79 protein-coding genes, 2 tRNA genes and 1 pseudogene (1 of these 82 running past the window's edge) are annotated in these 115,343 nt (G+C 64.2%); 37 read left to right on the forward strand and 45 right to left on the reverse strand.

Features of this window, described 5'->3' with window-relative positions; all coding sequences use genetic code 11:
• Window positions 1–180: 180 nt before the first annotated feature.
• Window positions 181–705: a recombinase family protein gene (locus KF886_19950; GenBank protein ID MBX3179635.1), complete on the reverse strand. Its 525-nt coding sequence runs from the start codon at window positions 703–705 to the stop codon at window positions 181–183.
• A 660-nt stretch (window positions 706–1,365) separates the two neighbouring features.
• Between KF886_19950 and KF886_19955 the strand changes: the two genes are divergently transcribed.
• Window positions 1,366–3,135, forward strand: coding sequence for a hypothetical protein (locus tag KF886_19955; GenBank protein ID MBX3179636.1), 1,770 nt, complete (start codon window positions 1,366–1,368; stop codon window positions 3,133–3,135).
• Here KF886_19955 and KF886_19960 read toward each other — a convergent pair.
• Window positions 3,129–4,115, reverse strand: a complete 987-nt coding sequence (locus KF886_19960) for a GDP-mannose 4,6-dehydratase (GenBank protein MBX3179637.1) — start codon at window positions 4,113–4,115, stop codon at window positions 3,129–3,131. The two genes, KF886_19955 and KF886_19960, sit on opposite strands and share 7 nt — an antisense overlap.
• A 348-nt stretch (window positions 4,116–4,463) precedes the next feature.
• On the opposite strand from KF886_19960, the gene KF886_19965 reads away from it, so the two are divergent.
• Window positions 4,464–4,676: a cold-shock protein gene (locus KF886_19965; GenBank protein ID MBX3179638.1), complete on the forward strand. Its 213-nt coding sequence runs from the start codon at window positions 4,464–4,466 to the stop codon at window positions 4,674–4,676.
• Window positions 4,677–5,156: 480 nt separating this feature from the next.
• Here the strand turns inward: KF886_19965 and KF886_19970 are convergent, their stop codons facing one another.
• The 6 genes from KF886_19970 to KF886_19995 all read right to left on the reverse strand — a co-directional run bounded on the left by KF886_19970 (window position 5,157) and on the right by KF886_19995 (window position 12,928).
• Window positions 5,157–6,236, reverse strand: coding sequence for a DUF1016 family protein (locus KF886_19970; GenBank protein MBX3179639.1), 1,080 nt, complete (start codon window positions 6,234–6,236; stop codon window positions 5,157–5,159).
• 190 nt (window positions 6,237–6,426) lie between these two features.
• Entirely contained in the window at window positions 6,427–9,555 is a 3,129-nt protein-coding gene (locus KF886_19975) for an error-prone DNA polymerase (GenBank protein MBX3179640.1), read from the reverse strand.
• Entirely contained in the window at window positions 9,482–9,799 is a 318-nt protein-coding gene (locus KF886_19980; GenBank protein MBX3179641.1) for a hypothetical protein, read from the reverse strand. The genes KF886_19975 and KF886_19980 overlap by 74 nt, the downstream gene beginning before the upstream one ends.
• A 7-nt stretch (window positions 9,800–9,806) precedes the next feature.
• Window positions 9,807–11,291, reverse strand: coding sequence for a DNA polymerase Y family protein (locus KF886_19985; GenBank protein MBX3179642.1), 1,485 nt, complete (start codon window positions 11,289–11,291; stop codon window positions 9,807–9,809).
• A complete protein-coding gene (locus KF886_19990) occupies window positions 11,269–11,910 on the reverse strand; it encodes a recombinase A (protein ID MBX3179643.1) in 642 nt (213 codons plus the stop codon). Before KF886_19990 ends, KF886_19985 begins: the two co-directional genes overlap by 23 nt.
• A gap of 310 nt (window positions 11,911–12,220) precedes the next feature.
• A complete protein-coding gene (locus tag KF886_19995; protein MBX3179644.1) occupies window positions 12,221–12,928 on the reverse strand; it encodes a class I SAM-dependent methyltransferase in 708 nt (235 codons plus the stop codon).
• Between the two features lie 192 nt (window positions 12,929–13,120).
• Here KF886_19995 and KF886_20000 point away from each other — a divergent pair, with 192 nt between their 5' ends.
• The 7 genes from KF886_20000 (at window position 13,121) to KF886_20030 (ending at window position 21,597) form a co-directional block, all read left to right on the forward strand.
• A complete protein-coding gene (locus tag KF886_20000) occupies window positions 13,121–14,983 on the forward strand; it encodes a hypothetical protein (GenBank protein ID MBX3179645.1) in 1,863 nt (620 codons plus the stop codon).
• Window positions 14,984–15,156: 173 nt separating this feature from the next.
• Window positions 15,157–15,561 carry an ATP-binding protein gene (locus tag KF886_20005; GenBank protein MBX3179646.1) on the forward strand — a complete coding sequence of 135 codons (405 nt, stop codon included), beginning with the start codon at window positions 15,157–15,159 and terminating at the stop codon, window positions 15,559–15,561.
• Window positions 15,562–15,682: 121 nt separating this feature from the next.
• Entirely contained in the window at window positions 15,683–16,099 is a 417-nt protein-coding gene (locus tag KF886_20010) for an STAS domain-containing protein (protein MBX3179647.1), read from the forward strand.
• Between the two features lie 143 nt (window positions 16,100–16,242).
• A complete protein-coding gene (locus tag KF886_20015; GenBank protein MBX3179648.1) occupies window positions 16,243–17,541 on the forward strand; it encodes a UDP-glucose/GDP-mannose dehydrogenase family protein in 1,299 nt (432 codons plus the stop codon).
• A 19-nt stretch (window positions 17,542–17,560) separates the two neighbouring features.
• The gene (locus KF886_20020) at window positions 17,561–19,102 is read left to right on the forward strand and encodes an SLC13/DASS family transporter (protein ID MBX3179649.1); all 1,542 of its coding nucleotides are present in this window, start codon (window positions 17,561–17,563) and stop codon (window positions 19,100–19,102) included.
• A gap of 9 nt (window positions 19,103–19,111) precedes the next feature.
• On the forward strand, window positions 19,112–19,990 hold the full coding sequence (locus KF886_20025; protein MBX3179650.1) for a MaoC family dehydratase N-terminal domain-containing protein: 879 nt from the start codon (window positions 19,112–19,114) through the stop codon (window positions 19,988–19,990).
• A 26-nt stretch (window positions 19,991–20,016) separates the two neighbouring features.
• Window positions 20,017–21,597, forward strand: coding sequence for an acyl--CoA ligase (locus KF886_20030; GenBank protein MBX3179651.1), 1,581 nt, complete (start codon window positions 20,017–20,019; stop codon window positions 21,595–21,597).
• Between the two features lie 665 nt (window positions 21,598–22,262).
• Here KF886_20030 and KF886_20035 read toward each other — a convergent pair.
• The 3 genes from KF886_20035 to KF886_20045 form a co-directional block, all read right to left on the reverse strand.
• Window positions 22,263–24,635, reverse strand: coding sequence for a hypothetical protein (locus KF886_20035; protein MBX3179652.1), 2,373 nt, complete (start codon window positions 24,633–24,635; stop codon window positions 22,263–22,265).
• A 726-nt stretch (window positions 24,636–25,361) separates the two neighbouring features.
• On the reverse strand, window positions 25,362–26,726 hold the full coding sequence (locus KF886_20040; GenBank protein MBX3179653.1) for a 50S ribosomal protein L11 methyltransferase: 1,365 nt from the start codon (window positions 26,724–26,726) through the stop codon (window positions 25,362–25,364).
• Between the two features lie 72 nt (window positions 26,727–26,798).
• Window positions 26,799–28,814 carry a DUF3604 domain-containing protein gene (locus KF886_20045; GenBank protein ID MBX3179654.1) on the reverse strand — a complete coding sequence of 672 codons (2,016 nt, stop codon included), beginning with the start codon at window positions 28,812–28,814 and terminating at the stop codon, window positions 26,799–26,801.
• 137 nt (window positions 28,815–28,951) lie between these two features.
• On the opposite strand from KF886_20045, the gene KF886_20050 reads away from it, so the two are divergent.
• The 3 genes from KF886_20050 to KF886_20060 all read left to right on the forward strand — a co-directional run bounded on the left by KF886_20050 (window position 28,952) and on the right by KF886_20060 (window position 31,606).
• The gene (locus tag KF886_20050; protein MBX3179655.1) at window positions 28,952–29,809 is read left to right on the forward strand and encodes a hypothetical protein; all 858 of its coding nucleotides are present in this window, start codon (window positions 28,952–28,954) and stop codon (window positions 29,807–29,809) included.
• Between the two features lie 47 nt (window positions 29,810–29,856).
• The gene (locus tag KF886_20055; GenBank protein ID MBX3179656.1) at window positions 29,857–30,903 is read left to right on the forward strand and encodes a metallophosphoesterase; all 1,047 of its coding nucleotides are present in this window, start codon (window positions 29,857–29,859) and stop codon (window positions 30,901–30,903) included.
• A gap of 388 nt (window positions 30,904–31,291) precedes the next feature.
• Window positions 31,292–31,606 (forward strand): HPF/RaiA family ribosome-associated protein, encoded by a 315-nt coding sequence (locus tag KF886_20060; GenBank protein MBX3179657.1) that lies wholly within the window; start codon window positions 31,292–31,294, stop codon window positions 31,604–31,606.
• Window positions 31,607–32,230: 624 nt separating this feature from the next.
• Here the strand turns inward: KF886_20060 and KF886_20065 are convergent.
• Complete coding sequence (locus tag KF886_20065) at window positions 32,231–33,580, reverse strand: PQQ-binding-like beta-propeller repeat protein (GenBank protein ID MBX3179658.1); 1,350 nt, start codon at window positions 33,578–33,580, stop codon at window positions 32,231–32,233.
• A 540-nt stretch (window positions 33,581–34,120) separates the two neighbouring features.
• Window positions 34,121–35,416 (reverse strand): PQQ-binding-like beta-propeller repeat protein, encoded by a 1,296-nt coding sequence (locus KF886_20070; GenBank protein MBX3179659.1) that lies wholly within the window; start codon window positions 35,414–35,416, stop codon window positions 34,121–34,123.
• Between the two features lie 946 nt (window positions 35,417–36,362).
• Between KF886_20070 and KF886_20075 the strand changes: the two genes are divergently transcribed.
• Both KF886_20075 and KF886_20080 read left to right on the forward strand, forming a co-directional pair.
• The gene (locus tag KF886_20075) at window positions 36,363–37,208 is read left to right on the forward strand and encodes a hypothetical protein (protein MBX3179660.1); all 846 of its coding nucleotides are present in this window, start codon (window positions 36,363–36,365) and stop codon (window positions 37,206–37,208) included.
• Window positions 37,209–37,627: 419 nt separating this feature from the next.
• Window positions 37,628–38,932: an RNA-directed DNA polymerase gene (locus tag KF886_20080; protein MBX3179661.1), complete on the forward strand. Its 1,305-nt coding sequence runs from the start codon at window positions 37,628–37,630 to the stop codon at window positions 38,930–38,932.
• A 238-nt stretch (window positions 38,933–39,170) separates the two neighbouring features.
• On the opposite strand, the gene KF886_20085 is transcribed toward KF886_20080, so the two are convergent.
• A tRNA-Leu gene (locus KF886_20085) sits at window positions 39,171–39,257 on the reverse strand.
• Window positions 39,258–39,625: 368 nt separating this feature from the next.
• Between KF886_20085 and KF886_20090 the strand changes: the two genes are divergently transcribed.
• From KF886_20090 to KF886_20115, 6 genes are all read left to right on the forward strand, one after another.
• Window positions 39,626–39,985 carry a hypothetical protein gene (locus KF886_20090; GenBank protein MBX3179662.1) on the forward strand — a complete coding sequence of 120 codons (360 nt, stop codon included), beginning with the start codon at window positions 39,626–39,628 and terminating at the stop codon, window positions 39,983–39,985.
• Between the two features lie 132 nt (window positions 39,986–40,117).
• A complete protein-coding gene (msrB, locus tag KF886_20095) occupies window positions 40,118–40,516 on the forward strand; it encodes a peptide-methionine (R)-S-oxide reductase MsrB (protein ID MBX3179663.1) in 399 nt (132 codons plus the stop codon).
• 36 nt (window positions 40,517–40,552) lie between these two features.
• On the forward strand, window positions 40,553–42,004 hold the full coding sequence (locus tag KF886_20100) for a Glu/Leu/Phe/Val dehydrogenase (GenBank protein ID MBX3179664.1): 1,452 nt from the start codon (window positions 40,553–40,555) through the stop codon (window positions 42,002–42,004).
• Window positions 42,005–42,124: 120 nt separating this feature from the next.
• A complete protein-coding gene (locus KF886_20105; GenBank protein ID MBX3179665.1) occupies window positions 42,125–43,285 on the forward strand; it encodes a CinA family nicotinamide mononucleotide deamidase-related protein in 1,161 nt (386 codons plus the stop codon).
• 191 nt (window positions 43,286–43,476) lie between these two features.
• A complete protein-coding gene (locus KF886_20110) occupies window positions 43,477–43,842 on the forward strand; it encodes a hypothetical protein (GenBank protein ID MBX3179666.1) in 366 nt (121 codons plus the stop codon).
• 291 nt (window positions 43,843–44,133) lie between these two features.
• Window positions 44,134–44,820, forward strand: coding sequence for a hypothetical protein (locus tag KF886_20115; protein MBX3179667.1), 687 nt, complete (start codon window positions 44,134–44,136; stop codon window positions 44,818–44,820).
• Between the two features lie 371 nt (window positions 44,821–45,191).
• On the opposite strand, the gene KF886_20120 is transcribed toward KF886_20115, so the two are convergent.
• Together KF886_20120 and KF886_20125 are read right to left on the reverse strand one after the other, a co-directional pair.
• Window positions 45,192–46,091, reverse strand: a complete 900-nt coding sequence (locus KF886_20120; GenBank protein ID MBX3179668.1) for a polysaccharide deacetylase family protein — start codon at window positions 46,089–46,091, stop codon at window positions 45,192–45,194.
• Between the two features lie 1,222 nt (window positions 46,092–47,313).
• Window positions 47,314–50,340 (reverse strand): annotated as a pseudogene (locus tag KF886_20125) (c-type cytochrome).
• 530 nt (window positions 50,341–50,870) lie between these two features.
• Between KF886_20125 and rimK the strand changes: the two are divergent.
• Window positions 50,871–51,776 (forward strand): 30S ribosomal protein S6--L-glutamate ligase, encoded by a 906-nt coding sequence (rimK, locus tag KF886_20130; protein MBX3179669.1) that lies wholly within the window; start codon window positions 50,871–50,873, stop codon window positions 51,774–51,776.
• A gap of 514 nt (window positions 51,777–52,290) precedes the next feature.
• Here rimK and KF886_20135 read toward each other — a convergent pair.
• Window positions 52,291–52,364, reverse strand: a tRNA-Cys gene (locus tag KF886_20135).
• 219 nt (window positions 52,365–52,583) lie between these two features.
• On the reverse strand, window positions 52,584–53,618 hold the full coding sequence (locus KF886_20140) for a DUF1559 domain-containing protein (GenBank protein MBX3179670.1): 1,035 nt from the start codon (window positions 53,616–53,618) through the stop codon (window positions 52,584–52,586).
• A gap of 571 nt (window positions 53,619–54,189) precedes the next feature.
• Between KF886_20140 and KF886_20145 the strand changes: the two genes are divergently transcribed.
• Window positions 54,190–54,975 (forward strand): helix-turn-helix domain-containing protein, encoded by a 786-nt coding sequence (locus KF886_20145; protein ID MBX3179671.1) that lies wholly within the window; start codon window positions 54,190–54,192, stop codon window positions 54,973–54,975.
• Between the two features lie 7 nt (window positions 54,976–54,982).
• On the opposite strand, the gene KF886_20150 is transcribed toward KF886_20145, so the two are convergent.
• Window positions 54,983–55,597, reverse strand: a complete 615-nt coding sequence (locus tag KF886_20150; protein ID MBX3179672.1) for a sulfotransferase family protein — start codon at window positions 55,595–55,597, stop codon at window positions 54,983–54,985.
• Between the two features lie 508 nt (window positions 55,598–56,105).
• Here KF886_20150 and KF886_20155 point away from each other — a divergent pair.
• Window positions 56,106–59,384 carry an alpha-amylase gene (locus tag KF886_20155; protein ID MBX3179673.1) on the forward strand — a complete coding sequence of 1,093 codons (3,279 nt, stop codon included), beginning with the start codon at window positions 56,106–56,108 and terminating at the stop codon, window positions 59,382–59,384.
• Window positions 59,385–59,410: 26 nt separating this feature from the next.
• Window positions 59,411–60,358 (forward strand): glycerophosphodiester phosphodiesterase, encoded by a 948-nt coding sequence (glpQ, locus tag KF886_20160; protein MBX3179674.1) that lies wholly within the window; start codon window positions 59,411–59,413, stop codon window positions 60,356–60,358.
• A gap of 1,285 nt (window positions 60,359–61,643) precedes the next feature.
• On the opposite strand, the gene KF886_20165 is transcribed toward glpQ, so the two are convergent.
• From KF886_20165 to KF886_20210, 10 genes are all read right to left on the reverse strand, one after another.
• The gene (locus KF886_20165) at window positions 61,644–65,792 is read right to left on the reverse strand and encodes a DEAD/DEAH box helicase (protein MBX3179675.1); all 4,149 of its coding nucleotides are present in this window, start codon (window positions 65,790–65,792) and stop codon (window positions 61,644–61,646) included.
• A gap of 296 nt (window positions 65,793–66,088) precedes the next feature.
• Entirely contained in the window at window positions 66,089–67,768 is a 1,680-nt protein-coding gene (locus tag KF886_20170) for a ribulokinase (protein ID MBX3179676.1), read from the reverse strand.
• Between the two features lie 147 nt (window positions 67,769–67,915).
• Window positions 67,916–68,605 carry an RraA family protein gene (locus tag KF886_20175; GenBank protein ID MBX3179677.1) on the reverse strand — a complete coding sequence of 230 codons (690 nt, stop codon included), beginning with the start codon at window positions 68,603–68,605 and terminating at the stop codon, window positions 67,916–67,918.
• 31 nt (window positions 68,606–68,636) lie between these two features.
• Window positions 68,637–69,350, reverse strand: a complete 714-nt coding sequence (locus KF886_20180) for an MBL fold metallo-hydrolase (GenBank protein MBX3179678.1) — start codon at window positions 69,348–69,350, stop codon at window positions 68,637–68,639.
• Between the two features lie 74 nt (window positions 69,351–69,424).
• Window positions 69,425–71,056, reverse strand: a complete 1,632-nt coding sequence (locus KF886_20185) for a PKD domain-containing protein (protein ID MBX3179679.1) — start codon at window positions 71,054–71,056, stop codon at window positions 69,425–69,427.
• Between the two features lie 1,542 nt (window positions 71,057–72,598).
• The gene (locus tag KF886_20190) at window positions 72,599–73,339 is read right to left on the reverse strand and encodes a carbohydrate-binding family 9-like protein (GenBank protein ID MBX3179680.1); all 741 of its coding nucleotides are present in this window, start codon (window positions 73,337–73,339) and stop codon (window positions 72,599–72,601) included.
• Between the two features lie 192 nt (window positions 73,340–73,531).
• Window positions 73,532–75,235, reverse strand: a complete 1,704-nt coding sequence (locus tag KF886_20195) for a cation:proton antiporter (GenBank protein ID MBX3179681.1) — start codon at window positions 75,233–75,235, stop codon at window positions 73,532–73,534.
• A gap of 149 nt (window positions 75,236–75,384) precedes the next feature.
• Window positions 75,385–77,169 carry a cation:proton antiporter gene (locus tag KF886_20200; protein MBX3179682.1) on the reverse strand — a complete coding sequence of 595 codons (1,785 nt, stop codon included), beginning with the start codon at window positions 77,167–77,169 and terminating at the stop codon, window positions 75,385–75,387.
• Window positions 77,170–77,666: 497 nt separating this feature from the next.
• A complete protein-coding gene (gene hspQ / locus KF886_20205; protein MBX3179683.1) occupies window positions 77,667–77,963 on the reverse strand; it encodes a heat shock protein HspQ in 297 nt (98 codons plus the stop codon).
• Between the two features lie 139 nt (window positions 77,964–78,102).
• Entirely contained in the window at window positions 78,103–79,692 is a 1,590-nt protein-coding gene (locus KF886_20210) for a Gfo/Idh/MocA family oxidoreductase (protein MBX3179684.1), read from the reverse strand.
• 242 nt (window positions 79,693–79,934) lie between these two features.
• Here KF886_20210 and KF886_20215 point away from each other — a divergent pair, with 242 nt between their 5' ends.
• The 4 genes from KF886_20215 to KF886_20230 all read left to right on the forward strand — a co-directional run bounded on the left by KF886_20215 (window position 79,935) and on the right by KF886_20230 (window position 87,062).
• Window positions 79,935–80,684 carry a phytanoyl-CoA dioxygenase family protein gene (locus KF886_20215; protein ID MBX3179685.1) on the forward strand — a complete coding sequence of 250 codons (750 nt, stop codon included), beginning with the start codon at window positions 79,935–79,937 and terminating at the stop codon, window positions 80,682–80,684.
• 34 nt (window positions 80,685–80,718) lie between these two features.
• Window positions 80,719–81,582, forward strand: a complete 864-nt coding sequence (locus KF886_20220; GenBank protein MBX3179686.1) for a phytanoyl-CoA dioxygenase family protein — start codon at window positions 80,719–80,721, stop codon at window positions 81,580–81,582.
• A gap of 156 nt (window positions 81,583–81,738) precedes the next feature.
• Complete coding sequence (locus KF886_20225) at window positions 81,739–86,124, forward strand: protein kinase (protein ID MBX3179687.1); 4,386 nt, start codon at window positions 81,739–81,741, stop codon at window positions 86,122–86,124.
• Between the two features lie 68 nt (window positions 86,125–86,192).
• Window positions 86,193–87,062 carry a hypothetical protein gene (locus KF886_20230; protein MBX3179688.1) on the forward strand — a complete coding sequence of 290 codons (870 nt, stop codon included), beginning with the start codon at window positions 86,193–86,195 and terminating at the stop codon, window positions 87,060–87,062.
• Between the two features lie 36 nt (window positions 87,063–87,098).
• Here KF886_20230 and KF886_20235 read toward each other — a convergent pair whose 3' ends face one another.
• On the reverse strand, window positions 87,099–87,866 hold the full coding sequence (locus KF886_20235) for a 4-hydroxy-2-oxovalerate aldolase (protein ID MBX3179689.1): 768 nt from the start codon (window positions 87,864–87,866) through the stop codon (window positions 87,099–87,101).
• Between the two features lie 372 nt (window positions 87,867–88,238).
• On the opposite strand from KF886_20235, the gene KF886_20240 reads away from it, so the two are divergent.
• Both KF886_20240 and KF886_20245 read left to right on the forward strand, forming a co-directional pair.
• On the forward strand, window positions 88,239–89,654 hold the full coding sequence (locus KF886_20240; GenBank protein MBX3179690.1) for a sodium/solute symporter: 1,416 nt from the start codon (window positions 88,239–88,241) through the stop codon (window positions 89,652–89,654).
• The gene (locus KF886_20245) at window positions 89,651–91,666 is read left to right on the forward strand and encodes an FAD-dependent oxidoreductase (GenBank protein ID MBX3179691.1); all 2,016 of its coding nucleotides are present in this window, start codon (window positions 89,651–89,653) and stop codon (window positions 91,664–91,666) included. The genes KF886_20240 and KF886_20245 overlap by 4 nt, the downstream gene beginning before the upstream one ends.
• Before the next feature lie 365 nt (window positions 91,667–92,031).
• On the opposite strand, the gene KF886_20250 is transcribed toward KF886_20245, so the two are convergent.
• Window positions 92,032–92,583, reverse strand: coding sequence for a transposase (locus KF886_20250; GenBank protein ID MBX3179692.1), 552 nt, complete (start codon window positions 92,581–92,583; stop codon window positions 92,032–92,034).
• A gap of 472 nt (window positions 92,584–93,055) precedes the next feature.
• Between KF886_20250 and KF886_20255 the strand changes: the two genes are divergently transcribed.
• Together KF886_20255 and KF886_20260 are read left to right on the forward strand one after the other, a co-directional pair.
• Entirely contained in the window at window positions 93,056–93,868 is an 813-nt protein-coding gene (locus KF886_20255; GenBank protein ID MBX3179693.1) for an alpha/beta fold hydrolase, read from the forward strand.
• 86 nt (window positions 93,869–93,954) lie between these two features.
• Window positions 93,955–94,788 carry a hypothetical protein gene (locus KF886_20260; protein ID MBX3179694.1) on the forward strand — a complete coding sequence of 278 codons (834 nt, stop codon included), beginning with the start codon at window positions 93,955–93,957 and terminating at the stop codon, window positions 94,786–94,788.
• Here KF886_20260 and KF886_20265 read toward each other — a convergent pair.
• Window positions 94,766–95,101 (reverse strand): hypothetical protein, encoded by a 336-nt coding sequence (locus KF886_20265; protein MBX3179695.1) that lies wholly within the window; start codon window positions 95,099–95,101, stop codon window positions 94,766–94,768. The two genes, KF886_20260 and KF886_20265, sit on opposite strands and share 23 nt — an antisense overlap.
• Here KF886_20265 and KF886_20270 point away from each other — a divergent pair.
• The 3 genes from KF886_20270 to KF886_20280 all read left to right on the forward strand — a co-directional run bounded on the left by KF886_20270 (window position 95,084) and on the right by KF886_20280 (window position 101,214).
• Window positions 95,084–98,389 (forward strand): DUF1553 domain-containing protein, encoded by a 3,306-nt coding sequence (locus KF886_20270; GenBank protein MBX3179696.1) that lies wholly within the window; start codon window positions 95,084–95,086, stop codon window positions 98,387–98,389. The two genes, KF886_20265 and KF886_20270, sit on opposite strands and share 18 nt — an antisense overlap.
• A gap of 246 nt (window positions 98,390–98,635) precedes the next feature.
• A complete protein-coding gene (locus KF886_20275) occupies window positions 98,636–99,322 on the forward strand; it encodes a hypothetical protein (protein ID MBX3179697.1) in 687 nt (228 codons plus the stop codon).
• A 404-nt stretch (window positions 99,323–99,726) separates the two neighbouring features.
• Complete coding sequence (locus tag KF886_20280) at window positions 99,727–101,214, forward strand: DUF1501 domain-containing protein (protein MBX3179698.1); 1,488 nt, start codon at window positions 99,727–99,729, stop codon at window positions 101,212–101,214.
• Window positions 101,215–101,340: 126 nt separating this feature from the next.
• On the opposite strand, the gene KF886_20285 is transcribed toward KF886_20280, so the two are convergent.
• On the reverse strand, window positions 101,341–101,487 hold the full coding sequence (locus KF886_20285; protein MBX3179699.1) for a hypothetical protein: 147 nt from the start codon (window positions 101,485–101,487) through the stop codon (window positions 101,341–101,343).
• A 15-nt stretch (window positions 101,488–101,502) separates the two neighbouring features.
• Between KF886_20285 and KF886_20290 the strand changes: the two genes are divergently transcribed.
• The gene (locus KF886_20290) at window positions 101,503–102,102 is read left to right on the forward strand and encodes a four helix bundle suffix domain-containing protein (GenBank protein ID MBX3179700.1); all 600 of its coding nucleotides are present in this window, start codon (window positions 101,503–101,505) and stop codon (window positions 102,100–102,102) included.
• Between the two features lie 119 nt (window positions 102,103–102,221).
• Here the strand turns inward: KF886_20290 and KF886_20295 are convergent, their stop codons facing one another.
• From KF886_20295 to KF886_20340, 10 genes are all read right to left on the reverse strand, one after another.
• Entirely contained in the window at window positions 102,222–102,671 is a 450-nt protein-coding gene (locus KF886_20295; GenBank protein ID MBX3179701.1) for a hypothetical protein, read from the reverse strand.
• A 258-nt stretch (window positions 102,672–102,929) separates the two neighbouring features.
• Complete coding sequence (locus KF886_20300; protein MBX3179702.1) at window positions 102,930–106,934, reverse strand: carboxypeptidase regulatory-like domain-containing protein; 4,005 nt, start codon at window positions 106,932–106,934, stop codon at window positions 102,930–102,932.
• A 1-nt stretch (window position 106,935) separates the two neighbouring features.
• Window positions 106,936–107,346: a BlaI/MecI/CopY family transcriptional regulator gene (locus tag KF886_20305; GenBank protein MBX3179703.1), complete on the reverse strand. Its 411-nt coding sequence runs from the start codon at window positions 107,344–107,346 to the stop codon at window positions 106,936–106,938.
• 182 nt (window positions 107,347–107,528) lie between these two features.
• Window positions 107,529–108,368 carry a hypothetical protein gene (locus KF886_20310; protein MBX3179704.1) on the reverse strand — a complete coding sequence of 280 codons (840 nt, stop codon included), beginning with the start codon at window positions 108,366–108,368 and terminating at the stop codon, window positions 107,529–107,531.
• A 21-nt stretch (window positions 108,369–108,389) separates the two neighbouring features.
• Window positions 108,390–108,911, reverse strand: a complete 522-nt coding sequence (locus KF886_20315; protein MBX3179705.1) for a hypothetical protein — start codon at window positions 108,909–108,911, stop codon at window positions 108,390–108,392.
• The gene (locus KF886_20320) at window positions 108,908–109,927 is read right to left on the reverse strand and encodes a hypothetical protein (protein ID MBX3179706.1); all 1,020 of its coding nucleotides are present in this window, start codon (window positions 109,925–109,927) and stop codon (window positions 108,908–108,910) included. Before KF886_20320 ends, KF886_20315 begins: the two co-directional genes overlap by 4 nt.
• Window positions 109,924–110,562, reverse strand: a complete 639-nt coding sequence (locus KF886_20325; protein ID MBX3179707.1) for a hypothetical protein — start codon at window positions 110,560–110,562, stop codon at window positions 109,924–109,926. Before KF886_20325 ends, KF886_20320 begins: the two co-directional genes overlap by 4 nt.
• A 1-nt stretch (window position 110,563) precedes the next feature.
• Window positions 110,564–111,742, reverse strand: a complete 1,179-nt coding sequence (locus tag KF886_20330; GenBank protein ID MBX3179708.1) for a hypothetical protein — start codon at window positions 111,740–111,742, stop codon at window positions 110,564–110,566.
• 156 nt (window positions 111,743–111,898) lie between these two features.
• Window positions 111,899–112,333, reverse strand: a complete 435-nt coding sequence (locus KF886_20335) for a hypothetical protein (GenBank protein MBX3179709.1) — start codon at window positions 112,331–112,333, stop codon at window positions 111,899–111,901.
• 141 nt (window positions 112,334–112,474) lie between these two features.
• Window positions 112,475–112,813 carry a hypothetical protein gene (locus tag KF886_20340; GenBank protein MBX3179710.1) on the reverse strand — a complete coding sequence of 113 codons (339 nt, stop codon included), beginning with the start codon at window positions 112,811–112,813 and terminating at the stop codon, window positions 112,475–112,477.
• 206 nt (window positions 112,814–113,019) lie between these two features.
• Here KF886_20340 and KF886_20345 point away from each other — a divergent pair, with 206 nt between their 5' ends.
• A complete protein-coding gene (locus KF886_20345) occupies window positions 113,020–113,502 on the forward strand; it encodes a MarR family transcriptional regulator (protein ID MBX3179711.1) in 483 nt (160 codons plus the stop codon).
• Window positions 113,503–113,578: 76 nt separating this feature from the next.
• Here the strand turns inward: KF886_20345 and ric are convergent, their stop codons facing one another.
• Entirely contained in the window at window positions 113,579–114,313 is a 735-nt protein-coding gene (ric, locus tag KF886_20350) for an iron-sulfur cluster repair di-iron protein (protein MBX3179712.1), read from the reverse strand.
• Between the two features lie 26 nt (window positions 114,314–114,339).
• On the reverse strand, window positions 114,340–115,343 hold the end of the coding sequence (locus tag KF886_20355; protein MBX3179713.1) for a nitric-oxide reductase large subunit. Its footprint extends 1,309 nt past the window's final position; the window shows 1,004 of its 2,313 coding nt (coding positions 1,310–2,313); its start codon lies off the right edge, out of view; its stop codon occupies window positions 114,340–114,342.

Consider the following 115,343-nt stretch of genomic DNA (forward strand, 5'->3'; position numbering starts at 1 on the left):
GTCTTCGTGCCCTTCGTGGTGAACATTTCTTTGGTTGCGGCCCAAGGCTGCCCTGCGCTCTTTGTGGCTCCCGATCCAATCCCCCCGCGCATCGACCCCGCATCCCGACTCGGCTCAAATCAAAGCCGCCAGGATCCTGCGGAACCCTGGCGGCTTGTTATTATTCGGACAGGCCGTTGATCAGGAAGTGAGCCAGCGGAAGTTGCCCGGTTTCTTCGGCACGACCGGCGTGGGCGTCTGATCCTTAACCTGGCGGCGCTTCCTTTCCTTAAGGGCGTTCGCCTTGTAGAAAAGCGCCGGCTCAATAATCGGTTCGTGAAGGCCTTCCGTTTCCAGTTCGCCATAGCTCACCCGCCCCCGGTACGTCCGGTTGGAGAGGATGATCGCGATGGCCTGGCGGGACCATTTGTTGCCCTTGCGGGTAAAAATGTTCTTCGAATGCAGGTAGTTGACCACCTTGCCCGTGCTGCGGGTTACCAGGTACTCCCGGAAAATCATGCGGACCACTTCGGCTTCCCGATCATCCACGACAAGGGGCTTCTCACCTTCGGCCCCGCGCCGGTAGCCATAAGGCGCCGGCCCGGTTCCGTAGCGGCCCTGCTGCACGGAAGTGAGCTGGCCGCGCTTGACCTTGGCCCCGTGCGTCAGGCGACCCGCGGGATCGCCATGATCGACTTCTACTTCAGGTATAGTTTCCGTACTCATATGATTCGCACCTCCACATGAGTTTGTTTTCTCTTGCGCCGCCGGTGAAGCATCGCTGAATCACAGTTGATAAGTCCATGATGATACTTCAGCAACGCTTGGCGATGACATTCATCAACGATCACAAGCCGCCATATACGTCCCGGCATTACCGCAGGCTTAACACCGTCCCAAGCCGTATATAGTAAGTGTACACAAATTCAACAGGCATGTCAAGAAATTAGTGTTAAATTTTTGGCGGAACGCTCCCCATAAAACTGCATAAGATTCCTTGTAGCAGTGGCTTGGAGCGGATTTTCCGCTGGTGTACATTTTCGTCAGGCCCTGCCAGAGTGTCAAGTTCCCGGCCAGCAAAGGTCTTGTCCGGAGCCGTTATCAGCAGGGCCCGCGGCGGCTTGGGCGGTAGCTGCGCTGCCTTTTCTGGATAACGTAAAAAGAACGCCGGTAGTTGACAGGGGATAAACCGGGCGACCCGCACGGACAACTCGCGCGCAATGCGGTTGTAGTTTGTGGGGGCGTCCGGTATTATAATCCCACCGCGCAGGGCAATCGAGCCCGAACAGGGTCGCGAAACCCAGGCGGAACCGGTGCGCCATCGCGCACCGGGACGGCAGGTGTATCTTGCGGAAGTGCTGTCCTCGTCATAAAGTGGAGCCGTGTATGAATTTGCGTAGATCCAGCCTATGTCTGTTGGCGCTGCTGATTGCGGGGTGCGCGTCCACGCCCGAAGGCGGTTCTGCACCAGCGCCGGAGTCGGCGTCGCGGCAGGCGCGCATTCCCGAAGCGCCCAGGACCGACCGGCCCGAGCGCAAACCCCAAGGGCCAACCGGCGATCTCGCGGTGCATATCTCCGATGTCTCGGGTCGCGATCTACCTTCCCGGGTGGTGCTTTACCGCCCGACGACCACCGAGGTCGTCACCCGGTTCGAGGTACCCACGGGACGGGCGACGGTCCAGGCGCCGCTGGGCGCGCACGATGCGTATGTCTATGTGTATGACAACCAGGTCCCGATTCTGGCCTCGCTGCACAAAATCGAGGTGGTGGAAGGTTCCGCGGCAAGCATCTCGGCGAACCTGCTTGAGGGGGCAAGCGGCAAGTTGACGATGCGCGATTTCGACCAGGATCGCGATCTCGCGATAGACCGTGTCGAGCTTGAGGCGGGCAGCAATCCGCTGGACGCGAGCAGCATACCGGGGCACGATCCCATCATATATGACCAGCGCGTGTTGGGCGGAGCAAATAGCCCGGGCTGGTTCAAGGGCGAATTGCACGCCGTTAGCCAGTATGGCGGCGGCAAGGAGACCGTGGCGCAACTGGTGCAGCGCGCGGAGCAGGCGGGCTTGGATTTTCTGGCAATCACCGACTTGAACACAATGGAGGCGAGCCGCGATCCCGGCTTCACATCGGATCGGGTCGTGCTGATACCGGCGCTGGCCTGGGGATCCAGGGATCAGGGCGTCGCGCTGATCTACGGGCCGGGAACAATGCCCGGCGAGCCCGAAGGCGAGGAGATGGCCCAGGCCGAGTGCATCCGCGTGCAGAGCCAGGGGGGGGTGTTTGTCGTGGGGCACCCCTGCTTCACGGACGCCCCCTGGAAGTGGCGCATACAATATGTGAATGCGGTGCAGGTCTGGAACGGCCCATGGCGCGCGCAGCAACCGCTTCGCCTGACGTCGCTTCCCGAAACGCTCAAGCGGCGGGCGAACGGCAATCTGGTGTATTCGATTGCGGCGGCCGCCGCCGTGGCGGATAAGACGGCGCAACTTGCGGCGAATGCGGGCCAGAAGGATCGCAAGGTGTCGGCAAACGATCAGGCGGCGTTGTTCTGGGACTACGAGCTGGTGCGCGGCCAGGTGTGCAGCGTGGTCGGCGGCGGCATGGTCGACCGGCCCTCGGTTCCCATGGGCCAGCCGACAACGTGGGTCTACGCGGCGAATAAATCGCTGCCGGCGATCATGGAGGGGCTCCGGCTGGGCCGGACCTTCGTAGGGAATCGCCCGGATGGCGTTCAGTTGAACTTCCGGGCCGATGTCTTGAATGACGGTTCCGTAGACGTCAGCATGGGGGGCGCGATCCCGCTGGGCGTGGACGTCGGATTCTATATTCTCGTGACCGGGGCGATGGGCGCGAAAGTGGAGATGCTGCGAAACGGGCACGCCATTATGAGCGAAATCATCCGGGAAAACGTTTACAGCAGAAACTTCCTGCAGACAACCGATTTCCGCGCGGTGTACCGGCTGCGCGTCATCCGCCAGCCCGACAATCCGGACGCGGGGTTCGGACCGGTGGAGGTGCTCGCGATGTCCAGCCCGATCTACGCGGACGATATCGGCACGGACCTGCTGCGGACGGGCCCCGTCGACCCGAGCAAAACGTGGGTCCGGATAGAGTCCAAGTACACGGAAGAGGACCGCCGCATCCCCTACTGAGGCGTGGCTGCGGGGCCTGTCCGGGCCATGCGGGCGCGCAAATCGGCGATGACGGCGTCAAGGATGTCGTCGAGCCCCGTCGTGGGCGCGTATCCAATGGCGGCCTGAATGCGTTTCAGGCAGGGGGCGCGGTGACGCATGTCCTCGTAGCCCGGGCCGAAGGCTTCTTCATACGGCACGTATCGAATCTGGGAGCGGCTGCCGGTTCGTTCGATGATTTGTCGGGCCAGGTCCGCGATCGCTATCGGATTGTCGCTGCCAATATTGAAGACTTCACCACTGGCGCCCGGGGCCGCCATGAGTTTGATCAGGGCGGGCACAACATCGCCCACGTAGGTGAAGCAGCGGGTCTGCCTGCCGTCTCCGAACACCGTGAGCGGCTCGCCGTGCAGGGCCTGCGAAACGAGCCGGGGGATGACCATGCCGTAGCGGCCGGTCTGGCGTGGCCCGACCGTGTTAAACAGCCGGGCAACCACGACCGGCTGGCGTTTTTCCCGCCAGTAGGCAAAGGCCAGGAACTCGTCGATGGCCTTCGAGGCGGCGTAACACCAACGGTGCCGGTGGGTGGGGCCAATGATCCGATCGTCGTCTTCTTCGAACCGCGCTTTCGTGCCTTTGCCATACACTTCGCTGGTGGACGTGATCAGCAGCTTGCGCCGGTACCGGCATACCTCCTCCAGCACCACTTCGGTGCCCCGGATGTTGTTGACGATGGTCTGGATCGGCTGCTCCACCACGAGGTTAACCCCCACCGTGGCGGCAAGGTGGTAGACAACGTCGACTTCGCGCACCAGATCGCGCACGATCTCCTGGTTCAGGGTGGAATCGATTACCGTCGTAATGTCCGGGAGATGTTCGATGTTCTCGAAGCGGCCCGTGCTCAGGTCATCCAGCACGAAGACCTCGTTTCCGCCTTCAATCAGCGTTTCGCAGAGGTGCGAACCGATGAAGCCGGCCCCTCCCGTGACTAATGCGCGCATTCCAGACCCTCCAAGTGACGCCCGATATCGGGCCGCAGTATACGGTTCGTCCAGTGGCCGTTCAAGAGACAGGATGCCTGCTTCGGGCGCCGAATAGGCGGATCGACGCCGTCTTGATGGCCGGATCGCCCGCTTTTATGCATTTTCACACAATGCCGGCGTCACGCATTGTCTTACTTTTGTACACTAAAACCATTTCTATTGACAGATTTGGTGAGCGGGTATATCCTTTAACAAGCGGATTGGGTATGTAGTGTACAGGGCAGCGCTTCTTGGGAAGTACTGCGGCGGAACCTACAAGGATTAACAGGAAGGGAGGAGGTCGTGTCAGACATGGGTACCTCTGCACTGAATTCCGGCAAGGTGAAATGGTTCAGCGATTCGAAAGGGTACGGCTTCATCGCGCGCGAACAGGCGAGTGATGTGTTCGTTCACCATACGGCGATTGAGATGGACGGTTTCCGGACCTTGCGGCAGGGTGAGGACGTTCTTTACGAACTCAAGGAGGGCAGTAAGGGGCCACAGGCGGTTGTGGTAAAGAAGGCCGGTAGCAAGGATTAACCACCGCGTATCGGGCAAACACGCGCGACGCCGGCGCCTGGAACTGCTCCAGGCGCCGGCGCTTCTTCAGTGCGCGGTTCGCGTGTGCGCGAAAGACATGGACCGCGAATGGACACGTGAAAGCGGGGCGGGTTCTCTACTGCCTCGCGTGCGCATGAGCCCGCGGGGCCGGTGTGATCGCTATCCTTCGACGGGTTTCGCGCCCGCGGACCTCACAGTGTTCGTCCGGCCCGTTGACGCCATAATCGCAACTTCGGAACACCTCCTTCATTCGTGTCCATTTGCGTTAATTCGCGGTTCAAAAAAATCGGTTGCGGCCTGTGGCTGCGCTGCGTTCCCTGTGCTCCTGGTGGCTCCCAATCCAATCCCCCGCGCGCCGCTCACCCGCCCCTCAATGAAAATCCCGGCTCTTCGTCTCCTCCCTCGTCAGCCGCGTCTCGGGCGCCCAATATTCACCCGTACCTGGCAGGGGCCCCCATCTCACTCGCGATCATCTTGCGCTCGGTTTTCGATGCGCGCGCGCGACCGCCGTATGGCATCGTGGAAGCGCGCGGCCAGCACCTCGCGCGGCGGGAGGGCGGTGAGGTATTCCGCGACGTGGATGCCGGATTGGCCAAGTTCCAGCAGCTCGATTTGCTCCTCTTTCTTCCCCGCGCAGAGAATGATGCCGAGGGGCGCCTGCTCGCCGGGTTCCTGTTCGTGATTCGCGAGCCAGCGGAGATAGAGCTCCATTTGCCCTTTGTGTTCCGGCCGGAACGCGCTCAACTTGAGATCGAGCGCCACAATCCGGTGGAGTTTTCGGTGGTAAAAGAGCAAATCGAGGTAGAAGTCGTCGTTGTCGATCTGGATGCGCTTCTGGCGCGCCACAAACGCGAAACCGGCGCCCATTTCCAGAAGAAAATGCTCCATCTCCCGGAGGATCGCGTCTTCGATGTCCTTCTCGAAGTAGCGGTCATTCAATCCAAGGAAATCGAGGATGTAGGGGTCCTTGAAGACCAGAGCCGGACTCATCCGGTCGCCATCGCGCAATTGCGCCAATTCGTGTTCAATGACCTCTTCCGGCTTCTTCGACAGGGCGGTGCGTTCGTACAACATCGAGTCGATCTTCTTCTGGAGCGTACGCGTGCTCCATTTTTCGATGCGGCACATTTCGGCGTAAAAATCGCGTTTGAGCGGGTCGTCGATATAGATAATCCGTAGAAAGTGCGTCCAACTCAATTGTCTCATCAGTGATGAGACAATTGCCTCGTCGGGAAATGACTCATAGAATCGCATCATGTGACGAAGACTCTTCGCACTGAATCCCTTGCCAAATTCCGATTCAAATTGTCTCCCCAGTGCGGAGACAATTTGCGCCCCGTACTTCGCCCGCTCCCGACCAAGAATTTCTTCGCCTATTCGCTTTCCGATCCGCCAGTGAAGCATAGTCAGCGCCGCATTAACCGCCACGGACACGGTAGTCCGTGTTTCCTCCACCAGACGGCGAATGTCCCCTACGAGTTCCACGGACGCCACATCGTTCTGCGCCTGCAATTTCCGCTGCTTTGCCTTTCCGCCCATCAGAAGCCTCCCAAGGTTAGTGATACCGCATACTGAAAATATTATCACTTATTTGAGATTCTTGCAAGGATAATATCAACCCGAAATATCAACCGGGAGTGCGCCGGAAAGCGGGCATAGATCGGTTTTCTTTTGTGGCTTTCGGTTCCTGATTCGATTTCCGTGGTCTTACCAGATTCAACGCCTGCCCTCAATGAAAATCCCGACTCCTCGTCTCCTCCGTCGTCAGCCGCGTCTCCGGAACCCAGAGTTCCTCCGCCACAAGATGCGTGACGCCGGACTGCACCTGCAATTTCCCCGTGACCCCGATAAACGGCTGCGTTTTCACCAGCGTCCGGTGCTTCTGGTACACCGTCTCCCACACCACCAGGTTCACCAGGCCCGTTTCGTCCTCCAGCGTCATAAACACCACCCCGTTGGCCGTCCCGGGACGTTGCCGGCAGATGACCAGCCCCGCATAGCGCGTGCGGGACCCATTTTTCATCCCCGCCACCGTGGCGGCGTCCGGGAGCCCCGCCGCCGCGAGCGCGTCGCGGTAGGGGGCGATGGGATGCCCGTGCGTGCTGTGGCTGGTATAGGCGTAATCCCAGTGAATCGCCTCCGCCAGGCTGAGCGTATTGAGCGCCGCGTCCGGCTCCGGCGTCTGCACCCGGAGCTGCGCGTGCAGCTCGCGGTCGAGCCCCAGGGCCCGCCACAGCGCGCTCCGGCGATCATCCGCAAACGCCGCCAGCGCCCCGGCCTCCGCAAGCCGCGTCAGCGCCCCATGCGGCAGCCGCGCCCGCAACGCAAAATCCTCCAGCGACGCAAAAGCCCCCGTCTCCCGCGCGGCGATGATCCGGCGCGCCTCGGCCTCCTGCAAGCCCTTCACAAAGCGCAAACCCATTCGCGTTTCAAGAGTAGGATAGGCGTCCCGCCTGTCCAGGACAGCCGGGACGGCTATCCTACTTTCTTCCAACGTACACTCCCAGTCGCTATACCGCACATCGATCGGCCGCACCGCCACCCCGTGCCGCTTCGCATCCTCCACCAGCGTCGCCGGGCTGTAAAAACCCATGGGCTGCGCGTTGAGCAGCGCCGCCAGAAACGCCGCCGGGTAATGTTGTTTGAGCCACGCCGTGGCGTACGCTATCAGCGCGAAGCTGGCCGCGTGGCTTTCCGGAAAGCCATACTCCCCGAAGCCCTGAATCTGCTCGAACACCCGCTCCGCAAATTCCCGCGCGATCCCCTTCTTCATCATCCGAGAAATCAGGCGGTCCCGGTGCCGCAGAATACGCCCGCTCTTGCGCCACGCGGCCATGTCCCGCCGGAGTTGGTCGGCCTCGCCCGGCGTGTAGTCCGCGGCCACCATCGCCAGTTGCATCACCTGCTCCTGAAACAAGGGAATCCCGAGCGTCTTCTTCAGCACCGGCTCCAGACACGGGTGCGGATAGGTCACCGCCTCTTCTCCGTTCCGCCGCCGCAAATACGGATGCACCATGCCCCCCGTGATCGGCCCGGGCCGCACGATGCTCACCTCGATCACCAGGTCGTAATAATTCCGAGGGCGCAGGCGCGGCAGCATGGCCATCTGCGCGCGGCTCTCGATCTGAAACACCCCCACCGTGTCCCCCCGCTGGATCTGCGCAAAGGTCGCCGCATCGTCCGGCGGGATCGTCGCAAGCGTCCAGCGCGCGCCTTCGTGCTGCTCGATCAAATCGAAGGCCTTGTGCACCACATTCAGCGCGCCCAGCCCCAGCAGGTCCACCTTGAACAGTCCCAGATCCTCGATGTCCTCCTTGTCCCACTGGATCACCGTGCGATCCGCCATGGCCCCGTTTTCAATCGGCACGAGCGTATCCACCGGCTCGTGCCCCAGCAGAAAACCGCCGGGATGGATGGAAAGATGCCGCGGCACGTCCTCGATCTCCCGCACCAGCCGCAGCAAATGCCGGTGGGCCGGCGCCTCGGGATCGAGCCCCGCCGCCCGAAGCGTCTCCGCCGATGGAAAATCGTGGTGCGACAGGTGGCGCGCCAGCCGCTCCAGCGCGGTCTCGGCGATACCCAGCGCCTTGCCCACGTCGCGCACCGCCGATTTCGCGCGGTAACGGATGAAATTCGCCACCATCGCCGCGTGGCCCCGGCCATAGTGCCTGTAAACGTACTGGATCGCCTCCTCACGCCGGTTGTGCTCGATGTCCAGGTCAATATCCGGCGGTTCGTTGCGCTCGCGGGACAAAAAACGCTCAAAAAGCAGTCCCATCCGCACGGGATCCACCGATGTGATGCCCAGGCAATAGCACACCGCCGAATTCGCCGCCGATCCGCGCCCCTGGCAGAGGATATGCTCCCGCCGGCAGAACTGCACGATCTCCCGCATCGTGAGGAAGTATCCCTCAAACTCCAACTCGCGAATGAGATCCAGTTCCTTGTCCAGTTGCGCGCGGACATCCTCCGGCACGCCCTCCGGATAGCGATCCGCCGCCCCCGCATACGTCAGATCGCGAAAGTGGCTGGCCGCGTCCGAACCGTCGGGCAGCCGCTCCACCGGATAGCGGTAGCGGATCTCCGCCAGCGAAAACGTGCAGCGCGCCGCGATCGCCGCCGTGGCCTCCACCGCCTCCGGATCATCCCCGAAAAGCTCCGCGAAGCCGTGGGGGGCACGCAGGTAATGCTGGTCGTTCGGCTTGATGCGCACACCCGCCGCCCCCAGGCTCACCCCGTGGCGGATGCACGTCAGCACATCCTGCAGGGGCCGCCGCGTCGGCGTGTGGTAGAGCGTCTCCATCCCCGCCGCGACCGGCAGCCCCAGCGCGCGCGCCCGCTCCCGAAGGCGGTGCTCCAGCCGCCCCTCGCCCACCTCCCGGTGCCGCGTCAACAGCGCGTACAGCCGATCACCAAAGGCCTCCCGGAGCTGCCCCGCCTCGCGCCCCGGCGGCGCCTCCGCCAGCAGACGGCTGCCCGCCCCGCCCCACAGCGCGATGAGCCCCGCCGACCGCGCGCAAACCTCCTCCCACGAGACCCGGCTCTGCCCCTTCGGACAGCGCAGGCGCCCCGCGGAGATCAGCCGGCACAGGTTCGCATAGCCCCCGCGATCCATCGCAAGCAGGAGGATATGCGTGCCGTCGTCGATAGAAACCTCCGACCCGGCAATCAGGTGCACGCCCAGCTCCCGCGCGCGCTTGTGCGCCCGGGGCAGGCCATACACCCCGTCGCGATCCGTAAGCGCCAGCGACCGGATCCCCAGCCGGTGCGCCTCCTCCACCAGCTCATCCGGATGGCTCGCCCCCTCCAGAAACGAATACACGCTCTTGCACCACAACGCAGCGTAGACAGTGGACAGTTGACCGTTGACAGTGGACAGTTGAGAAGAGGGCGTTGAAGGCACGGCGTCCCTGTTGTCTCTGTTGTCTCTGTTGTCTCTGTTGTCTCTGTTGTCTCTGTTGTCTCTGTTGTCCCTGTTGTCCCTGTAGTCCCTGTAGTCCCTGTCGTCCCTGTCGTCCCTGTTGTCCCTGTTGTCCCTGTTGTCCCTGTTGTCCCTGTTGTCCCTGTTGTCCCTGCTGTCCCTGCTGTCCTTTTCGTCCCACCCCCCCATCATTGCACTTCCCCCTGCAGATACCAGCGCCGCCGCCGCAAATCGTGATAAATCCAGAACCAGCGGTTGCTCCGCGTCCGCGCATAGTAATAGGCGCGGCTCACCTCCCCCCGCCACCACCCCCCGTTGATCAGCTGCGGCCCGATCACCTCCTCCACCGGCCCCTCGGACACCCCCGCAATCAACCACCCATCCGGCTCGTGCCGATCCCGGGGCGGCAGCGGGATCGCCGGGCGGTAGATCCGCCGGACCAGCGGCGCGGACGCCACCGCCACCGGCTTCGGGCGCGGCAGATCCCCCAGCGCCTCCCAGCAATACTGCGCCTCGGGCAAATGACCCGCGCCCAGCCGCGCCGCCACCACCGCGTCGTTCCCCAGCTCCGCGCGGATCGCCGCAAAAGCCCGCGCCGCCGCCGCCAGGTTGCGCCGGGGCGCCTCCTGAAATAGATCCGTCTGCCGCTGCGATATTGGCTGCCCCTCGGCCCGCGCCTCCAGCTCCACCACGCCCGACGGAAAACTCCGCTGCTCCAGGTGAAGCCGCGCCAGGCGCAGGATCTGGTTCGCATCGCGCGTGGGCGCCGCCGGAATAAGCTCCCCCGACGCCTCGCCCCCGTTGTCCAGCACGAACCGCCAGTGCAGCGCCCGCAGGTTTTCATGCCGCCCCTCCAGCTCCGAAAGCAGCCCCCGCAGGAGTTCCGCCAGGCGCGCCACCAGCCGCCCGCAATCCGTCTCCGGGTAATCCAGCAGCACCGCCGCCGTCACGGCCTCGCGGACCGGCAGCGGCTGCAAGGGACGCCAGCCGCTCCCCTTCGCCAGCCGGTAGATCGCCTCCGCCTCCGCTCCGAAGCGCTTGCGCAGCCCCCGCGCCGGCAACGAAAGAAACTGGCCCACCGTCTCGATGCCCAGCTTGTACAGCGTGTCCTGCACCCCCGCTTCCAGCCGCAGATGGCTCACCGGCACGCCATCCGCACACGCCTGTTCCTCGGCGGGCGTCGTAAAAACAATATTTTCCCTCCGCGACCGCGCCGCCACATAGCTCCCGAAACGGCTGAAACCCACCGCCACAACCGCCTGAAAACCCGCTCCCCGAAAATCCTCCCGCACCGCCTCCGCCCACCGCCCCAGCGACGGATACACGATCCCCATCCCCGACACGTCCGCCCAGAACACCCCGGGCTCCTCCGGCGACGGCTCCACCCGCGGGCTGAAATCCCACAGCCGTTGCGTGAGCTCCGCCGAGGCCGCCCCCACCAGCGCATCCGCCACTTCGCCCCCGCGCAATTCCGGCGCCAGCGCCAGCCCCGCCGCATAGCGCATGCCCGGAAAAATGCGGAACCCCCGCGCCGCCGTGTTCGTCCACTGGATCACGCCGTTCGGCTTGTCCCGGTCCACCACAACCACCGGCCGCCCGCGCCAATCCGGATGCGCGCGCACCAGCAGCTGCAACGGCAGCGCCGGGCAATTAACACAGGCCATCCGGTCCATGGCGCAATTCCTCATAGGTCCAGCCCGGAGCCCGGCGCTTGTCCTTCAACGCCCGCAACTCGCAGGAAAAACAATCGTGCCCCGCACGCCGCTTACCCGTCGCGCAGCGCAGCGACACCAGCGATCCGCGGGAAGAACGCTCCCCCGGCGAACGCAGCGTCACCAGCGCCGTATGGTATTGCACCGCCAGCCCCGCCAGCCGCGTCTGCACCCCGAGCGGCAACGCCTGCGCATCGCCATCGAACACCACCAGCGCAAAACTCCCCGAGCGCAGCAAGGTATCCGCCACGCGCGCCGCCCGGGCCGCGTCCGGCGCGCGCACCACCGGCAACGCCGCCAGATCCACCCCCGACGCAGCAAAGTCCGGCGGGAAAAAAATCCGCCCCGGCCCCGCTATCCACGCGGCCAGCCCCTGCTGCGCCTGCGCCTCCCGGATCAGCCCCGCTGCCAGGCTCAGGGCCGCCGTCCCCGATCCCGGCCCAAACTCCAGCGCCACAAAACGCCCCAACGCCGCGGCAAGCGACCAGGCCTCCGGCGGCGCGTCGTGGATACGGCGATCCAACAGGGTGCTGGCGGTGGTGATATCGGCGATAGCGGACGGGGCGCTGGCGGCGGACATGGCGCGGCTCCTTTCCGGGGGCGAAAATTGGGGGTTGACTTCTTCTCTTATTTTACTGAAAATAAATTCAGTTGTAAAGAGAAAGAGCAAAAAGGTCCCTGCCCTGCTGTCCCTGCTGTCCCTGCTGTCCCTGCCGTCTCTGCCGTCTCTGCCGTCTCTGCCGTCCCTGCCGTCTCTGCCGTCTCTGCCGTCTCTGCCGTCTCTGCCGTCTCTGCCGTCTCTGCCGTCCCTGCTGTCCCTGCTGTCCCTGCTGTCCCTGCTGTCCCTGCTGTCCCTGCTGTCCCTGCTGTCCCTGCCGTCCCTGCCCCCGCTACGCCGTCTCCCGCAGCCGCGCCTCCCGCTCAAACGACAGCACCCCGAGCCCGTTCCACCACATCGCCAGGTCCCCGTTATACCGCGACGGAAGCTCGTAGAGCAGTTTCATGCGCCCCTCCAGCTCTTTCGCCGCGCGCAGGGTCGCGACCCGCGCATACGACCCCGAATCCGGCGCAAAACGCCAGTCATCCACCAGAATCAGGGCCTGGTCGGCCAGAAACGGCTCCACCAGCCGGATCGCGTCGTACTGGTCGACATAATCGTGCCCCCCGTCATAGAAATAAAGCCCCACGGGCGCCTTCAGTAGGCTGTGGTCAAAAACCCGGCGAAAATCCGCGTTGCAGAAGTTGACCTGCTCCCGCAAGCCATAACGCTCGAGATTCCCCTGCAACACTTCGAAACTGTTCCCGTCAAACTCCGAAAAATTGTCCGCCGCATAGACCGCGCGCCGGGGATTGCCCAGCATCGCGGAAATCAGGCTCTTCCCCATGTACGTGCCCACCTCCAGGTAGGCTTCATTCTCGGGCAGCAGCGAATAGGCCAGGTGGAGCAGCCGCTGCTTCTTCACCGAAAGCATCCCCGGCACATCCGGGCAGGAGTCCCGCGCCCGATGCCGCTCCCGATCCTCCAGGCCAGGCTCCGGCCGGTTGCGGCCCGACCCGAACGCGCTCCAGAATTCCCGGCGAAACCGCGCGATGTCCATGCCCGCCAATCCTCCGTCCGGGCGCGCCACGCGCCCTGGAGAAGAGTATCGGCAACCCCCGCGCGCGCCTTTACACCCCAGCGCGCTTGATCAGGCCCATCCCGCCGGGCATACTGGCGGTTCCCGGCAGTCTGAAGCGGCGCTACAGCCGCGAACCGCATTGCCCATAAGCCAGAAAAGGAACACCACGCCATGGCGCGCTTTACGATGCACAAACCCCTCCACGCCCTGCTTTACGCCACCGCCCTGCTCGCCGGACTGGCCCTGCTGGGCAGCGGCTGCGGCGGCAAGGAAGTGGAAACGCCGCCGGAAGAGGCCGCCGCCCCGCCGCTCGCGCCCGTAACCGCGGTGGAAGAGCCGGCCATCCCCAACACCGCGCCCCCCTCCGTGCCCATGGGCGATATCGTCCCGGTCACGCTGTCCGTGCTGCAATACATGCCCGAAAAAGCCCAGGTCGCCCTCGCACTCCCGCCCGCGCCGGGCCTCCTGAGCGATCTCGAAGCGCTCGCGCGCGTCGGCGAGCCCGAAGCCGTCGTGCGCGAAAGCCAGGCCGAGCTCTTCCGAAATCTTGGCGCGGATCTCGGCATCGAAGCCGGCAGCTTCGAAGAATTGGCCGCCGCCCTGGCCGCGGACCCCAACGCGCCCATCGGGGTATTCTTCGATTTCGAGCCCATGGTCAAATCCGCCGCGGATGCTCAAACCGCCGCGCGGGCCTCCGGCGCCGCTCCCTTGGATACGCTGGGGGACGCGGGAAGTCCGGCATGGCTCCTCGTATACGGCGCGACCGATCCCGCGGCGGCGATTGAAGCCCTGGAACGCATCGCGGACCGACACGAAAAACTGCGCGGCATACCGGCCGCCTCCGAAGAAGCCGCCGGCGTCCGGATGCTCGCCCGCGGAGACTTCGCCTACTTCGCCGCCGGACGGCGCATCCTCGCCGGCAACCTGGACTTGCTGCGCGGCGCCGCGGAACGGGTCGCGACGCCGGCCACCCTGCGCTACGGCACCGTGGAATGCCCCGCCGCGGCGGCGGACGAAGTCGCCATGCTCGTCTACGGCGGGCGATTCCTCCCGCTCATGCGCGACGTCATGCCCGTCTTCGCTGGCGACAAACTGGAAATGGCGATCGCCGCCGCGCAACTCGAAAAATATGAGAAGACCTTCGGCCCCGAAGACAACGACCCCATCGTGGTCACCGCCCATATGGCCGGCGACCGGCTGGAATTCCTCGTCCGCGCCGACACCGCAACCCACCCCGGCATGCTCGAAACGGCCGGCCCCGCCGCGCCCCTCCGCCTCGCGCGCCTCCTCCCCGAGAATACCGAGGCCTTCATGAGCATCCGCACCAACGACCAGTTCAAGGCCCAGATGACCGAAGCCATGCTCCCCCAGGGCGGCCAGGCGGCGGACCCCGACGCCATCATGCAGCTTTCAATGGCCTCCCAGATCCTCTCGCAAATCGGCGACGAGATCACCCTCGGCATCGCCCCGGGAATCGCCGGCATGCCCGAAATCCACCTCCTGCTCGGGCTCGCCCAGCCGCAGGTGACCCAGGGCATCCTGCAGGTCATCCTGCAGCCCGCCCCCGCCGGCGAGGTCGCCGGCACGGCCATCAGCCGGGTCGACACCCCCCTCGGCCTTCCAGTGTTTCTCAGCTACCTCTCCGACTTCGCCATCGCAAGCACCTCGGAAACCGGCATTCGCGGAGCCATCGAGCGCCACCAGGCGGGCCAGGTCTCCAGCTTATTCGCCGCCATGGATCCCCCCTTCGACATCGACGCGCCGCGCTACCAGGCCGCCGTCATCAACACCGCGATCGCTCAGAATATCGCCGGCGCCGCCGCCATGTTCTCGCCCGACGCCCCGGCTCTGCCCGAATACGCCCCCTTCCTGACCGCGTTTCGACAGATCCGCGCCAGCCAGGATCTGGACGGTTCCTGGCTCACCGGACGCCTCACAGTGTACCTCGGAGATCTCGCCGCCGCCGCCGCACTGCGCGAACAGCTTGCCGAGTCGGGGGGGCCAATCCCCGCCGCCAGCAGCGAGAACCCCTGAAGCGCCGCTCCGCCGGTTTGGGTCTCGCGGCGGGCGTATGCTACGCTTTCACGGCGGGGAGACGCCGGTCAGCGCCGGAGAGAACGCGTGGCGGCCGCCGCCGAAACACGATCGGTTACGGTTCAATGTTATAATTCAGGCATGCAACGCGTGTTTTCATGCCGGAGGCCGTTGTGAGCAGGCCCTTTTTCGAAGAAGAGTTTCCGAGCACCTTCGACGCCATGACGCGGACCCTCGATAACGCCGTGGGCGCGCTGCGCGAAGGCGATTGGATCCAGGATACGCACGTCCCCTGTATCCGCCTCTGTCTCGAAGAAGCCCTGGTAAACGCCGTGCGGCACGGCAATAAGAGTGACGCCAGCCGGCGCGTGCACCTCGCGATGTCCGCCCGTGGCGATCAGTGCGTCATTCAGGTATGTGACGAAGGCGGCGGCTTCTGTGTGGATCAGGTGGCGCTTCCGGAAAGCGACCAGCTGGGCGGGCGGGGGATTTGTCTTATTCGCCATTACATGGACAACGTGCGTTTTGACACCGCGGCGCACTGTCTCGAGATGTCGTTCCGGCGCAAGGCCTGTTAGCCGCGCCGCGTCGCACAGGGTAGCAGAAAAACGCCGATGGCGCAGGGTCATCCCCGCGGGGATTTGGAAGTGCGGGACTAAGCAGGCGGGCGTAACGCGCCGGCCGCGAGGAGAAACGGATATGAGTGGAGAAGCCAGGGAACAAATCGTCGAGTTTTCGGATCAGGGCCGCGTAAACGTCGGCACCGTCCGGACCTCAAGCGTGCTCAGCACCATCAACGTCGTGGAATTCGGGAACGAAGTCATCGCCTACATCGAAGCCCGCCCGGGCATCAACCTGCTCCTGAATTTCGAGAACGTCGATTACCTCTCCAGCGCGGTCCTCACGGAACTCCTGCGCATCAACAAGGCGATTGAAGCCGCGAAGGGCCAGCTCCGGCTCTGCGGCGTCTCGAAGGTCATCATGGAAGTCTTCCAGATCACCAACCTCGACAAAATGTTCACCATCTACCACGACGACCTCTCCGGAGGGCTCCGCCGCTTCGAACGCGCGCTCGATGTCGCCGCGGAAGAGGCCGCCTGGAACGACCCCCTCTAATTCGCCGGGATTACGGCGTATCCTTGACCAATTTCACGCGCGCTTGCTACCATCCCGCCCGTTAAGGGGCGGCGGACGGCGGCTTCCCTTCGTTTCGAGTGCCCCGCAATGGAGCCGCCCGAAGGCATGGACGGAGTTTACGAATGAAGATCGCTATTGTGGGCACGGGCTACCAGGGCCTCGTCGCCGGCACCTGCCTCGCCGAAGCCGGTCACCAGGTCACCTGCGTGGAGGAGGACGCCGCGCGCGTCGCCGCCTTGCAGGCGGGAGACATCCCCTTCCACGAGCCCGGCCTCGATGAATTGCTCAACCGCAACCTCGAGGAAGAGCGGCTCGTCTTCTCGACCGACCTCGTCGCCGCCGTGCGGGACTGCCTCAGCATCCTCTTCTGCGTCAATCCCCCCGTCGACGAATCCGGCGCCGTGGACACAAGCGGCCTCCTGGCCCTCGCCGCCGCCGTCGCGAAGTCCATGCCCGGCTACCGACTCTTCATCAACAAGGGCGCCTGCCCCCCGGGCACCGCGCGCGCCCTGGAAGCCACCTTCGCCGAAAACACCACACAGCCCTTCGACGTCATCGTCAACCCCGATTTCCTCAAGGCCGGCAAGGCCATCGACGACTTCATGCAGCCCGACCGCGTCATCGTCGGATGCGAGGATGTCCGCGTGCAGGAACTGATCCGCGAGATCTACAGCCCCTTCCTCCGCACCGGACGCCCCATCCTCTTCATGAGCCAGACCAGCGCCGAAATGACCAAGTACGCCACGAACGTCATGCTCGCGTCGCGCATCTCCATGATGAACCAGCTCGCCGACATTTGCGGGGTCGTCGGGGCCGACATCGCCCAGGTCCGCGAGGGCCTCGCGAGCGACAGCCGAATCGGGAGCACCTTCCTCTTTCCCGGCCTCGGCTTTGCCGGCGTACACCTGCCCGGCGACGTGGACGCCTGCATACGCTTCGCCGAGGCCCACGGCGTCAATCCCGACCTCATCCGCGCCGTCAAGGCCGTGAATCTCCGCCGCCAGGACGATTTCGAAAATCAGATCCTCGGTCACTACGGCGAAAAGATCGGCGAAAAGACCATTGCGCTCTGGGGGGCCACCTTCAAGCCCCGCACCGACGATATCCGGGGATCGATCGCCGTCCGCATCATCGACACCCTCCTCGATCGCGGCGCAATCGTGCGCGTGCACGACCCCGTGGCCACCGCCGCGCTGGAAGCCCGCTACAAAGGCCGGATCGCCGTCGTCGCCAAGCCCTACGACGCCCTCGAAGGCGCCCACGGCCTTGTCGTAGCCACCGAGTGGAACAACTACCGCCGCCCCCTCTTCGCACGCATGGCCGAGCTCATGGCGGAACGGGTCATCTTCGACGGGCGAAATCTATACACGCCCCGGGACGCGGAAGCCGAGGGCTTCACCTACTACGGCGTGGGCCGGTAGCCCCGGGAGGGCGCGGCGCATGCGCGATCAGGAAGAGGCGAACGGGCCGTTTCGCGTGTTCATGCTCATCGCCGCCCCCGCCGCGGCCGCCGCGCTCGTGGCCTTCGGCGATCTGTCCCCCGGCCATCCCGAGGTAACGCGCACTGCCGCCGTCGCCCTCTGGATGGCGCTCTGGTGGCTCAGTACCGCCGTACCCCTCGCCGCCACCGCCATGCTACCCGTCGTCCTCTTCCCCGCGCTCGGCGTCATGTCCGGAAAAGACGTCCCCGGCTACTACTTCAACGACATCATCTTCCTCTTCCTCGGCGGCTTCCTGGTCGCCCTCGCCATGCAGCGCTGGGACCTTCACCGCCGCATCGCGCTCCGCATCCTGCTTTTCTTCGGCGGGCGCCCGTCGCGCGTGCTGCTCGGGTTCATGGCGCCCACCTTCTTCCTCTCCATGTGGATCTCCAACACCGCCACCACCATGATGATGGCCCCCATCGCGATCTCGCTCATCGTGCGCCTGGAGGAAAGCGGGCCGGAGCGCGCTGTGCGGCGCTTCTCCACCGCCCTCCTCCTCGGCATCGCCTACAGCGCCAGCGTCGGCGGAACCGCCACCCTCATCGGCACACCGCCCAATCTCTCCATGGTCGTCATCACCGAGCGGATCTTCCCCGGCGCGCCCCCGATGGCCTTCGCCCCCTGGTTCGCCTTTGCCCTACCCGGAGCCCTCCTCATGCTCGCCGCGCTATGGGCCGTCCTCCGAAGCATGTACCTGCGCGATTCCGCCAGCCTCCGGGTCGATATGGCCGTCATCCGCGAGCAATACCGCGCCCTGGGGCCCGTCACCTTCGAGCAACGCGCCGTGTTCGCCGTCTTCGCCGCCATGGCCCTCCTCTGGCTCACCCGCGAAGGCATCCAGACCGAGTCCCTCGCCATCCCGGGCTGGTCCGCCCTCTTTCCCGAGCCGTCCTACCTCCGCGACGGCACGGTGGCCACCGCCCTGGCGCTCATCCTCTTCGTGCTCCCCGCGCCCTCGCGGCCCGGCGCCCGCATCATGGACTGGCAGACCGCCCGCGCCCTGCCCTGGGATATCGTGCTCCTCTTCGGCGGCGGCTTCGCCCTGGCCGCCGGCTTCTCAACCTCCGGGCTCGCCGCCTGGGCCGGCGAACAGATGACCGGCCTCGCCGGTTTCCCGCCGGTCGCCCTCGTCTTCTTCCTCTGCCTCGCCGTCTCCTTCCTCACGGAGCTCACGTCCAACGCCGCCACCACCGAAATGCTCCTGCCCGTGATCGCGGCCCTCGCCGTCGCCATTCAGGTCCACCCCTTCCTCCTCATCATCCCCGTCACGCTGGCCTGCTCCTTCGCCTTCATGCTCCCCGTCGCCACGCCGCCCAACGCCCTCATATTCGGCACGAACCGCGTCAAAATGCTCGACATGGCGCGCACCGGCTTTGTCTTCAACCTGCTCGCCGTCGCCCTGGTCACCATCGGCATCTTTACGCTCGGAAGCACGATTTTCGCCATCGACCTCGACGCCATGCCCGCGTGGGCCACCCTGAGCCCGGCGGCGGAATAAGGACGTCCCATGCAAATCCCATCACGATTCACCGGGGCCCGGAGCAAACCGTACACGGTGGCGCTCTCCCCCCGGCAAACCATGAACTACGCCGCCGGGCTCAACGACGCCAACCCCGCCTACTTCGACGACGAACGCCCCGGCGGCATCCTCGCCCCGCCCATGCTCGCCGTCGCGCTCACCTGGCCGCTCTCCGCCGATTTCGAAACCTGGTGGGGCGAGACCGGCTTCCCCCCGGAGGCCCGCGCCATGCAGGTACACTACAATGAATCCATCGTGTGGAACCGCGCGCTGCGCCCCGACGATTGCCTTACCATCCAGGGCGAGATCGCGGGCATGCGGCCCCACCCCGCCGGCACGCTGCTCGCCGTGCGCTATGACGCGGCGGACCGCACCGGCGCCCCCGTGTTCACCGAACACATCACCGGCCTCCTGCGCGGCGTGGCCCTGGAAGACGGCGGCAGCGGTCACGCACCGCCCCTCGAAACCCGCCCGGACTCGCTCGAACCCGGCTGGGAAACGGCCCTCCCCATTGACCCGCTCGCCGCGCATATCTACGACGCCTGCGCGGATATTGTCTTCCCCATCCACACCTCCGTGGCCTTCGCCCGGCAAGTCGGCCTCCCCGGCCCCATCTACCAGGGCACGGCCACCCTCGGCCTCGCCGCCCGCGAAATACTGAATCGCGAAGCGGGAGGAAACCCCGCCGCCCTCGCCGAAATACACGCCGGATTCCGCGGCATGGTCTTCCCCGGAACCGAAATTACCCTCCGCGTTCACGGCGCCCAACTTGAAAACGCGGGCAAGACCATTTACTTTGACGTGGAAACCCCCGACGGCGCACAGGCCATCCGCGACGCCCGCGCGGTGCTCCGCGAACCCGGCTGAACCGACTCCCTGGAAAGAAGGATTTTATGCAGGAACACGAATGCACGCTGCTCTGGCACTACGTCTCTTATTGGGCCGAACGAAACGGCGGCGACGAGGCGCTGGTGTTTGAAGACCAGCGCCTCTCCTGGGCCGAGTTCGACGCGGAGGTGGAGAAGGCCGCGCGGGCTTTTCTGGCGGCGGGCGTGCAGCGGGGCGACCGCATCGCAATGGTCTCCATGGCCCGGCCGGAGTTCATCATCTCCTTCATGGCCGCCTCCCGCATCGGCGCCACCTGGGTCGGGCTTTCCCCCAAGTTCACGCTGGACGAGCTCCGCTACATCGTGGGCCATTGCCAGCCGTCCCTGCTGATCACGCTCCACGAGTACATGGGCATTGACCTGGTCGAGGCCGGCCTCACCTTCGTCGAGGAGTACCCGTCCATCCGGAAGATCCTCGTCATCGGAACGCCACACCCGGCGTTCGACGCCTACCGCGCGTACCTCGATACGCCGCGCCCCGAACTCGACGACGCCTTCGCCGCGCGCCAGGCCGAGATCCAGGACTCCGACGAAGTCCTCCTCATGTACACCTCCGGCTCCACCGGCAAGCCCAAGGGCGTCCTGCAGACGCACCGCGCCATCATCGAAAACATCCGCGCGGAACTCGGCTACTTCGGCATCGGCGAGAACGGACGTCTCCTCATCCACTTCCCCATCAACCACGTCGCCGCGGACGTCGAACTCGGCTTCGGCGGCGTCATGGGCGGCAGCGCCCTCGTCTTCATGGACCGCTTCGACCCGCAGGCCTCCCTGGAAGTCATTGAGCGCGAGCGGGTCACCCTCGTCGGCCAGGTCCCCGCCATGTTCCTCCTCCAGTTCCAGGCCCCGAAATTCAAAGATATGGACTGGAGCCACGTCCAGGCCTTCGTCTGGGGCGGCGCGGGCGTCCCCCAGCTCGTCCTCGACGTGCTCAAGCGCATCACCGCGACCAATGGCGCGCGCCTCCTTACCGGCTATGGCTCCACCGAGCTCTGCGGCTTCGTCACCTACACCACCGGCGACGAGGACAACGACCGCATGGCCCGCTCCGTCGGCCGCATCGTCCCGCCCTTCGAGATTAAGGTCGTTGACGAAAACCGCCGGGAAGTCGCCCCCGGCGAAGTCGGCGAACTCGCCGTGCGCGGGCCGAGCGTCATGAAAGGCTACCTCAACAACCCCAAGACCACCCGCGAAGTCCTCGACAGCGACGGCTGGTACTACACCAGCGACCTCGGCCGCATCGCCGAAGACGGCTACATCTACCTCGCCGGACGCAGCAGCGAAATGTACAAGACCGGCGGCGAAAACGTCTTCCCGCGCGAAGTCGAAGAAGTCATCGAAATGCACCCCGCCGTGCTCTTCGCCGCCGTGCTCGGCGTGAAGGACGACCTCTACGACGAAGTCGGCCACAGCTTCGTTATGCTCAAGCCCGGCCAGCAGGCCGGCGAAGAGGAACTCCGCGCCCACTGCAAAGAACACCTCGCCAACTTCAAGGTCCCCAAACGCTTCACCATCCAGGACTCCCTCCCCCTCCTCCCCAACGGCAAGGTAAACAAAGTAGCCCTCCGCCAATTGATCACCGAATAACGCAGGATGGCCGTCCCGCCGGTCCAATGTGGGATGGCCGTCACGGCGGTCCAATGTAGGATAGCCGTCCCGGCTGTCCAACGCGCCAACGGCGCAACAGGGACGCAGACATTCGTGTCCGCGAACATCGTAGGATAGCCATCACGCCGGTCCAAAGAGCCAACGGCGCAACAGGGACGCAGACATTCCTGTCTGCGAATAACGTAGGATAGCCGTCCCGCCGGTCCAACGCGCCAACGGCGCAACAGGGACGCAGACATTCTTGTCTGCGAATAACGTAGGATAGCCGTCCCGGCTGTCCAACGCGCCAACGGCGCAAGTCATACCAGCCTGGGCCAACGGCCCAGGATCACCACACCTCAACCGCAACAGGGCTGAAAGCCCGTATCATACCCCCCATCGCTCATCCCCCCGCCCCCATTCCTGTCTGCAAATAACGTGGGATAGCAGTCCGAGCTGTCCAATGTAGGATAACCGTCCCGGCGGTCAAACGCGCCAACGGCGCAACAGGGACGCAGACATTCCTGTCTGCGAATAACGTAGGATAGCCGTCCCGCCGGTCCAACGCGCCAACGGCGCAAGTCATACCAGCCTGGGCCAACGGCCCAGGATCACCCCACCTCAACCGCAACAGGGCTGAAAGCCCGTATCATACCCCCCTTCGCTCATCCCCCCGCCCCCACATCGCCCGCGTTCTCCACCCGAACCTCGATCACTACCTCCCCCGAATACCCGCTCAGGTCAATCGTGCCGCTATCCGCCTCAAACGCAACCGTTTCCCCGCCGGCCGTCACCGCTGCCATCCGGTACGGCGCCGGCAACCGCAACCGCAGCCGAATCACCGAAGCCGCATCGCGATCCGGCAGCGTCACCCGCGCCTCCACGCGCCCCTCCGCCAGACGCGACACAATCCGATAACTCACCGCCCCAAAACACGTGGGCGCCCCGTCCACGGCGATCACCTTGCCGTCCTCCAGCCATTCCCGCGGCGTGGCGTGCGCCAGAAACAGCCCCTCCGGCGCGCCCGTGTCGCTGTTGAAGGACTCGCGCACCAGCATCAGCCGAAGGTTCAGCAGAAACGCCGTGTTGTTCGCGCTCGAGGGCGTCCCGTAGCACGATCGGTACGCCACGCCAGGACGCGCGCCAATCGTCGATCCCTCCCCGGCCACAAAGGTGTTCCGCGTCATCCCGTGCGCCAGCTTCCCGTAGAAACTCAGCACCTGCCGGTCCGCATCGTCCTGCGCCGCAAGCACACGAAGGTAACTTGGCAGATACACGTTGTCGTCGCCCGTGGTGTAGTAGCCGGGCAACCCATCGGCCCGATACGCCCCAATCGGCGTCGGATAATAGTTGAAGCGCAGCAACCCCAGAAAAAGCCCGCCGTAACCGTGCATATAGTCCAGGATCCGCCCGATCTCCGGACCATCCAGGGGCCAGTAGCCCGACGCAAACGCATACGGCATCACCAGGTTCCAGTAGCTCCCGGTCTTGGTCTCCGTGATAAACGGATAGGCCGCTTCCTCCAGGTACAGCGCGCGGGGCACGAAGAGCGACCCATCCTCCAGCGGCTGAACCGCGCCGCGCATCCCGTCGTCAATCGCGGCCTTCAGCCGGTCCGCAACCGGACGCCACGTCTCGTAAAGATCTTCGCGCCCGATGGCCCGCCACACCTCCGCCATGTCGCGCATCCCCTGCCAGCCGAGCGTCTGGTGAAAGATGAAGTACGCCACCTCGGGTATATCGCCGCACTGCCGCTGCTTCATCAGCAGGCCGTGCGGATCCGCCTCCATCTGCGCGCGAAAGGCCTCGCATATCGCCACATACGCCTCCGTGTGCGCGTGGATAAAGTCGGCGTCCCGCGTCAGATAGTAATAGTGCGCGCCGTGCGTAAGCTTCTCGCCGCGCTCCCAGTTGATGTAGTAGTCCTGGCCCTTGGTCATGTCCAGCAAGGCCGCCAGGCCGTCGCGGTAGGCTTCCGGATGCCCGAATTCGCCCAGCGTCTGCACGGCGTCGCTGCTCTCCGGCTGGTAGAAGCTCCCGTGGTACACCACCGCTCCCAGCGAGTAGCGCCACCGCATGATGAGGTTCTGAATCAGCAGGTTCCGCTGCGCGTCCATCACGATCGCCTCGGGCGCGTCGAAGCGGAGCACGGGCGCGAGCCGCCCGTCCCAGTACAATTTCATGGCATCGCGGGCCCGCGCGTAATCCGCTTTCGAAAGCGCTGTCTCGCGCGAAACCGGCCCCTCCGGCGACCACACCGCATACAGCGTGTGCTCTCCCGGCCCCATCCGCCACGTCAGGGAGTCCGCATCCTCCTCCGCGGGCGCCACGCCGGGCGAAACAACATAGCGGAAGCGTTCCATGGCGTCATCGCCGAACCGCGCGCGCAGCACCGCGCCATTTTCGCCGTCCCCCACCTCCACGCGCAGCCGGATCCACGCAAGAAGTCCGCCGCCGCCGGGCGCCCGGCCCGCAAAGCTCTCCTGCGCGTAGCGGTTCCCCGCCTGGTCGGTGTAGGCCGTCTGAAGCACCGGCAGCCACCCTTCCGCGAGAGCGGGACCCTCCAGCCGCGCCAAATCGCTGCCAAAGGCCTCGCCGTCCGGCCCCACATGCCACGCCAGGTAGTCCTCGCTCTGGTAGACATTCGCCGCGATCCGGCTGCCGTCCGCCAGCGGAATGACATACGGCGGATCGCCCCCGTCCTCCCCCCAGAGCAGGTTGTGAACACCCCGTTCCGTATACGCGTGGCCCGTCGAGTAAAACAGAGGCCGCAGCAAATCCTTTATCCCGTCATACGTCGCCCCGCCCCCCGCAATCAGCGCCTCGCCCCACACATCCCGCCCCTCGCGCAACGCCGCATCGAGCCGCGCCGCGTAGGGCCCGGGCTCTGCCACCACGATCGTCCCGGTAGCGCGCTGCTCTTCGCTTTCCAGGCGCTCGGGTTCGGGATCGGCGGATTCCTGCCCATGCACGAATGACGACGCAAGGATCAGGCTCACGCTCACAGCAGCGATTGCGCGCATTCGAACGAAAAGCAAGCCGGCACGCCTATTCCGCGCTGTACATCGAAGTCTCATAAGAATCCCTTTCGCCAGGGTAGAAGAATAACATGCGGCGAGTGCGTCTTTAATTAACTGGGCGAACGCCTCACTACCGCCCGCACGGAAATCCCAAGGCGAGCCACGGGCGCCACCCCCAAGCGCCGTGGCGCCGCCGCGAAGCCTGCTGAAAAACACGGCTCGACAATCGTTCAAAGCCCTCTCGCACCCCCCAAGACCCCATGGGGGTGCCACCCTCAAGCGGGCCGCTTCAAGCGGCTATCAGCTTGTGGGTGAGGAGATCCGTCAACCGGTTTCGCTACGTCTTCGTTTTCGAACCTCCGCCCAAGGCGGTTACGAATTGAAGGTGCGAAACGTCAACTGACCGACAGACAGCCAGGAGCAGCACGTCATCCTTCACGGAAGCCGCACCGCCCCATCATCGCCTGATCCGAAAATGCACACCTTGACACCCCCAGATCTGCCTCATGCAAACCAAGCTACAGCACGTGTAAAAACGGAAGCGTCAGAGGCTGGGAGCGCAGGTCGAAGACGCGCCGTGGAGGGCGTCCCCGCCTGCCAGGCGGCGAAGCCGCCGTCCATCGTCAGCCCTGGCGGATAGCGCATCACCTCATCATCGCCTGCCCTCCAGGGAGACTCCCTTTGCGCCGTCGCGTAACCCAAAAAACCGCCGCGCCACGCTCAACCAGGACCACCAGGATCCCGCTATCTGCGTACTCGCTCCGTCGACCACGTCTCAGTCTGCAGCTTCTCCTTCTTCACGCCCTTGTCGCCGTTGAACCGATGTGAAGCCCGATAGAAACGAACTTCACCGGTAAGGGTATCTCCAGCTACATGCGCTTTGCCTATAAGCCATCCAGGGTTCCCTGTTAGTTTCGTGTCCCTACCCCAATCGCTATATAAATACGTGAAATAGAAACCGCCGCCAAAATCATAGAAGTCCTGAATCTCAACGCGCTGGTCACCGTCCGACAGGTTGGCTCTTGTCCCCCCATCACCATGCTCGACAGTCAATTCGAGCGACCGTTGATCGTCCGGATGAACGAAACTCCAGGTGCCCTCAAGATCCGTTGCCTCCCGAGTCAATGACCGCTCCTCCTCCCAGCGATACGCGCTGTCCGTGTAGCGGTCCTCCTCCACCTTGACCCGCCCCTCCATCGTATTGCCGCGGGCGCGCCCCTCAAAGTCGACGAGAAACTTTCCGTACTGTCCGGATTGGGTCTGGCACTGCCACCGCACGCGGTCTCCCCAGATATCTAACTCGACCCGGCCCGTTTGCGGTGCCTGGCCCAGTACCTCAAAGTTGCCGGTCACATCCGATAGGCGTTGCGTAAGGTACAGGCGCAATTCGTGGCGGCCGGCAGACGTCTGGATCTCCGTGACCCACACGCCCGCGACCGGCGCGGGCATGACCCATAAGAAGGTCTTGCTGCGCATGTTCATGCCCCAGGCATTCTCCGAATAGCTCGGAACGTCGGTAATCCCGGGAAACTGAGGGGCCATCGTGCCCCACATCCCGACGCGGGTCTGAAAGGTCGTCAGTTCCTTGTTCGGTTTCCATTCCCCCATGCCGGCCTGGCTGGAAACAATCCGCGTTCCGGGCGGGAGCAATTGGAACAGGCGCGCGCGCAGCGACACATTGGGGCCGTGCCCAATGAACAAGGTCACCACGGTTGCGTCGCTGAAATCGCTTGTGAACAAATCCTCTTCACGGACGGTGGCGCGGTCGGATACGTGCGAATGTTCCGCATTTTCTCGGCTCTGTTTGATCAGGGCCGGATCCAGCTCCACGCCCACCGCGCGCTTCGCCCCAAAATCCCGGACGGCCGCGATGACAATGCGCCCATCCCCGGATCCGAGGTCGTAGACAACATCCTCCGGGCCCGCATCGGCCAGCCAGAGCATTTCCCGAACAATTTCGGGCGGCGTAGGCAGAAAATAGATTGGGCCGCCAACGAAGTGGACCGACCTGCGAACAGGCTCAGAAGTTTCCGCCGGTTTCTCCTCTTCCGCCGTCACCCATCGGCAAACAATTACACAGAAAACCGTAACCCCTGCCAGCAACCGCATAGCCTGCCCTCCAGGTAAACACCCGTTGCGCCTTCGCGCCTTTGCGTGACCCAAAACCCAAAACCCGCACGATCAATCCGCCAGCCGCGCGACCCGACCGTTCCCATCGCCCCCGGCGCCGATCCACACCGCCGAGGACCACGCCTGCGCGACGCGCTTGTACACCAGTTTTTGCTGGCGGAGCCGCGCGTAGTAGATCGCGCCCACCTTAGCATCCGGGTCTTCCCAGTTCGCCTCGAAATCCAGCGTCTTCGGCTCCCACCGCTGCACCACCGAAAACTTCTCCTCGCCGGGCAGCAGCCGCAGCACCTCCACCCATTCGATCACGTCCGTGCCATGCGCGCGCACCTGCACCCGGGCGGCGTCGCTCGGCGGCGCGGTCTGGCCCATCGGCGTCCCGTTCACGTCGAAATACAGGATGATCTTCGCGCCCGTCGTGGCGTAGGTATGCTTGTCATACAGCGCCTGAAAGATGTCGTTGCGCGTCAGGGCCGTGGCGCGCAGGGCCGCCAGGCCATACATCGCGTTCCCCGGTTGTGCCCGGTGATCGTCGGACGCCCCGATCGTGGAAAGCTTGAGCCCGAGACGCCACACATCCTGCAGGTTCACCGCGCCCTCCGCGCTGCTGGAGTCGCTGGTAAAGTCGCTCTGTTCGAAGGCCAGCGGGTGGCTCGGGTCGTACACCTCGCTCAGCCCGTGCCCGGAGTACATCTCGAAGTTCCGGCGGAGCTCGTCGTTCACCAGATCAAACTCCACCCCCTTCGGGAATTTCCCCGTGTGGTGCGGGATCGTCAGCGCGTTGCCCGCCTCCAGCGCGTCCCACAGCGCCGGCAAAGTCGAAGTCTGCGGGTTGATCAGCGCCCCCGGCCCGCCGCGGAAGTACACGTTGTGGTGGCCGTAGGGCGGCCCGAAGCTGCATTCGTAGGCGTGCAGGGTCACAAACGATCCCGGCGCGTAGTAGGCCTCCGTAAGCGAAACGTACTCCGGCCAGTAGAACGTGTTCAGGCCCCGGTTCCAGCCCGGATCCGGCTCCTGCGAATGATCCGTCATCGCGTAGAAGTCCAGGCTCGTCGTGTAGCGCGCGTAGTTGAACGCGTCGCGCCCCACCCCGTCCCAGCTGTAGCTCGTGTGCGAATGCAGGTCCCCCCAGTACAGCTGCCGCTCCGGCAGCGAAACCAGCACCTCCGTCGGGTTGCCCAGCAGTTCGCGGCCCTCCTCCTCCCAGACCCCCGCAATCCGAACGACGCCCTGGCGCTCCGGCGTCACCTCGAACTCGGCCCACGCGTGATCGCGGTAGATGCTCACCGATTCCGGACCCGTCATCCCCTCGGGATAGCGCAGCTTGAAGGTCGCCGGACCCATCGCGGGATTAAACTCCTTGTCCAGCATGGCCACGCGGCACGTGATCGGCGCGCCCGCGGCCGCCGTCGATGGCTGGTGGATCTGCGCGTAGACCGCCTGGCCGGATCGCGTCTCGATGTACGGCGTCCGGCTCACGTTTTCGAAATGGCTGTCCCCGTCGTGATCCAGCGCCACCAGCACCGGCATCGGCAACACCGAAACCGCCCCCGCCTGGTAGCCCTTACTCCCGCCCGACGTATCGCCATACACCACCCGGATCGTGTCGCCCTCCGCAAGCGCGCCCGCGGTCACCAGCACGCGCACCACAAAGACATAACGCTCGCTGCGCCCGTCGAGGCTCTTTTTCGCATGCTTGATCAATTCGTTGTCCCGCTCGTCCTCCACGATACAGCGAACCGTCGCCCCTTCGTTCGAAACGCTCGCGGTAACATAGTTGTCCGCCTTCGGGTCCTTCGTCTGAAGGCGCAACGCCGAGTTCCGCGGGCCCGCGTGCCATTCGTCCGGTAATTGCACCCGGATCCCGCCGCCCGCCGCGATGCCGCCCGCGCCAACGGTGTACGTGATCGTCCAGGTCCCGTATTCCCCCGCAATTCCCTGTTCCGGCGCCGCCGTGGCCGCCCCCAGATCCACCCACGCCTCGGGAACCATCACCGGCTCGGGAACCTCCTGGGCGGCGGCGAACAGGCTGAGGCACATCAATGCAACGAACAGGGTGGCGGATCGCATGGGTCTTCCTTTCATGTAAATCGGCTCAAGCGCTCCACTAAACCCTACATGCGCGCGCGACCCAATTCAAACCCGCCAAAAACTGTGCTAAACTCGCTGAAATTGGACCACCAGCGAAGAGGAGCCAGGCACGCCCGATGCAGCCCGACACCCCGAAAAAAGCCACCGGATTTCCCGCGCGATTGCACGTCCTCATCGCGCGCAATGCCCCCGTGGGCCTGGTGATTCGGCGCGGGCCCGCGGAGCGCGTGGCGACCTTTTCCTGGAACCGCCGGACGGATACCATCGTGCTCGGGCAGTGGATGAAAGGCTATATTCACGAGCGCCGCGCCGATCTCTCCCCCGATGGCAAGCACTGGATCTACTTCGCGGTGAACGGACGCTGGTCGGACGAAGCCCAGGGCGCCTGGACCGCCGTCGCGCGCGCGCCCTGGCTGAAGGCCGAAACACTCCTCGCCAAGGGCGACTGCTGGCAGGGCGGCGGACTCTTTCTCGACAACCGGAGCTTCTGGGTGGATGGCGGCGATTGCCATGAACCGCTCCAATTGTCTCGGGACGTAAAGCGAAAGCCATTCTATGAGCCCTCGACCCGCTATGGATGGGAAAGCCTGACCGTCTACTACGACCGCCTGCAACGCGATGGATGGACACTGGTATCGCTGGATTCCGAGCGCGCCTCCGACCGCATCACCCTCTTCGAGCGGCGACTTCCGCACGGCTGGACCCTCCAGAAGCTTTGCCACGCGAACGCGAGCAACAAGCGCCCCCAGGGAACCGGCGTCTACTGGGACGAACACGCCTTGATCAACGAAACCGGCGATACGCTCACCTTTCCCAAATGGCGCTGGGCGGACTGGGTCGACGACCGCCTCGTGTATGCGGAAGCCGGCGCCCTCTACCGCCGCGCCATCCGAAACGCGAAGGAACTCGCCCCGCCGCGCTTGATCCACGACTTCAATGCGTATACCTTCGAAGAGCGGCTCGCCCAATATTGACGCGCCCGCCCCGTTAACCACGGCCACCAACCCAAGGACCCGCCCCCATGCTCCATCACCGCATACCGCTCCTCCTCGCCCTCGCCTTGGCGCTCGCCCCGCTGCTCGCCGCCGCCGCGCTCGACCCCGCGCCGGAGGGCTCCTTCAGCATTGTCGTCCTCCCGGATACCCAGGGCTACCGCGGCGCAAATACCAAGGCCACCCCGGACAGCGCCGACCCGGTCACCAACCCCGTCTTTGAGGCCCATACCCGCTGGATCGCGGACAACATCGACACCCAGCGCATCGCCTTCGTGACCCACGTGGGCGACATCGTCGACAAGAACGTCGAAGCCCAGTGGGAGGTCGCGCGCGCGCACATGGACCATCTCCACGGCCGCGTCCCCTACGGCATCGTCGTCGGCAACCACGATATGACCGCCGCCGGCGATTCCTCGCTCTTCCAGCGCTACTTCCCCGCGTCGCGCTTTGCCGGTTTCGCGTGGTACGGCGGCGCTTTCGAGGGCGACCCCGACCGCCCCGGCCACTCGGGAAACAACGCCAACAGCTACCAGCTTTTCTCCGCCGCCGGCCTCGATTTCATCATCCTCCACCTCGAATGCAACGCGCCGGACAACGTCGTCGCCTGGGCGGACGATCTCCTCCGGCAACATCCAAGCCGCGTCGCCCTCGTCAGCACCCATATGGACCTCGGCCCCCGCGAAAAACCGGCAGACAACCAGGGCTACATCGACGACCCCAAGGGCCGCATGCGCTGGTCCAAATGCCACGGCGAGCGCGGAAACACCCCCAAACAGCTCTGGGACAAGCTCTACCGCAAGCACCCCAACCTCCTCCTGATCTTCTCCGGCGACCAGAGCCGCACCACCGCCATGTACCTCCCCAAAAACGGCGACGCCGGCAACACCGTCCACGCCCTCCTCAGCGACTACACCTCCAGCGGCCCCCTCCGCATCTACCGCTTCCACCCGGCGCAAGGAGAAATCCAGGTGATCACCTGGGACACCACCCGCAACGCCCTCGTCGAAGAAACCCCGCGCGTCCCCGGCAGGGAAAACCACCAATTCACCATCCAGCACAACTTCCAGCAATAACAACCCCACCACGCTCCCCGAGCCCGCCAAAAGGCCGCCCCACCGGTCCCTGAGCCCGCCGAAGGGCCGTCCCTGTAGTCCCTGTAGTCCCTGTAGTCCCTGTACTCCCTGTAGTCCCTACCGTCCGCCGTCCCTGCCGTCCCTACCGTCCCTACCGTCCCTACCGTCCCTGCCGTCCCTGCCGTCCCTGCCGTCCCTGTAGTCCCTGTAGTCCCTACCGTCCGCCGTCCCTGCCGTCCCTGCCGTCCCTGTAGTCCCTGCCGTCCCTGTAGTCCCTGCAATCCACCCGCCTCTTACCGCACACACGTTTCCCCGCACCCGCCCGGTGATATACAATCAATCCAGGCACGAATCGCCACCGCCCCAAGACCCAGGAAGGACCCAAGCCATGCAGATTCAAGTAAACACCGACAACCACATCGCCGGCCACGAAGGCCTGGCCGCGCGCATCGCCGAGACCGTCGAAGACACGCTCGCCCACAACCGCGATCGAATCACACGCGTCGAAGTCCACGTCAGCGACGAAAACGCGCGCAAGCCCGGAACCGACGACAAGCGGTGCGTCATCGAAGCCCGCCTCGAAGGCCACAAGCCCCTCGCCGCCAGCCACAACGCCGGCACGATTGACGCCGCCGTCAACGGCGCCGCCGAAAAACTCGCCCGCCAGATCTCAAGCACCCTCGGCAAACAACGCGACAAGTAACACCCCAACACGCCAACCAAATCACCTCGCGAAACCCCGCTCACGCAACGGAGGATCCCTGGCAGTCGTGTCCACGGCAAAGTAGGATAGCCGTCCCGGCTGTCCACCGCGCCGAAAGGCGCAAAGGATCGCGGACATTCCTGTCCGCGGCAACGTGAGCCCAAACCACCACGCCCCCCCGGCGCCCTCTCTCACAACCCCGAATCTCGCCAACCTCAAGTCGCCAGACACCCCCCAACATGGCGAGGCGTTGCAGCGTGCGATACGCTGCGTCGGACATGACACGCAACTCCCTGCATACCCGGACGACCGAAATAATTCTCTATCCGTGTCATCCGTGAAATCCGTGGGCAAAAAATCCTGATCGCCGCCCGCGCCTACTCCCAATGCAGTCGTGTGCATTGGTCCTCATTCGTGGATAAAAAAATGCCCCCGCTCAACCACCCACACCATCCTCGCACCAGAAATCACCCTATGCGCTCTCTGCGTTCTCTGCGGTTAAAACTTCGTCTCTCTTTCCCTTCGTGGTCTTCGTGTCCTTCGTGGTGATCAATTCCCCGGTTGCGGCCAATGGCTGCCCTGTGCGCTTTGTCGCTCCCAATCCGGTCCCGCAAGCCCCAAACCTCACCCGCCCCCGCTTCCCCCCGCCGCCCCAATGCAATAAAGAAACCGGTTCCCCTTCAAAAGAATCGTGTCCCCCACGATCACCGGCGACGCGTCAAACCCATCCTCCAGCGAATTCACCGCCAGCAATTCAAACGCGTCCCCATGCGCCACAACCGCCGTCTTCCCGCTCCGGTCCGGCACGTAGATCCGGCCCGCCGCCCCCGCGGGCGACGCATACGTCTGCCGCAGCCCCTCCAGACGCTGCCCCGTGTAGATCAACCGCCCCGTATGCGCGTCCACGCACGAAAGGTACGGCTTGATGTCCTCCACCAGGTACAGCCGGTCGCCATAGAGCAGCGGGGTCGGCACGTACGGCGTCGCCTCGTCGAGACGCCACGCCACCGCCGGCGAATCCGTCAGATCGCCCGAATGCCCCAGCGCGATTGCGCGCATCGCCGATCCGAAGAACCCGCTCGCGCAATAGACCCGGCCATGCCCCACCACCGGGGTTGGAATCACATTCTGCGTCATCCCGCCGCACGCCCAGACCAATTCCCCCGTCACCGCGTCGTACGCGCGGATCCGGTTGCCCGCGTTCGTCACCACCTGCCACGCGCCATCCACCTCCACCCCCACCGGCGTCGACCACGACGTGGTCTCGTCGCGGTCCCGCTCCCAGCGGAGTTCGCCCGTGCGCTTGTCGTACGCCCGTATCTTTGAAGGACCCTCGTGATCCTGCACCGCCACGATGCAATCCCCCACCAGCGCCACCGAGCTGCCCTCTCCGAAGTTTGATTTCATCGTCATCGGGTCCTGCGGCTGCCCCCAGACCACGTTCCCCGTCCTATCCAACCCGTACACCCCGCGCGACCCAAAGCCGGCCCACACCATCTCCCCATCCGTCACCGCCGAATACGCCGCGAAGCTCCCCGCGCGGTGGTGGCCCTCGTGCGGCGTCGCCGTCGCCACCGTCCGCGTCCAGACCGTCGCCCCCGTCGCGCGATCGATACACACCACGTTGAAGTTAAACGCGGCCTCCGGCTTCTCCAGCGTCAGCCGACGCCCCTGGCCCCGGGGCTGATCGGAAGCGTCCGGGCGCACCGTCGGTTGCGCCGACTCCTCCGCCGACGCCGCCTCCAGAAGGTAAATGCGATCCCCCCACACCACCGGCGTCGACTGGCCGGTACCCGCAAGCGGAACCTTCCACAGGATATTCTCCGATTCGCTCCACGTCACCGGCGGATTCCCCGGCGCCACCCCGGTTCCGTCCGGCCCCCGCCACGAAGGCCAGTGCGGCTCCGCCGGGGCCATACCCGCTATCGCAAGCACCGCAAGCCATGCCGCTGAAAACAATCGGGACCAATCCATCTCATGCTCCTCGTGACGCTAGCAGCGCCTTCCGAATTCGTATCACTTTAGCCGTCTGAAGTTGAGTAGCAGTCTAACCACGAATGGACACGATTTCACACGAATATGAAATCGAGATTCAGTTCATGAAGCCGGCCTATACCCAGGCCCGCATCCAGGAAGCGAGAAATCTGATTGGCCGCGGAGAACATAGATCAACCCTTTCGTCCCAACGAAGGAGTCTTCTCAAGGTTGCGCGCGGATCCGCACAGTTAATTCATCCCAATGCATTCGTGTGCATTGGAGTTCATTCGTGGTTAAAAATGCGCTCTCGATCATCCACCGAATCCATCTGCGTACAGGAAATCACCCTATGCGCTCTCTGCGTTCTCTGCGGTTAAAACCCTTCTCCGTTTCTCTTCGTGGCCTTCGCGCCCTTCGTGGTGATCATTTCTTTGGTTGCGGCCCAAGGCTGCCCCGTGTTCATTCGTGGTTCAAAATCTTCCTTGCTTCAGACGGCTGAATTTTTACCCGAATTCAATCCGCGCCGGGAATGCGCCCTTATTCCGATGCGATGCAATACAGGTAGTTGTGACCCTTCAGCAACAGGCTGTCCCCCGCAACCACCGGGGACGCGTCGAAACCGTCGTCCAGCCGATTGACCGCGAGGATTTCAAAGTGGTCCGCCTGGGCGACCACCGCCGTGGCGCCGCCGCGATCCACAATATAAATTCGTCCGCCGGCCGCCACAGGCGACGCGAAGATCTGACGCAACCCGCGCAGCCGCTGCCGGGTGTAAAGCAACGCCCCGGTCCGCGCATCGGCGCACGACAGCAACGGTTTGATATCCTCGACAAAATACAGCCGATCATCGGCAAGCACCGGCGTGGCGATATACGAAGTCGCCTCCTCCAGTGTCCAGAGCACCCCCGGCGGCCCATCCAGCAGCCCCGCATGACCCAGCGCAATCGCCTTCATCGAAAACTGCTTGAAATTGCTCGAACAGTACACCACGCCATCGCCGGGTACCGGAGACGGGATCGTGTTGTTCGTCAGCCCGTCAGTTTCCCACACGATCTCGCCCGTCACCGCGTCATACGACCGAATACGGTTCGTCGCCGCCGTCACCACCTGCCACCGGCCCCCAACCTCCACCGCCACCGGCGTCGACCAGGAAGACCCCTCGTCCCGCTCCCGCCGCCAGCGCACTTCCCCCGTGTCCTTGTCAAACGCGTGAATCCGCGATGGGCCCTCGTGATCCTGCACCACCGCAACCACCGGACCCGCAAGCACCGGCGAACTCCCCTCGCCAAAATCGAACTTCACCCGCATGGGGTCCAGCGGCTGCCCCCACTGCGGGTTCCCTTCCACATCGATACAATACAAGCCCCGCGAACCGATACCCGCCCAGACGTATTCCCCATCCGTCACCGCCGAATGCGGCGCATAACTGCCCGCCGGATGGTGCAGCGCGTGCGGAATGGCCGACGCCGCCGTCCGGATCCACACCACCCCGCCCGTCGCCCGATCCAGACACACCACCTGAAAATCCAGCGCCACCTCGGGCAACGCGCGCGGCGGCGGGTCAATTCCCCGGGGCTGCTCCGTCGCGTCCGGACGCCCCGTCGCATACGCCCCCTCATCCGTCGACGCCACCGCCAGAAAAAATATCCGATCCCCCCAAACCACCGGCGTCGACTGCCCCGACCCCGAAAGCCGCGCCTTCCACTTCACATTCTCCGATTCGCTCCACGTCACCGGCGGATTCCCCAAACCCGACCCCGTACCCATCGGCCCCCGCCACGACGGCCACACCGCCTCCGCATGCGCCACGGACGAACAGGCGAAGAGCGACATAAGAGCGCCTATCCACGGCACACGCGTATCCGAAAACACCCATCGCATCGGCAAACTCCCGGCGGGCACAGCGCCCGCAGAACCATTCTGCACCATCCCCTTGCCGCCGCGCGAAAGTTGTATCAGTCACCGATATCCAAACGCGGTGGCGGAGACATTTCTTTTCGGTAACATTTTAACCGCCTGAAGCAGGGAACAGTGCCTCAACAATTCGGGAGGTGGCTCGGCGGTAGGATCGCGGGCATTCCCTGCGGCAATGCCCGCTTCGGTCTTCACCGGGCATGGCTGGTATGGAATAGAATCCCGGCGTCCCAAGAACCCGATTGCAATAGGGACCGGCAAAATCGCCAATCACCGTCCACAAAAGCCCCGCCAATTCCAAATACGACGACGGACAAAAACTTGCGGTATGATGCACCGCGGGGACCCGACCATCGATGCCCGAAACGGCAGCGAACGCGAGCAAGGCTGGGAGCGCAGGCGTCCCCGCCTGCCCCCATGCACCAAAGGTGCATGGATAGTTGGCGATATCGCAAACAACTTCAAAGCGTAGCATCCCCCTCGGAGGCGGCCCATACAGGAGCACGCGACACCCGCGCAATGCGGGCCGAAGATACCCCGAGTGGATGCGAAACCTCCCACACACCAGACCCATCGGCCAGAACACCCCCGAATAAGCCGATCACGCGAATCGCAACCTCAAATTAACAACGCGGCCCACTTGATTTTTCGGAGGTCTTGAATGTGGTAGGATAGCGCTGAAGACAATCAATCACCTCGGCGACGAGGTGATGAAAGTGTTTCGACTTGGTCGGTATAGGTCGACTTGGATTGGATACCGTTGAACCAGAAAATATTGAGAAGCTCTGATCTCCCAGGTTGTGTTTGGGACAGTATTGCTCGGGCACTTCGAATTCCCGATCAATTGTCCAAAGAATACTGCGACATGCTTAAAGAAAATAATCTGTACAGTATGGCATTTGCCAAGACACCGGGTGACGGTGCGGTAGGAGGGATAAAGGATGAGCATACGAAAGAGCATTTTGCGACCAGATTCCCAACGTCTTCAGCGCGTATTCAAGCAGTATTGCTTGATCCTTGGAGCGAGCTCGGCGCGGCTTCAGACGTGCTACTCACATCCTTCTCTGGCGGCCGGATTGGATTGCTCGACATTCCGTGTGGCGCGTGTGCCAGTTCAATAAGTCTACTCGCGACACTCGCTGCCTTACGCGAGTCGGGAGTCGTTCCACGCCAACCGCTCTACGTATGGATTTTGTCCGCTGATATATCAGACCTTGCACGAAGCTACGCAAGTATTTTAATGGACAAAGTCCGAGATTCGCTGGAGAAACAGGGGATTCATGTCCACCAGAGATTTGAATCGTGGGACGTTCAAGATTCTCTGTCAAATACTGCCTTAATTGATGCTTGGATTCGCTGGATAGATGATTGCGACGAGCGATTCGTTCTAGTCACCAATTTCTCCGATTTTCTCGGCGACGACACTCGCTTCAAAAGGGCAGAAGAACGTCTGGGTGAAGTATTTCGCTGGGCGTCCATGCGGCAGGCCAAGGTACTATGGGTCGAACCACAAACCACAAAGGCTTCTAGGTTCTTGGATAAGCTGATCTCTTGGTTTCAGAATAAGGTTCCGCGCCTCATTAGGAAAGATATCAGTACCCATGCAGACGGGGCGCTACAAACAAAGGTGAACTATATGCACCCCATCACTAAGCTCGGAACTACACGCGTGCGTTCCAGCGTAATTCGATTAGAAGTTGGTGAAAATTGAAAGGCGCTCCAGAGACACTCGCCGCGCGCGCCGTAAATCAATATCGCAGACGGGATATTATTGGGTTCCTCGGGGCTCGAATTTATCTTGATCCGTGCTGCTCTCGCCGTGACATTTGGGCCACTGATGTCGCATCCACGCTTTCCGGACGAGAGTCGAAAGCCAATTACCACACGTCATATCACTTCAAAGAACACGACGAAGAAAGCCGCGGATTTCGTTATCGGGTACTCCATATACCTAGCCCCAATGAGATTCTTGCGGAGACAGCACTCCTATGGACATGTGCGGAGGCCGAAGGTGCATTCGGGAATTCCCCGTCAGTATACAGCTACCAACTCGCCCGAGGAAACGATCGGCGGGGCATTTTCGTTCCCTACTTTGAGGGATTTCGTCAGCGACATGCGGAAATTGCCCGCATGGCACGTTCCCTCAAGAATGGCATTGTCGTATATACCGATATAAGAAAGTTTTACCCGTCTATTCCTGCCGAAACCGCGAGACAGGCATGGCATGATACAGCGAAGTCGTGTCAGCTCCCGGGCCTAGCTGAGCGTCTTGGTCAGCGATTGCTCGACAACCATAGCGCTGTAGAGGACTCGAACGCACATGGTATCTTAACCGGGCCGATGTTTTCTCATGTTGTAGGAAATCTCGTCCTAAGAAACATCGATTCTGAAATGCGCCAGATACTGCCGGACGGATACTTTCGGTATGTAGATGATTTCGCATTGGTTGGAAAACGTCGAGCAGTGATCGATGCGGAAAAGCGCTTAGCTGATCTGCTCGATGATATCGGATTGAGCGTAAACAGAGACAAGAGGCTTGAGGTATCCACCCGTGATTGGCTGGTCGGTGCGGATGACTTTATGAATGAGCATCATCCAGTTTCCTGGATGACCTTTGTCGGAGGAATGAAGCAACTACTGATTACTAAACCGGCATTGGCGAAAACCCTGAAAGACAATCTCGAAGTCAACGGTTTTCGCATTTCTCCGTTGAACTATTCAGACGCGGTTCGAGAGAGAAGATTTATTCGACGGTTTTATGAGCTTCATCTGAAGCGCTGGTACCAGTCTATTCTGCGCAACCTGAATCCTCACGACCTTATAGTAGAAGCCATTGAACTCAGATCGCGTTATGAAGGCGATTTTGAGACAGCGATTAATGGATCCGATACCTTAGAGGGCTTTGAGCGAAAACGCCGGATCCACCGCCTACGCCGCCTATGCAGTCGACTCATCTACTTGGCGTCGCCGAAGAAGCTCAGACACATTGCGACATCACTCGCGGCGCTGCCTGAAATGGCACTCTACTCCGCCGTGTTTGATGCGCTTGACAGAAGGGACATTAGCAACTTGCTTCCATATGGAGCCAATGCGGCTCACTCGGTCGCCCAGGCATTGTTATCGTCGCGTCCGCCGTTGAAGTGTACGTTGGACGACTGGACGGATGCCTCTCGCCAAGCGCGGGCCGTTTTCGTCGCACACGGTTTTTCGATTGATGGAAGTTCACCTGTCGACGCCAGTGAAATGGAGCAATTCTGCGCATGGAAAGGACATTCAATAACGGGACCCGGACCGTCGTCTACTTACTTTGGTGAACTGATTACCCTTCATGGTTTCGGAGAGTGCCGAAGGCATGACGAGCTTCTTGCGCACGCCTATGACATCGACGATGAGGTCGTCCTCGATATGGGGACATTGCTTGAACAGTCTTACTGAACCGACATTTGGAAAGCGAATGATTTCTGTTTTCGACCATTCGACTACGACCTTCGAAAGCCTGGCGCGACTGACCGGTGAGAACAAGTGTATTTTGAGAGCGAAGTTTTTCAAAAGCAAGCGTTTAGCCGCATGCCAGGCCGCCCGATCGACGCCATTTGTCCTTAATTTGCTATTACGCCTTCCCGCCAACGCAAAAGGCGATCCCCGCAAATTCGAGGATCGCCTTTATTTTCAATGGTGGGCGAGGCGGGAATCGAACCCGCACGCGCTTGCGCGCAACGGATTTTAAGTCCGTCGTGTCTGCCGATTTCACCACTCGCCCGGGATGAACCCCGCAGACGCCGGTAAAATCCTTCGATTTCCCAGCGTCGAGGGGGTTGCGCGCGGACTATAGCGCAGGCCCCGCCACCGGCGCAACTGCGGGGCGCCTGCGTTGATTCCGGGGCCGGGGCCTCCGCCGCAAGACCCGCCGCCACCATTCGGCGCCAACGCCTCCCGGCCCCGCAATTTACGGCTTTTCCTTCAATTCCGGCAAATCGACGCCCGGTACGCCGTTCGATTTCCGGACAGCGCCCGCGCCAGCCCGAATTGTTACTTTTTTGCTAGGCATTCCGGAACTTCTGTGGCAGAATGGGGATGTACTTGATAGCGGGACTGCGGGACGGGCGCCTGGTTAGAGGGCCTTTGTGTATGCATGAGAAGTTTCGAGAATCCTGGAAAGCCGCCTCCTATGTCGGAGCCGGACTTATGGGGGACTTCCCCGGGCGCGAGATGGAAATCTCCTACCAATACCGCGACCACGTCGAACAGACCGTGTGCCACGTCAAGGACGCGGGGCGCGTTATTGAGCAGTATTGCAAAAAATTCCCCCTCGCCACGGTCTACTACCATGGATCGGAGGGGTACGAGTTCCTCGCGCAGGTCCGCTGCCACTGCGGCCACGAGAAATCCCGCGGCTGCTGCCGCGACGGCAACCACCACCGCGCGAAGATTCTCGTGAGCCTCGTTCCGGTGGCGCAGGATGCCGGGGCGCAGGCGCTGGACGGCTGATCGTCCCATCCGGGTGCGGTTGCATTGCCGGCGGCGGGGCGTTAAGCTCATCCCCATCGCGCGGGATGGGCCGGCGGGCGTTCGTCGGGCCGGACCCCGGCGCAGGGCAGGCGCACAGGAAAACCGATCCCGATGACCGAAAAAATCGTTAAGAGCGATACCGAGTGGCAGTCCCAATTGACCCCGGAGCAGTACCGCGTCACCCGCCTCAAGGGCACCGAACGCGCCTTTACCGGGGCCTACTGCGACGAGAAGAGCGCGGGGGTGTACCAGTGCGCCTGCTGCGGGCAGCCCCTGTTTCACTCGGACCACAAGTTTGACTCCGGCACCGGCTGGCCCAGCTACTACCAGCCCGTTTCCGAGCAGGCCGTCGAGCGCGAGGAAGACACCAGCTTCGGCATGCGCCGCACCGAGGTCCATTGCAGCCGCTGCGACGGACACCTGGGCCATGTCTTCCCCGATGGCCCGGCTCCGACCGGCCTGCGCTACTGCATCAATTCGGCCTCGCTGGTGCTCGATCCCGAGTCCTGATCCCGGCGCTTGCGTTCCCCGCCGCCATCCCCTATGATGCCCGCACCGGGCCCCAGCCCCCCTCTACCAGGAGATCCGCACGTGAGTGAAATAAGCTTCCTCGATGGTGTCAACCGGTATTACGGCCTGGCCGAAAAGACCCTCGACCTCCCCCCGGGGCTCGGCGAGAAAATAAAACTCTGCACCTCCGTCTTCATGGTCCGCTTCCCCATCGGCTTCCGCGACGGCTACCGCGTCTTCACCGGCTGGCGTGTCGTCCACAGCGAGCACTACCTACCCGTCAAGGGCGGCATTCGCTACGCCCCCCAGGTGGACCAGGAGGAGGTCGAAGCCCTCGCCGCGCTGATGTCCTATAAATGCGCTATTGTGGATGTTCCTTTTGGCGGCGCCAAGGGCGCGCTGCGCATCAACCCCAAAGAATTCGACGCCAGCGCGATTGAGCGCATTACGCGCCGCTTCGCCCGGGAACTCGCGAAAAAGGGATACATCAGCCCCAGCCTCAACGTGCCCGCGCCGGACATCGGCACCGGCGAGCGCGAGATGGCCTGGATGGCCGACGAATACCGGCGCATGGACCCGACCGACATCAACGCGATAGCCTGCGTCACGGGAAAGCCCGTGAGCCAGGGCGGCATCGCCGGCCGAAGCGAAGCCACCGGCCGCGGCGTCCAGCTCGGCCTTCGCGAGTTTTTCCGCCATCCGGAAGACGTCAAGGAAGCCGGCCTCGAAGGGGGCCTCTCCGGAAAACGCATCATTATCCAGGGCCTCGGAAAGGTAGGCTACCCCGCCGCCAAACTCCTCCAGGAGGAGGACGACGCCCGCATCGTCGCCATACTTGAGCACAATAGCGCCCTCGTCAACCCCCAGGGCATCCACGTGGAAGCCGCCCACCGCTGGCTCCGCGAACACGGCTCCTTCGATGGCTTCGACGAGGGAACCGCGATGCCCGCCAATCCCGCCCTGCTCGAAGAGGAGTGCGACATCCTGATCCCCGCCGCCATGGAGGGACAGATCACCGCGGAAAACGCCGGGCGCATCAAGGCCCCCCTGATCGCGGAGGCCGCCAATGGCCCCATTACCTACCGCGCCCACGAAATCCTCCAGAAACACGGCAAGACCATCATCCCCGACATCTACCTGAACGCGGGCGGCGTCGTCGTCTCCTACTTCGAATGGATCAAGAACCTTTCCCACATCCGGCTCGGCCGTCTGGGCCGCCGAGCCGATGAGGCCCGCGGCGGGCACGTCGTCGCCGCGCTCGAGGAATTGACCGGCAAGGAAGTACCGGCCTACCTCGCCCGCCGCATCCGACACGGGGCCGACGAGCTCGATCTCGTGCGCTCCGGCCTCGACGACACCATGCGCGACGCCTACCAGCAAATTCGCGAGGTCTATCGCGTCCACGACGACATCCCCGATCTCCGAACCGCCGCCTATCGCCTCGCCATCGAGCGCATCGCCCGGGCGAACATGGAGATGGGCGTGTAACCCCACCGGTGTTTCGCGACCGGCCTGCCCCCTGGGCTACAATGCACCGGCGCGCGCTACGCCGCGCGCACCCCTTTCCCCCATATCGGCGCGATATCCCCGCGCCCGAAAGACCCGCGAATGAAAACCGAATTGCTCATGATCGGCACCGAACTCCTGCTCGGCCAGATACAAGACACCAACAGCACCTGGATCTCCCAGGTCCTCGCCGAACACGGCATCGACTGTTTCCAGAAAACCACCGTCGGCGACAACCGCGCGCGAATTCTCGGCGCGCTGGACGCCGGCCTCACCCGCAGCGATGTCATCCTCTGCAGCGGCGGCCTCGGCCCAACCGAAGACGACATCACCCGCGAGTCCATCGCCGCGCTGCTCGACCGCCCGCTCGTCTTCCGCCCGGAATTGTACGGCGCCATCCTCGAACGCTTCGCTGTCCTCCAGCGCGCCCCCACCGAGAACAACAAAAAGCAGGCGGCCCTCCCCGAAGGCGCCATCCCCATCGAAAACCCCCACGGCACCGCCCCGGGACTCATCGTGGAAGATCCGCGCGGCATCATCATCTGCATGCCCGGCGTCCCCCACGAACTCAAGCCCATGCTCGTCGAGCGCGTGCTCCCCTGGCTCAAGAAACGCTTCGGCATCGGAGGCGTGCTCTACTCGCGTGTACTCAAGGTCTGTGGCGTCGGCGAATCCCGCATCGACGCGGAAATCGGCGACCTCATGAACGCCCATTCCAACCCCACCATCGGCCTCCTCGCGTCGCCGGAGTTCGTGCGCATCCGCCTCACCGCAAAGGCCCCCACCGAGAACGAGGCCCGCGCCCTCATCGAGCCCGTCGCGCGCGCCGTGTACGATCGCCTGCCCGGACAGATCATGGGCGAGGGCGACGACACCCTCGAGGAAAAAACCGCCGGCCTGCTGCGCGATCGCGGCCACACCATTTCTGTTATAGAAACCTTCACTGGAGGTATGATAGCGCAGCGTTTGCTCCTCGCCGATCCTGCCCGCGTCACCGAGGGCGTCATCCTCGGACCCGGATCACGCGAGTACAATACCGAAAATTTCGTTGACCTCGGCCGCAATCATATGCTACGATCCGGGGCTATAGCTGCGTTGGTGTGCACGTACAGCGCGGTCGATGCGACCGCCCGGGTGTTCTTCATTACCCCCGGGGAGCACACTACTTGGGACCTGCCTGTGGCGGGTAGCGGTATACGCGCCCAGGTCCGACTCACAGTGAGCATACTGGAGCAATTACGACGGCATCTTATTTTGCAGTAACCTGGCCGTTCCCATGGGGTGAACCTTAATCACCGCGCGATAGCCCCCTTCCCTCCGGGCATCGCATCGCCCCGCACTTTTCTTACTTCGCACTATTGCAAACAATGATTGCGTAGCGAATTTGAGCGGATTCGAAACAATCCTTCGATCCGACACAAGACAAACCGTTTCAAAACGGAGCAAAGCAACACATGTTTGAGTTAATTGCGCTGATGATTCTGTCGCAGCAACCCGTTCAGCCGCAAGCCGTTGGCGTCGCCTCCTACTACACCGTCGCAAGCAGCAGCGGAATCACCGCCTCCGGCGAACCCATGCGGGATGACCTCCTCACCTGCGCCCTGCCCGATGGCGAATTTGGCGACTTCTACCTCTTCGTGGCCGAAAACGGAAATTCCGTCGTCTGCCGCCTGAACGACCGCGGCCCCTTCGTCAAAGACCGCGTCGCCGACCTCTCCCTCGCCGCTATGCGCTCACTGGACGCCCAGGCCGGCCTGGTCAGCGTCGCCATCTACCATCTCGGCCCCAATCCGCCGCCGAATCTGCCTGGCCTGCGCTAATCCGCACTATTCTCAGCCTGCTCTGAAATTACACGTCGCAGCATCACCACAACCGCCTCACACAAACCAGAACACAGAATCTCTGGAAAGGAATTGGCAAAGGCTGGGAGCGCAGGCGTCCCCGCCTGCCAGGCGGCGAAGCCGCCGTCCATTTTCATCCTTAATGGGTGACGCAACGCGCCATAAACGGCTGTACCCGCCCCGCGTTGTATACCCACTCGATTTTCGCTACACTGGCGCTTCGTTAAATCCGAACGCTGAACCCAACGAAAATCGAGAAAGGGTCTTGCCATGCCCGCGCGCCGTGTCGCCACCTTCGCCCTCCTGATCGCTTCCCTCTTCCCCGCCGTCGCAACCGGCGAAAAGGACGGGGACGCAGGCATGCCCGTCGTCTTTGAAGCCGATTTCTCCGGCGACCTCGCCGCCTGGACCATGACCGACCCCGAAGCCTGGACCATTATCCAGGAAGAGGGCGACGGAAGACTCGCCCTCGTCGCGCAGAGCAAATACGAGCCCCCCGTGCGCTCCCCGCTCAACATCGCCCGCATCGCCGATCTCGAGGTCACGGATTTCGTCCTCGACGTCGAAGCGAAACAGACCGGCCGCGAATACGGCCACCGCGATCTCTGCTTCTTCTTCGGCTACCAGGGCCCCGCCCACTTCTACTACGTGCACCTCGCTAGCGTCGCCGACGATCACGCCAACTCCATCTTCCTGGTCAACGGCGAACCCCGCGTGAGCATCGCCCAGAAACGCACCACCGGCACCGACTGGGCCGACGGCTATCACCGCATCCGCATCGCGCGCGACACAAAGGCCGGCACGATCAAGGTCTACTTCAACAACATGGACGAGCCCGTCATGGAAACCGTGGACACCACCTTTCTCCACGGCGGCATTGGTCTCGGCTCCTTCGACGACACGGGCCACTTCGACAACGTGGAAATTCGTGGGACGCTACACACGCCCGCGGAATAGCGGACGCGTCCACCGCGGCGGAGTCGTTTGCATACTATTGGCGTGAAGCGCTGACCGATGATTCGTTTGGCCGATCGATGGTGCGGGCTTTCAGCCCTTCACAAGTTTGGTCCCTCGATTCATGGGGCAACGCCCCATGCTGGTATAGATCGGACCTTCGGCCCTGAAAAAAAACAGGACCATCTTTGGCGCCAAAGGCGCCACCCATACCAGCCTGGGCCAAAGGCCCAGGTAAATGGCGAAAAGATTTGGCCAGGGCTGAAAGCCCGTACCATAAAATTTGGAGCGGGTTACAAGGCGCTAATTGGAATCGGCAACTGCACGTGCTCGCCAATCGGTAATATCAGAACTGCACCCATTCTATCCGCCCGCTACACGGCGCCGTAAAGCGCTCGCATCTCTGTGTCGTGCACCTGGTTCAGCCCGTGCGCATTGGCGGCGCGCCGCCGCGTGGCCTCTTCGTTCTCCAGAACGTACGCCACCACCTCGTTCGGCTCCGCGAGCCACACATCGTCTCCGCCGAGTTCCTGTACCGCCGCGAACCGCGCGCGCAACTCCTCCGTTGTGCAGTCCTTCGCGGGGTGTATCGGCGTTCCCGGCATCGGCGAATGGCAGTAGTCCACCACCCAGCCATGGAGCGCGCGGGCCTGCTGCAGGCGCTTCCACGGATCGAACACGGAATAAAAAGGCCCGGGATAGGCCGTGTGCAGCGGGCAGCGACCCAACCAAAGTAGATCGGTGTCAAACGTATTCACCCAGTCGTAGATGGTGAATATCGCGTGATAGCCCGCCCCCGGCGCCGCCGCAATGGAGGGCGGGTGCCCGTGGTTGCTCCCGGGCACCGTGAAAATCGGTATCTCAACGCCCAGCGCATCCGCCAGCACCTTCCGCGCCTCCGCCACCTCCACCGCCGCGTTCTCCGCCGTCACACCCACGTGCGTCATCGAATGGCACGACGCCCCCCAGCCCTCCGCAATCAAATCCCGCATCTGCCCCGGGCTCAGGATCATCATCCCGTCGTAGCTGCTCCCCGGAACGTCCCGCTTCACCCCAAGCTGCGACGAAACCAGCGCCACGTGTCCCGGTATGCCAAATTCCCGATGGATGGAAACCGTATAGCGCAGCAGATCCTCGCACCCCTCGTCATAGGTGATCGAATACACCCACTTCTTGCCCCCCTTCCACGGGCCCGCGGCCTCGCCCGCGGCGCTTCCGGCCACGGCAACCCCGGCGGCCGCGCCGCCAATCGAGAGAAACGTCCGTCTGTCCATACGATAGTCCTCCTGGCGCAACACGCGCGACCCAGGCCCAGTGGATTTCCCGGCCCGCGCCTGTAGTCCCTGTAGTCCCTGTAGTCCCTGTAGTCCCTGTAGTCCCTGTAGTCCCTGTAGTCCCTGTAGTCCCTGCAGTCCCTGTAGTCCCTTATTCCGCCTCGCCGTCCGCACCCCTGATCCACGAAACCTGCGTTATCAGCTGGTTCAAGCTCGCAAACGAAATCGCCGCGTTCGTCGCATACGCCGGCGAACTGTTCGCAGGAAACGTCGCCAGCGTCGCATCGCCCACGAGGAACACATTGAAGTCCTTCGAAAAGTTGTCGTAGCCGCAGGTCGTGCTCTTGTAGCACATATCCGTGGCGTAGCCCGTAAGCAGAATATGGCGGATCCCGTGTTCCTTTAGAAAGTCCCGGATCGCCGGATAGCCGTCGGCGTCGTAGTGCACCACATCGTTCGGATCCACCTCGATCGTGTCCACCACCGGCACCGGAAGCTCCCAGAAGCCCGGGCCGTTGTAGTGATCGCCGGAATCCAGGCCGGGAAACTGCTTGAAGTAGTCGACCACCGGCAGGTCGTCCCCGAGCATCAGCGTCTCGGGCAGGTCCCCCGCGTTGTAGTCAAACCCATTCAATATCGCCGCAAGTTCCTTCTTTCCCTCCGCGCGCTCCTCGGGCGTGGGACTCTTCCGGATCGTCCGGTAGATCTTCGCCAGCACCGGCTTTTCGTCCGCCCGCTGGCTGTACACCACCATCCCCACCTTCTCCCGCCATTGCTTCAGGAAAGGATTCAGCACGTCCCGGATGTGCAAGTGCGAGATGTGGTTCTTCGTCGGCGTGCAGAAATCCGCCACGCCCGCCGGCTCCGGCGTGCGCCAGCCCTGGTCGTCGTCGATCGCCCACGGGTGCACCACCACAATCGCCGTCTCCTTCGCGCGCAGGTGGTTGGGCATTTCGATGATCCCGCGCGCGTTGTAGGAAAAGCGCCACGCGCGCACGTGCAGGTCCGCGCCCGCGTCCTTCACCAGCGCCGGCGCCGCGTAGCGCGTCTCCTCGATCACCGGTTGCACATACTGCGGGAAATCCGCCAGGATCGGCGGCGGATCCCCCAGCTTTGTCAGGGTATTGTGATAAACCGGCGCCGCACCCCGGATCGTGTCTTCATTCTGGAGTTCCGAACGTCCCGAGGTGGGCCCACCCGCGTGCGCCGACGGTTCCGGCGCCTGCAAGTACGCAAACAAATCCCGCACCTCGTCCGGGCTGAGCGCGCCGAGTATCCCCTCGGGCATTAGCGAAATCCCCGCCTCGCGGATCTCTTCCACATCGCCCATCGGGATCGTCGTCGTCGCGCCATTGGCGTTCAACAGGGTCACGCTGCCCGGACTGCGCTCCGATACAATACCGTTGTAGAACCCGCCATCCGACGTTTCCACCAGGAACTGCACGTACTCCTTCCGCACCACCATGTTCGGATTCACGATGCTTCCCAGCATGTACTCCGTGTCCATCCGGTTGCTCTGCGTCAGGTCCGGACCCACCGTGAAACCCTGACCGAAGAACGCGTGGCACTGCGCGCAGTTCGCCGCATACACCGCCGCGCCCCTCACCGGGTCGCCCGGTTTCGCGCGCAGGTCGTTGTTCAGCCGGCGCATTTCCGCCAGCAGAAACTCCGGCGTGCCGCCGCTGACGCTGCCCCAGTGTTTCCGCACCAGCGCGTCCAGCGCCGCGTCCCCGTGCTGCGCCACCCGGCGCAACTCCGAAACGGGCACGTCCTCCGCCCGGACCGACCCGCGCTCCACCAGCGCCAGAAAGCTCCCCGTCCACGCCGCGCGGCTCAGAAGCGCCTGGCGCGCCGGCCCCTGCAACCCCGCCGGCAACGCCGGATACGCCTCGGCTAGCGCCGCGCCCACCTCCGGCTCGTTCACGCGGCGAAGCGCGTCCAGCGCCGCGCCCCGAAGCGCCAGCGAGCCGTCCGCCACCGTAATGGCGAGCAGTTCCTCGGCCATCGCGTCCCCCGCCGCGCGCGAAACCGTGTCCAGCAGCGTGCGCCGAGTTTCCTCCGACGCCGCCGGATTGCGCACCGCCGCGAGCGCGGCCTCGAGCGCGGGCGCATGCCCCAGCTGCGCCGCAATCGCCAGCCGGCCCGCGTCGTCCGGCGCGTTCTCCCACAGGGCGATTAAATACCCCTCAAGCGCCGGCGAAAGCGCCGCGGCCTGCCGCCGCGCGGGCGTGTCCTCCACCGCGGCCTCGGAAAACTGATCGTAAAGCGCCCCGCGCATGTCGCTCGCCGCGCGGCCCTCCCGGTCCGCCAGGCCCGGCGGAATCGCCGCGAGCAGGGTCTCCAGCCGGCCGCTTGGCTCGCTTTCGCGGAGCAGCCGCGCGCAGACATCGTCCCACGCGGGCGCACCCTCCGCCACCAACCGACGCACCAGACGGGGCAGCACAAACGTATCCGCGAGCGGACCGCGCGCCGCAAGCAGGGCATCAAGGTGTTCGCCCGCCTGCGCGGCGTGCTTCTCCAGCCCCCACCAGACCAGCAGCGGAACAAACAGGTCGTCGGTATCCGATGCCCCCGCCAGCAGGCCGGACACCGTCGCAAGCCCCGACCCCGGCGCCAGGCGCTGCGCCGTCGCGGCAAGCTGCGCCTGCACGCGCACGTCCGATTCCCGCGCCGCGAGCGCCGATACCGCGGCCGACGCTTCAGCCGACGGCGCCCCGTGATCCGCCAGCAGACGCGCACCCCAAAGCCGGAACGCATAATCATCGTCGTCGAGAAGATTCACCAGGTGGCGTTCTTCGAGCTGCCCGCTCGCGTAAAGCGCCCAGAGGCTCTCCAGGGCCCGCTCGCGATCGCCCCGCTCGTCGGCCTGCCGCGCCAGAGCGGGCGCAATGTCATCCGTGTTGCGCGTGGCGAGCAACACGCGCGCGCGCCGGGCAAACCACGCATTCTCGTGGCCCAGCAGTTCCGCCAGCGCCGCGTTGTCATACTCGCGCAGATCAAACGCCGGACTCACGGGATGGTTCTCCGGCGCGATCCGGTAGATGCGCCCGTTCGACTTGTCCCACGAGGCGTCCGGATCCGGATGCGCCATCCGCGCGTCGTGCCAGTCACACACGTACAGCGCGCCGTCCGGGCCCGTCGTCAGATCGCTCGGCGCAAACCAGGTGTCGTTGCTGTCCAGCACCGTGCCGCCATGTATCGACTCAAACGTGGCCCCGTGCGGGGTCACCGTGTGCCAGTACACCGTGTGCGACAGCAGATTGGCCGCCACGTAGCTCCCGGCATACGGCGCGCCGAGCGCCCCGCCCCGGTAGATGTGACCGCCCACCGCCACGTGGCCGCCGGTGGCGTCGTGGTGGGTTACGTGATCGAAGTAGCCATACGTAAACGGATTGTGCAGGTCGCCGTGCTTCCCGAAGCTCTTCCAGTAATAGCCCCCCTGGATCCCGTGGATCATGATATACGGCCCGAAATTCGTGCTCGCCAGGAGTTGCCCGTCCGCGTCGAAGTCCAGCCCCCACATGTTTCCGCCGCCCTCGCAAAACAGTTCGAACGCCTTTGTCCGCGGGTGGTAACGCCACACGCCCTGCTGGAACTCGATCCCCCGGATATTCGCCGTCACCGTGCTCCCCTGGTTCCCATACAGCCAGCCGTCCGGCCCCCAGGTCAGCGAATTCGCCACCGAATGCGCGTCCTCCATCCCGAATCCAGTCAGACAAACCTCCGGATCGCTGTCGGGCACATCGTCACGATCACGATCCGGATAGAACAGCAGATAGGGAGCCTGGAGTATAAAGACGCCGTCATAGCCGAACGCCAGCCCCGACGCCAGGTTCAGCCCGCTCACAAAATCCTTCTCGGATTCCGCAACGCCATCCCCGTCCGCGTCAATCAGAATCGTCACGCGGTCCGCCCCCTTCGGCCCGTGCGGCGGCGCTTCCGGAACGCGATCGTACGTCGTCCGGGAGTAGCGGTCCACCGAAACCCGCTCCAGCCCCTCCGGATTCGGGTATTGCAGGTACTGGACCACCCAGAGCCGGCCCCGGTCGTCAAATTCTATCGCCACCGGCTGCCGCACCATCGGCTCCGCCGCGTACAGCGAAACCGAAAGCCCGTCCGGCACGGACATCTTCGACGCCGCCTCCCCGGGCGCGTACCCCTGCGCCGCCGACCGCGCCGAAAACACCAATCCAATCAACAGCGCCACAAGCGCGGCGAACGAGGACAATCCACGGCACACTGCAAACATAAGACCCTCCTGCGGGTGCGACGCCTGTCGGCGCGCCCGGAAAACCCCACCGCTGCGACAGGGCCACTCCACGCGCCGGTAGCCAGTGTACCCCCGCAAGACCGCAAGAAATCAAGCCGCAAATCCCACCCATCCCCATCCCCATCCCCATCCCCATCCCCATCCCCATCTCCATCCCCATCCCCATCTCCATCCCCATCCACCCTTCCCCCTTCCCCCTTCCCCCTTTCCGCCTGCGGCGGACGTGCCGCACCTTCACCCTTCACCCTTCACCCTTCACCCTTCACCCTTCACCCTTCACCCTTCACCCTTCACCCCCCCGGACTTGCGGCGCATACCGGAAATCGGTACTATGCGGGAATATCGCGAGCCAGGCACACCCCGCGGCGCCGCCGGCATTCCCGGCGCTGAAGGCAGTAGACGTGACCGGGAGCGGCGCGGTTCGCGGCATGGCTCCATGCAGCGCATCATTTTCTACTCCCCAGCAAACCCCGGGCGCTCGCGCCTCGTTCCTCCTGGAAAGGATCGCAATGAAGATCGGTGTCCTGTCGACCAGCCCCCGCATATACTCCACCGCCCGCCTCGTGCAGGCCGGTAGGCAGGCCGGTCACGAGATGCGCGTAATCAACCACAAGCGCTGCTACATGAGCATCGCCTCAACCAATCAATCCGTCCACTATAAGGGGGAATCGATCGACGACCTCGACGCCGTGATCCCCCGGATCGGAGCCTCCGTCACCTTCTACGGCACCGCCGTGCTCCGCCAATTCGAAATGATGGGCGTATACCCCCTCAACGAAAGCGTCGCCATTACCCGCTCCCGCGACAAACTCCGCTCCATGCAGCTGCTCGCCCGAAAGGGCATCGGCCTGCCCGTAACCGGATTCGCCCGCGAACCCGACGATATCTCCGACCTCATCGAGATGGTCGGCGGAGCCCCCCTCGTCGTCAAGCTCCTCCAGGGCACCCAGGGCATGGGCGTCGTCCTCACCGAGACCAAAAAGGCCGCCGAAAGCGTCATCCAGGCCTTCTACGGCCTCGAAGCCAATATCCTCGTCCAGGAATTCATCAAGGAAGCCGACGGGGCCGATATCCGCTGCTTCATCGTAGGCGACAAGGTCGTCGGGGCCATGAAACGCCAGGCCGCGGCGGGAGAATTCCGCTCCAACCTCCACCGCGGCGGCACCGCCTCCCTCGCAAAGATCACCCCGCAGGAACGCGCCGTCGCCCGCCAGGCCGCCAAAGTCATGGGGCTAAACGTCGCCGGCGTCGACATCCTCCGCTCGAACCACGGCCCCGTCGTGATGGAGGTAAACTCCTCCCCCGGGCTCGAAGGCATCGAAACCGCCACCGGCAAGGACATCGCCAGCGCGATCATCAAGTTCATCGAAGAGAACGCGCGCCCCGGAAAAACCGGCACCAAGGGGCGCGGATAAGCCTAAGGCGGAAACGGCGGCGCGCAACCGGGTAACGCGCAGCGCCCCACAAAAAGAAGCACCGTTCTGATACGCGGCGAAAGCGGGGAGCACGGCGGGGTTACTGCCACGAAAACTTCATAGGGCGCCACGGGCGCCACGTTCAAGCTCCGCGGCTCCGCCGCGAAGGCTTGAGCGTGCGAGACTCCAGTAAAGCGCCAACAGTCAGGAGTCAGGGGCAGTTTTTCATTCTTAACGGGTGACGCAATGCGTCATGAAAGCCTGCTCTGAAAAAAAGCCTCGGCATCACCACAACTGCCTCATACAAACCAGACTACGACATCTCCCCCAAGGAAGCGTCAAAGGCTGGGAGCGCAGGTCGAAGACGCGCCGTGGTGGGCGTCCCCGCCTGCCAGGCGGCGGAGCCGCCGTCAATCTTAATCCTTAACGGGTGACGCAATGCGTCATGAAAGGCTGTACCGCAACGCGCATAAACGCGAGGCCAGGAAGGCGCTTCGGAGAGAGGGAGAAAAGATGGAGGCGGCACCCGGATTCGAACCGGGGGTAAGGGCTTTGCAGGCCCCTGCCTTACCACTTGGCCATGCCGCCTCGGGGATGGGAAGTATAGTCCAGCGCCGTCCGGCAAGTCAAACCCAATCGCAAATCGGCCTGAACTACCCTTCAGGAGGTCAGGCATCCTTGCCTGGCCCGTCGCCACAACCGCTTCCCGCCACCGCCCCCCGATCCTCCCCAATAAAAGCGCGCCCGGCGCCCTCCGAAGAGGATGCCGGACGCGCCGTACCGAACCTTTCTCTTACAGCCAACCGATTACATGCGGCCGAAGATCCCGTGTACCTTGCTGGTCGGGAACTTGTTCTGCGGGTACTTCATGAACTCGACGTGGCCGTCCATGAACATGATGTTATTACCGCCCGGCAGGTGGTTGAACCGCTCGCGGTAACGCTGAGTCGTATTGCTGATAACGAAACGGTCCCACATTACCGGCACTTCGCTCTGCGCTTTCGCGCTGCTGCCGGGGTTGTTGATATCCGTGATCAGAAAGCGCTCCACGCCCTCGCGCAACCGCATGAACGTCGTGCCGCCGGCCGTGCCAGACACCACCGGGCTCGTGGCGCCCACGTTGGCCGCCGCAACCGCATTGTCTACCGTGGTCTGTAGCGTCGCCTGCGGGATCACGCTGAAAGGGTTGTAATCGCTGTTCAGCGCGTTGTCCATCGTATCGAGATACTGCTGAAAACTCGGATCCGACGGTGTCACATTCCCGCCGCCGATCGGAAGGCGCGTCTGCGAATACGTGTCCATGGAAACCATGAACGCGGCCCACGCGCCGTCCGTGTCAAGCAGATAGCCGTAGTAGTAATAGCTGTGCTGCTCGGCGTTACCGACCTTCGCCACGTCAAGTTTACCATAGTTCGGATCCGTCACGCAGTCATTCTGGCAATAGGCGCCGCCCGGGCATACCAGGGAAGCTGCCTCATCCGCGGCGTTCACCGAAGAGGGGCAGATGATGAGATTCAGATCCGTCACGTATTCCGGATAAACCGACGGCATCCACACGCCGCCGCGAACGCGGCCGGGACGCCATTCGCACGCCGCATTGCGCGCATACGCCTGGTTGAGCAGACGCGGAAAGCGTTCGCCCTGGCTCTCGTTCGCGTACATCTTGAACACGAGCGACCACTGCTTCAGGTTGTTCTGGCAGCTCGCCCGCCGCGCCGCCTCGCGCGCGCGCGCCAGAGCCGGCAGCAGGATCGCCGCAAGAATGCCGATAATTGCGATCACCACGAGGAGTTCAATAAGCGTGAACCCGCCGCGGCGCGCCTTCTGTGTCTGAGATTTCATGATGTGAGAATTCCTTTTTGATGTGAAATGTACTTGTGTTCAGGGTACTGTGTATAATGTACTGTCGCAGGCGATTCGGACGTCTTCAACACGTGGACATTACCGCCGGATCGAGGCCGGCCTGGCGCGGCCCACTGGCTGCGGGCTGCCTTCATTGGGCTGATACGTGTTAGATCAATCGATACGGTTTCCTCCTGACTCTTCGACTCAACTGGCGTGCCGCCCGACGACCCCGGGATACCGACAACCCGAATATCCCGAATTCCCAACAGCACATTTGTTAGCATAGTGTAAGCGACGCAATTCACCAATGGCCGGAATTGACAATCTTGTCTGCGATTGACTATTCTCGTTCTTCATAGTTTGCACAGTTTATCCGCGCCGCCTCGGCCCGCTTGGCGGTTCACAATACCCCGCAAGCGCCGAGCCTGCCGCTGCCGAGGCGGAGTATACGCGCACTTCGTTTGGGTATGATGTGCGTTTGGTCACTGGAGGGTTTTATTGATTCCAATGCGCGTAGTTGGTAGCGTAGAGTCTCAGGCAGGCAGTCGAAACGTGGAGCAAGGCCCCCTTGTCCAACCATGACACGATAGGCGTCTCGCGCACCCGATTCATCTCGATCCGGCGCTGGCAGGCCGGTCCAGAGTGGCGGCCGCGAGCGCACAAGCATGATTTCCACGAGATTGTTGTGGTGCTGCGGGGCGCCGATCACGCCGTCGTCGAGGGCACGCCCTATGATTGCAGCCCCGGCAACGTGCTGCTCTATCCGCCCGCCTGCCTTCACGAGGAGCGCCAGGCCGGGCCGGATCCGCTGGAGTTTCTCTGCGTCAATTTCGAGTGGGATGACTCCCCGCTGCAGCTGCCCATCCTCCTCCATGACCGCCAGGGGAGGCTCCAGGAACTCGCGCGATGGCTCTACACCGAAGACCGCGCCCGATACGGCCAGCGGGGCGAATTCCAGAACGCCGGCGTCGCATTGCTGGCGGCGGAACTCCACCGGCTCGCCACCAGCCCGCCCGATGATGTCCTCGCGCCGCTCTACGAATACGTCCAGGAGAATCTCGCCGAACCCATAACCCTAGACGGCCTCGCCGAATGCTGCGGGCTCAACAAGTTCCACCTCAGCCGAATGTTCCGCGCGCGCACCGGCTGCACCCCGATGGACTACGTGCGCCAGGCCCGGCTCGACTACGCGCACCGCCTCGTCATGGAGACCACGCTGCCGCTGCGGGAAATCGCCCCGCGCGCGGGCTTCGCCAACGAATACCACCTTTCCCGGCTCCTGAAAGCGCGGTACGGGCGCGGCGCCCGTGAAATACGGCAATCGCGCATGGTCGAGTCCGACCCCGCGTCGTAGCCGCCATTCATAGAGCCACCTCCCGCTGGCGATACAACGCCGGGCGCACCGCCGCGGCCATCGCGGCCGTATCAAGCGGGCGCTCCAGAAACCCGGCCACGCGACAAGAAAACCCGAGGGGATCCCGCACCGCGTCGCCATACCCCGCCCGATGGAAGCGGATATGCGCCTGCGCCGCGAGCCATGCCTTCAAATGCCGCAGGTGCGCTTCAAACAGCGCTATCTCGTCCCCGTGCTCCGCGGGGGCCGCCCCCTGCCCGGCCCGGAACCGCCGCTGCGAGGCCAGAACCTCCCCGAGATTCCGCTCCATAAGCACAATGTCGTATTCGAAATCAGGCGGCAGATCGAAAAGATGTAATGAGATGACCTTCACGGCCCGGCCGCGCGCCGTTTCCAACCACGACGCCTCCCGCGCGATCGCGCGCGCCGGCGCATACTCAAAATAACCGCCCGGGTTGTTAATGTCCGGCGGGCGAGATTCATCCATAAGCAGCGGCATGCCGCCGGCCCCCAGCATGGCCATCATCATGGAGGTGCCGGATCGGGGCAATCCCGATACAACGGTGATCCGCTCCCCGCCACGAAGTTCGCGGTACGGCGGCGTGCTGGATGGGGGCTGCATTCCGAAGTCGAACTCCCGGGACGAAGGCTTACGATCATGCTCCCGCGATCCTAACCGAACGCGCACGGCCGGGGGAAATGGCGATCCCACGCCGCGATTCGTTATCATGCCCGAAACGGCCCGGAATACCCCGGCGCGCGGGAACAATCGGCCCAGGCGCCTGAAGAACAATCTCCCTGGAGTTGGATTGGGATTCCGGGCAACCGCAGGGAACCCAACTCGACAAATCCGGCGCCGCGGGGCAAGGTGCGGCCGCCTGCATGGACCTGAAAGAGATCGCATGGAAGAAGAATTGGTTTCAGCGGAGATAAACACCTATTTCGGACTCGGCTTCCCGGTTAACGCCGAGGCGCGGCAACGCTTCTCCATTGCGCCCGGCCAGGTTCCCATCCTCGAAACCCCCGAAACCGCCATACGCGCCTTGCGGGAACTGGCCGACCGCCTGAACGCGGCCCGGGATTTCTCGATTCCCGGTGTGACCCCCGCCCGTCCGGGCGAACTCGCCGCCATGGGGCTGGTGCTGTCCGTCTTGCGCTATCTGGTCTATCGATACAGCGCCGAGGTCAGCCCCGGTGCCCTGCAAGACGCCCACGAGTGGGCCCGCGTCGAACACGGACCCGACACCGCCGAAATCCCGTTCAACCGCTTCCTCCACCTCTTCCCCGCCGAGCCCGTGTGCGCGGGCCAGCTTCGCCCCGAGGACTTCGTCGCCGGTGACTCCCGGCTGTGGTCCAACCGCGACGCCACCCGCTGCGAATTGCTCTTGCTCTATCTCGCCACCGCGAACCACGCTATGGCCCCCTACCGGCTCCTCTTTGACGACTCCCGGCTCAAACGGGAATCGGAATATGTCACCCTCGTGAGCGCAATGCAGGGCTACCTGCGGAGGCAGCCCCCATTCCCGGGCACGCGCCAGGATCTCATTACCATGCTATATGCGCCGATCCTGGCCGCGCCGGATTCCCTCGAAGGACAGCTACGCTTCATTCGCGACCACTGGACCGCCATACTCCCCGCGTCCTTTCGCGGCAAGCTCGCCTTCGCCTCCGGCGTGCTCCGGGAGGAACAGCGCATGCGCGGCCTGGGCCCGGGACCCGTCTCCGTCCTCGAATTCGGGCGCGGCGACGCCCTCGCCGCCGGCTACGAGGAGCCGGAAGCCTATTCCGTCGATAAAGACTGGATGCCCAACGTCGTGCTCCTGGCCAAGACCGTCTATGTCTGGCTCGACCAGCTTTCCCGGCGCTACGGCCGCCCCATTACCCGCCTCGACCAAATCCCCGACGAGGAACTCGACCGCCTCGCGTCCTGGGGCTTCACCGGCCTTTGGCTCATCGGCATCTGGGAGCGCTCCGAGGCCTCGCGCACCATTAAGCAAAAGATGGGTAATCCCGAGGCCGCCGCGTCCGCCTATTCCCTCTACGACTACATCATCGCCTGGGATCTCGGCGGAGACGACGCCTACAGAAACCTCTCCGAACGCGCCTGGAAACGCGGTATCCGGCTCGCCAGCGACATGGTCCCCAACCATGTCGGCATCTATTCCAAGTGGGTCGTCGAGCACCCGGACTGGTTTATCCAGTCCCCGCACCCCCCCTTTCCCGGCTACACCTTCCAGGGCGATAACCTCTCGTCCGACGGGCGCGTGGGAATCTATATCGAAGACGGATACTGGGACCACCGCGACGCCGCCGTCGTCTTCAAACGCGTCGATCACTGGTCCGGTGAAACGCGCTACATCTACCACGGCAACGACGGCACCAGCATGCCCTGGAACGACACCGCGCAGTTGAACTATCTCATTCCCGAAGTGCGCGAGGCCGTCATCCAGACCATCCTCCATGTCGCGCGGCATTTCCCCATCATTCGATTCGACGCCGCCATGACCCTCGCCAAGAAACACTTCCAGCGCCTGTGGTTCCCCATGCCCGACGACGCCGGAGCCATCCCCTCGCGCGCGGAGCACAGCATGAGCCGCGCCGAATTCGACGCCGTCTTCCCCCTCGAATTCTGGCGCGAAGTCGTAGACCGCGTCGCCGCCGAAGCCCCGGACACCCTCCTCCTCGCCGAAGCTTTCTGGCTCATGGAGGGCTACTTCGTCCGGACACTCGGCATGCACCGCGTCTACAACAGCGCCTTCATGAACATGCTCAAGATGGAGGATAACCAGAAATACCGCCAGACCATCAAAAACGTCCTCGAATTCAGCCCCGAAATCCTCCAGCGCTTCGTCAACTTCATGAACAACCCCGACGAGGACACCGCACAGGCGCAATTCGGCAAGGACGACAAGTACTTCGGCGTCGCCGCCATGCTCGTAACCATGCCCGGCCTCCCCATGATCGGCCACGGCCAGGTGGAAGGCTACGCCGAGAAATACGGGATGGAGTACCGGCGCGCCTATTACGACGAGCAGCCCAACGAAGGCCTCATCCAGCGCCACGAACGCGAGATATTCCCGCTCATGCGCCAGCGCCACCTCTTCAGCGGCGCGGAACACTTCGCCTTCTATGATTTCGTCACCTCCGACGGCTGGGTGGACGAAAACGTCTTCGCCTACAGCAACCGCCGCGGCGCCGATTGCGCGGTCATCGTCTACCAGAACGCCTTCCGCGAAACCCAGGGCCGAATCCACCACGCCGTCCCCCGAAACAAGGGCGCCGCGGACGACGTGCAGCTCCAGTCGCTTACCCTGGCCACCGCCCTGAACCTCCACACGGACGACAACTGCTACTACATCTACCGGGACGCCCGAACCGGACTCGAATACCTCGAACACGCGCAACGCCTGCGCGACGAGGGCCTGTATATCGCCCTGGGAGCCTACCACTACGCCGCGCTCATCAACTGGCGCCCGGTCTTCGATGTCGACCTCACCTGGGGGCGCCTCCACGAGAGCCTCGCCGGGCGCGGCGTGCCTTCGATAGACGAAGCCTACCAGGAATTGCACCTGGCCCCCATTCTGGAGCCCTTCGGACGTCTACTGACCCCCGAGCTGCTGCTCGAACTGCACGAACACCGCGGCGACCTGCGCCAGGTGCGACACCTCGACACGCGGCTCGATCCGTTCCTGGACGCCGTCGGGGAACGCCTGGGCATCACCATCGATCCAAAGCCGCTCACCGAAGCCATGCGCCGCGATCTCACCGCCATCTATGACCTCCCCCGGAAGCTCCGCGCCGCCACCACCTATCCCGACGTGCGCGACGGACTCCTGGCGCTCTTCCCCGACAAACCGGGCAAGGCCCTCGCGGGTTACCGCGTGCCCCTCGTCTGGGCACTGCTGCGCCATCTCGGAGCCGTGCTCCGGCAAGACCCGAAACACCCCGAAATGGACGCCGAAGCCGTCTCCATCACTAGCGGCGCCTGGATCCGCGAGTGGTTCCTGCGCAAGCCGATCGCCAATGCGCTCGCCGGCCTCGGAGCCGATGGGCACACCGCCGCGCTCGAAGCGAGCCTCGTCCGCATCTGCATCGCCCATGCGCACCACCTCCGCCGCCTCGAAACCGAAGTGTGGGGGCCCGTGCTCGACGCCATCTTCGCCGATCCCGACGTCCTCTTCTTCCTCCGCGTAAACACCTGGCAGGGCCGCCGCTGGCTGAACCGGGAACGCCTCGAAGAAATGGCCGGCGCCCTGCAGCTGGTCCTTGCAACCGTCCTGCTCGAAGATTCCGGCGACGCCAACGCCTGGGACACGATCGCAATCGCACGGGAAATCGCCGACACCCTGCTGGAAGCCGCCGAGGGCACAAACTACGATCTGGACTGGATGCTTTCGAGCATCAAGTAACAGGGCCGCCGGCCCGGGAGCAACCCATGCGGAACCTCATCACGATACCCGCCCTGCTGCTTGCCGGCGCGGTGGCCCTGCCCGCCGGGGCCGCGGGCAAGCAGGTCATCGCCCACCGCGGAGCCAGCGGCTACCTCCCCGAGCACACCCTCGAAGCCTACGCACTCGCCTATGGCCAGGGGGCCGACTTCATCGAGCCCGACCTCGTCCTCTCGAAGGATGGCCACCTCATCGCCCTGCACGACATCCACCTCGAAAGCACCACCGATGTGGAAGAGCGATTCCCCGGCCGCCAGCGCGCGGACCGCAAATGGTACGCCGCCGATTTCTCGCTGGAGGAATTGAAAACCCTCCGCGTGCACGAACGCGTCAAGGGGCGTTTCCCCCACATGAAGTCCAGATTCGAAATCCCCACCCTCGAAGAAGTCATCGAGCTCGTCCAGGGACTCAACACCACCACCGGCCGCGACGTTGGCCTCTATCCCGAACTCAAACAGCCCACATTCCACCGCAAAGCAGGCTTCGATATGGAAACGAAAGCCCTCGAAGTCCTCGCCCGCTACGGGTACTCCGGCCCGGACGCCCGCGTCTTCGTGCAATGCTTCGAACCCGACGCCCTGCGCCGAATCCGCCACGAACTCGGATCAACCCTGCCGCTCATCCAGCTCATCAGCGGCAGTTCCCGCCAGCGCGACCTCCACACCCGCGACGGCCTGAAAGGCGTTGCGGAGTACGCCAACGGCATCGGACCCGACAAAAAACTCCTCGACGATATACCAGGCTACGCCGGCTGGGCCCGCGAATTCGGGCTCCTCATCCACCCCTACACCCTCCGCGCCGACGACCTCCCCAAAGGGACCGCCACCATCGAAGAAGAACTCCGCCACATCTACCTCAACCACGACGCCGACGCCGTCTTCACCGACCACCCCGACCGCGCGGTCAAGTTCCTCGAATCAGAAAACCTCCGCTGAGCGCCCCCCGACATCCGAACCCCTTCACCCAACCAGAAAACTCGTGCTCTCTGTGCTCTCTGTGCTCTCTGTGCTCTCTGTGCTCTTTGTGCTCTCTGTGCTCTTTGTGCTCTCTGTGCTCTCTGTGCTCTTTGTGGCTATACTCCCAAACAGCCGCCCCCTTATCGCCGCCCCCTCGAAATGACAAGACTTTCCGAAATAATTTCGGCAGAGCCATTGTCCTCCCACACGTTCAACGCCCGCCAACGTGGCTTAGCCTTCCAGGCTGAGGCAACACAAGAGTCGAGTCCGAAGTGCCCATCAACGCCACAGCACAAGTCATTGATGGAAAATTGTTTGTCGGCATGATAGCCAGGACGCTGTATTCGGTCTTTACACTCGCGACCACACCAGGCTGCGCTGGTCCTTCGGGCCGAAGATGCCCCATCATGCCAGTTGCCGTCACTGAATTTCTTTGCGTTCTTTGCGCTCTTTGTGGCTCCAAATCCATCCCCCCGCCCGCCCTAACCGCGCGTCCTCGCCCCGCCCTGGATCGTCTCCTTTGCGTCTTTGCGCCTTCGCGTGAATATCAATCCTTCCCCAGCTATTTTCCTAGTTGCTCTTCGTACTACTATCCGTCAAATTCTTGTTTTTTCTGCAAGTTCTTCCAATCAAAATCCATATAACCAACTGTCGGAAAAGAATTTACGAAGCGAAATTTCCAGGGGGAATCTCCGGGCCGTCCCACAAGTTTCGTGGTCGAAATTCTTTTCTTGCCCACGGATTACACCGATGACACGGATTGCAGCGATACGCTAACCAAACGAGAAGAAGCCGCCCGCCCCCCTTCCACCCCGCTACAATACAGATGCTGAACAATCCGAACAGGCCCCCTTGGAAACAACACGCAGCCGCCTGCACACCCCAAAGACCGAATTCATCTTCTATCCGTGTCATCCGTGTAATCCGTGGTCACAACTCCTGATCGCGGCCGGCCACAGCTCCCGGCGCATTCGTGTGCATTGGTGTCCATTCGTGGTCAAAAACGCCCCCCATTCAACCGCCTCGGTCCGTCCCCGCACAATAACACCCTATGCGCTCTATGCGTTCTCTGCGGTTAAAGCCCTTCTCTATTTCTCTTCGTGACCTTCGTGCCCTTCGTGGTGATCATTTCTTTGCTTGCGGCCCAAGTTGGCCTTGCGCTCTTTGTGGCGCCCCCATCCACCCGACGCCACACCAATTGCCGCCCCACTGCACCAGACCGTTTTCATTCGCGTGAATTCGCGTCCATTCGCGGTTCAACCCCTCAACCATTTCGCAGCAGCGCCAGCAATTCCTCCGCCGAGACCTTCCCCGCCATGTCCGCGCCTTCCAGCAGGCTGTTCGCCAGGTCCCGCTTGCGGTGGTGCAGCGCCGTAATCTGATCCTCGATCGTGTCCCGCGCCACCAGGCGGTACACCGTCACCGGGCGCTGCTGCCCGATCCGGTGCGCTCGGTCCGACGCCTGGTCCTCCACCGCCGGATTCCACCACGGGTCCATGTGGATCACGTAGTCCGCCGCCGTGAGGTTCAGCCCAAGCCCGCCCGCCTTCAGGCTGATGAGGAACACATCGCCCGCGCCCCCCTGGAAGGCGTCCACCGCCTTCTTACGCGCGGGCGCCGGGGTGCTCCCATCCAGGTACTGATAACGCACGCCCTTCTTGTCGAGCAAGGCCCGAAGAATGCTCAAATGGTCCACAAACTGGCTGAAAACCAGCGCCTTGTGCCGGTTCTCCATCAATTCGTCCAGTACCGCTTCAAACACCTCTAGCTTCGCGCTCGGCAGGCCGGCCGCCTCGTCGATAAGCTTCGGATTGCAACACGCGCGCCGAAGCCGCATGATCTCCGCCAGAATGCGCACATGGTGCTTGCCCGGCGCCGCTTCCACATCCGCGAGCTGTTTCAGCGCGCGCTGCCGGAGCGCCTCGTAAAACGCGCGCTCCTTATCCCCAAGCTCAACGTGCAGCACGATATCCGTGCGCGCGGGCAATTCGTCCAGCACGTCCTCTTTCCGCCGCCGCAGCATAAAGGGCTGGATCAACTGCTTCAACGACCGGCTGCGCTCCCGGTCCTCGTTCTTCTCGATCGGTATCGCATACCGCGCGTTAAATCGCTCCAGCGACCCGAGAAAACCCGGGTTAATGAAGCGGAACAGGTTCCAGAGCTCTCCCAGGTGGTTCTCGATCGGTGTCCCCGTCGCCGCGATCTTGAACTTCCCATTCAGCTCCATCGCCGCGCGCGAACGCTTCGTGGCCACGTTCTTGATCGCCTGGGCCTCGTCCAGCACGATGGTCTCCCACTCCCGCTCGCGAAACAGGGCGATCTCGCTCTGAAGGATCCCGTAGCTCGTTACCAGCAAGTCGAAGGGACCCAGGTTGTCCAGCACCTCGGCCCGGTTAAACTGCCCAATGCGGTGCACGCGAAGCGACGGCGCGAAACGTATCGCCTCCTCCTCCCAGTTCGCGCAAACCGACGTGGGCGCGATGACCAGCTGCGGGCCGCCCGGCGCGCGCCGCAACATGAGCGCGAGCGCCTGCACCGTCTTCCCGAGCCCCATGTCATCCGCCAGGCACGCGCCAACGCCCCACTCCGCCAGGCGCGCCAGCCACTTGTAGCCATCCACCTGGTAATCGCGAAGCGTAGCGCGCAATGTCGAGGGGATCTCCGGCTCCAGATCCCGCGCATCCCGGAGACGCGCCAGCTGCGCCTTCCACTGCTTGTTGCCGCGCACCGCCCCCGCCTCCGCCACGAGATCCTCCATCAGCGGCGCCGCCAGCGCGTGAAGCCGCAGCGCCCCGTCGCGCTCCTCGCCAATTCCGCGGAGTTCATCCAGCTTCCGGCGAAACGCCTGCGTGAGCGCCAGGAACTGGCCGTCCGCGATCTGTACAAAGCGCGATCGCGATCCCGCCGTGAGATCGAGCAGACGCTGCATGTCGATCACGAGTTCCTCATTCACCCGCACCTCCCCGGAAACCTCAAACCAGTTGTGGCCCCCCTTGATCGTCGCGCGAAACTGGCCCGCGCCCGCGCTGCCCTGAAGATTCAGCGTCTGCCCCTTCGGCCACTCCAGCCGCACAATCTCCCCGCACGCCTGGGCCTCTTCCAGAAATTCCAGCGCCTCCTCCGGCGTCTCCAGCCGCCATTCGCTCTCCCCGCTGGGTTCCACAAGCGATGGGCACGCCGCCAGGAACGCCTCCGCCCCCGCGCGCTCCGCCGCAAAATCGCGCGCCGCCTGCACATGCCGCCCGTCCAGCTCCGCTATCACCACCTCGCCGCCCGCGCCGGGAGGAAACACCGGGCCGCCTTCCAGGAGCGGGCGCACGCGCAGGTGCACCAGGAGCCCCTCCCCCGCGGGCAACAACTGCGCCACCGGAAACGGGTCCGCCTCCACCCGGGGAATGCTCTCGTCGCCTACCCCGATATCGGAATGCACGGTGACCACCGAGGAAACGTTGCGAACCGCCTGGAGCACCTGATCCTTCGCCCGGGCCGGCACCCGCAAGCCCTTCCCCAGGGTCTGCGCCACGCGCCGGAGCGCCGCCGTGTATTCGTAAACCACAAGCCGCGTGTCCCCCTCGTGAATTACCAGCACATCCCCCACTTGTGGCGCGCCCGGTATCATTTCGAGGTTGTAGGCATCGTCCGTCGCCGCCACCCGGAGCTCCGGCGCCTTCGCCACCACCTCGATCGGGCCATATCCATCTGCCCGGAACACCAGCGGGTGCCCCGCCAGCGCCGCCAGCGCCTTGATCGAAATCGTGTAATCCATACTGTGCCGGCCCCACCCATACGGGTCGGGCTCCACGGAAATGTGCTCGCACGCGGCCAGATCCTGCTCCGTGAGAAAGCCGAGCGACCGCCCCTCTTCCCGGAGACGGCGAAGCGGAACCACCCGGCCCCGCGTCCACCTCCCGTTCGCCTGGCGCTTTTGCTCCTTCGCCTCCAGATACAGGCCGCCCCCGGAATCGTAAATAATCCATACCAGACGGGACGCCTTCTCGGGCGCGCCGGACAGCGTTTCCGGGCGCGTCAATTCCAGCAGCGCGTTCAGGCTGCGCTCCCATTCCTCCCGCTCCTTCAGCAACGCCAGCAACGGAGTGCAACCGATCTCCTTGCCCAGCGCCTTCACGCGCTCGCCAAATTCCTTCGCCTTAACCTTCTCCCGATTCAGAATGGCCGCGAGCTCGTGCGCCAGCCAGCGGTAACCGTTGGCCTCCAGGCGCTCATACAGCGTCACCGCCTCGCCGGCGCTATGCTTCAGCGGGGCCCGGCCCAGCCACACGTCCAGGAGAAGCGCGATCACCTTCCCGCAAACCGTCCGGCACTCCGTCCAAACCGGCCGCTGCCAGCTTTCGTACGGGTCCGGTTGCGCCGCCAGGCCCATCTGAACGCGGAGAATACGCTTGGCCAACTCGGACAATTCGGCGTAGTGGAAATCCCGCGCCCGCGCGCCGCGTTCCGCCAGTTCCAGCGCGAGCGGCCACGATTGCTCCCCCTCCCCGATCAGCGCAATAAGGTAGTAAATCCAGTTAATCGATGGATAAACCGGCTTCCGCTTGCCGGTCACCCGCTTAAAAGCTTCATAACTCGCGTGATACTCCGCGGCGGCCTCGCCCGCCAGGCCCTTCGCCAACAGGGCCCGCGCCCGGAAAAGGCCGCGGCTCACATCCAGCTCTGCGGGAAGCGTCGGCTCAACTTCCAGTTGGCCCTGATAAAACTGGAATTCGCTCGCGTGTAGCATCGCCGTAATGCGGTGTTCGCGCGTCCACCGGTCCCAGCGCGACGCCGAAAACGCAATCTGCGCGCACGCGTCCGTTCCGGCGTCCACCGAATCCATGAGCACCCAGGTCATCCAGTGCCCGATCGTCTTGCCATTGAGGGTGGCGGTCCACTCGGCGTCGAAGGGGTTGTTCAGGATCGACGTTACCGGGTGCTCATGCAGTGCGTCGTCGTGTTCCTCAAACATGATGTTGAGCAGCTCGTCCAGCAGTTCGGTTTCACCGCCATAAAACGCGATGCGCACAAGCGCCTGCAGCTCGCTGACGTCCAGATAACGCGGCATCGAATAGCTCGATCGCGGCAACAGGGCCTGCCGCACCAGCCCGGAGAGCTGATCGAAGCGCCCCTCGACCACCATCTGGCGCGTCACCACCTCGACGATTTCCCGATCGCAGAGCCACTTCGTGCGCGTGCCCTGGGCGAGGCGCATCCGCTTAGCCTGCTCCAGGATCTGCAATAGGCCGGCCTGGGTGATCGGCTTACGGTTCTCCCCCAGAACCCCGCCCTCCTTCAACACACTATGCAACGTATCCAAACGGACCGGCGCATAAAACAACGCCAGCGCCTCCAGGATCGGGATCTCGGCGGGGCGAAGCTTCTTCAGCGATTCAAAACGGCTTTTCTCGGATGCTGCCATGGATTCTTTCTACCGGTACTCTCTCTCGTGTAAGCATTCCGCCGCCTGAATCACCGCGTCGAGATCCCGCAGAGCTCACGGCCATTTCAAAAGACACGCCCAATGGCGCGACTGGATCGCGGACCTTTTCGCCACGGCGGACCTTCGGCGTGGCCGCGGACAATGTAGGATAGCCGTCCCGGCTGTCCACCGCGCCGAATGGCGCGACAGGATCGCGGACATTCCTGTCCGCGGCAAAGTAAGCCAAAACTGTCAAAATACACCGCGCGCCAATTCAACCACAGCGCCCGGCCATCTCAGGCCTTCTGGCGCTCCTTGATCGAAATAAGCGCCTTCATCACACCCGAAAGATCCGCGCTCCGATTCACGCCGCCGAACGCGTCGTGCACCTGCATATACAGCGCGTACAGCTCGTCGTATACCGCGCCATGCGCCGGATCCGGGCTGTACTGGATCTCCTTCACGCCCGTCATCGCCTGCTGCGCCGCCTCGTAGCTGTCGTAGCCGCCACGGGCCGATCCCGCGATCACCGCCGCGCTCAGCGCCGAACCCAGCGCGCAGGTTTGATCCGAGGAGGACACCTGCATCGTGCAGCCCGTGATATCCGCGTAGATCTGCATCAGCATCGGATTCTTCTCGGCAATCCCGCCGCAACACACGATCCGGTCCACCGGCACGCCATATTCCTTGTAGCGTTCGATGATCGCACGCGCACCGAAAGCCGTCGCCTCGATGAGCGCGCGGTAAATATCGGCCTGCGTCGTATACAGCGTCTGGCCGAGAAGCAATCCCGTCAACTTCGGGTCCACCAGCAGGCAGCGGTTCCCGTTGTTCCAGTCCAGCGCCAGCAGACCAGACTGCCCCGGTTTCTGCTTCGCCGCCTCGTTCGTCAGCGCCAGATGCAGGTTCCCGTCGCCCTGGCAGACCACCTCCACGAACCACTTGAAGATGTCGCCCACCGCCGACTGCCCCGCTTCCAGGCCATAGTGGCCGGGCAGGATCGAACCGTCCACAATGCCGCAGATCCCGGGGATATCGCGGAGCTTCTCCGTGTTCGGAGCCACGGTGCAGTCGCAGGTCGACGTGCCCATGATCTTCACCAGCACCCCCGGCCGCACGCCCGCGCCCACCGCGCCAAGGTGCGCGTCGATGGCGCCCACCGCAATCGGAATACCCGCCGGCAGCCCCAGCTTCGTCGCCCAGGCGTCGCACAGAGAACCCGCCGGCGTCGCCCCGTCGTGCGCCTTCTCAAACAACCGGTCCCGCAACGCCGCCAGCTTCGGATCCAGCATCGCCAGGAATTCTTTATCCGGAAGCCCGCCCCACTCGTCGCAATACAGGCACTTGTGGCCCGCCGCGCAGACGCCCCGCACAATTTTCGCCGGGTCCGTCACGCCCGCGAGCACCGCCGGGATGTAGTCCGCGCACTCCACCCAGCTGTGGGCGGCGTCAAACACCTTCGGATCGGCGTTCAGGCAATGCCAGATCTTCGACCAGAACCACTCCGACGAATAGGTCTCCCCGCATTTCGCCAGGAAGTGCGGGCGGTGCTCGAAGCCCAGCGCCGTGATACGCGCCGCCTCCTCCGCCGACGTGTGGTCTTTCCAGAGCCACGCCTGCGCGTTAAGATTGCCCTCAAACGCCGGGTTCATCGCCAGCGGAACACACGCCGCATCCACCGGAATGGGCGTCGACCCCGTGGTGTCCACTCCGATCCCGATCACCCGGTCCGGCGCGAACCCGTCGTACCCCTTCGCCGCCGCCAGCGCCCCCGTCACCGTCGCCTCAAGCCCCGCCACGTAGTCCGCCGGATTCTGCCGCGCCAGGTTATGATCCGCGGGGTCCAGAAGGATCCCCTGATGGCCCGACGGGTATTCAAACACCTTCGCCCCGGCCTCGCGCCCATTCGAACAATCAACAACCACCGCGCGCACCGAGTTGGTGCCATAGTCGACGCCTATGGTAAAGGATTTCATGGCTTTCCTCTCTTCCGGTTCGGTAAATCCCCGTTAATCGCGTACTTTACCACATCCCCCGCCGCCCCTACGACCGCCGAAGCCCGGAAGACGCGAAATCGCCTCTATCACGTCGGCTGCCCATCAAACGCGCCGCACCCAGCCGCGTCAGTGCTCGATCCGGCGGCGGTGCGCCTCCAAATCGTACCCGTGCCGGCGCAGGTGCTCCAGCGTCTCCGCCTCGTCCGCGAGCACCCGATCGATCATGTCCGGCAGCCCCTCCAGCACCTGCTCCGGGATGGCTACCACCCCGTTGCAGTCGGCGTGTAACAGGTCGCCCGGGCGCACCACAAGCCCGCCCACTTCGACCGGGATATTCGCCTGCCCCACGTCAATATAGCCGTGCGACACCACCACGTGCTCGCTCCATACCTTCATTCCCATCGCATGGAGCGCCTCCAGGTCGCGCACCGCGCCGTCCGTGATAATGGCCGCCGCGCCCAGCGTCTGCACCTGCGTCCCCACGATTTCGCCCCAATGCGACGACCACCCCTTCCGGTGGCAACAATCTTTTACCACGCAAATCGCGGGCCTGGGCGATTCCGCGATGGCCTCGATCCAACGGAAGCGCTCGCGCGGATCGGGCGGATACGCCTCGTCATATTCCACGATCGTGCAGGTCGTCGCATACCCCACGACCCGGCCCAGATCGGGAAAGCGGCACTGGATCGGCGGGCCCATGTAGCCCTCCCGCCGGGGCCGGATCTTGAAACGCTCAATGGCGTTGGACACCGTCGGGCTGTCCACCGAGAGAAGTTTGGCCTCCAGCGCGGGATCCAGACGATTCGGGGTGCTCATAGCTGCCTTTCTATGCGCCGCGCCGGAGCGCTCAGCGCCACTCCATCAGCGCAATGTTCATGGCCTCTTCCACGCGCCGGCGGGGCTTGTGGCAATAGATGATCCCGTGCCCCGGCAGCATCATATCCATATCCACCCGCGCAAACCGGATGAGCGACTGCAGGTACACCTTGCGGTCGAAATCGAAGGAGCCGCTCCAGCCGAAATGACCGGCGAGCAGCGTCCCGATGACGTCGCCGCTGATGCAGATCCGCTTCCCTTCGTGCTCGAAGAAAAACGCGGTGCACCCCATGCTGTGCCCCGGCAGGTGCATCGCCTCAAACGTCACGCCCAGCAACTCGAAGCGCTCGCCATCCTCCACCGTCCGGTCCACCCGGCAGGGCGTAAAGGTCTTGTGGTAGAGGTACCCGCAGCAGCGCTCGTCGCCCGCCGCCACCGCCTCCGCCGTCACCGGATGCGACACTAGCCTCACCCCCCGCGCTTGGAGCAGGTGCGCGCCCGCCGCGTGATCAAAATGCGGGTGCGTCAAAACACAATAGCGGATCGTGTCCGGCGACAGGCCCCAATACGCCATATTCGCGAAGATCTGATCCATCGTGTCGCCACAGCCGCTGTCGAACAGGATCAGGCCCTCGCCCGTCTCCAGGATATACGTATTCCCATCCTGGTAACCCGCGTCCACGCCGTCAAACGTCACCCCGTTCAAATCGCCGCCCACCTGGTACAAGCGCCGTAATATCTGCACATTCACCCTTCCAGGCGGGCGCCCGGGGAGAAACCGTATCCGCCGTGTAGTATTGAAAAACTAAACAGTCCGGACTAACCACGCCCGTTGCGCGTCCTGCCCGAAACGTAAAGCGTCATAACCGCCAGGCCAAGCAGGAACACATCCGAAATCAGCCGGCGAATGTCCTGTTTCGCCGCCGATACCGTCAAACGGCATCCCGCCTCGCCTTCGCCTTCGCCCTCACCCTCACCCTCACCCTCACCCTCACCCTCACCCTCGCCTTCACCCTCGCCTTCACCCTCGCCTTCGCCCTCCCCTTCACCCTCACCCTCACCCTCACCCTCACCCTCACCCTCGCCTTCCCCTTCGCCCTCGCCGCCACTGATCTGGGCCTCGACCTCCGCTCGCGTCAGGAACCCGTCTCCGTTGGTATCGATCGTGTTGAACACGTCCACCGATATCCCCGGCGCCACCAATCCGGCTTCCACAAAGCTCAGACGGCCGTTCCCGTCGGCATCGGCGCCCGAAAAATCGTTGATCAACGCCTGCACCACCTCCGCAAGCTCCCCGCCCGCGCCCGACGCCGTCGCCGCGACAAATCCAACTTTCGCGATATCGTCCTGTTCGCCGTTCGCATCCCGAACAAGCAACCGGACGGTGTACGTCCCGGTTTCGTCATACGTGTGGGCCGGATGCTGCTCGGACGATACGGCGCCGTCGCCAAAATTCCAAAACCAGGTAACAATGTCCGATGATCCCGGCGTCGACAGATCGGCAAACTGAACGGCCAGCGGCGCAAGCCCAACCGTCACATCCGCCGTGAATTCCGCCGTGGGTCCAACTATCTCGCCCTCACCCTCTCCTTCGCCCTCACCCTCGCCTTCGCCCTCACCCTCGCCTTCGCCCTCTCCTTCGCCCTCACCCTCACCCTCGCCCTCGCCCTCGCCCTCACCCTCACCCTCTCCTTCACCCTCTCCCTCTCCCTCTCCCTCTCCCTCGCCTTCGCCCTCACCTTCGCCTTCGCCCGCACCTTCAATGCAAATAGAGACCACGGACGCTTCCGACAGGCTCGCGCCGGCCGATTGGCGATACTCCGCGGTCCCGGATATCGATCGCGAGGCCGTTTCCTCGCTCGGAACGCCAACCGTATAGGTGAAAACCGCGGGAAACGCGGGAACGTTTATCCAGGCAAACTCCAGCACCCCCGTGGCCCCGGACTCTGGAAACACATCCGGAAGCGCGCCCCCTGCGAGACCGCCAAAAACCCAACCCGCGGGAAGCGTTTCCCGAAGTCCCACCGCCAGCACCTCCGGTGCACATTCACTGCGCAGCGTTACCTCGACAAGCACGGTGGAACCCGGCGCCACGCAATCGGCGCCGGCGTCGTGCGCCAACGAAATACACGCCGCAACCGGCGGCGCATACACCATGAATGCCACGGTAACCGCCGCCACTATCGCCAGGTTGAGAATCCGCATCCCTCGTCTCCCTTCACGTATTCGCCGGGGACGGCATCGCGCACCCCAGGCTCCGCGAAACATTGTAGCCCAAACCCGGGCTGGATTCCGAACCCTTCCTAACCGTTCACCATGGCGTCCCGCAGCGTCTGTATGGCCGCGGGAATATCCGGAAATTCCCATACATTGCGGCCCACCGTCGCCCCCGCCGCACCCGTGCGCGCCACCGCACGCATCATCTCCGCCGCCTGCTCCAGCGTGACGCATTTCGGACCGCCCGCCGCGACCACCGGCACCGGCGTCTGCGACACAATGTCACGAAACGACGCCTCATCGCCCGTGTACGGGACCTTGATCACGTCCGCGCCCTGCTCAAGCCCCATCCGGACCGCATAGAAAATGTCCTCGGGATCGTGGGTGACCGACGTCTTCTCATCGCCGCTGCTCAGGGTGTAAATGTGAGGTATCACCGGCAGGCCGTACTGCTCCGACTCCCGCACCACCCGCGCGAGATGCTCGATAAACCGGATCTCGCTCGGGCCTTTTAAGAACATCGCCACCGCAATCGCGTCCGCCCCCATCGCCGCCACCTCTTCCACGTGCGCGGAAAATGCAAACTCGCTCCACTCCGGGCGCAGCGCCATCGACTGGATGATAAACGGCACGCGCCCCGCCCACGGCGCCATGAACCGCATCGCAATCCCCTTGTTCATGGTGATCGCGTCCGGCCGCCCGGCCACAATCCGCTCCAGCGTCGGCCCCATCGTCCGGAGGCCCTCTGGAAGCCCGATCGGGTAGTTGATGAGGTGATCCACCGCAACGCTGAGGATACGGCCGGAAGGATGCGTAAAAATGCGGTTCAGGCGGGTGCGCTTACCGAGGCTGGACATGGATACGGCTCCTGGAGACGCTGACTGGGGGCAAAAGGGACGCGCCGGAACCGGCGCGGCGCCCGCAAAGCGTAGCGAAGAGCGCCCGCGCGTTGCAAACCCCGTCCACCCACGAACGCCCCACCAGCCGCTTCAGTAACCTCATTCTCTGCGTTCTTTGCACGCTCTGCGGTTCCAGGAAAAGAAGCGTCACCGGAAAACCCCACCACCTGCTCCCCGCGCCGCGTCGCGGTGAATCCACCCGCCTCCAGCCTTCTTCCATCCGTACTGCTATCGGTGATTATCTTGTTCTTCCAGCAGATCTTTGCGCTCAAGAAACCCATAACCATATGGCGTAAAGGCATTTACGAAGCAAAAATTCCAGGGAGATTTTCCGGGCCGTTCCGAGAAGTTCGTGGCCGGTATTTTTTTGACCACGGATAACACCGATGACACGGATTGAAGCGACACCCTAATCAAACGAGAAGGACCAGCCCACCACCCGATCAACCCCGCTATAATTCCGACGCTCAACAATCCAAACAGGCCACCTTGGAAACAGCACGCAGCCGCCTGCACACCCCAACAACCGAAATTATCTTCTATCCGTGCCATCCGTGTAATCCGTGGTCACAAATCCAGATCGCGGTCAACGCCTGCTCCCGGCGCATTCGTGTGCATTGGTGTCCATTCGTGGTCAAAAACACACCCTCATTCAACCACACACTTCATCTGCGTACAAGAGTCATCCTCTGCGCTCTCTGCGTTCTCTGCGGTTAGAGCTATTCTCAGTTTTTCTTCGTGACCTTCGTGCCCTTCGTGGTGATCATTTCTTTGGTTGCGGCCCAAGGCTGCCCTATGCCCTTCGTGGTGATCTCTCTTTTGACTGGATTGTGGCCAGACGCAGCCCCGCATCCACGCGCATCCACCCCCAGCCCCCTCACTCCGCGAATCGAATCTCCGAAAAATACGCCGGCTGGTGAAAGTTCAACTCCCCCCCGATCTTCGACCACGACGCCCAGTGCGGGTGCGAGTTGTTCTCCGCGCACTTGTAAAAGTTCGCCCGCCACGTCTTCCCCGCCGCGCCGCCCAGATCGCCCAGATACGCCTCAAAGAGATTGAAAGGGATGTGGTACTCCACATGCCACACCACGGGATCCGCCAGCTCCGGCTCCACCGTCTCCGGCATGGAATGGTAGATCGCAACCGACTGCGCCAGCTCCCACGGCACACGCCCCGGCTTCCTCAGGCTCTCTCCTGCCCAGGCCGGGTCCTCCTTGTACGAGAGCAGCATCGTCCCGCCGCAGTTGATTTCAAAATTGAAGTAACCCCGACCCGCGACGGGCTCCACAAAAAACTCCACGCACGCGTCCTCCCACACCTTCCCGTGGTATTCCGTCGCGATCGAGCGCACGTAGCGATCTTCCACCCGAAAATGCAGGTAAAGCCCCTGGTCGTCATAGACAACCTTCGCCTGGGTCCTCGGGCGGTGGCCGGATCCGTCCGCCCCGTAAAAGTGCGTTATTTCGAGCGCCGGCACGGACGCCCAGGCCGGTCCCTCCCAAGCCCCGTCAAGCGCCGGCGTCACCGGCGTCCGTGTGATCGTGTAGGCGGGCTTCTCCGCCGAAGCCGCCTCGCCCGCCCGCGCGGCGGCGGCTTCCATTGCCGCTGGAATGGTCATACAACATACTCCCAGAAATCGCAAAACACGCGCCATCGTCATGGTAGATTCCTCCCAGAGGCATGCGCGAACGCAACCTCCCGCTCCAGCCCGCGTGCATCCCCGCAACCGGACGCCCTGCGCGACCGGCGGAAACCATCATGGTACGCCGATCCGCCCCGCGCTGCAAATCCCTCCCCCGCGCGCCACCCCTCAGTCCCCGTTGTCCTCCGGATTCTTCATCAGCGCCAGGAACTCCGTGTAACTCTTCGCCGCCAGCACCTGCTCGGCCATGTCCGCACGGCGAAAACGGCGGGCAATCTCCGCCCCGATTTCCAGCTGGGCCCCCGGATCCTCTTCCGGAGTCAGCACCAGAAAAACCACGCTGGCGGGACGCCCGTCCGGCGCGTCAAAGTCAAGTCCAATCTCGCTCACACCCACCGCGACGATCGACTCCTTCAAGCCCGCCACGCGCGCGTGCGGCAGCGCCACGCCGTTGCCGATGCCGGTGGACATGGCGGTTTCACGCCTCCAGACCGCCGCCTCGATCGCGTCGAAATCCAGGCCATGCGCGTCGCACACCGCCTGGAGCAACTCCCCGATGGCCTCACGCCGCGCCGTGGACTCGAGCCTGCGGCGGAAGAACCGCGATCGGAGCGCATCCTGCAGACGCCGCGCCTTCGTGTGTTGCAATATCAGCCGCATGAGGGGCCCGCTCATCATCGATGTGACAATCGCCATCACCACCAGGGCAACAAAGAGCCGCTGCCGTATGATCCCCGCCTCCAGGGCCAGCAATCCAAGCACGATCTCCATCGCGCCGCGCGCGTTCATCGCAAAGCCCACCGCCCACGAATCACGCACCGGCATCCCGCCCCAACGCGCGCCGATCACGCCGCCAGCAAGCTTGCATGCGCAGGCGATCCCCAGGATCGTCGCCGCCAGCGCAAAATCGAAATGGGTCACGAAATTCACCTGGAGCCCGATGCTGGCGAAAAACAGCGGCGCGAAGATGAACGACACAAACTGATCGATGACAACCCGCGTATGCTCGCGCATGTGGGGCGAATCCCCGATCGCAACGCCCGCCAGAAAAGCCCCGAATATCGCGTGAATTCCAATCCATTCCGCGCAGGCCGCCGCCAGCATCGCCAGAACAAACGCGAAACTTATCACCCCGCCGGGCCAGTGCGTATAGGCCTGGAGATACGGCAGAATGCGGTTGATCGTCCAGCGGCCCGCGGTCAACACCGCCCCCGCAAACAGCAGCGTCAGGATTACCGTCGCCGGGATGTTCTGCGCGTGGCCCGCCCCGCCGTCCATTAGACCCAGAATGACCGCGAATATCGTCCACCCGATAAGGTCGTTGAAAATCGCCGCGCTGATCACGATCATCCCCAGATCGCTCCGGTAGAGATCGAGGTCCATCAGGGTCTTCGCAATAACCGGAAGCGCCGTAATGGAGAGCGCCGTCGCCAGGAAAAGCGCAAATACGAGCGGGTCCGCCCCCGCCTGCGCGCCCAGCGCCCCCGGCCAGTACCACGCGAGGGCAAAGCCGATGCCCAGCGGCACGACCATCCCCACCGTACCCACCTTCAGCGCAACCCGGCCCTGGCGCGCGATGCTGGAGAGATCCACCTCCATCCCGGCAACCAGCAGAAACAAAACGATCGCAACATTCACCAGCGCGTCAAGCGCGATCGCGTTGGGGCCCTGGGACGGAAAGAGCCAGGCGCTCCACTCCGGAAGGATCAGGCCCAGAACCGTCGGGCCCAGAAGCACGCCCGCAAGCAGCTCTCCGAGCACGGCCGGCTGCCGGAAACGTTGCGCAATCTCGCCCAGGGCGCGCGCCGCCCCGAGCAGAATGCCCAGGGCAAGAAAAAGTACCACGATATTCTGGTGCGAGAGTTTATCCATGAACTGAAATTCTGGTTATTCCGCTCGCGCGACAACCGCGCATGGGTTCACAATATGCAATCATCGCCTCGGACGGCCCCCTGCTTCCACCGGCCGCGCTCGTTTGCCGGGCGCGCCGAGAGATGCGCCGTACGCGCCTCGCGCGCCGATCAGCTCAGGTACACCAGGCGGTGGCCGGGTTGCGGCGAGGGAGCCTTCTCCGCCGTCAGGATCAGCAACCGCCTCTCCTCCGTAACCACAAACATCGGGACCGCCTCGGGGTTCTGCTCCTTAAACTGCGCGTACCTGAAATTCTCCGTGAGCAGCGTCGACTTGCATTTCGCGCCCGCCCACGCCCGCTCCGACAGCACCCGGAACGGATAATCCTCCCCGAACAGAGTCCGCCCGCGCAGGTGCCTGGGCAATTCCGTTTCGTCCTGCCCCCTCGAATGTCCCGTCTCCGTGGCGAGCTGGTACGTTTCCGCGCGCCCGAATACCTCCGCGAAGTGCAGTGCCGCCAGCGCGTTTACGGTGTAGTTGCCCGTCAGCGCGAGCACCCGCCCCATTCGATCCAGCGGGAGTTCGTCCAGCAAATGTTCGGACAGGGCGTCGCCAAAATGCGCCTTCAAGCCCTCCTGCCGGGCCGCCGTGATATTCCGCCAGTTGCTGTCCACCAAAAGCACGTCAAACCCCTCGCGGTCCAATACATGCCCCACCTGCCGGGCCAGAGGATGCGCGCCGATGATCACCGCGCCCTGCGGATCGGAGAGCGCCAGGCCGAGCTTCTTCGCCAGCGGGCCTGCCGTAAGCCCATATACCAGCACCGTGACGCCGATTACCATGAAACTCGCCGGCGCCATCAGCTCCGCCCCCGCGAAACCCGCCTCCCGCAGATACAGCGCAAAAACCGACGTCACCGCCGCCGCAACAATGCCGCGCGGGGCCATCCAGCCCAGGAATACCCGCTCCTGCCACGTCATGCTCGTGCCCCAGGTGCACAGCAGGATCGAGAGTGGCCGCGCAATGAAAATCAGCACCGCCACGAAACCGATCCCGCGCCAGCCGAGCTCGCGCACCAGCCCGAGGTCCAGCCGCGCCGCCAGCAGCACAAAGAGCACGGCGAGCAACAGCACGCGGAGGTTTTCCTTGAACTCCACCAGGTGGCGGATGGAAACCTGGTTCTGGTTGGCCATCCAAATTCCCATGACCGTCACCGTAAGCAGGCCCGACTCCGGCATGATGCTGTTGGATGCCGCGAAAGCACCCACCGCAAGCGCCAGGCTGATCGCCACATGCAGGTGCTCCGGTATCCAGTAGCGGCGGATCGTGAACACCATCACATACGCGCTCGCCACGCCAAGCCCGGCGCCGGTCAAAATCGTCAGCAACACCCCCTTCGCAACCACCCCGCCTGCCGCATTGCCGCTCCCCGACGCAATCGCCTCGAAAACCAACACCGCCAGACTCGCGCCCACCGGGTCGATCATGATCCCTTCCCACTTCAGCAGCGGGCCGGCCTTGCCCGTGGGCCGGATGTGGCGCAGCAGCGGCCCAATCACCGTCGGCCCCGTGACCACGAGAATGGCCCCGAGCAGCAGCGCCACCGGCCACGACATTCCCAGGACGTAATAGGCCGCGAGCGCACTGATGCCCCACGTGACGGCGGCCCCAAGCGTTACAAGCCGCCAGAAGACCTTTCGCACCGCCGCCAGTTCCCGAAATCGAAGGGTTAGCCCCCCTTCAAACAGTATCAACGCCACACAAACCGATACAAGCGGCAGCAACAAATCGCCAAACAACGCGTTCGGGTGCACCCACCCCAATACTGGACCCGCGAGCACGCCCGCGCCAAGAAGAAACAGGATCGACGGCAACTTGACGCGCCAGCCTATCCACTGTGCCGCCACGCCCAGGACAACAAGCAGCGCCAATTCCACCAGATGGTGTTTTTCCATAAAGGTTCCAGACCAGTTCGACCCGCGCCACGCCCCTGCGCTGCCCCGGGCGGCGAATGGGGCGGCGGCCCTCCTCAATTCCCTGAAAGCATAGTGGGTAGTCGCGACCCCGCGCAAGCTGCCGCCCCCCCCCCCGAAATGCGCCTGCTCCGAAAAAAAGCGCCTCAGCTTCACCACAACAGCCTCATCCAAACCAGAGTACAGTATCCCAAACAAGGAAGCCGCAAAGGCTGGGAGCGCAGGCGTCCCCGCCTGCCAGGCGGCGAAGCCGCCGTCCATTTTCATCCTTAATGGGTGGCGCAACGCCCCATGAAAGGCTGCTCCGAAATTTCAAAAGGAGCCACGGGCGCCATCCTCCTGCGGCGGATCTCCGACGTTCAAGCTCCGCGGCTCCGCCGCGAAGGCTTGAGCGTGCGAGACTCCAAAAGAGCGCCAGCTCTCAGGAGCAGTATTTCATCCTTAATGGGTGGCGCAACGCCCCATGAAAGGCTGAACCCTCAATTCGGGCAAAAACGGTGGTAGCGGCCTTTCAGGTAGATGCCGAATATGCGGGGAACGTACGGATGCAACACCGCGCGGCCGCTGGCGTCAAGCTCCAGATTTTCTTCCGCAACATAGGTCTGCGCGCCACCATGCACCAGCACGTGATACCAGGGCTGGCTTCGATCCGGCTGCGTCCGGTTTCCAAGGTACCAGGAATCCGGAGCCCGGCAGTGCGCGTCCGCCTGAACGACCACCCCCCGGTAGTTGTAGCGTTTGTGATGGACTACCTGTCCCACTTCGAAGCGCGCCATACGGTTCACTCCTTTCACGAACGCTGCCCAAACCAGCCCCATTCGGCTTGAGCCAATTCTGCGCGGCCATCCGATTGCGCCGGGGACACAAGCACAGCGCCCTACCTATTATACCCGCTCCCCCGCCGCGCGTTGCGCCTCAGGCCCGCTGAAGCACCGCCCCAAAACACCGCGGATCGGGCAGCGCCCCGTCGCCCCCCGGATTCACCCCCGTATACCCCGAAATGTCCACAAACGCCGAATTCCGCTCCGCCGACTCGTACCCCGCCATCAGCACCGCCATCGTATCCCACGCCATAAGCGCGCCAGACTGCGGGTAGCGGCGGGCATCCAGCGCGCACGCCACGGCGTCGTCCATCTCGTTGACGTAGCCGTGGGTGTGAAACTGTCCCGGGCGCGGGAAACATGTCCCCAATGGCGTCGGCAGCTTCTCACGGAACAGCAGATTCCCCGCCGGCGCCGCATCGGGGAGAAAAAGCTCGTTCTCGTCGTTCGGGTTGATGCGCATGTCGTACTGGCCAAAATCCGCTATGGCCGAGAAGGTGTTCCGGATCCCGCTGATGCTCAAGTCGTAGCCATACAACTCGGCCACCGTCCCATCCTCGAACACCACACTCATCCGCGCAAAATCGTCCACCCGCTGCATGACGCGAAAATGCTCGCCCGCCGCATCCGGCAGCCCCTTCAACACCTGGAGCGTCACCGCGGAAACCTTCACCGGGCGGATGGGGCGTCCCTCGCGGAGCAATCCTTCGACCTGCTTGAGGTACAGCGCCGGTCCGAGCGGGTGGCACGCCTTATTGAACAGCGCGCCGCCGCCGGACTTCGCCGGATTGTCGTAATCCGGCGCGTGGGAACCCTGGTGCGCGCAGATCCCGTGCTGCATCAGAATACGGCCCTTCCCGTGGGGCTGCGCCTCGCGCATGATCTCCACCAGCGCCTTCATCCCGTCCACGTACACAAAGTTTTCGGCATAAAGCAGCCGCACGCCCCGCTCCGCCACCTGCCGCAGCACCGCCTCCAGCGCCACCATGGACTCCGCCTTCCGAATACCGGCGGGCGCCGTGCGCCCCTCGGCGTACCCGGGCCAGATCAACGGCGGCTTCTCCAGCACGATAACCGAAACGCCCGCCTCGGCCGCTTCCACGACATACTGCGCGTGTGCGTAGTTCGCGCACGCGATACAGTCAATATCCGGCCGCACCGCCTCCAGCATCTCCCGGTGCGACGCAAAGGCCTGGCCCACCCCGTGACGCTCCGCGAAACGCTGCGCATTGCCCAGGTGACCCGAGTTTACCCCCGCCAGACGCAGTTCCACCCCATTGCGATGGGGCAGCATCCCGAAACTCCGCGCCACAAAATCGCCCGCAAAACCGGTCCCGCTGATGGTGATGTTCAAAGTGCGATGCGTATCCGCCATGGAAAAATTCTCTCGTAATGCCGCCTCAAAAGCGCCAGCAAACCACAAGCGCCACCACAGCCAGAGTCTACACAGGAATCCGCCCCATTCCAACCCAAGGCCAACTGCCCCAACTCCCCCATCCGCCCCATCCGTCCCATCCGTCCCATCCGCCCCATCCGCCCCATCCGCCCCCGCCGTCCCATCCGTCCCATCCGTCCCATCCGTCCCATCCGCCCCATCCGCCCCATCCGCCCCATCCGCCCCATCCGCCCCCGCCGTCTCTGCCGTCTCTGCCGTCTCTGCCGTCTCTGCCGTCTCTGCTGTCAACTGTCAAACCGTCAACTCTCAACTGTCAACTGTCAACTGTCAACTGTCAACTGCCCCGCCCCCCACCGGGTGTGCCACGGCCAAGCGGCCCTGTCCGCCGCAGGCGGATTGACCGTGCCCTAAAGCCTACAGCCTACAGCCTACAGCCTAAAGCCTCCAGCCTAAAGCCTCCAGCCTGAAAGCCCCCCTTGCACCACGCGAACGAAACCGCTATCGTATGGAAAACCAAAAGGGAGAGTGTCATGGAATCCACCACGATTCAGCCGATATTCGATCGTGACGGCTACATCGCGTTGCCCGTCTTCATACTCCCGCAGCGCATGAACGAAATCCGCCGGGAGGTGGAGCGCTTTCTGAACACCCAGCTCGAATACCTGCCCGAGGATCACGTGGTCCGGGAGGATCCCGCCAACCCGGCGAGCATTCGCCAGGTTCGCGAGCTCCAGCGCTACGACGAATTCTTCAACGATCTCGCCCGGGACGATCACCTCAAGCTCGCCGCCGAAACGGTGCTCAAGGGGCCCGCCGGACCCATCCACGTACAGTATTTCAACAAGCCGCCCGGCGCCAACACCGCCACCCCGCCCCACCAGGACGCGATCTACTTCGACACCAACGCGGCCGAAACCGTGGAGCTCTGGCTCGCGCTCGACGACGCCGACGAAGACACCGGCTGCATGTACTACGTGCGCGGCTCCCACGTGCTCGGCCTGCTCCCGCACCAGCCCACCGGCGTCACTGGCTTCGAACAGGGACTGGTCGACGATGCCATCTGCAAGGACCCCCGCACCCTCGTGCCCTGCTCCGCGCGCGCCGGCGACCTGCTCGTCCACAGCGCGCTCATCGTGCACTGGAGCGGCAAGAACGAAAGTAGCCACCGCCAGCGCCGCGCCCTCAGTTTCATCTTCCAGCGCGGCGTGACGGCCGACACCGACGACGAGAGCTCCGTCCGCGAGCCGGATATCGCCTCCGGCGCCCCCGGGGCGGCCTGACGCAAACGTTCACCCCACAAGGAGACCGCATTCCATGGATCTGGCTCAACTGCACGAACCGGCCGGCGATCTGTTCCGCGAACAGCTCGACGCCGGCCCGGACGCGTTCCGCCTGAGTGAAGATCAAATCGCACAGTACCACGATCTCGGCTATCTCGCCGGGGTTCGCGTGCTGACCGACGCCCAGTGCGACGCCCTCTGCGAGGAACTCGCCGCGCTGGCCGACCCCGCCCACCCGGGAAATCACCTCTTCTACGAATACAACTCCAACGAATCGGCCAACCCCGAAACCGTGCTCTTCCACGCCCTCGGCGCGTGGCGCGTCTCCCCCGGATTCCACGACATCCTCTGGAATCCCGCCTTCACCCGCCCCGCCGCCGACCTCCTCGGCGGGCCCGTGCGCTTCTGGCACGACCAGCTCTTCTGCAAGCCCGCACGCCATGGCGGCGTGGTCGCCTGGCACCAGGATTACTCCTACTGGACCCGGACCAAACCCATGCGGCACATCACCTGCTGGATCGGACTGGACGACGCCGACGAGGAAAACGGCTGCCTTTACTACGTCCCGCGGAGCCACACCTGGCCCCTCCTCCCCATTACCGGCCTCGCCGGCGATATGGAAGCGATAAAAACCGTCCTCACCGAAGAGCAGCGCGAAGCCTTCCAGCCCATCCCCATTCCCCTCAAGCGCGGCGAATGCGCCTTTCATCACCCCCTCCTCGTGCACGGCTCCTACGACAACCGTTCCGAGCGTTCGCGCCGCGCCGTCGTGCTCAACGCCGTCCGCGACGGAGTCCACTCCGATTCCGCCGAACCCCTCCTCGCCGGCGTCCCGCCCGTCCCGAAGGGAGAGCCGCTCTCCGGCGTTTTCTTTCCCCTGCTACTGGCGGAAACCTGACACCGAACAATTACCGGACAGGCGGCGCCCGATTATCGAACACTTTCCTGTATTAATCGCGAACTGACTCAGTTCGCGATTTTTTTTCTTGCAAAATCGCGCCCTTTACCCTACTATGCCTTCAGTATACTTCCATGTAAGAGGGCAATTTACGCCATGCGAGACTACGACCTCCTCGCCGGCCTCCTGGCCTACCAGCTCCGGCTCGTCTCCGCGGGCACCCTCGCCTGGTACGCCCACGAACTCAAATCCGCCCCCGACACCCGCCTACTCGACTTCCTGCTCGAAAAGCGCGCCATCCAGGAAAACGACGAGCTCCTCCTCGTCCGCATTACCGACAATATCGTCCACGCGCACGACGGCAACATCGCCGCCGCCCTGGACACCTTCGGCGGCGCGCCCGCCGCGCGCGAAGCCTTCGCCCGCGCCGTCCACCAGACCGAGAAGGGCTGGGAAACGAGCGATGACGACACGGTCGCCGCCGATGAACTCCCCCACGGCCTCCCGCGCCAGATCGCGCCCGAGACCGCCGGACGCTACACCCGCGGAGCCGAATACGCCCGCGGCGGCATCGGGCGGATCCTCCTCGTCCACGACGAACAGATCGGCCGCGACATCATCCTCAAGGAGCTCCTGCCGCACAGCGCCGTAAGCCCCACCGACAGCACCCTCTCGCGAATCCCGGCCAAGGACAGCCCGGGAAGCCCGTTGCGCCAGTCCGCCGCCATGATGGCGCGCTTCCTCCAGGAAGCCCAAATCACCGGCCAGCTCGAACACCCCGCCATCGTCCCCGTATACGAGCTCGGCATCCGGACCGACGGCCAGCTGTATTACACCATGAAACTGGTGCGCGGTGAAACCCTCGCCGCGTCCATCGCCGCATGCAAGGCCCTCCAGGACCGCCTCGCCCTCCTGCGCTTCTTCCTCGACATCTGCGAGGCCGTCGCCTACGCCCACTCACGCGACGTCATCCACCGCGACCTCAAGCCCTCCAACATCATGGTGGGCCAGTTCGGCGAATGCGTCGTGCTCGACTGGGGGCTCGCCAAGAAACTCGGCGCCCCCGACGCCGGCAAAGACTCCGTGAGAAAGACGGCCTCGCGCCTCAAGCTCGATTCAGGCGCCCTCGAACAATCGCACACGCGTTCCAAAGAGGTCATGGGCACGCCCCTCTACATGGCCCCCGAACAGGCCCGCGGCGAGGCGGCGGCCGTCGCCCAGTACTCCGACGTCTACAGCCTCGGCGTCATCCTCTACGAGATCCTTACCGGCCAACTGCCGCACCCCTGGAGCAATTCCCTCGACACCATCCGCCGCGTCGCCACCGGCCCCGCGCCGCCCGTGCGGAAAGCCGCGCCCGACACGCCCCCCGAACTCGCCGCCATCTGCGACAAAGCCCTCCAGTTTCACTTCAAGGACCGCTACCCCTCCGCAAACGAACTCGCCCGGGACATCCAGCAGTTCCTGGAAGGCGCCGTCGTCGAGGCCTACCACTACCGCGCCGCCGATCTCCTGCGCCGCCTCTACCAGCGCAACCAGACCGCCATCCGCGCCGCCGCCGCCATGCTCCTCGTGATCGCCGCCACTGGAACCGTCTCCTACATCAACATCTACCAGGCCCGCAACGCCGAAACCCGCGCCCGTATCCAGGCCGACGAACAGCGCGCCATCGCCGAGCAGCAGCGCATCGTCGCCGACGAACAGCGCGAACGCGCCGAAGGCGCCGAGGAACAGACCGCGCGGGGAAAATACGTCTCCGACATCCGCCTGGCGGACGCCTACCTGCGCGAGTACACGTTCCAGTCCGCCGAGGACACCCTCCTCGCCGCCGACCCCCGTTACCGCGGTATCGAATGGGGCCACCTGCTCGCCCAGTGCCGCCAGGAATGGGCAAGCATTCGCGCCCACGACCGCGACCTCTTCGCCCTGCTCTCCCCCGACGCCGCGCGTGTGCTTACCGTCTCCAGCGATCAGACCGCGAAACTCTGGGACAGCGCCTCCCGCGACCTCATCCACACCTGGAACCTGCCCGATGCGCTGATCACCAGCGGAACATTCAGCCCGGACGGGCAACGCATCGCCATCTGGATGCACGATGGGCGCGTCCACCTCTTCGATACGGCGACCGGCGCGGCCATTCGGGACTGGGCCGCCCACCCGATGCGCGTGCACCAGGCGGTATTCAGACCCGGCGGAGAGACGCTCGTTACGGCCTCGGAAGACCGGCTGGTCCGCGCATGGGACCTCGAAACGGGCGAACAGCGATGGGAAGCCGGCCCCTTCGACCGCCCGGTGTACCAGCTGGATTTCGCCGAGGATAGCCAGGCGGTGCTCGCCTGCCCGGAAGGCGGCGCCCCCGTACTGCTCAACGCGGAGACCGGCGGCATTCAGGCCACTTCCGATTTCTCGGGCCGCGTCTTCTGGACCGGCGGTTCCGGCGCCATTGTTGGCGATGGCGCCGATCTGGTTTTCGTGGGTGGCCCCGACTTGCGGGAAACAAACCGCATCCGCGCCGGAACAGGCGTAACCCGCGCGAGCTTCTACCCTGATCAAAACCGTCTCCTCACCGGCACGTCCACGGGCCTTGTGACGCTCTGGGACACAGCCACGGGCGAGCAGCGGCAAACCTTTAACTTCATGCATCCCGTCTACGATTGCCGCCTCGATGTTTCGGGCGAAACCGTCGTCGCAATAGCGGTAAGTGGCCACATCACCGCCTTCGACGCCGCAACCGGTTCCCCCCGGCTTGCATTCGGCGGGCACCGCCACAACGTCACCACCGCAACCCTGCTACCCTCGGGAACCTTCCTGCTGACCGGCTCCGTGGATGGGACCGTCCGCTTCTGGTCGCTGACCGAATCCGCGTTGACGGCCCCCAGAGCCCAGGCCCCCGCGCGCAGCCGCCTCGTGGGCCTCTCGGACGACGGATCAGTGGTCCTGCTCTCGGAATCCGCCGGATTGACCGTGCACGAATTGACCAGCAACACGCCCCTGCTCGGCGCGCGCCTCCCCCGGGCCGCCGGCGCGACCTCGGCCATAAGCGGCCATGGCGCGCTGGTCGCCACCGCGCTGGATGGCTTTCTGCCCGCCATAATCCCCCTGGATGCCCCCCAGAGCCCTCGGCTCCTTCCCGGCCACGCGGGCTACATCTCCAGCCTGGCCTTCAACGCGGCGGGAACCGAGCTCGTAAGCGCCTCCTGGGACAATACCGCGCGCATCTGGAGCGTGGCCGACGGCGCGCCGCTCGGTACCCTCGAAGGGCACACCGACACGGTGTATACCGCCGTCTTTTCGCCCGATGGCGCCCTCCTCGCCACCGGCTCGCGCGACGAGACCGCTATCGTCTGGGACCGCGAAACCCTACAGCCCCGTTTCATCATCCCGCACGGCCACGCCGTACACCATTGCGCATTCAACGCCGGCGGAACGCAAGTCGCCACCGCCGGCCGCGGAGGCGCGATTCGCATCTGGGACGTTGCCAGCGGCATAGAGATACACGTGCTCTCCGTGCAAACACCCCAGATTACCGCGCTGTCCTTCACCCGTGACGGCGGACGCCTGCTTTCCCAGGCGGGCGCCGGCCGCATCACCGTTTGGGACAGCCATCTGGGCCTTTACCTCGCCGAACTCCCCCCGGGTGGGGCGATGCCCGGGACCTGGACCCATTTCCACCCGCCGACCGGCCAGATCCTTGCCGGAGGACCCGACAACGTCGTGCGAGAGTATCGTCCCCTCCTGGACGCGGGCGGTCAGCCCATTCAAGATTCCGCCGCGCTCGATTCGGCGCTCGACGCATACCGCGACACCCGCGACGCCGCCACCCCCCTCGCCGATCCCGCGCCCCTGCCTTCCGAAATCAACGTCTACATGCCCGCACCCGGCGTGGCGGGTTTGCTCGAAGGCCTGCGCCAGCGTTTCAGCGCGCGCGCGGATAACGCCGCCGCCTGGATCCTCCAGGAGCCCCCCCCTAACGCCCACCCGCTCGACCTCCGCGCGGGCGACGCCATTACCGCGATCGCCAACCTCGCCCCCGCCGCGTTCTTCACCCCCGGCAACGCCCAGGGCGCCGAACGCTACACCGCCGGCAACCGCGCCTTCACCCTCGACATTATTCGCGACGGCCTGCTCACCCGCTTCCAGATCGTCGGCCTCCCCGTCCGGCAATCCGCGCGCAACATAACCCTCGCCCGCGACCGCGCCCTCGAACTCCTCCACGCCGCCCGCGAAACCATCAACCGCGACGCCGCAACCCTCGATCAGGTTACCAAGCGGGAAGCACCCCCCGGAGAAGAAACGCCCGCCGGCATCCAGGTCCCCACCCCGCGAGAAGCCGTCCGCAAGAACCTCCTCCGCGAAGCCGGCCTCCAGGCCAACACCCGCCTCATGGCCATCAACGAAACCACCATCACCAGCCTCCCGGAACTCGCCGCCCAGATCGACCAGGGCATCGCGTTTCTGGAGAACAACAATACATTCAACACACGCCTCCGCATCCAGCGGGGATCGTTTGAGGTTGAGGACGTGGTGATGGGTTCACCGTGAACCTGTGACTACAAGTGATCATACAGAGGCATATAGACTCTTCTCTACATCTAAGAAAGGAATGCACCGTGACTTATTTCGACGTCAAGAAGGTAACCACTACCGCAACGGATTTACCGGATACTATCGGCTCGCGCAGTATCAACTTGATGTGCGCCATTTTAAAGGGAATCCCTTACAACACTCTCTATAACACCCACTTGCACACGCCCCCGACAAATCCGCCATCCTCGACCCTTCTTGACACACTAATTGATAATGTCTCTGCGTTACCCCCTAACCTTGACGTTGGCGCGACGGAAAACAATCCTATCGTTAAGAGTCGGCTTGTCGGGACGAATGGAGCCTTGGTCAGAATTAGAGACGAAGCGGTCAGGCTCGGATATCCAAGACTGAAACTAAAAAAGCTCTTCTACATCAACCCTGACGCCGAAATTGAAACCCCGCAGATGAAACTCGCGAAGTTCATCATTTCTGAGTTGGAGAATGTACATAAGATCAAGCAAGGTGACAATGGCGATCAGATGTATCATTTTTGCGTTCCGTTCCTGACATTTCAGAAAGGCCGCAAACCACCCCACGAAGAGGGGCGGCCACGCAAATATTATCCAGAAAAGAATGACTTGGAATACTTCTTGGCAAAACTGGGGGACCTGGAAATGGAGGACTTGTACGGACACTATCGGTCTGCCGACTATGACGGGCGGCGAAAGGCTGCAAGAAAAGCGCTGGAACGGTGCGTGCTCAAGGAATATCGCCCGAAGGATACCCGTCCGAAACCCGGAAACGGTATTGGACCTGATGGCTCAGACGGAAATAGCCGCTACTGCGCTGGTGCGGGCAGCGGATGCCGGGGATGCGATCATCCGGATGACTGGTGTAATGACTATGAACAAGACGGCAAGACTTACTGTAGTCTCGGAAGCGATTACCACTAAGCAATTCCTGTCTCGATTTCCGATCTACGCCAGCCCTCACCCCAGCGCCGCGTCAAAATTCCGGGCGCTCGCGTCGATCATCCCCTTGAGCGCGCCGTATTCGCTGCCGTGCGCGAGGAGTTGCGCGCCCTGGTCGTGATATTGCTTGAGCTGCTCCGCCGTCCGTACGGGGAGGCCCCAGGCCTTCCCGTATTGGGCGGCGGCCGCCGCGACCCGCTCAATGCAATCGTCGAGTGAGGGCATGTTTTTGTACTTGCCGAGGCGCAGGCCCAAATCGCCAATCCCCACGAAGAGCCCGCTGATCCCGCTCAGCGCGGCGATCGCCTCCACGTTGTTCACCGCCTCCGGCGTCTCGATCTGCACCACCAGAAAGGTCTCCCGGTTCGCCGCCTCAGCGTAGGCCGCCGGCTCCGTCATCTGGTAGCGGTTGTCAAAGCCCACCCCGTCCAGCCCCCGATCCCCCAGCGGCGGGAACTTAACCGCCTTCACCAGCGCCTCCGCCTGCGCCACCGTCGAAACATGCGGGATCATCAGGCCCGACGCACCGTCTTCCAGGTAGCGGTAGAGCCGTGTCTTCTCCACCGTCGGCGGACGCAGCATGCAGTCGATGTCCGCCAGGTGAAAATGCGTCAGCAGCGCCTGCACCTCCCGCTCGTCAATCAGCTTGTGCTCCAGGTCCAGCCAGATGCAGTCGAAGCCGGCGCGCGCCGCGAAATGCACATAGGGCGGAATGAAATGGCCGAGAACACACATGCGGACGGGCTGTCCCGCCCGGAGCTTTGCGAGGGTCTTGCTGGATCGCATCGGGGGTCTTTCCTGGTTGGCGCGCGCGGCAATGGTTATAACAACTTGTTTCCCGCCGCGCGGAGCGTGCTATAGTACCGCACGCCCCCGCGCCGATCCGAATGGGCTGGCCCCGTTTGCGTACGCCGGCGCGTACAGCGACACGGAGGAAACCGACACGTGAACCTTTCCGCGGCCCCCCTCGCCCGATTTTTTTCCCGCCGCCACGCCTGCGCGCTCGCCGCCCTGTTCGCCGCCTTCGCCCAGGGCGCCGCGGCCGCCGCGCCACCCGAGATCCACACCGGCCTCTCCGCCATCGACTGGATCATTATCGTCTGCTACGCCGCGTCGACCATCGGCCTCGGCTGGTACTTCAGCCGCCGCCAGAACACCATGTCGGAGTATTTCATCGGCAGCGGCGGCATGCACCCCCTGCTGATCGGCGTGTCTCTCTTCGCCACGCTCCTGAGCACCATCACCTACCTCTCCATCCCCGGCGAAGTGGCCGGCAAGGGCCCCCTGTACATCACCACCCTCATCGCATTGCCGCTGGTGTATCCCGTGGCGGCGTATATCATGCTGCCCATCTACATGCGCCAGCGCGTCACCAGCGCCTACGAACTCCTCGAGGCCAAGCTCGGTCTGACCATTCGCCTCCTCGGCGTCGCCATGTTCCTCCTGCTCCGCCTCGTCTGGATGGCCCTCCTGGTCTACCTCATGGCCCGCGCCATGTCCGTCATGATGGGCCTCGACGAATCCGCCATCCCGTGGATCGTCCTCGTCACCGGCTTCGTCTCCGTCACCTATACCTCCCTCGGCGGCCTCCGCGCCGTCGTGATCACCGACTTCGTCCAGACCGTGCTCCTCTTCGGCGGCGCCCTCCTGGTTATCGGCATGATCACCGTGAATATCGGCGGTTTCGGCTGGTTCCCCACCGAATGGCAACCCCACTGGGACATCCAGCCCATCATCAGCTTGGACCCAGGCACGCGCCTGACCGTCCTCGGCACCGTCCTCAGCATCTGGGTGTGGTACATCTGCACCATCGGCGGCGATCAAGTCTCCGTGCAGCGCTTCATGGCCACCCGCGACGCCAAAGCCGCGCGGCAGGCGCTCGCCGTCCAGCTCACCGCCAACACCTGCATCACCATCACGCTCTTCCTCGTGGGCTTCGCGCTCGTGGGCTATTTCCAGGCCCACCCCGAGCTCCTTCCGGAAGGCTTCAACCTCAAGTCCGACGCGGATCACCTCTACCCCCGCTTCATCAGCCACCACCTCCCCATCGGCGTGTCCGGCCTGGTCGTCTCCGCCATGTTCGCCGCCGCCATGTCCAGCATCGATTCCGGCGTCAATTCCATCACCGCGGTCGTCATGACCGACCTCCTCGACCGCTTCGATAAAAAGCCCGCAACCGAAGCGGGCCACGTCATGCTAGCGCGGATCCTCGCCTTCAGCATCGGCGGCGTCGTCATGATCGTCAGCTCCTTCATGGGCTATATCGAAGGCAACATCACCGAAGTGACCAACAAAACCGCCAACCTCCTGGTCACGCCGATCTTCGGCCTCTTCTTCTTCGCCCTGTTCGTGCCGCGCTCGAATCCCTTCGGCGTCTGGGTCGGCTGGTTCTGCTGCACCGCCACCGCCGTCACCATCGCCTTCTCGGGCTACTTCTTCGGCCGCGACCCCGTCACCAACTACGACCCGATCAGCTTCCAGTGGATCGCGCCGTCGGCAATCATCGTGAACATCGTCACCGGCTATATCGCCTGCCGCGCCTGGAGCGCCCTTAAAGGTTCCCCAAGCGCATGATCCCCCTGAAGCGCCACCCGCTGGAGTGCGACATCCTCGTCGCCGGTGGCGGACCGGCCGGCGTCCCCTGCGCCATCGCCGCCGCGCGCAACGGCGCCCGGGTCATCCTCTGCCAGGACCGCCCGGTGCTCGGCGGCAACGCCTCCAGCGAAGTCCGCATGCACATCGTGGGCGCAAACGGCACCGGCCATTTCGACCGGGGCGAGGAAGGCCGCACGGAAGCCCGCGAAGGCGGCATCATCGAGGAGATCCGGCTGGAGAATTGCGTCCGAAATCCGCAACGCTCGGCGTCCATGTTCGACCTCATCCTCTACGAGAAGTGCCGCGCGGAACCCAACCTCACCCTGCTGCTGAACACCGCCGTCACCGGCGTGGCGATGGAGGGCGGCCGTATCGCCGCCGCAATCGCCGAACGCCAGAGTACGGAGGACGCCTTCTACATCCAGGCCAGGCTCTTCATCGATTGCACGGGGGACGGACGCCTGGGCGTGGAGGCCGGCGCGCGCTTCATGGAGGGCCGCGAGGACCGCGAAGCCTTCGGGGAGTCCCTGGCGCAGGAAACGGCGGACAACAAGCGCCTTGGCTCTACCATCCTGATGCAGGCGAAGAAGCATGATCGTCCCATGCCCTTCACGGCCCCGCCGTGGGCGCGTAAGTTCACCCGCGACGACCTCAAGCTCCGCCTCTACGCCACCCCCGGCGAGGAAGAACCCACCCACGAGTACGGCTACTGGTGGGCCGAGTACGGCGGCGCCCTCGACACGATCAAAGACAACGAAGCCATCCGCGACGAGCTCCTCGCCATCGTCCTCGGCATCTGGGACCACGTCAAGAACGGCCCAGCGGGCACGCCGCCCGGCGCGGACCCCTTCGAGGCCTCCCACTGGGCGCTGGACTGGTTCGGCTTCCTCCCCGGCAAGCGGGAGAGCCGCCGTTTCATTGGCAGGCACGTGCTCACGCAAGACGATCTCATGACCTCCCGCGAATTCCCCGACGCGATCGCCTACGGCGGCTGGTCTATCGACCTCCACCCGCCCGAAGGCATCGACGCACCCGAGACCGAGCCCTGTGTGCAGCACCCCGTGCCCTGGCTCTACGACATTCCCCTCAGCGCCTGCGTCTCGACCAACGTGCGCAACCTCCTCTTCGCCGGCCGCAATATCTCGGCCACCCACGTCGCCTTCGCCTCCACCCGCGTCATGGCCACCTGCGCCGTCGTGGGACAGGGCGTCGGAACCGCCGCGGCCCACGCCATCGCGCGCGGCCTCTCGCTGGACGCCCTCCTCGAATCCCCCGAGAATCTGCGGGCGATCCAGCAGCGCCTCCTGCGCGATGACTGCTTCCTGGTCGGCCGCGAAAACGCCGATCCGCTCGACCGCGCGCGCACCGCCCGCGTAACCGCCTCCAGCGAACAGCCCGAAGGACCCGCCACCGCCGTGGTTTCCGGACAGACCCGCTGCGTCTTCGGCGATCGCGGCGCGCCCCCGGACCGCCGCCAGCCCGGCATGCACCGCTGGATGTCCGATCCAGACGCCGCCATGTCCGGAACGCGTCGGTCGACAACCGGCCCAGACGCCGGCCCGCCCGGCACACACCGAAGAGTGTCCGATCCAGACGCCGCCACGTCCGGAACGCACCGGTGGACGACCGGCCCAGACGCCGGCCCGCCCGCCTGGATCGAGCTCGCCTTCGACGCGCCCTGCGCTCCCCGCGAAGTCCAGCTCGTCTTCGACACCGGCCTCCACCGCCACCTCACCCTCAGCCACCACGACGGCTATACCGCCTCCAAAATGCTATGGGGCCAGCCCCAGCCCGAGACCATCCGCGACTACGACATTGAAGGCTTCGACGGAAGCGCCCGCCACACCCTGCTCCAGATCCGCAACAACCACCAGCGCCTCCGCCGCCACCTTCTCCCCAACCCCGCGCCCCTCCAGACAATCCGCATCACCATCCACGCCACCAACGGCCTCAACCACGCCCGCCTCTGCGAAGTGAGGGTGTACGAATAGAGGGAATCCCCAGCAAGGGACGTACCGCCGCAGGAACGCCCAACCCGACCACACCAACCCAACGTCCCGCGCCAACACCCCAACCAACCCACACACGCCACAACGCGGGGGTATGTCCCGGTCCGGGTCGCCAAGCACACCCATTCCCTTACCATGGCGACTGCGCGCCTCCCGCCGACCCCAACCGGGAAAGGCGCACAAGGGACGTACCGCCGCAAGAACGCCCAACCCGACCACACCAACCCAACGTCCCGCGCCAACACCCCAACCAACCCACACAAGCCACAACGCGGGGGTATGTCCCGGCCCGGGTCGCCAACTTGCGCCACGCACCAACCAAAAGGACTGCACCCCTCCCCCCGTCCCTAGCCACCCTCCAGCCGCCGGCGAAAAAACTCATGCTTTCCAAGCGGCGTACCCCGTCTCGTATAACGCCGGATCTGCTCCAGGAACCCCTTATTCTCCATCTCGACCAGCAGCGAATTCCGCCACTCCGCAGCCGTGTAATGCCCAAACCAGCGCTTCAGGTCCAGCAATGTATCGCCGGACCACTCTCCGCAGTGCGCTCGACAGCTCGACCACGCATACTCCCACGGAAACCGAACCATTCCCGCACGAACCGGATTCAGCTCCACATAACCCATGGCGCAAACGCTATGATCCAGGTCCATGGGGCACGAAAAGTACCTCCCGTGCCAGAGATGGCCACAGCGGGCATACTTCTCATTAATATAAAAGGTATGTTCCTGTTGCGTTTTCTTCATGGCCCGGCCGAGACTTTCTGCGCGCTCCGGAATACCCACAAGGTGAATATGGTTCGTCATCAGGCAGTACGCAACGACACGCAGCCCCTCTTCACCGCAATACCGTTCAAGCAGATGCAAGTAATGCGCGCGATCCTCATCGTCGAAGAACACGTCCTGCTTATTGTTTCCCCGGTGCGTAATGTGATGCGGCGCCCCCGGTATAACCACCCGAGCTTCCCTGGACATGGATTGATAGTAAAACGCATCGGGAAGAATGTCAACCCATTAAGGGACGTACCGCCGTGCAAGGGACGTACCGCCGCAAGAACGCCCAACCCGACCACACCAACCCAACGTCCCGCAACAACACCCCAACCAACCCACACACGCCACAACGCGGGGGTATGTCCCGGCCCGGGTCGCCAACTTGCGCCACGCACCAACCAAAAGGACTGCACCCCTCCCCCCGACCCCAACCGGGACAGGCGCGCATACCCACTCCCCTCCGCCGCACGCCGCTCTCCCGCCAGCAACGCCCACTCACACCACCACACCACGCCAATCAATGCGCACCCGTCCCTCGTACTCGCGCATCCTCCTCTTATTCTGGCATCATGCCGAGATACCAACCAGGGAGCGCCCCATGAACCACTCCATACCATCCCACGCGATTCCCGCCGCCATCGCCCTCGTGGCCGCCCTCAATCTCGCCGGTTGTCTCGGCAGCCCGCCCGAATTCTTCCAATCCGGCAACCAGACCCTCGCCTACCGCGTCCACGGCGAGGGCCCACCGCTCGTGCTCGTCCACGGCTTTCAGGGCAACGGCGCGATCCACTGGGAGCTCCCCGGAACCGCCGCGCTCCTTTCCCAGCATTTCCAGGTCATCATCCTGGACTGCCGCGGCCACGGCAACAGCGACAAGCCCCTCGGCGCCGCCCGCTACGGCCTCCACATGGTCGAAGATGTCCGCCGCCTCCTCGACCACCTCCAGATCGAGCGCGCCAGCCTCGCGGGCTACTCCATGGGCGGCTGGATCAGCCTCAAGTTCGCCGCGACCTACCCCGAGCGCGTCCAGGCCCTCGCGGTCGGCGGCAGCGGCTACCGCGACTTCTCCGAAAAGCAACTCGGCCAGGTGCTGAATGATCTCGTCGTCCCCTTCCTGCATCCCGGTTACGACCCGCGCGCCTTCGAAGCATGCAGCGACGCCTTCCCGGAATTCCAACTCACCGAGGAAGAAGTCGCCAACCTCCCCGCGCCCCTCTTCGCCATCGCCGGCAGCGAAGACTTCGCCGTGGAACAAGTCGAGCGCCTCGCCGAAGCCCGGCCCGACGCCCAGACCACCATCATCCCCAACAACGATCACAATTCCACCCTCTTCGCGCCGGAATTCCGCGAATCACTGGCGGATTTTTTCGAGGCGTCGATCACTTTGAAGTCGCCTTCAAATGCGCCATAACCCCATGACCCCCAGATTCATCGCCGCGCTGCGCGAGATTGCCCGCCCCGAAGGCGATTAAACCAAACACAGAACCCACGTCATTCATGCAGATTTCACGAAAACTCTGTCCCATTATAATTCTCGCCTGCCTGGCGCAAGCCACTGGCGCCACCGACTTAACCGAACACGATGGAAGCGTCCGTTCAATCACCTTCCGAAGCGCCGCCCTGCACACCAACAAGACCTTCTGCGCCGTCCTCCCCGAGGGCTTCGCCGCATCCGCCGGCCCCTGGCCAGTCCTCTTCCTCTTCCACGGCCGCGGCCGCACCGAACGCTCCCTCATCGACGACCCCGGCGCACGCAAAGCCCTCCTCGCCGCGCCCTTCGTCACTGTCCTCCCTGACGGTAACGACGGCTGGTACATCAATTCTCCCGCGCAACCCGAAGCGCGCTATCAGGACTACATCGACGAGCTCATCACCGTGGCGACGGACCGCCTCAACCTCTCCACCGACCCGCGCCGCCGCGCGCTCAGCGGGTGGAGCATGGGCGGCTACGGCTGCACCCGCTACGCCATCGACCGCCCCGGCCAGTTCGCGGTCGTCGCCCCCATCATCGGCCTGCTCGACTTCCCGCGCACCGGCCTCCCCGAGGGCCAGTCCTACGAGGTTCCGGAAGAGCGCTTCACCGCCGACCCCGAAACCTGGGCTGCGCTCAACCCCATCCACCAGGCCGAAACGCTCCGCGGCAGCGCCCTCTGCATCATTACCGGCACGACCGCCTTCGACCGCACCATGAACCTGAACTTCGCCCGCCGCCTCGCCGAACTCGAAATCCCGCACACCCTCCACATCCTCGAAGGCGGCCACACCTTCGACCTCGTCCGCGCAAGTCTCCCCATCGTCGTGGATTTCATCACACGGACCTTCGCTGATTGACCAGCCCCGGCGCCGCGCACCGCAACCCGACGCCTGCCGTCCCTGCCGTCCCTGCCGTCCCTGCCGTCCCTGCCGTCCCTGCCGTCCCTGAAGTCCCTGCCGTCCCTGCCGTCCCTGAAGTCCCTGTAGTCCCTGCCGTCCCTGAAGTCCCTGTAGTCCCTGTAGTCCCTGTAGTCCCTGTAGTGCCTGCCGCCCAACACCCCACCCCCGGGTTGACCCTCCACCGCCGGTTTGCCATCATACCCAGCAGGCAGGCAAACACATGCGCTTCGCCCCGAGAGGACCCGCTATTACAATGACCAGCTTTCTCCATTCCGCGCTCCGAAGTGCCGCCGTGCTCCTGGCGGCGATTACAGCCCTGGCGCCCGCCGCCGACTTCGAACAGCAGATCCTGCCCATCCTCCAGAACAACTGCTTCGAATGCCACGGCCCCGACGCCCAGAAATCCGGCCTGCGGCTTGATTCCCTGGCGCAGATATTCCTCAAGTCCGCCCTCGTTCCCGGCGATGCCGAGAGCAGCCGCATCATCCACGCGGTTCGCTACACCGACAAGGACCTGAAGATGCCGCCCGACGGCAAACTCGCGGACGCGGACATTGCCGCGCTGGAAGCCTGGGTCCAGGTCGGCGCGCCCTGGCCGGGGACAACCGAAGCCGAAGCGCGCGCCGAGGCAAAGGCCATCCGCGAGGCGGCCATCGCGAACGAGCCGGCCTACTGGGCTTTCCGCGCGCCCGTCAAACCCGCCGCGCCGGCCGTCGCCGATCCCATCTGGGCGGAAAACCCCATCGACGCCTTTATCCACCGAAAACTCGCGGAGCAAAACCTCGCCCCGTCGCGGGAGGCCGATCGCCGCACCCTCATCCGCCGCCTGTACCTTGACGTCCTCGGCCTGCCGCCCGCACCGGAGGAGGTGGACGCCTTCCTCGCCGACCCGGACCCCAACGCCTACAAAAAGCTCGTGGACCAGGTCCTCGCGTCGCCGCACTATGGCGAACGCTGGGCGCGCCACTGGCTCGATGTCGTCGGCTTCGCCGAGACCCACGGCTTTGAGATGAACCAGCCCCGCGACAACGCCTGGCGCTACCGCGACTACGTCATCCGCGCCTTCAACGAGGACCTCCCCTACACGCAATTCATCAAGGAGCAGATCGCGGGCGACGCCCTCGGCGCCGACGCCGCCACAGGCTACCTCGTCGCCGGGCCCTGGGACCAGGTGAAGAGCCCCGATATCGTCCTCACGAAGAACCAGCGCGATGGCGAGCTGCACGACATGGTCAACCGCACGACCGCCGCGTTTCTCGGCCTCACGGTAGGCTGCGCGAAGTGCCACGACCATAAGTTCGACCCGATCTCCCAGCGCGACTACTACCAGGTCCGCGCCTTCTTTGCCGGGGTGCAGCACGGTGATCGCGAGATGCGTCCGCCAGACTACGATGCGCGCCTGGCGGAAGCGGAGCAGGTCGCAAGCGAACGCGCCGAGGTCGCCGCAAAACTCGCCGCGTTCGCCCCCCTGGCCACCCTCAACCTCACCGCCATCGACGACGACGGCCCCCTCTTCCAGCTGGCGGGCCAGCCGCGCACCAGCATCCTCGTCCGCCCCATGGAATACGGCGTCATGGGCCAATCCGACATCGACCCCGGCCACCGCTACGCCATCTGGGCGGCGAATACCAACCAGACCGTCTTCGCCTGGCAGCCGGACGCCGCGGGCGATCATCGGGTCTATCTCTCCTGGAGCGTGGACAAGGACCGCTGCAAGCAGGTGGCCTATGTGCTCGACGCCGACGGTGATCCCGCCACGGACGGCGACCAAACGGTCATCGCCACCATCGACCAGCGCCTCAACGTCGCGCAACAGGACGGCGACACCGCCGAGAACGAGTGGAGCGGCTTTTTCGATGCCGGCCGCCACGCCCTTACCGAGTCGAGCGCCATCCTGCTCCGGAGCGGCGATAACCAGGGCAAGGTCACGGCCGATCTAATCGCCCTGCGCCCGGAAACCGGCGATATCGGCGCCGCGCCGCCCGCGCAACGGCCACAGCTCCGGCCCCCGGTGAATTTCGAGCGCAACGAAGACCGCTTCCCCGCCATCGAGGCCACCGCGCTCCGATTCACCATCCACGCCGCGAACCAGCACGCCCCCTGTATCGATGAACTCGAAGTCTATGCCGGCGCCAAGAACGTCGCGCTCGCCGGCAATGGCGGCGTCCCCTCCGCCTCCAGCGAATACGGCGGCGAGAAGCACCGCACCGCCCACCTGAACGACGGCGAATACGGCAATGATCGGAGCTGGATTCACAAGGAAGGATCCGAAGGCCCCATCTGGGCGCAGATCGATTTCGCCGGACCCCGCCGCATCGACCGCGCCGTCTGGGGCCGAGACCGCAAAGGCCAGTACAAGGATCGCCTCGCCACCCAATACACCATCGAAGCGCGCACGCCCGGCGGGGACTGGGTCGCCGTGGCCTCCGCCCTGGACCGCGCCCCCTTCGGCATTAAGACGCCCAACGTCCCCCAATTCGCCACCGGACTCGACCGCGCCGATCGCGAAGAACTGGCGAATCTCAAAAAACAGGACGCGGAACTCAACGAAAAGCACGCCGAACTCGTCAACTTCCCGAAGATCTATGCCGGCAACTTCGTCGACCCCGAGCCCACCCACTTCCTCTACCGTGGCGATCCCATGGCCGAGCGCGAGCCCGTGAACCCCGGCGGCATCGCCCACGTCGGCGCACCCCTCCAACTCCCGGATGACACGCCCGAGCAAAAGCGCCGCGTCGCCCTGGCCGATTGGCTCGCGCGCGGCGACAACCCCCTCACCGCCCGCGTCATGGTCAACCGCATCTGGCACTACCACTTCGGCCGCGGCATCGTCGAGACCCCGAGCGACTTCGGCGCCATGGGCGCGCGCCCCACCCACCCCGATCTCCTCGACTGGCTCGCCGTCACCTTCATGGAAGACGGCTGGCGCCCCAAGGCCCTCCACCGCCGCATCCTCCTCTCGCAAACCTACCGCCAATCCAGCGCGCCCCGGCCCGAGGCCCTGCGGATCGACGCCGACGCCCGCTACCTCTGGCGTTTCCCCCCGCGACGCCTCGAGGCCGAGCCCATCCGCGATTCCATCCTCGCCGCCAGCGGCGTCCTCGACCTCGAAATGGGCGGCCCCGGCTATAACGTGTTCAAGCCCAACGAAAACTACGTCCGCGTCTACGACCCCAAAGACGAGTTCGGCCCCGAAGAGTGGCGCCGCATGATCTACCAGAACAAACCCCGCATGGAGCAGGACGAAACCTTCGGCATCTTCGACTGTCCCGACGGCGCGCAAAACCAGCCCAAGCGCAACACCTCCACCACCCCGCTGCAGGCCCTCAACCTCCTCAACAGCCCCTTCATGCTACAGCAAGCCGAGCTCTTCGCCCAGCGCCTGGAGAAGGAGGCCCCCGCACCCGAAGCACAAGCCGCAAGAGCCTTCCGATTAGCCTACGCCCGCCAACCCGGCCCCGAGGAACAAGAAGCCGCCGCAGCCTTCATCCAGCAACACGGCTTGGTCCTGTTCTGCCGCGCGATCTACAACACGAACGAGTTCTTGTACCTCGATTGAGGTAGCCAGCCCCCTCGTTCCCACGGTCCCCGTTCCACTCGTTCCCACGGTCCTCCGTGGGAATGCAGACCGTTCCGCTCCCGCGGAACAACCCCACGCACGCAAGCACGTCTATATCAGGGGTGCCACGGACAAGCCCCCAAGGGCTTGCCCGTGCGAGTCAGCACGGGGGCGTGTGTATCGCGCTACCACGCCCCCATGGTAGAGTAAAACAAGACGAACCAACAACGTTCCAGGAGAATCCCGATGCGTTCCGGCCCCATATCAGACCAGCCGAAGAATGCGAGTCCGCTGGTCATCCCCTTCGACCGCAAGGCCATAGTCATCCGGGCAATTCTGGGACCGTTCATCATTGCCTTCTCTCTGGTGGCGGTGCTTTTTGAACTCCTGCTCCTTCTGTTCACCGGGGTGATTTTGGGTGGTATCAACGCGCCCGCGATAACTTTCTCTTTGAAGGCCGCGTTTTCCGGAATTGTCTACACTACCTACTGGCCGAAACTGTTCGACAGAAAACCTGCACTGATACTGACAGACGAGTACCTCGAGGATCACAGCGCCCCCACGTCGTACGGTCGCATCCCGTGGGATAGTATCTATGGCATACAGACCGCTTCCATCGGGTTCTACCAGGGCATCTCCCTCTTCGTAAGCGCGCAGCCACAGGAATCTCAGACGGCAGGACCCATAGCACGCGAACTCCGCAGCTGGTTCGAGTCGTTCTTCGGGAGCTCCGTGCAGGTTGCCACCGACTGCCTTGTCCTGTCGCGCGCGGATTTGACCATCATTTTGCAAGAGCGCTTCGAACAACACCCCAACCAGTCCGACGCCACGAGAGAACATCAGGGCCTGTTCGTCCGTGGACAGGCCTACACCCCGCGCGAGGAATACCTGGTGCCGTACGTGGAGAAGCCAGCCGTGACGCCGAAAGATTGATGAAGTGTCGGTGTATTATCCCTCAAGGCACTCGAACTCGCCGGGGACAAGATTGGGTCCCGTCCGCGGTCTCTGAAATGCTTTTTTTCGCTACCACGGTCCTCCGTGGTCTCGCATTACCGTTCCGCTCCCGCGAAACAATCCCACGCACGCAAGCAAATCTATATCAGGGGTGCCACGGACAAGCCCCCAAGGGCTTGCCCGTGCGGGTCGGCACGGGTGCGTGTGTATCTCGCTACCAGGCCGGCATCGTAGAGTCCACTCGTTCCCACGGTCCCCCGTGGGAATACAGACCGTTCCGCTCCAGCGGAACAACCCCCACCCCGCCATTCACGCGCTGGCCCGAAGCAACCGTTTCTGATACCCTATCCGGAGACCCAGGCAGTGCAGGAGTACGACGCACCATGACCCCGAACGAAATCTATCCCGACGGCCAGCATCTGCTCAACCGGCGCGGCTTTCTTCAGTCCGCGGGCGCGGGCCTCGGCGGCATTGCGCTTTCCGCGCTGCTCGCCGAAGCGGGCATGCTCTCCGCCGCCGCCGCGACGACGCCCCTGCGCCCGGCCATCGACGCGGCCGCGCCGCTGGCGCCGCGCATGCCGCACCACCACCCGCGCGCGAAGAATGTGATCGTGATCTTCTGCTCGGGGGCGTGCTCGCACCTGGACACGTGGGACTACAAGCCGGAGCTCATCAAGCGCCACGGCCAGCCGATGCCCGGCGGCGACGCGCTGGTGACCTTCCAGGGCGAGCAGGGCAACCTCACCAAGAGCCACTGGGAATTCCGCCCGCGCGGGGAATCCGGCAAGATGATCTCCGACATGCTCCCCAACCTCGCGGCGATGGCGGACGACTACTGCTTCATCCACTCGATGACCGCGAAGAGCAACACGCACGGGCCGGCGGAGAACCAGATGAGCACCGGCTTCACGCTGGACGGCTTCCCGAGCATGGGCGCGTGGGTGTCCTACGCCCTCGGCAGCGAGGCGAACGATCTCCCGGCCTACGTGGCCATTCCGGACCCGCGCGGCGTGCCGCAGTCCGGGCCGAACAACTGGGCCTCCGGTTTCCTCCCCGCCGTGTTTCAAGGCGTGCCCTTCAATGCGCAGAAGCCCATCCCCAACCTCGCGCGCCCCGCCGCGATTACCGACGGCGACGAACGCGCCACGCGCGACTTCCTGAAGTTCCTGAACGAGAAGCACCTGGAGCGCTTCCCCGGCGATACCGAGCTGAGCGCGCGCATCTCGTCCTACGAGCTTGCCGCGCGCATGCAGCTTCGCGCCGCGTCCATGAGCGATTTCAGCAACGAAAGCCCCGCCACGCGGCGGCTCTACTGCATCGACGACCCCAACGAACTCAAGGCGGGCTTCGGCAAGAACTGCCTCCTCGCGCGGCGGCTTATCGAGCGCGGCGTCCGCTTCGTGCAGCTCTTCAACGGCGCCTACGCCATGGGCGAGGGCGTGGGCAACTGGGACGGCCACAAGACGCTGAAGGAACAGTACGACGTGCACGCGCCCATCCTCGACGGCCCCGCCGCGGGCCTGATCCAGGATCTCAAGGCGCGCGGCATGCTCGACGACACGCTCGTGGTATGGACCACGGAGTTCGGGCGCATGCCCACCTTCCAGAAAGGCGCCAGCGGCCGCGACCACAATCCGAGCGGCTTCACCACCTGGATGACCGGCGCGGGCGTCAAACGGGGCTTCAGCTACGGCGCCACCGACGAGTTCGGCTACAAGGCCGTGGAAAACGTCAGCACGATCTACGATTTCCACGCCACCATCCTCCACCTGCTCGGCCTCGACCACGAGCGCCTCAGCTTCTACCACAACGGCATCGAGCGGCGGCTCACGGATGTGCACGGCCACGTGATCCGGGAGGTGCTGGCGTAGGGCGGAGGGCGCCGGAAGTTTTCAGGGACGGCAGGGACAGCAGAGACGGCAGGGACTTTAATCGCGCGCCAACAAGGTCGGCGAAAACTCGCACTTGCAGATTAGCGCCTTTTCTGCTAAGCTAGCTTAGATTTTGGTAGTCCCTGTAGTCCCTGTAGTCCCTGTAGTCCCTGTAGTCCCTGTAGTCCCTGTAGTCCCTGTAGTCCCTGTAGTCCCTGTAGTCCCTGTAGTCCCTGTAGTCCCTGTAGTCCCTGTAGTCCCTGTAGTCCGCACAGGAGACCACACACCATGACCAAAGGCTTCATCCCGCCGCACGGGGGCTACCGCGGACTCCTCTCCTACCAGCGCTCCGAGATCGTGTTCGACGCCACGGTCCGATTCTGTGAACGCCACTTCGACCCCTACGACCGCACCATCGGCCAGATGGTCCAGGCCGCGCGCTCTGGAAAGCAGAATATCGCCGAAGGCAGCATGGCCTCCGCAACCTCCAAGGAGACCGAGATCAAACTCACCAGCGTCGCCCGCGCGAGCCTGGGTGAGTTGCTCGAAGACTACCGGGACTTCCTGCGCGTTCGGCGGATTCCGGAGTGGGAGAAAGACCACCCCTACGCGCGCCGCCTTTCGGAATTACTCCGCACGCCAAACGCGGACTATGAGACCTTCCGAAAGGCGCTCGAACACGAAGACCTCGCCATCTCGGCCAACGCCATACTGGGCCTCTGCAAGGTCGCATACGCCCTGCTGACCCGCCAGATCAAGCAGCTGGAGGCGGCCTTTCTGGAAGAAGGCGGGCTGCGCGAACGCATGACCCGCGCACGGCTCGATGAGCGTGATCGCCAGCGGCGGCATCGGGATCGCGATACCCCGGAACAGCACGACGAACCGTAGCGCGCCAAAGGCACAGGGACGTCAGAAACACGAGACGGCTAGTCCCACGAAACTCGAAGATGGTCTCCTCGATATTTCCGCTAATCCTGGCGTACTCGCGACCCCTGCTGTCCCTGTGGTCACTGCCGTCCCTGCTGTCCCTGCTGTCCCTGCTGTCCCTGTAGTCCCTGTAGTCCCTGTAGTCCCTGTAGTCCCTGTAGTCCCTGTAGTCCCTGTAGTCCCTGTTGTCCCTGTTGTCCCTGTAGTCCCTGTTGTCCCTGTTGTCCCTGTAGTCCCTGTTGTCCCTGTAGTCCCTGTAGTCCCTGTAGTCCCTGTAGTCCCTGCAGTCCCTGCAGTCCCTGTTGTCCCTGTTGTCCCTGTAGTCCCTGCCCTCCCTGCCGTCCCTGTTGTCCCTGTTGTCCCTGTTGTACCCGTATCGCGTGCTGTATCTCCGCGAGCACCTCCGGATTGAGACGATATATCCAGCGACTCTCGCTTTGCTCCCGCGCAGCCGATGCCTGCCGCGGTCCGACGCCGCCCCAGAAGAGCGCGCACTGAACTGCCCAGCTCGTGACGATCAGGGCCGCCACCGCATAACGCCCCGTTCCCGCGCTGGAATTCTTCCCGGTACACCTCACTGCCGCCTCCTTTTCTGTGTGCCGCGCACATCACGTAATGGCGGGCGCCGTCGAAATCGATCAATGGCCCGCTTTCCAATCGCCGGCGGCCCTCACATGCGCCCAATGCAACCACGGATATAACGCCGCCGAGCCGTATGTGGTCAGAAGTATTTCCACGCCAGGATTCCAGCGCCATTCCGCCGCCAACACGCATCCGCCCCACCAATTTCATTCATCGCTTCGGGCAAGTCCCGCAACGTCGCCTCCGCCGGACCACGCCGCCACGGCCTCCAGATACTCTTTCCGCGCCATCAGCCCAGCGTCCAACTCCGCCGCCGCCACCGAGTTGCGCTCGCCACCCATATCAAAAACCACGGCGCCATCCTCGGGTATCTCGATTGCAAAAATATCCGCCTCCGGATCGTTCGCCTTAATAGGCAGAATCATCTCGTTGTTGAACTTCGACTCGCCCTGCATCGCCTCATACGTATAACGCCCCAGAACGCTATTCGGGTACGAAATATCGTTGTAATTCGACCAGTCGCTGGCCTCTGCCGTAAATACCCTACGCCCGTCGCCGTCAAAAAATTCGAGGCGGTCGTAATAGAGGCGCTCCGTATCGGTGAATCGAATGGTCATGGCGACCTCCCCATCGTCGCCCAGGGTCACAACGCCATCCTCATAACCCATGACGGAAAACCGCCTGGTGTACGAATGGTCGCGGACGAAGATCAAGAGCCAATCCAACGCGACGAGATGGGCGGCCTCCTCCATTTCGCCCGACACAAAATAGTCCGACGGCCCCGCCTCGCCCTTATCCCCCGGGCCCGGGTGGCCGTGACGGACATAGGTGGTTCCATTCCAGGAGTCGCGCCATACCGGCCGCTCATCGCCGTCAGGCCCGAATTTCACCAATTCGTTGTAGCGTCCGTCAGCCGCGCGAACTCCGCTGTAGGTGCGAACCTTGGGTGGAGCGGCAGGGTCAAAGTTCTCTTCGACGCTGAATTGGAAGGCCACATCGCCGATCTGCTCCGGCGCGTGCATCTGGTTATACCGGTCGATGAGCGCCTGGCCCTCCGCGATACCCTGCGGCATTGGCGCGAAGGGCACGGTGAAGACCTGCTCCTCTTCACCCGCCTTCACGTCCGGCAGGTGATGGTAGTCATCTCCATTGGGCGCGTGCGGATTCTCTCGGTAAAAGCTGAGGCTGATCGTGGCGTTGGGCGCCTCCGACCATAAAAACCGGCCCTCGCCGTCGGTCTTTCCACTGAATCCGCCCAGGCTGACCCCAGTCTCCGACCGTGCCGAAGCGCTTACCTGAATCTTCCCCAGGGGGTTCCCGCCGGCGTCCAGCACCCGCCCGCGCAGCATGCCGCCCCTGGTTAGCACAATGCGGACGGGCGGCATGCCCGCGGTGACATTGACCGTCTCGGCGCCGGAAACAAATCCCGCCGCATCGATTCTCAACACGGACTCGCCGGGCCGGATCGGCTTGATTTCGAAAACGCCATTGGAATCGGAGGTTGCGACACGGCCCGTGGCGCGCAAGGACCGCTGCCGCCAGTTTTCCAGTTCGATCACCCGCGCACCCGCGATCGGAACATCATCGTCATCGACCACCAATCCCGGCAGGCCGATCGCGTCGCCGATCGTCAGTACCGCCGAGCCGTCACGCAGCGCCGCGACGGGAAGTTCGGCGACCGTATACGTCGTAGTGGCGTAGTCGGGATGGTCCAGTGAGACCCAGAACTCCCCCAAATCCTTCGGCGCCACATCGCAGCTCCAGCGTCCACCTTCGTCGGTGTTGACCGCGTGAGGCAGCGGCTCCTGGGCGTCCCAATTGTGCCCGCCGAGAACGGGGATCGATACGGCCACCCCCGCTACGGCGGCGCCCGACGTATCCACTACGGTACCGCCGATGTAGGTTGCCCGTTCGAGATCCAGCCGCAGATCGGATGGCGCGGGCGAATCCCAGCCGGCCTCATTGGTCACATACCCCGCCGCAAAAGCCCGCAGCCGGTAGGGCGCGGGCCGATCGGGCATATAGAGCCGGGCCATCCCCGTCGCGTCCGTGCGGTAGACATGGACCTCTTCGTTGTCCGGGCCCAAGTCCTCCACAAGCAGGAAGCGCGCATCGGGCAGGGGGCGGCCCTCGCCCGTGATGCGTACCGTGACCGCGCGGCGGGGGCCCGCGTTCCCGGCCACATAGTTGCCCACCGCCGTCCCCTCCAGGCGCCGCAGTCCGTCGGGCCCGATCTGCACCGGGAGTATGGCCCCCCGTAGCGCCGGAAACCGCGCGAGGATCGCCATGCCTGCGTCGGTGAGATAGGTGTCCGCCAGGCTTACTTCGGCCAGATTGGGCAGTTTCTGAAGCGACGCCAGCCCCGCGTCGGTGATGTTGTTGTTTTCCAGATTCAACCGGCGCAATCGTTGAAGCCCCTCCAGGAACTCGAGCCCGCTATCGGTGATGAGCGTATCTTCAATCCCGAGCTCGTCCAGGTTCCGAAGGCCCGCCAGATACCGCATCCCCTCGTCCGTGATGTCGAGCATCCACATGTCCAGATAGGTCAGGTTAGACATATTCCGGATATACGACAACCCCTCATCTCCCACTTGAGTCCGATTCAGGACAAGCTCCTGCATGGCCGTCATTCCGCCGAGATGGCGCATACCCTCATCCCCCACGTCGGTGCTATTGATATTGAGCCGAATGAGTTGGGTCATTCCGGCAAGATACTGCATCCCCGCGTCCGTGACAGGCGTCTCGCGAAGCTCCAGGCGCGTCAATCCGGTTAATCCTTGTATATGGGCAAGTTGCTCGTCCTGGACCGCCGTTCCGGTAAGGGAAAGTGACTGGATATCCGTGGCGCCGAAGTTCGCCAGCGGCGAAAGGTCCGCGGCGCCCGCGTCATTCACACGAAGATAGACCGGCGCCCCGGCGGGCGCCTCGACCGCGCCTCGCGCGTCGACGCTCTCGCCGCCGATCTGCAACGTGCCCATGGAATAGTCTTCGGGGAAGCGCAATACCCGCGCGCCCGGCGTCGCGCCGGCTTCGGGCGGCGCGGCCGCCGTGATCGCGGAGGCCAGGGGTAGCGCTGGCTCGGTTCGCGCGCCGGCCACACCGGGGTCGACGCTCAGAAGCCCGACAAGCGCGCAGCACGTCAGTGCGCGCTGCCACAGACGCAGCCGGTCCGGGTGCGAGAACGGATCCCCAAGCAGCGTCTCAATACGCCGCCCGATATGGCTCCGGCTCGCGAAGAGCCCCGCCGACATCAACGGACGTTGCCGTTTCCCGATCATGCCCAGCAATTCGCACAGCTCGCGCGCATAGCCCACCGCGTCGTGCTCGGTCTTGAGCAGCGCGCGATCGCACGCAAGCTCGGCCGACTCCTCCCAGCGCTTGCCCGCCCACCAGACGCAGGGGTGAAAGAAAAAGACCGCCTGCGCGACCAGCCGCAGCATCTGGCCCAACGTATCCCCATGCCGCCAGTGCGTCAGCTCGTGCCGCAGCGTCCACGCCCATTGCTCCGCCGTGCCCTCCCGCTCCAGCCACTGCGGCGCCAGTATCACCGGGCGAACTATTCCGGCAATCGCCGGCGTCTCCAACTCCTCGGTAACGCGAAGCGCCGGCGTCCACCAACGGGCCGCTCCCTCCAGCTCGGCCTCGTAGGCGGCCAGAAGAGCCCGTGAGGGAGCCCGCGTCCGCCGCCGCAAACCGTGGAGGCGAATCTGCTCGACCAGCAGCCAGGCCAGCAGCGCGCCCGCGCCCGCGACCCAGAAACCTATCAGCCACGCCGCGGGAGAGTATCCCCGCCAGGGAGCCGCTTTCCGCGCTGCCTTTGGCGGCGCCACCCCCGCCGGTGCCGCCATCGCGGTCTTGATATCGCGCACGGCCGACGCCGGAATTCCAGCCTCCGGACCCACACGCCGGGAGTCCAGCAGTCGCGGCGTATAGAGATTATTGGACCCAACGGCGACGGGAGAGGCTCCGCGCGATGCGCTATCAAGCACCGCCAGATCGAACGGCGCGCGAAAGGCTACGGCAACGAGCGCGTTGAGTAGTACGATGGCCCAGAGCAGCGACTGGATCCGATGGCTGCGGATCGCACCACACTTAATGGCCAGCGCCAGCAGCGGAACCAGCGCGCACAACTCCAGGCTGGCGAAAGCGAGGCGGCCCAAAAGGGGCCACGTTTCGAAGAAGGTCCCCAGAAGGACCGCGGTGTCAACCATCTCACTTGCCCTTTCCCTGCTGCTCCTCGATCAGCTTCCGGAGCGCCTCCAGATCCTCGTCGCTGAGTCGTTCCTCCTTGATTAGACAGGAGAGAACCTGGCGCGGCGAACCGCCGAAGAATCCGGATACCAGGTCCCGCAACGTGCGCTTCCCCACGTTCTCGCGGCTCACCGCCGGCCTGAAGCGGTGCTGCCGCGCAATCGTCGGAACGAGTTCAACGTAGCCCTTCTTCCGCAAATTCGCCAGAACCGTGCGGATGGTGGACTCCGCCAGGCGCTCGGTTCGGTTGAATTCTTCGATGACCTCGCTGGATCCGCACTCTCCGAGGTTCCACACAATGCCCATCACCCGCTGCTCAAGGCGCGACAGGGGCGGAAGGTCGCGCGGCGTATTCTTGATTCGATTTGCCACAGCCCAGTTCCTTTATCTTCACAGCAGTTCACTAAAATTATCAACTTCATCTATATTTATAGCGGAAAAACGGGCGGTTGTCAATCACTTTTTTCGGCCCCTGCTCCCCCGCCACACAAAAAAGCGCGGGCCGCCCGTTTCCAGACGGCCCGCGCGCGGACTACGGCTATTCTACTATACGCCTACGGCAGCGCCACGTCCTCGCCCTCGCCGTTCTGCAGGCGATCGCCGAAGCGCCGGCCGATGGTCGGAGAATCATTGTCCACCTGCCAGCGGAACTGATCCTCCGTGGCGTCCTGATCCACGACGCGCACATGCGTGAAGACAACGTCCACATCGCGCGCGGCGCCGCAGAAGCGCGGGCGCTCGCCCTCCTCGACCACTTCGCTCTCGGGAATGGCGAAGGTCCGGATGGTGCTGCGCACCACGAAATCGCCCGGCGTTTCGAAAAGCCGCCGCACGCCAATGTTCGCGGTAGCCACCGCCGGCCCGCAGAGCCGGTGCGCCGCGCCGTCGCGCCCGAGAGGTTCCCAGCTATTCTCCGGTACCGCGGCCCCGGGCGCTGTCCCGGGTTCCAGTCTGCGAATGTGCAAGACCAGCTCACTGCGGATCAGGCCGCAGGCGTCGCCGTGCCATACCCCCTCGACATTCCGGTCGAAGCGGAAAGCAATTCCGGTGCCGGCGCGCACGAGCAGCCGCCCGTTCTCGCGGTGGAAGTTGGTCGCCGCGCCGACCACATCGCATTCGCCCCCCGACGGCCCGGGCCGCGGCGCGAGCGAGGCGCGCGGGCTCGCGACGATATACTGCCGCAGCGGCCGGTTAATCGCCTCCGGGCCCTCGTCGTTCAGTCCCAGCGCCCCGTTAATGACGTGCTGAATATCCGTCGGGCCGATAATCCCGTCGTTGTCCACATCGCCAATGATCTCAAAGGGATCCCCGTCCTGCGCCATCGCCAGGGGGGCCATGCAGAGGGCAAGCAGCAACACAAGCGCCGTTGCCCGGCGGTCTTTCATCCATTTCATGGTGCTATCTCCATGTTAAGGTCAATTCATATGCGTGAAAGAGTGTTCGGATGGGGCGTCCCCGCTCGGCGGCGCGTTCGCAAGTAGATGATACCGGTAGCGAAAGCGATTGCCCGCTTGGGCGGGCGGCGACTGCTCCGATCCGATAGTCGGTTGCTCGGCGTCGCCATTCGCTTCGCCCAGCTCGGTGTTCGCGAATGCCGATTCCGGGGCCGGCATTCGGGACGATGGCGGCAATGTCGCCCACGCTGTCGCGCCCCAAACCGTCGCGCCGTCCTCGGCATCGGCGCCCTCGGAAGCTCCGAACAGGCGCTGAATATCCAACACACCAGTGCGCGCAGCCGAAGCCTGTGAATCCACACTGGAAAGCGCGCCGAGCGCACCTTGAAGCGTCAACACCTCCGCCCGCGCGCCGGGCGAGCCGTCCACCCCCGGAAGATTGGCCGCCAGGGCCGCGACGACCATGACGACCAGACGCAGACGCCAGCGGCCACTTTCGCCGGTCCCGAAACGCACGTTATATCGAAAGCCCAGAATTCTCATGACCGAGCCCGCTCCCTCCACGTCGCGAGCAACGCGATGCACGCGAGCAGTACAAGAAGGTCCGCAACCCACCAGGCAACATGGCCAGAATTCTCCGTCGAGGGTCCGCATCCTGGGATTTTTCCATTGCCTCCTTCCCCTTCGCCTTCACCCTCGCCTTCGCCTTCACCCTCGCCTTCTCCCTCACCTTCGCCCTCACCCTCACCTTCACCTTCACCCTCACCCTCACCCTCACCTTCACCCTCACCTTCGCCTTCGCCCTCGCCCTCGCCTTCGCCCTCACCCTCACCCTCACCTTCACCCTCACCTTCACCCTCACCTTCACCCTCACCTTCACCCTCACCTTCACCCTCACCTTCTCCCTCACCTTCTCCCTCGCCTTCGCCTTCGCCCTCTCCTTCCCCTTCCCCTTCTCCTTCGCCTTCTCCCTCACCTTCGCCCTCACCCTCACCTTCGCCCTCACCTTCACCCTCACCTTCACCCTCGCCTTCCCCTTCGCCTTCACCTTCACCTTCACCTTCACCTTCACCTTCGCCTTCCACCGCGCCGCCCAGAACCTCGATGGTCCCGGGATTCACTTGCGCCACCAGAGAAAAACCCAGCGGATCGGATATCAACACGTTGGCCAGCGTCACCATCAAGGGACCATTGGGAACCCCCATCGCGACGTCAAAATCCACGTAGAGAATCACCCCATCCGGTATCTCGTTCTGGTTGAACCCAAAAATAATGACGCGCGTGCTTCCATCCGGCCGCGCCGTAATGCTGGCATCTTTGTCGGCGGCCTCCGCGGCGGGTCCAATCCGCACGTCGCCCACCGCCAGGGCGGCCGTTTCAAACAAAAGGTCAAATTGCACAATGGAAACGTCCGCGCCCTCCGCCTCCAGCCATATCGGCAGGGTTACCACGTCGCCGGGATTCGCGCTGGTGTCGTCGAGCGACAGCAGAATGGCCGCGGCGGGCAGGCAGACCAGCCCCGCGAGGACAAGGGAAACAAGCGCCGAATAATACTTCACCGGGCACGACCTTTCCGCCGGCGCGGCCGGCTGCGGGCCAGCGCCATGGTAATCCCCACCACAAATACCGCAAACAGGAGCGCGCGATAGCGGATGATCCACGCCGGGCCGGAGCCCGTGGATACCGCGCGCGCCGCGCCCGACGCCACGGCGATCGCTTTGTCGCCATCAACCACCAGCACATCACTGGTCAGGGTGACCGCAACAGGATTCCCAAAGGGATCGCTGAGCACCGCGCCGTCAAGCCGCACCGCGCCGGAAGCGCCGGCGCCGCCCTCGCGCGCGAAGAACAGCCGCGCCACTTCGCCGCCGCCGAGCTCGTTTCGGTTGAAGCCCACTACCACAACGCGCACCACCCCGGGGCGCCGCTCGTGCGCCTGGGCCGACTTCTCCGCGCGGGACGCGACCTCGCCGGCCTCCGCCTTCAGAAAGCGCCAGGCGTCGGCGTCATACGTAACGTCAATCTGAAACGCTGCCACGCTTTCCCCGCCGGGCAATGCGAGCACCACGGGCGCCACGATCCCGTCAGGGGATATCGTGGCCCGCGACACATCGATCCCGAGGGTGGCGGCGCGTACGGACCCCCCAGCCGCCAGCGCCAGCGGGACAATAACGATGATCAACACACCGCGCATACTAGCGCCTCCCGCGCCGCGCGCGCCCGGGAGCAATCAATCCGGCGCGCCCGGCGAACAGCAGGACGAAGAGAAGCGCGGCGACGCCAGTGACGATCAGCGCCGCACTGCGGGGGTACGCTGCGGTATCGGCCGGGTTCCCCAAAGTCGAAACATCGCCCGACGCTACGGGGGCGCGGGGCGCCGCGATGGGCGCGGCCAGCGCCAGCCGGGCATCCGGTGGAGCGCTGGCGGCGGACCCCGCCGCCTCCGGCGCACGGCCATACGCCCCCGGGCGCCCCGCTTCGCCACTGGTTCCCGCCGGTTCCGATCCCGCGGCCGGCGCGGGTATACCAGTACCCGGCGCGGACGGCGCGAAACCCTGACGAACGGTCGACACGTCCGAGCGGGGCGGACGCTCCGATTCCGGGGGGACGCGGTCCACCCAGGTTCCGGCCGCGCGCGTGACCGGTGCGCCGGGGCCCCGATCGGCGGCCGGGCCCGACGGATCATCCAGTGCGAGCGCGCCGGGGCCTGAAGCGGTTGACCGCTCCGGCGCGCCATCGGTCGCCTCCGCGGCCTCCGCAACCGAGTCCGCCGCTTCCGGCGAGCCTTCGCTTCCGAAATCCTCCAGAGGCTCCTCGACGCCGCCCTCTTCCTCCCGGGGCGCCGCTATCTTGTCGGGAGACGCCGGGGGCGGGTTCAGGAGATCCTCGATATCAAGATTGACCGCATTGCCGAAGGGGTCCGTGGCAAGCGCCCGGTCGAGCGTCAGACCCTCCGGCGACATCCCCGCCTGTAGTGGGCGCAGCACGATGGTCGCAACATGTCCATCGTAAAGCGCGGTGTCGTTGAATCCCGTAATCAGGACGCGCCCGCTCCCCGCCCGGGGCGCCGAGACCACGATCTCCTTGCCGGCGTCGGTCGCCGCGCCCCCCGGGGTGATGCCGACCAGTTCAAAGCGCGCGGGGTCATAGTGCACGTCAAACACGATGCCCGAAACGGGATCGCGCTCGTCCGTGTACAGCAGCACGGGTGTCTCAACCATCCCGCCGGTGCGCGTGGGCTGTTGCATGCTCACCACGGCCGCGTACGCGGCCCAGGAGCACGCCAAACCAATCGCAATGCAGGCGATGGCGCGCCGGCGGGCAAAACGCCGCCGTAACCTGGACGGGTGCTCGGATTCGATCATGGGGTCCATGGAATTTTCTCGCGAAGGAGTCGCTGAGGCGCGCACTTCAGTCCGGGATTCAGCGGATGATCGTAGGATCGCTGAGCCGGTCCCGCGGCGCCGTGTCGATTGGCGAACAGGATCACGCTTCCCCGCCGCAAACCGCGGGCGGTCGGGCGGGAAGCATCAGGCGAGAAAAGGGGGCGCGTGCGGGCCCAGGGGAAGCAATGCGCGCGGCGCACACGGCGGCGCGAGAGAACGTATAGGAAGGGCGGATCGCGCGGGCGCCAGGTCGGCCCCGGACAGGCGTACGCGCGCCGGGACCGGTATCGCCTGTTTCTCCTGGCGGAGAACCCGCGTGCGCTCCATATCCAACGTAGCCTGGTGAATCGGGCCGGCGCGCAACTCGCCGGAGGGGGGCGCTTCGCCGGACGCGATGCCCATCAGCCCCTGAAGCGCCGAAAGGTCTCCCGCACCGGCCTCGCCCGCGCCAAACTGAAGAGCACAGACATCGTGCGAAACCTGGGGAGCGCCGGGCGCGGGTATGGCGCCGAGCCCGCTCGCCACGTTGGCGAGCAGGGCGAAGAAGACGCTCCACACAACCCGATTGCACGTTCGCATGATAAACCCTCTACACCAAGAGGCTACCACGGATGCACGGCCGTGTCAACACGTAATCTCGGAATCCAGTATGGACCCCACACCAGGCGAGCCCCGACCATGGGCCGCGCAATCCGTGCGTATTCGTCGGCGCGGCGCCGCTCAGCGATCGCGGGGTGCGGTGCGGCGAACGGATTCTTCACTCCAGCCCTGTACGGCCTGCGCGTCCCCGGAGCTGGCGGCGTGGGGCGCCTGTGCGTCGTCCTCGCTGCCCGTTTCCTCCGTGGCCTCGGTGGTCTTGGTCCCCTCGGCGACCTCGGCGACCTCGGCGACCGCGGTATACGGCGGAATCGGAGGCGGAACGCGAACCGCGGCGGATGCCTTCGGGAACGCCATTTCCGCCCGCTGCATGGAATTGAAATTGACCATCCCGTAGGACAGTATCAGCGCGATCACAATACCGAACACCAACGTCTTGTTACCCAGGTTGATTTCCAGCATGTCCATTTCCTTTCGAGTCTGGCCACCGGGGATTTCGGGCGCGCCTGGGCTCCGGTGCGGTCCGCTGGCCTGGATTAACCGCTCCACCGGGATTGTACCCGCATTTCCGGTAAAATGCAAATCCGTATTTACGGAAACACGCTTCCTGCGCCCCTGGCGGCCCGGTATTGTTTGACCTGTCAATGAATTCGCGGTAAACTAACGCCATGAGCCCGTTACAATCCGAAATTAAACAGTCGCGGGGCTTCTCCTCGGCCGCCGAGGAAGCCCTGCTCAACCTCCAGCGCACCGCCGACCACATCCAGATCGCCTTTACCCGCCTCTTCCGGGCCCATGGCATCACGGGCCAGCAGTACAATGTGCTGCGCATCCTGCGGGGGGCCGGGGAGCCCCTCCCCATCCTCGAAATCGGCGCGCGCATGGTCACGGTCGTCCCCGCCATTACGGGCCTGATCGACCGCCTCGAAAAGCTGGGCCTGGTCTGCCGGACGCGCTCGGATGCGGATCGCCGCGTGATCAGCGTGACCCTGCTGGAGCCGGGCCGGCGCCTGCTGGCGGATCTCGACGAGCCCGTGACCGCGCTGAACCGCGAGCTGCTGGCGCACATGGACGACGCCGAACTTCGATCGGCGATCGCGCTGCTGGAAAAGATGCGGGCCCATTGTCCCTCCTGCCAGGAGAAACATTGAGTCGTCTCCGCCAGGAAGCAGCGCGGGCGCGAACCCGGCATTGGGGATCGCGCCCGCGGTTCTGGTGACGATTATTTCACGCGAAGTGCATGGCGGGGCGGCGGCGCGCCTCCTCTTCCATCGCCCGCGGGAACAGCACGTTGTTCTCCTTGTGGATGTGGAGGTGGAGATCCATCGCCAGGTCGTGCAGGCCATCCAGGAGGGCCTGGTAGGTGTTGCAGGCCCAGTCCGGCGGCGTGAAGTCGTCGGTCAGTTCCGCGATCCGCTCTAGCCCACCGCCGGCGTCGTCGTGTTCCGCCTCCATGGCGTGAATCGGGTTCGACAGGGTCCCGAAGGGCATGGGCGGCAGGCCCTCCTGGCGCGCGAACAGCCGAATGACGGGAAACAGCACGTATTCCTCCTTCATCGTGTGGCTGTCGAGTTCGCCCGCCAGCCCCTGGACGGTGTTCGCCAGTTCCTCCAGGCGCGGATCGCGGTCGCCGTGAACCTTGGCCACTTTCTGGGACATCTGGATCAGCCGGGGCAGTTCCAGGCGCAAGTACTCGTGGTGGCGCTCCACGATGTGGTCGCAGAGCTCGTCCAGCGGCATCGCCGCCGCGTCGATTTCGTCGCCGGCGGCGCGGCGGGCGTCGGAGCGGTGGAGCGCGTCGAGGACGGCGTCCATGTCGACGCCCTTTTTCAGGCAGGCCTCCTCCAGCGAGCGCTTGCCGCCGCAGCAGTAATCGATCTGGAAGGCTTCAAAGACGCGCGAGCGGGACGGGTGGGCCGTGACGAGTTCGCCGACGGTCTGGGTTGCGGTAATGGTGCTCATGGTGGTGTTCCTTTCCGGTTTCTTGCCTACTGTTCGGCGGGAACAGTGTTCTTGTCGTCCACGGCGGTGTAGTCCACCGCCATCACATCTTCCGTTTCATCGCTGAGGGACCAGCCGGTCTTCAGGCCGAGGATGAACCAGCCCAGGGCCACGATGCCGATCGCGAATATGGTGTCGCCGATGACGCGCATCCAGCGGAGGGTGTTCATGAGGCCGGTCTGCATGAATTCGGCGGAGCGGGCCATCCACATGCCGTCGTTGACGCTGGCCCAGACCTGGAGCAGGCCGCGGGGCAGGTCGCTGAGGAGCACCATGAGGGCGAGGCCGATGTTCATCATCCAGAAGGCGAAGGCGAGCGTGCCGGTCTTCCAGACGAGCCGCTGGGTGAGGCCCTTGAGGCAGAAGAGCGTGAGCCCGATGCCGAGCATGCCGTAGACCCCGAAGAGGGCGGTGTGGGCGTGCACGGCGGTGGTGTTCAGGCCCTGCATGTAGTACAGCGCGATGGGCGGGTTGATGAGGAAGCCGAAGATACCGGCGCCGACCAGGTTCCAGAAGGCGACGGCCACGAAGCAGTAGATGGGCCACTTGTAGGCCACGACCCAGGGGCGGGCGCGGCTGAGGGTGAGGTTTTCGTAGGCCTCGAAGCCGATAAGCACGAGCGGCACGACCTCGAGCGCGCTGAACACGGCGCCCAGCGCGAGGACGGCGGTGGGCGTTCCGGTGAAGTAGAGGTGGTGGAAGGTGCCGATGATCCCGCCGGCCAGGAAGATGGTGGTGGCGAAGAGCACGGCGGAGGTTGCGGTGCGGGTCTTGAGGAGGCCCATCCGGGTGAAGAGGAAGGCGATGACCACGGTGGCGAAGACCTCGAAGAAGCCTTCCACCCAGAGGTGAACAACCCACCAGCGCCAGTATTCGGCGAGCGCCAGGTGGGTCTGGCGGCCCCACATCAGCCCGGCGCCGTAGAACAGCGCGATGGCGAAGCTGGAGAGGAAGAAAAGCGCCAGCAGATTGCGGTTCGGGCCTGGGTTCT

The organism is Candidatus Hydrogenedentota bacterium, from assembly GCA_019637335.1.
In the GTDB taxonomy this organism is placed as follows: Bacteria; Hydrogenedentota; Hydrogenedentia; order Hydrogenedentales; family JAEUWI01; genus JAEUWI01.

What these genes read in the sequence shown, in the direction of transcription:
- KF886_20090 (MBX3179662.1), top strand. Translation starts at nt 39,626, where the DNA reads ATGCATGAGAAGTTTCGAGAATCCTGGAAAGCCGCCTCCTATGTCGGA.
- KF886_19955 (MBX3179636.1), top strand. Translation starts at nt 1,366, where the DNA reads ATGAATTTGCGTAGATCCAGCCTATGTCTGTTGGCGCTGCTGATTGCG.
- KF886_20290 (MBX3179700.1), top strand. Translation starts at nt 101,503, where the DNA reads ATGACCAAAGGCTTCATCCCGCCGCACGGGGGCTACCGCGGACTCCTC.
- KF886_20235 (MBX3179689.1), bottom strand. Translation starts at nt 87,866, where the DNA reads ATGCGATCCAGCAAGACCCTCGCAAAGCTCCGGGCGGGACAGCCCGTC.
- KF886_20110 (MBX3179666.1), top strand. Translation starts at nt 43,477, where the DNA reads ATGTTTGAGTTAATTGCGCTGATGATTCTGTCGCAGCAACCCGTTCAG.
- KF886_20050 (MBX3179655.1), top strand. Translation starts at nt 28,952, where the DNA reads ATGCAGCCCGACACCCCGAAAAAAGCCACCGGATTTCCCGCGCGATTG.
- KF886_20065 (MBX3179658.1), bottom strand. Translation starts at nt 33,580, where the DNA reads ATGGATTGGTCCCGATTGTTTTCAGCGGCATGGCTTGCGGTGCTTGCG.
- KF886_19990 (MBX3179643.1), bottom strand. Translation starts at nt 11,910, where the DNA reads ATGTCCGCCGCCAGCGCCCCGTCCGCTATCGCCGATATCACCACCGCC.
- KF886_20270 (MBX3179696.1), top strand. Translation starts at nt 95,084, where the DNA reads ATGACCAGCTTTCTCCATTCCGCGCTCCGAAGTGCCGCCGTGCTCCTG.
- KF886_20120 (MBX3179668.1), bottom strand. Translation starts at nt 46,091, where the DNA reads ATGGACAGACGGACGTTTCTCTCGATTGGCGGCGCGGCCGCCGGGGTT.
- KF886_20075 (MBX3179660.1), top strand. Translation starts at nt 36,363, where the DNA reads ATGCTTAAAGAAAATAATCTGTACAGTATGGCATTTGCCAAGACACCG.
- KF886_20300 (MBX3179702.1), bottom strand. Translation starts at nt 106,934, where the DNA reads ATGGTTGACACCGCGGTCCTTCTGGGGACCTTCTTCGAAACGTGGCCC.
- KF886_20325 (MBX3179707.1), bottom strand. Translation starts at nt 110,562, where the DNA reads ATGCGCGGTGTGTTGATCATCGTTATTGTCCCGCTGGCGCTGGCGGCT.
- KF886_20335 (MBX3179709.1), bottom strand. Translation starts at nt 112,333, where the DNA reads ATGCGAACGTGCAATCGGGTTGTGTGGAGCGTCTTCTTCGCCCTGCTC.
- KF886_20190 (MBX3179680.1), bottom strand. Translation starts at nt 73,339, where the DNA reads ATGACCATTCCAGCGGCAATGGAAGCCGCCGCCGCGCGGGCGGGCGAG.
- KF886_20240 (MBX3179690.1), top strand. Translation starts at nt 88,239, where the DNA reads ATGTCGGAGTATTTCATCGGCAGCGGCGGCATGCACCCCCTGCTGATC.
- KF886_20055 (MBX3179656.1), top strand. Translation starts at nt 29,857, where the DNA reads ATGCTCCATCACCGCATACCGCTCCTCCTCGCCCTCGCCTTGGCGCTC.
- KF886_20245 (MBX3179691.1), top strand. Translation starts at nt 89,651, where the DNA reads ATGATCCCCCTGAAGCGCCACCCGCTGGAGTGCGACATCCTCGTCGCC.
- ric (MBX3179712.1), bottom strand. Translation starts at nt 114,313, where the DNA reads ATGAGCACCATTACCGCAACCCAGACCGTCGGCGAACTCGTCACGGCC.
- KF886_19960 (MBX3179637.1), bottom strand. Translation starts at nt 4,115, where the DNA reads ATGCGCGCATTAGTCACGGGAGGGGCCGGCTTCATCGGTTCGCACCTC.
- KF886_19950 (MBX3179635.1), bottom strand. Translation starts at nt 705, where the DNA reads ATGAGTACGGAAACTATACCTGAAGTAGAAGTCGATCATGGCGATCCC.
- KF886_20150 (MBX3179672.1), bottom strand. Translation starts at nt 55,597, where the DNA reads ATGCAGCCCCCATCCAGCACGCCGCCGTACCGCGAACTTCGTGGCGGG.
- KF886_20330 (MBX3179708.1), bottom strand. Translation starts at nt 111,742, where the DNA reads ATGGACCCCATGATCGAATCCGAGCACCCGTCCAGGTTACGGCGGCGT.
- KF886_20000 (MBX3179645.1), top strand. Translation starts at nt 13,121, where the DNA reads ATGGCGCGCTTTACGATGCACAAACCCCTCCACGCCCTGCTTTACGCC.
- KF886_19995 (MBX3179644.1), bottom strand. Translation starts at nt 12,928, where the DNA reads ATGGACATCGCGCGGTTTCGCCGGGAATTCTGGAGCGCGTTCGGGTCG.
- KF886_20100 (MBX3179664.1), top strand. Translation starts at nt 40,553, where the DNA reads ATGCCCGCACCGGGCCCCAGCCCCCCTCTACCAGGAGATCCGCACGTG.
- KF886_20140 (MBX3179670.1), bottom strand. Translation starts at nt 53,618, where the DNA reads ATGAAATCTCAGACACAGAAGGCGCGCCGCGGCGGGTTCACGCTTATT.
- KF886_20080 (MBX3179661.1), top strand. Translation starts at nt 37,628, where the DNA reads ATGGCACGTTCCCTCAAGAATGGCATTGTCGTATATACCGATATAAGA.
- rimK (MBX3179669.1), top strand. Translation starts at nt 50,871, where the DNA reads ATGAAGATCGGTGTCCTGTCGACCAGCCCCCGCATATACTCCACCGCC.
- KF886_20345 (MBX3179711.1), top strand. Translation starts at nt 113,020, where the DNA reads ATGAGCCCGTTACAATCCGAAATTAAACAGTCGCGGGGCTTCTCCTCG.
- KF886_20175 (MBX3179677.1), bottom strand. Translation starts at nt 68,605, where the DNA reads ATGAGCACCCCGAATCGTCTGGATCCCGCGCTGGAGGCCAAACTTCTC.
- KF886_20275 (MBX3179697.1), top strand. Translation starts at nt 98,636, where the DNA reads ATGCGTTCCGGCCCCATATCAGACCAGCCGAAGAATGCGAGTCCGCTG.
- KF886_20260 (MBX3179694.1), top strand. Translation starts at nt 93,955, where the DNA reads ATGCAGATTTCACGAAAACTCTGTCCCATTATAATTCTCGCCTGCCTG.
- KF886_20200 (MBX3179682.1), bottom strand. Translation starts at nt 77,169, where the DNA reads ATGGAAAAACACCATCTGGTGGAATTGGCGCTGCTTGTTGTCCTGGGC.
- hspQ (MBX3179683.1), bottom strand. Translation starts at nt 77,963, where the DNA reads ATGGCGCGCTTCGAAGTGGGACAGGTAGTCCATCACAAACGCTACAAC.
- KF886_20225 (MBX3179687.1), top strand. Translation starts at nt 81,739, where the DNA reads ATGCGAGACTACGACCTCCTCGCCGGCCTCCTGGCCTACCAGCTCCGG.
- KF886_20315 (MBX3179705.1), bottom strand. Translation starts at nt 108,911, where the DNA reads ATGAGAATTCTGGGCTTTCGATATAACGTGCGTTTCGGGACCGGCGAA.
- KF886_19970 (MBX3179639.1), bottom strand. Translation starts at nt 6,236, where the DNA reads ATGGGCGGAAAGGCAAAGCAGCGGAAATTGCAGGCGCAGAACGATGTG.
- KF886_20070 (MBX3179659.1), bottom strand. Translation starts at nt 35,416, where the DNA reads ATGTCGCTCTTCGCCTGTTCGTCCGTGGCGCATGCGGAGGCGGTGTGG.
- KF886_20155 (MBX3179673.1), top strand. Translation starts at nt 56,106, where the DNA reads ATGGGGCTGGTGCTGTCCGTCTTGCGCTATCTGGTCTATCGATACAGC.
- KF886_20255 (MBX3179693.1), top strand. Translation starts at nt 93,056, where the DNA reads ATGAACCACTCCATACCATCCCACGCGATTCCCGCCGCCATCGCCCTC.
- KF886_20060 (MBX3179657.1), top strand. Translation starts at nt 31,292, where the DNA reads ATGCAGATTCAAGTAAACACCGACAACCACATCGCCGGCCACGAAGGC.
- KF886_20220 (MBX3179686.1), top strand. Translation starts at nt 80,719, where the DNA reads ATGGATCTGGCTCAACTGCACGAACCGGCCGGCGATCTGTTCCGCGAA.
- KF886_20015 (MBX3179648.1), top strand. Translation starts at nt 16,243, where the DNA reads ATGAAGATCGCTATTGTGGGCACGGGCTACCAGGGCCTCGTCGCCGGC.
- KF886_20010 (MBX3179647.1), top strand. Translation starts at nt 15,683, where the DNA reads ATGAGTGGAGAAGCCAGGGAACAAATCGTCGAGTTTTCGGATCAGGGC.
- KF886_20025 (MBX3179650.1), top strand. Translation starts at nt 19,112, where the DNA reads ATGCAAATCCCATCACGATTCACCGGGGCCCGGAGCAAACCGTACACG.
- KF886_20280 (MBX3179698.1), top strand. Translation starts at nt 99,727, where the DNA reads ATGACCCCGAACGAAATCTATCCCGACGGCCAGCATCTGCTCAACCGG.
- KF886_20115 (MBX3179667.1), top strand. Translation starts at nt 44,134, where the DNA reads ATGCCCGCGCGCCGTGTCGCCACCTTCGCCCTCCTGATCGCTTCCCTC.
- KF886_20310 (MBX3179704.1), bottom strand. Translation starts at nt 108,368, where the DNA reads ATGAAATGGATGAAAGACCGCCGGGCAACGGCGCTTGTGTTGCTGCTT.
- KF886_20105 (MBX3179665.1), top strand. Translation starts at nt 42,125, where the DNA reads ATGAAAACCGAATTGCTCATGATCGGCACCGAACTCCTGCTCGGCCAG.
- msrB (MBX3179663.1), top strand. Translation starts at nt 40,118, where the DNA reads ATGACCGAAAAAATCGTTAAGAGCGATACCGAGTGGCAGTCCCAATTG.
- KF886_19985 (MBX3179642.1), bottom strand. Translation starts at nt 11,291, where the DNA reads ATGGACCGGATGGCCTGTGTTAATTGCCCGGCGCTGCCGTTGCAGCTG.
- KF886_20215 (MBX3179685.1), top strand. Translation starts at nt 79,935, where the DNA reads ATGGAATCCACCACGATTCAGCCGATATTCGATCGTGACGGCTACATC.
- KF886_20040 (MBX3179653.1), bottom strand. Translation starts at nt 26,726, where the DNA reads ATGCGGTTGCTGGCAGGGGTTACGGTTTTCTGTGTAATTGTTTGCCGA.
- glpQ (MBX3179674.1), top strand. Translation starts at nt 59,411, where the DNA reads ATGCGGAACCTCATCACGATACCCGCCCTGCTGCTTGCCGGCGCGGTG.
- KF886_20020 (MBX3179649.1), top strand. Translation starts at nt 17,561, where the DNA reads ATGCGCGATCAGGAAGAGGCGAACGGGCCGTTTCGCGTGTTCATGCTC.
- KF886_20045 (MBX3179654.1), bottom strand. Translation starts at nt 28,814, where the DNA reads ATGCGATCCGCCACCCTGTTCGTTGCATTGATGTGCCTCAGCCTGTTC.
- KF886_20030 (MBX3179651.1), top strand. Translation starts at nt 20,017, where the DNA reads ATGCAGGAACACGAATGCACGCTGCTCTGGCACTACGTCTCTTATTGG.
- KF886_20170 (MBX3179676.1), bottom strand. Translation starts at nt 67,768, where the DNA reads ATGAAATCCTTTACCATAGGCGTCGACTATGGCACCAACTCGGTGCGC.
- KF886_20185 (MBX3179679.1), bottom strand. Translation starts at nt 71,056, where the DNA reads ATGCGTCACGCTGGAGCAGGCGGCGGAGATGATGCGTGCGGTGGCGCG.
- KF886_20165 (MBX3179675.1), bottom strand. Translation starts at nt 65,792, where the DNA reads ATGGCAGCATCCGAGAAAAGCCGTTTTGAATCGCTGAAGAAGCTTCGC.
- KF886_20195 (MBX3179681.1), bottom strand. Translation starts at nt 75,235, where the DNA reads ATGGATAAACTCTCGCACCAGAATATCGTGGTACTTTTTCTTGCCCTG.
- KF886_20265 (MBX3179695.1), bottom strand. Translation starts at nt 95,101, where the DNA reads ATGGAGAAAGCTGGTCATTGTAATAGCGGGTCCTCTCGGGGCGAAGCG.
- KF886_20340 (MBX3179710.1), bottom strand. Translation starts at nt 112,813, where the DNA reads ATGCTGGAAATCAACCTGGGTAACAAGACGTTGGTGTTCGGTATTGTG.